This window comes from Xanthomonas floridensis, from assembly GCF_001642575.1.
GTDB lineage: Bacteria > Pseudomonadota > Gammaproteobacteria > Xanthomonadales > Xanthomonadaceae > Xanthomonas > Xanthomonas floridensis.
In genome coordinates this window covers 1-115,343 of the sequence record NZ_LXNG01000056.1, presented here as the reverse complement: position 1 = coordinate 115,343, position 115,343 = coordinate 1, and the positions used below count along the sequence as shown (strand labels likewise).

At 65.0% G+C, this 115,343-nt stretch carries 95 protein-coding genes and 3 other RNA genes; 76 read left to right on the top strand and 22 right to left on the bottom strand.

All coding sequences use genetic code 11. The features are described 5' to 3' along the window. Positions 1-351: 351 nt before the first annotated feature. The gene (gene moeB, locus A7D17_RS20755; RefSeq protein WP_064510840.1) at positions 352-1,494 is read left to right on the top strand and encodes a molybdopterin-synthase adenylyltransferase MoeB; all 1,143 of its coding nucleotides are present in this window, start codon (positions 352-354) and stop codon (positions 1,492-1,494) included. 113 nt (positions 1,495-1,607) lie between these two features. Here moeB and A7D17_RS20750 read toward each other — a convergent pair whose 3' ends face one another. The 8 genes from A7D17_RS20750 to ndk form a co-directional block, all read right to left on the bottom strand. Then, positions 1,608-2,828 (bottom strand): molybdopterin molybdotransferase MoeA, encoded by a 1,221-nt coding sequence (locus tag A7D17_RS20750; RefSeq protein WP_064510839.1) that lies wholly within the window; start codon positions 2,826-2,828, stop codon positions 1,608-1,610. A 149-nt stretch (positions 2,829-2,977) separates the two neighbouring features. Then, complete coding sequence (der, locus tag A7D17_RS20745; RefSeq protein WP_064510838.1) at positions 2,978-4,375, bottom strand: ribosome biogenesis GTPase Der; 1,398 nt, start codon at positions 4,373-4,375, stop codon at positions 2,978-2,980. 10 nt (positions 4,376-4,385) lie between these two features. Then, entirely contained in the window at positions 4,386-5,603 is a 1,218-nt protein-coding gene (bamB, locus tag A7D17_RS20740) for an outer membrane protein assembly factor BamB (protein WP_064510837.1), read from the bottom strand. After that, positions 5,603-6,241 carry a YfgM family protein gene (locus tag A7D17_RS20735; protein ID WP_064510836.1) on the bottom strand — a complete coding sequence of 213 codons (639 nt, stop codon included), beginning with the start codon at positions 6,239-6,241 and terminating at the stop codon, positions 5,603-5,605. Before A7D17_RS20735 ends, bamB begins: the two co-directional genes overlap by 1 nt. Positions 6,242-6,311: 70 nt before the next feature. Next, on the bottom strand, positions 6,312-7,166 hold the full coding sequence (locus A7D17_RS20730; protein ID WP_064510835.1) for a helix-turn-helix domain-containing protein: 855 nt from the start codon (positions 7,164-7,166) through the stop codon (positions 6,312-6,314). Beyond that, a complete protein-coding gene (gene pilW / locus A7D17_RS20725; RefSeq protein ID WP_064510834.1) occupies positions 7,163-7,951 on the bottom strand; it encodes a type IV pilus biogenesis/stability protein PilW in 789 nt (262 codons plus the stop codon). Before pilW ends, A7D17_RS20730 begins: the two co-directional genes overlap by 4 nt. Positions 7,952-7,961: 10 nt before the next feature. Beyond that, positions 7,962-9,167 carry a dual-specificity RNA methyltransferase RlmN gene (rlmN, locus tag A7D17_RS20720; RefSeq protein ID WP_064510833.1) on the bottom strand — a complete coding sequence of 402 codons (1,206 nt, stop codon included), beginning with the start codon at positions 9,165-9,167 and terminating at the stop codon, positions 7,962-7,964. Between the two features lie 18 nt (positions 9,168-9,185). Then, positions 9,186-9,611, bottom strand: a complete 426-nt coding sequence (ndk, locus tag A7D17_RS20715; RefSeq protein ID WP_002812972.1) for a nucleoside-diphosphate kinase — start codon at positions 9,609-9,611, stop codon at positions 9,186-9,188. A 215-nt stretch (positions 9,612-9,826) separates the two neighbouring features. Between ndk and A7D17_RS20710 the strand changes: the two genes are divergently transcribed. The 4 genes from A7D17_RS20710 to A7D17_RS20695 all read left to right on the top strand — a co-directional run bounded on the left by A7D17_RS20710 (position 9,827) and on the right by A7D17_RS20695 (position 14,600). Beyond that, positions 9,827-10,459 carry a TetR/AcrR family transcriptional regulator gene (locus A7D17_RS20710; RefSeq protein ID WP_064510832.1) on the top strand — a complete coding sequence of 211 codons (633 nt, stop codon included), beginning with the start codon at positions 9,827-9,829 and terminating at the stop codon, positions 10,457-10,459. A 23-nt stretch (positions 10,460-10,482) separates the two neighbouring features. Then, on the top strand, positions 10,483-12,855 hold the full coding sequence (locus A7D17_RS20705; protein WP_064510831.1) for a 3-hydroxyacyl-CoA dehydrogenase/enoyl-CoA hydratase family protein: 2,373 nt from the start codon (positions 10,483-10,485) through the stop codon (positions 12,853-12,855). A gap of 156 nt (positions 12,856-13,011) precedes the next feature. After that, positions 13,012-14,217 (top strand): acetyl-CoA C-acyltransferase, encoded by a 1,206-nt coding sequence (locus A7D17_RS20700; RefSeq protein ID WP_011037142.1) that lies wholly within the window; start codon positions 13,012-13,014, stop codon positions 14,215-14,217. A 306-nt stretch (positions 14,218-14,523) separates the two neighbouring features. Further along, a non-coding RNA gene (locus A7D17_RS20695) (sX9 sRNA) lies at positions 14,524-14,600 on the top strand. Between the two features lie 125 nt (positions 14,601-14,725). Here the strand turns inward: A7D17_RS20695 and crcB are convergent. After that, on the bottom strand, positions 14,726-15,127 hold the full coding sequence (gene crcB, locus A7D17_RS20690; protein ID WP_064510830.1) for a fluoride efflux transporter CrcB: 402 nt from the start codon (positions 15,125-15,127) through the stop codon (positions 14,726-14,728). 183 nt (positions 15,128-15,310) lie between these two features. Continuing rightward, the gene (locus A7D17_RS20685) at positions 15,311-16,600 is read right to left on the bottom strand and encodes a replication-associated recombination protein A (RefSeq protein ID WP_425479650.1); all 1,290 of its coding nucleotides are present in this window, start codon (positions 16,598-16,600) and stop codon (positions 15,311-15,313) included. A gap of 442 nt (positions 16,601-17,042) precedes the next feature. Here A7D17_RS20685 and A7D17_RS20680 point away from each other — a divergent pair. After that, positions 17,043-17,119: non-coding RNA, sX9 sRNA (locus A7D17_RS20680), on the top strand. 4 nt (positions 17,120-17,123) lie between these two features. Here A7D17_RS20680 and lolA read toward each other — a convergent pair. The 3 genes from lolA to A7D17_RS20665 all read right to left on the bottom strand — a co-directional run bounded on the left by lolA (position 17,124) and on the right by A7D17_RS20665 (position 22,422). Continuing rightward, positions 17,124-17,795 (bottom strand): outer membrane lipoprotein periplasmic chaperone LolA, encoded by a 672-nt coding sequence (gene lolA, locus A7D17_RS20675; RefSeq protein WP_064510828.1) that lies wholly within the window; start codon positions 17,793-17,795, stop codon positions 17,124-17,126. Between the two features lie 64 nt (positions 17,796-17,859). Then, the gene (locus A7D17_RS20670) at positions 17,860-19,785 is read right to left on the bottom strand and encodes a DUF3857 domain-containing transglutaminase family protein (protein ID WP_064510827.1); all 1,926 of its coding nucleotides are present in this window, start codon (positions 19,783-19,785) and stop codon (positions 17,860-17,862) included. Positions 19,786-20,064: 279 nt separating this feature from the next. Beyond that, a complete protein-coding gene (locus A7D17_RS20665) occupies positions 20,065-22,422 on the bottom strand; it encodes a DNA translocase FtsK (RefSeq protein WP_064510826.1) in 2,358 nt (785 codons plus the stop codon). A gap of 285 nt (positions 22,423-22,707) precedes the next feature. On the opposite strand from A7D17_RS20665, the gene trxB reads away from it, so the two are divergent. The 4 genes from trxB to infA all read left to right on the top strand — a co-directional run bounded on the left by trxB (position 22,708) and on the right by infA (position 26,123). Then, positions 22,708-23,676 (top strand): thioredoxin-disulfide reductase, encoded by a 969-nt coding sequence (gene trxB / locus A7D17_RS20660; RefSeq protein WP_064510825.1) that lies wholly within the window; start codon positions 22,708-22,710, stop codon positions 23,674-23,676. A 57-nt stretch (positions 23,677-23,733) separates the two neighbouring features. After that, complete coding sequence (locus A7D17_RS20655) at positions 23,734-24,852, top strand: GNAT family N-acetyltransferase (RefSeq protein ID WP_064510824.1); 1,119 nt, start codon at positions 23,734-23,736, stop codon at positions 24,850-24,852. 222 nt (positions 24,853-25,074) lie between these two features. After that, positions 25,075-25,824 carry a leucyl/phenylalanyl-tRNA--protein transferase gene (aat, locus tag A7D17_RS20650; protein ID WP_064510823.1) on the top strand — a complete coding sequence of 250 codons (750 nt, stop codon included), beginning with the start codon at positions 25,075-25,077 and terminating at the stop codon, positions 25,822-25,824. Between the two features lie 80 nt (positions 25,825-25,904). Continuing rightward, on the top strand, positions 25,905-26,123 hold the full coding sequence (infA, locus tag A7D17_RS20645; protein ID WP_002813418.1) for a translation initiation factor IF-1: 219 nt from the start codon (positions 25,905-25,907) through the stop codon (positions 26,121-26,123). A gap of 418 nt (positions 26,124-26,541) precedes the next feature. Here infA and clpA read toward each other — a convergent pair whose 3' ends face one another. After that, positions 26,542-28,824, bottom strand: coding sequence for an ATP-dependent Clp protease ATP-binding subunit ClpA (gene clpA, locus A7D17_RS20640; RefSeq protein ID WP_064510822.1), 2,283 nt, complete (start codon positions 28,822-28,824; stop codon positions 26,542-26,544). A 142-nt stretch (positions 28,825-28,966) separates the two neighbouring features. Next, on the bottom strand, positions 28,967-29,287 hold the full coding sequence (clpS, locus tag A7D17_RS20635; protein WP_029219836.1) for an ATP-dependent Clp protease adapter ClpS: 321 nt from the start codon (positions 29,285-29,287) through the stop codon (positions 28,967-28,969). Between the two features lie 238 nt (positions 29,288-29,525). Here clpS and A7D17_RS20630 point away from each other — a divergent pair, with 238 nt between their 5' ends. The 6 genes from A7D17_RS20630 to A7D17_RS20605 all read left to right on the top strand — a co-directional run bounded on the left by A7D17_RS20630 (position 29,526) and on the right by A7D17_RS20605 (position 34,400). Further along, the gene (locus tag A7D17_RS20630; RefSeq protein WP_064510821.1) at positions 29,526-29,984 is read left to right on the top strand and encodes an NUDIX hydrolase; all 459 of its coding nucleotides are present in this window, start codon (positions 29,526-29,528) and stop codon (positions 29,982-29,984) included. Next, on the top strand, positions 29,981-31,117 hold the full coding sequence (gene mnmA / locus A7D17_RS20625; protein WP_064510820.1) for a tRNA 2-thiouridine(34) synthase MnmA: 1,137 nt from the start codon (positions 29,981-29,983) through the stop codon (positions 31,115-31,117). The genes A7D17_RS20630 and mnmA overlap by 4 nt, the downstream gene beginning before the upstream one ends. Next, the gene (gene hflD, locus A7D17_RS20620) at positions 31,117-31,731 is read left to right on the top strand and encodes a high frequency lysogenization protein HflD (RefSeq protein ID WP_064510819.1); all 615 of its coding nucleotides are present in this window, start codon (positions 31,117-31,119) and stop codon (positions 31,729-31,731) included. Before mnmA ends, hflD begins: the two co-directional genes overlap by 1 nt. 147 nt (positions 31,732-31,878) lie before the next feature. Continuing rightward, positions 31,879-33,069: a methyl-accepting chemotaxis protein gene (locus A7D17_RS20615; RefSeq protein ID WP_005914458.1), complete on the top strand. Its 1,191-nt coding sequence runs from the start codon at positions 31,879-31,881 to the stop codon at positions 33,067-33,069. A gap of 85 nt (positions 33,070-33,154) precedes the next feature. Next, the gene (locus A7D17_RS20610; protein WP_064510818.1) at positions 33,155-33,442 is read left to right on the top strand and encodes a hypothetical protein; all 288 of its coding nucleotides are present in this window, start codon (positions 33,155-33,157) and stop codon (positions 33,440-33,442) included. A 274-nt stretch (positions 33,443-33,716) separates the two neighbouring features. Then, positions 33,717-34,400: a hypothetical protein gene (locus A7D17_RS20605; protein ID WP_064510817.1), complete on the top strand. Its 684-nt coding sequence runs from the start codon at positions 33,717-33,719 to the stop codon at positions 34,398-34,400. A gap of 476 nt (positions 34,401-34,876) precedes the next feature. Here the strand turns inward: A7D17_RS20605 and A7D17_RS20600 are convergent, their stop codons facing one another. Further along, the gene (locus A7D17_RS20600) at positions 34,877-37,663 is read right to left on the bottom strand and encodes a bifunctional diguanylate cyclase/phosphodiesterase (protein ID WP_193395374.1); all 2,787 of its coding nucleotides are present in this window, start codon (positions 37,661-37,663) and stop codon (positions 34,877-34,879) included. 119 nt (positions 37,664-37,782) lie between these two features. On the opposite strand from A7D17_RS20600, the gene A7D17_RS20595 reads away from it, so the two are divergent. Beyond that, positions 37,783-39,915 (top strand): sensor histidine kinase, encoded by a 2,133-nt coding sequence (locus A7D17_RS20595; RefSeq protein ID WP_064510815.1) that lies wholly within the window; start codon positions 37,783-37,785, stop codon positions 39,913-39,915. 3 nt (positions 39,916-39,918) lie between these two features. After that, positions 39,919-41,640 (top strand): EAL domain-containing protein, encoded by a 1,722-nt coding sequence (locus A7D17_RS20590; RefSeq protein WP_064510814.1) that lies wholly within the window; start codon positions 39,919-39,921, stop codon positions 41,638-41,640. 243 nt (positions 41,641-41,883) lie between these two features. Here A7D17_RS20590 and A7D17_RS20585 read toward each other — a convergent pair whose 3' ends face one another. Next, positions 41,884-43,110, bottom strand: coding sequence for an ATP-binding protein (locus tag A7D17_RS20585; RefSeq protein WP_064510813.1), 1,227 nt, complete (start codon positions 43,108-43,110; stop codon positions 41,884-41,886). Positions 43,111-43,243: 133 nt separating this feature from the next. On the opposite strand from A7D17_RS20585, the gene A7D17_RS20580 reads away from it, so the two are divergent. Next, positions 43,244-43,320, top strand: a non-coding RNA gene (locus A7D17_RS20580) — sX9 sRNA. Positions 43,321-43,621: 301 nt separating this feature from the next. Here A7D17_RS20580 and A7D17_RS20575 read toward each other — a convergent pair. From A7D17_RS20575 to flgA, 3 genes are all read right to left on the bottom strand, one after another. Further along, complete coding sequence (locus A7D17_RS20575; protein WP_029219828.1) at positions 43,622-43,954, bottom strand: flagella protein; 333 nt, start codon at positions 43,952-43,954, stop codon at positions 43,622-43,624. Between the two features lie 14 nt (positions 43,955-43,968). Then, positions 43,969-44,280 (bottom strand): flagellar biosynthesis anti-sigma factor FlgM, encoded by a 312-nt coding sequence (gene flgM / locus A7D17_RS20570; RefSeq protein ID WP_064510812.1) that lies wholly within the window; start codon positions 44,278-44,280, stop codon positions 43,969-43,971. 66 nt (positions 44,281-44,346) lie between these two features. Beyond that, positions 44,347-44,991 (bottom strand): flagellar basal body P-ring formation chaperone FlgA, encoded by a 645-nt coding sequence (gene flgA / locus A7D17_RS20565; RefSeq protein WP_064510811.1) that lies wholly within the window; start codon positions 44,989-44,991, stop codon positions 44,347-44,349. Positions 44,992-45,310: 319 nt separating this feature from the next. Here flgA and A7D17_RS20560 point away from each other — a divergent pair, with 319 nt between their 5' ends. The 57 genes from A7D17_RS20560 (at position 45,311) to A7D17_RS20280 (ending at position 110,762) form a co-directional block, all read left to right on the top strand. Then, positions 45,311-46,255: a chemotaxis protein gene (locus tag A7D17_RS20560; protein ID WP_064510810.1), complete on the top strand. Its 945-nt coding sequence runs from the start codon at positions 45,311-45,313 to the stop codon at positions 46,253-46,255. Between the two features lie 336 nt (positions 46,256-46,591). Then, complete coding sequence (gene flgB / locus A7D17_RS20555) at positions 46,592-46,993, top strand: flagellar basal body rod protein FlgB (protein WP_046964057.1); 402 nt, start codon at positions 46,592-46,594, stop codon at positions 46,991-46,993. A gap of 3 nt (positions 46,994-46,996) precedes the next feature. Next, positions 46,997-47,404 carry a flagellar basal body rod protein FlgC gene (flgC, locus tag A7D17_RS20550; RefSeq protein ID WP_005914451.1) on the top strand — a complete coding sequence of 136 codons (408 nt, stop codon included), beginning with the start codon at positions 46,997-46,999 and terminating at the stop codon, positions 47,402-47,404. A 35-nt stretch (positions 47,405-47,439) separates the two neighbouring features. Beyond that, on the top strand, positions 47,440-48,105 hold the full coding sequence (locus A7D17_RS20545; protein WP_064510809.1) for a flagellar hook assembly protein FlgD: 666 nt from the start codon (positions 47,440-47,442) through the stop codon (positions 48,103-48,105). 31 nt (positions 48,106-48,136) lie between these two features. After that, positions 48,137-49,360: a flagellar hook protein FlgE gene (flgE, locus tag A7D17_RS20540; protein WP_064510808.1), complete on the top strand. Its 1,224-nt coding sequence runs from the start codon at positions 48,137-48,139 to the stop codon at positions 49,358-49,360. 159 nt (positions 49,361-49,519) lie between these two features. Beyond that, positions 49,520-50,275 carry a flagellar basal-body rod protein FlgF gene (gene flgF, locus A7D17_RS20535; RefSeq protein WP_019300290.1) on the top strand — a complete coding sequence of 252 codons (756 nt, stop codon included), beginning with the start codon at positions 49,520-49,522 and terminating at the stop codon, positions 50,273-50,275. Between the two features lie 708 nt (positions 50,276-50,983). Further along, positions 50,984-51,769 carry a flagellar basal-body rod protein FlgG gene (gene flgG / locus A7D17_RS20530; RefSeq protein WP_042822359.1) on the top strand — a complete coding sequence of 262 codons (786 nt, stop codon included), beginning with the start codon at positions 50,984-50,986 and terminating at the stop codon, positions 51,767-51,769. Positions 51,770-51,807: 38 nt separating this feature from the next. Further along, on the top strand, positions 51,808-52,500 hold the full coding sequence (flgH, locus tag A7D17_RS20525; RefSeq protein ID WP_064510807.1) for a flagellar basal body L-ring protein FlgH: 693 nt from the start codon (positions 51,808-51,810) through the stop codon (positions 52,498-52,500). A 10-nt stretch (positions 52,501-52,510) separates the two neighbouring features. Beyond that, positions 52,511-53,629, top strand: a complete 1,119-nt coding sequence (locus A7D17_RS20520) for a flagellar basal body P-ring protein FlgI (RefSeq protein WP_064510806.1) — start codon at positions 52,511-52,513, stop codon at positions 53,627-53,629. 1 nt (position 53,630) lies between these two features. Next, a complete protein-coding gene (flgJ, locus tag A7D17_RS20515; RefSeq protein ID WP_064510805.1) occupies positions 53,631-54,809 on the top strand; it encodes a flagellar assembly peptidoglycan hydrolase FlgJ in 1,179 nt (392 codons plus the stop codon). 11 nt (positions 54,810-54,820) lie between these two features. After that, entirely contained in the window at positions 54,821-56,695 is a 1,875-nt protein-coding gene (flgK, locus tag A7D17_RS20510) for a flagellar hook-associated protein FlgK (RefSeq protein ID WP_064510804.1), read from the top strand. After that, positions 56,695-57,900 (top strand): flagellar hook-associated protein FlgL, encoded by a 1,206-nt coding sequence (gene flgL / locus A7D17_RS20505; RefSeq protein WP_064510803.1) that lies wholly within the window; start codon positions 56,695-56,697, stop codon positions 57,898-57,900. The genes flgK and flgL overlap by 1 nt, the downstream gene beginning before the upstream one ends. Positions 57,901-58,218: 318 nt before the next feature. Beyond that, positions 58,219-59,418: a flagellin gene (locus A7D17_RS20500; protein WP_064510802.1), complete on the top strand. Its 1,200-nt coding sequence runs from the start codon at positions 58,219-58,221 to the stop codon at positions 59,416-59,418. A 221-nt stretch (positions 59,419-59,639) separates the two neighbouring features. Continuing rightward, positions 59,640-60,965 carry a flagellar filament capping protein FliD gene (gene fliD, locus A7D17_RS20495; RefSeq protein WP_064510801.1) on the top strand — a complete coding sequence of 442 codons (1,326 nt, stop codon included), beginning with the start codon at positions 59,640-59,642 and terminating at the stop codon, positions 60,963-60,965. A gap of 150 nt (positions 60,966-61,115) precedes the next feature. Further along, on the top strand, positions 61,116-61,529 hold the full coding sequence (gene fliS / locus A7D17_RS20490) for a flagellar export chaperone FliS (protein WP_029219813.1): 414 nt from the start codon (positions 61,116-61,118) through the stop codon (positions 61,527-61,529). A gap of 8 nt (positions 61,530-61,537) precedes the next feature. Further along, entirely contained in the window at positions 61,538-61,831 is a 294-nt protein-coding gene (locus tag A7D17_RS20485) for a hypothetical protein (RefSeq protein WP_064510800.1), read from the top strand. Beyond that, complete coding sequence (locus tag A7D17_RS20480) at positions 61,831-62,397, top strand: PilZ domain-containing protein (RefSeq protein ID WP_064510799.1); 567 nt, start codon at positions 61,831-61,833, stop codon at positions 62,395-62,397. The genes A7D17_RS20485 and A7D17_RS20480 overlap by 1 nt, the downstream gene beginning before the upstream one ends. A gap of 69 nt (positions 62,398-62,466) precedes the next feature. Further along, complete coding sequence (locus A7D17_RS20475) at positions 62,467-63,099, top strand: response regulator transcription factor (protein WP_003482986.1); 633 nt, start codon at positions 62,467-62,469, stop codon at positions 63,097-63,099. Between the two features lie 248 nt (positions 63,100-63,347). Continuing rightward, positions 63,348-64,751: an RNA polymerase factor sigma-54 gene (rpoN, locus tag A7D17_RS20470; protein WP_064510798.1), complete on the top strand. Its 1,404-nt coding sequence runs from the start codon at positions 63,348-63,350 to the stop codon at positions 64,749-64,751. Between the two features lie 8 nt (positions 64,752-64,759). Then, entirely contained in the window at positions 64,760-65,143 is a 384-nt protein-coding gene (locus tag A7D17_RS20465) for a response regulator (RefSeq protein WP_005997154.1), read from the top strand. Next, positions 65,136-66,620: a sigma-54 dependent transcriptional regulator gene (locus A7D17_RS20460; protein ID WP_029219809.1), complete on the top strand. Its 1,485-nt coding sequence runs from the start codon at positions 65,136-65,138 to the stop codon at positions 66,618-66,620. Before A7D17_RS20465 ends, A7D17_RS20460 begins: the two co-directional genes overlap by 8 nt. A gap of 119 nt (positions 66,621-66,739) precedes the next feature. Then, complete coding sequence (locus tag A7D17_RS20455; RefSeq protein ID WP_064510797.1) at positions 66,740-67,849, top strand: DegT/DnrJ/EryC1/StrS family aminotransferase; 1,110 nt, start codon at positions 66,740-66,742, stop codon at positions 67,847-67,849. Positions 67,850-67,913: 64 nt separating this feature from the next. Then, positions 67,914-68,138 carry an acyl carrier protein gene (locus tag A7D17_RS20450; protein ID WP_064510796.1) on the top strand — a complete coding sequence of 75 codons (225 nt, stop codon included), beginning with the start codon at positions 67,914-67,916 and terminating at the stop codon, positions 68,136-68,138. Between the two features lie 5 nt (positions 68,139-68,143). Then, the gene (locus A7D17_RS20445; RefSeq protein WP_064510795.1) at positions 68,144-69,184 is read left to right on the top strand and encodes a ketoacyl-ACP synthase III; all 1,041 of its coding nucleotides are present in this window, start codon (positions 68,144-68,146) and stop codon (positions 69,182-69,184) included. Continuing rightward, a complete protein-coding gene (locus A7D17_RS20440) occupies positions 69,181-69,954 on the top strand; it encodes an SDR family NAD(P)-dependent oxidoreductase (protein ID WP_064510794.1) in 774 nt (257 codons plus the stop codon). Before A7D17_RS20445 ends, A7D17_RS20440 begins: the two co-directional genes overlap by 4 nt. After that, positions 69,951-70,703, top strand: a complete 753-nt coding sequence (locus tag A7D17_RS20435; RefSeq protein WP_064510793.1) for an SDR family NAD(P)-dependent oxidoreductase — start codon at positions 69,951-69,953, stop codon at positions 70,701-70,703. The genes A7D17_RS20440 and A7D17_RS20435 overlap by 4 nt, the downstream gene beginning before the upstream one ends. Then, positions 70,703-71,344, top strand: coding sequence for an acetyltransferase (locus A7D17_RS20430; RefSeq protein ID WP_064510792.1), 642 nt, complete (start codon positions 70,703-70,705; stop codon positions 71,342-71,344). Before A7D17_RS20435 ends, A7D17_RS20430 begins: the two co-directional genes overlap by 1 nt. Positions 71,345-71,358: 14 nt before the next feature. Next, positions 71,359-72,504, top strand: coding sequence for an aromatic ring-hydroxylating oxygenase subunit alpha (locus A7D17_RS20425; protein ID WP_064510791.1), 1,146 nt, complete (start codon positions 71,359-71,361; stop codon positions 72,502-72,504). Continuing rightward, positions 72,494-73,117 carry an LbetaH domain-containing protein gene (locus tag A7D17_RS20420; protein WP_064510790.1) on the top strand — a complete coding sequence of 208 codons (624 nt, stop codon included), beginning with the start codon at positions 72,494-72,496 and terminating at the stop codon, positions 73,115-73,117. Before A7D17_RS20425 ends, A7D17_RS20420 begins: the two co-directional genes overlap by 11 nt. An 18-nt stretch (positions 73,118-73,135) precedes the next feature. Next, a complete protein-coding gene (locus A7D17_RS20415; RefSeq protein ID WP_064510789.1) occupies positions 73,136-73,795 on the top strand; it encodes a class I SAM-dependent methyltransferase in 660 nt (219 codons plus the stop codon). Next, positions 73,795-74,748, top strand: a complete 954-nt coding sequence (locus tag A7D17_RS20410) for a hypothetical protein (RefSeq protein ID WP_153042010.1) — start codon at positions 73,795-73,797, stop codon at positions 74,746-74,748. The genes A7D17_RS20415 and A7D17_RS20410 overlap by 1 nt, the downstream gene beginning before the upstream one ends. Positions 74,749-74,838: 90 nt before the next feature. Then, positions 74,839-78,336, top strand: coding sequence for a glycosyltransferase (locus A7D17_RS20405; RefSeq protein WP_064510876.1), 3,498 nt, complete (start codon positions 74,839-74,841; stop codon positions 78,334-78,336). Positions 78,337-79,469: 1,133 nt separating this feature from the next. After that, positions 79,470-79,841 (top strand): flagellar hook-basal body complex protein FliE, encoded by a 372-nt coding sequence (gene fliE / locus A7D17_RS20400; RefSeq protein ID WP_010373676.1) that lies wholly within the window; start codon positions 79,470-79,472, stop codon positions 79,839-79,841. A gap of 13 nt (positions 79,842-79,854) precedes the next feature. Beyond that, positions 79,855-81,579 carry a flagellar basal-body MS-ring/collar protein FliF gene (gene fliF / locus A7D17_RS20395; RefSeq protein WP_064510787.1) on the top strand — a complete coding sequence of 575 codons (1,725 nt, stop codon included), beginning with the start codon at positions 79,855-79,857 and terminating at the stop codon, positions 81,577-81,579. A 10-nt stretch (positions 81,580-81,589) separates the two neighbouring features. Beyond that, positions 81,590-82,579, top strand: a complete 990-nt coding sequence (fliG, locus tag A7D17_RS20390) for a flagellar motor switch protein FliG (protein ID WP_064510786.1) — start codon at positions 81,590-81,592, stop codon at positions 82,577-82,579. Next, positions 82,576-83,196 carry a FliH/SctL family protein gene (locus tag A7D17_RS20385; protein WP_029219795.1) on the top strand — a complete coding sequence of 207 codons (621 nt, stop codon included), beginning with the start codon at positions 82,576-82,578 and terminating at the stop codon, positions 83,194-83,196. Before fliG ends, A7D17_RS20385 begins: the two co-directional genes overlap by 4 nt. Continuing rightward, positions 83,193-84,569: a FliI/YscN family ATPase gene (locus A7D17_RS20380; RefSeq protein ID WP_064510785.1), complete on the top strand. Its 1,377-nt coding sequence runs from the start codon at positions 83,193-83,195 to the stop codon at positions 84,567-84,569. Before A7D17_RS20385 ends, A7D17_RS20380 begins: the two co-directional genes overlap by 4 nt. Positions 84,570-84,572: 3 nt before the next feature. Further along, complete coding sequence (fliJ, locus tag A7D17_RS20375; RefSeq protein ID WP_064510784.1) at positions 84,573-85,028, top strand: flagellar export protein FliJ; 456 nt, start codon at positions 84,573-84,575, stop codon at positions 85,026-85,028. Beyond that, a complete protein-coding gene (locus tag A7D17_RS20370) occupies positions 85,025-86,302 on the top strand; it encodes a flagellar hook-length control protein FliK (protein ID WP_064510783.1) in 1,278 nt (425 codons plus the stop codon). The genes fliJ and A7D17_RS20370 overlap by 4 nt, the downstream gene beginning before the upstream one ends. A gap of 168 nt (positions 86,303-86,470) precedes the next feature. Then, entirely contained in the window at positions 86,471-87,013 is a 543-nt protein-coding gene (locus A7D17_RS20365) for a flagellar basal body-associated FliL family protein (RefSeq protein WP_193395373.1), read from the top strand. Positions 87,014-87,022: 9 nt separating this feature from the next. Further along, positions 87,023-88,036 carry a flagellar motor switch protein FliM gene (gene fliM, locus A7D17_RS20360; protein WP_011037085.1) on the top strand — a complete coding sequence of 338 codons (1,014 nt, stop codon included), beginning with the start codon at positions 87,023-87,025 and terminating at the stop codon, positions 88,034-88,036. Further along, positions 88,033-88,371: a flagellar motor switch protein FliN gene (fliN, locus tag A7D17_RS20355; RefSeq protein ID WP_016904992.1), complete on the top strand. Its 339-nt coding sequence runs from the start codon at positions 88,033-88,035 to the stop codon at positions 88,369-88,371. The genes fliM and fliN overlap by 4 nt, the downstream gene beginning before the upstream one ends. Then, complete coding sequence (gene fliO, locus A7D17_RS20350) at positions 88,368-88,775, top strand: flagellar biosynthetic protein FliO (RefSeq protein WP_064510781.1); 408 nt, start codon at positions 88,368-88,370, stop codon at positions 88,773-88,775. Before fliN ends, fliO begins: the two co-directional genes overlap by 4 nt. Before the next feature lies 1 nt (position 88,776). Further along, positions 88,777-89,634: a flagellar type III secretion system pore protein FliP gene (gene fliP / locus A7D17_RS20345; RefSeq protein WP_064510780.1), complete on the top strand. Its 858-nt coding sequence runs from the start codon at positions 88,777-88,779 to the stop codon at positions 89,632-89,634. Between the two features lie 1,093 nt (positions 89,635-90,727). After that, complete coding sequence (locus A7D17_RS20340) at positions 90,728-90,997, top strand: flagellar biosynthetic protein FliQ (RefSeq protein WP_005996207.1); 270 nt, start codon at positions 90,728-90,730, stop codon at positions 90,995-90,997. A gap of 13 nt (positions 90,998-91,010) precedes the next feature. Further along, entirely contained in the window at positions 91,011-91,802 is a 792-nt protein-coding gene (gene fliR / locus A7D17_RS20335; protein WP_064510779.1) for a flagellar biosynthetic protein FliR, read from the top strand. A gap of 94 nt (positions 91,803-91,896) precedes the next feature. Next, complete coding sequence (locus A7D17_RS20330; RefSeq protein WP_064510778.1) at positions 91,897-94,860, top strand: ligand-binding sensor domain-containing diguanylate cyclase; 2,964 nt, start codon at positions 91,897-91,899, stop codon at positions 94,858-94,860. Positions 94,861-95,392: 532 nt separating this feature from the next. Further along, on the top strand, positions 95,393-98,314 hold the full coding sequence (locus tag A7D17_RS20325) for a diguanylate cyclase domain-containing protein (RefSeq protein ID WP_082862200.1): 2,922 nt from the start codon (positions 95,393-95,395) through the stop codon (positions 98,312-98,314). 92 nt (positions 98,315-98,406) lie between these two features. Then, entirely contained in the window at positions 98,407-100,494 is a 2,088-nt protein-coding gene (locus tag A7D17_RS20320; protein ID WP_064510776.1) for a putative bifunctional diguanylate cyclase/phosphodiesterase, read from the top strand. Between the two features lie 136 nt (positions 100,495-100,630). After that, positions 100,631-101,761 (top strand): flagellar biosynthesis protein FlhB, encoded by a 1,131-nt coding sequence (gene flhB / locus A7D17_RS20315; RefSeq protein WP_064510775.1) that lies wholly within the window; start codon positions 100,631-100,633, stop codon positions 101,759-101,761. Between the two features lie 17 nt (positions 101,762-101,778). Beyond that, on the top strand, positions 101,779-103,851 hold the full coding sequence (flhA, locus tag A7D17_RS20310; protein ID WP_193395376.1) for a flagellar biosynthesis protein FlhA: 2,073 nt from the start codon (positions 101,779-101,781) through the stop codon (positions 103,849-103,851). 872 nt (positions 103,852-104,723) lie between these two features. Further along, positions 104,724-106,415, top strand: coding sequence for a flagellar biosynthesis GTPase FlhF (gene flhF, locus A7D17_RS20305; protein ID WP_064510773.1), 1,692 nt, complete (start codon positions 104,724-104,726; stop codon positions 106,413-106,415). Continuing rightward, the gene (locus A7D17_RS20300; RefSeq protein ID WP_010374294.1) at positions 106,402-107,286 is read left to right on the top strand and encodes a MinD/ParA family protein; all 885 of its coding nucleotides are present in this window, start codon (positions 106,402-106,404) and stop codon (positions 107,284-107,286) included. Before flhF ends, A7D17_RS20300 begins: the two co-directional genes overlap by 14 nt. Beyond that, positions 107,283-108,050: an RNA polymerase sigma factor FliA gene (locus A7D17_RS20295; protein ID WP_064510772.1), complete on the top strand. Its 768-nt coding sequence runs from the start codon at positions 107,283-107,285 to the stop codon at positions 108,048-108,050. Before A7D17_RS20300 ends, A7D17_RS20295 begins: the two co-directional genes overlap by 4 nt. A gap of 35 nt (positions 108,051-108,085) precedes the next feature. Then, a complete protein-coding gene (cheY, locus tag A7D17_RS20290) occupies positions 108,086-108,478 on the top strand; it encodes a chemotaxis response regulator CheY (RefSeq protein ID WP_014507662.1) in 393 nt (130 codons plus the stop codon). Beyond that, entirely contained in the window at positions 108,478-109,104 is a 627-nt protein-coding gene (locus A7D17_RS20285; RefSeq protein ID WP_064510771.1) for a protein phosphatase CheZ, read from the top strand. The genes cheY and A7D17_RS20285 overlap by 1 nt, the downstream gene beginning before the upstream one ends. A gap of 2 nt (positions 109,105-109,106) precedes the next feature. Further along, on the top strand, positions 109,107-110,762 hold the full coding sequence (locus tag A7D17_RS20280; protein WP_064510770.1) for a chemotaxis protein CheA: 1,656 nt from the start codon (positions 109,107-109,109) through the stop codon (positions 110,760-110,762). Between the two features lie 269 nt (positions 110,763-111,031). Here A7D17_RS20280 and A7D17_RS24500 read toward each other — a convergent pair whose 3' ends face one another. Then, the gene (locus tag A7D17_RS24500) at positions 111,032-111,523 is read right to left on the bottom strand and encodes a hypothetical protein (protein WP_161946565.1); all 492 of its coding nucleotides are present in this window, start codon (positions 111,521-111,523) and stop codon (positions 111,032-111,034) included. Further along, positions 111,483-115,241, bottom strand: a complete 3,759-nt coding sequence (locus A7D17_RS23485; protein ID WP_082862199.1) for an RHS repeat-associated core domain-containing protein — start codon at positions 115,239-115,241, stop codon at positions 111,483-111,485. The genes A7D17_RS24500 and A7D17_RS23485 overlap by 41 nt, the downstream gene beginning before the upstream one ends. Between the last annotated feature and the right edge of the window lie 102 nt (positions 115,242-115,343).

The following is a 115,343-nucleotide window of genomic DNA, read 5'->3' as shown; positions in this document are numbered from 1 at the left end:
TCCCGATAGCGAGCTGAGCCGCTGCAACGCACATCCCATCGGTTGCATCAAGCAGCTGCTCCCCTGTCCAATGCAGCAGCACCCTCGGTGAAACGCATCATCACTGCGGTCGTGCCGCATCAGCACCCTTGCGTGGCGATGTGTCTTGCGCGCCCTAGAACACCGGGCATTTTTCGGATCACTTGCGCATGTCACGCGCAATGCGCGCTACGCACAAACAGGTAGTGCCGATTCCGTCCGACGTAACCGCAACCCGGCCGCAGTGCCGCAACCACGGTCAAGCCGCGCGGATTGGCGCCGGTACAGCGCAGCGCTGCACATTGCGTACCAGCGTTGCGCGACAATAGCGCCATGAGCAGCCACGACATCTCCCCCGCCGATGCGCGCACACGCGCCCTGCAGGGCGCCTTGCTGATCGATATCCGGCAACTGCACGAGCGCGTCAGCGGCCAGGCCGAAGGCGCCACGGCCATCGCGCAAGGTGACCTGGAAGCTGAGCCCGCCCACCATCTGCCCGAGCAGGCGCGCGAGATCGTGTTGATCTGCCAGAGCGGCAAGCGTTCTGCGCAGACGGCCGCAGCCTTGCGTGCGCACGGGTTCACCCGGGTTACCTCGGTGCTGGGCGGTACCACGGCATGGCAGAGCGCCGGCTTGCCGGTGGTGCGCCCGTCGCTGCCCGCAGACGAACAGGACTTTCTGGAACGCTATTCGCGGCACTTGCGGCTGCCGCAAGTCGGGTTCGAAGGCCAGCAGCGATTGGCACGTGCGCGCGTGCTGCTGATCGGCGCAGGCGGCCTTGGCTCGCCGGCGGCGTTCTATCTGGCGGCGGCTGGCGTTGGGCATTTGCGTCTGGCTGACGATGATGTGGTCGACCGCAGCAATCTGCAGCGCCAGATCCTGCATACCGAAGCCAGTGTCGGCCTCGCCAAGGTCGACTCGGCGGCGCAACGTATTGCCGCGCTGAATCCACGTGTGCAGATCGACGCGGTGCAGACACGTGTCACCGCAGAGAATGTGGAAGCCTTGCTGCAGGACGTGGACATCGTGGTCGATGGCGCCGACAACTTTCCTGCGCGCTATCTGCTCAACGACGCCTGCGTCAGGCTCGGCAAACCGCTGGTCTACGGCGCAGTGCAACAGTTCGAGGGCCAGGTGAGCGTGTTCGATGCTGGCCGCAATCGTGGCCATGCGCCCTGCTACCGCTGCCTGTTCCCCGAGCCGCCGCCGCCCGAATTCGCACCCAGCTGCGCCGAAGCGGGCGTGCTTGGCGTGCTGCCCGGTGTGATTGGCCTGCTGCAGGCAACCGAGGCGGTGAAGTTGCTGCTCGGCATTGGCGACAGCCTGGCCGGGCGTCTGCTCAGCTTCGACGCGCTGTCGATGCGGTTTCGCGAAATCCGCCTGCCGCCGGATCCGCAATGCCCGGTCTGTGCGCCAGGCACGCCGTTTGCGGGGTACCCGGACTACGCCGCATTCTGCGGCAGCGCCCTCGGCTGACAGCTGCCATCGCGCTGGCCATTTGCAGGCCCAGGTAGCGCAGCGGCCGCGCTACGCCGCAGTACCAGTCATGGAGTGCCCAAGCGCGAGGAATGCACGCATTCCTCGCACGCCTACAGCGCGTAAGGAATCACCCGCACGATCTCGCCAGCTTCGAAACGACGCGCCTGCTCCGGCAGCACGATCAGCGCATTGCTGTCGGCGGCACCGCGCAGCAGATGCGAGGCGTCGCCACGATGCGGCAGCGCGCTCAGGCGTCCATCCGCGCCGCACTCCAGCCGCCCGCGCAGAAATTCCAGCCGCTCATGGCGTTTTTCCCAGGGGCTGGCCAGCGCGGCATTCCATAGCGGCCGTGGCTCGCTGCGCCCCTGCAGGCCATCCAGCAACGGCACGCCATAGGCGATCAGCGTTGCCAGCACCGAGACCGGATTGCCTGGCAGCCCCAGGATCACGCAGCGGCCGATCTGCCCCAGCACCGCCGGCATGCCCGGGCGCATGCGTACGCGCCAGAAATGGATCTGGCCCAGTTCGCCGATCAGCCGCGGCAGATAATCCTTTTCCCCTGCGGACACGCCGCCACAGGTGATCACCACATCGAACGCCGCCGCTGCATCTTCCAGCATGGTGCGGATGCGCTGCGGATCGTCCGGCAACGTCGGCCACGCGGTGGGCGCATAGCCCAGCGCCCGCAGCTGCGCCATCAGCATGTCGCGATTGCTGTTGTAGATCTGTCCGGGGCCCAGCGGCATGCCCGGCTCCACCAGCTCGTCGCCGGTGGCCAGCACCGCAATGGTGGGCCGCGGCGCCACCGCCAGCCGCGAGACCCCGAGCGCCGCCGCCAGCCCGATGCGGGCCGGGGTCAGCACCTGCCCGGCCTGGATCACCAGATCGCCCGCACGCACATCGCTGCCAGCCAGGCGCACCGAGGCACCCGCGCCTGGCGCAGTACGAATGAGCACCAGCCCATCGCGCTCTTCGGTGTCTTCCTTGGGCACCACGGTGTCGGCACCGGCCGGCAGTGGCGCGCCGGTGGTGATACGCAGGCATTGCCCTGGACCCAGCGTGCCGTCCCAGCGCTCGCCGGCAAATTGCTCGCCAACCAGGTGCAGGCGGGGTTGCGCCTCCACCAGATCGGCATGCCGCAGCGCAAAGCCGTCCATCGCACTATTGGCGAACGGAGGCAGCGCGAGCGGAGCAATCAGATCGCCGGCGGAAATACGTCCATCGGCACGTGCGGTGGCGATCGTTTCGTCCGGCGGACGATTGGCGCCGGCCACGGCATGCAGGATCTGCAGCGCCTGCGCGTAGGCAATACGGGTGGGATAGTCGTTCATGCCGCGAAGGATACCAGCGCCTCGCTAAAGGCCGGTGCAGCGCCGCCTCGGAAGACAGTGCTGCATCTGGCAGACGACACGCAGTAGCCCATGCGCGGCCGCACGTGTCGTCGCCACCACGCCGCGCATGCACGACGTGGTGGCAGGTCTTACTTGCCCTTGACGTGCCGCATCAGGCGCCGCTTGCGCGCAACCTGGCGGTCGGTCAGCGGGTTCTTCTTGCCTTCGTACGGATTGGCGCCTTCGCGGAAGATGAAACGCACCGGTGTGCCGACCAACTTGAAGCGCTTGCGGAAGAAGTTTTCCAGATAGCGCTTGTACGATTCGGGCAACACCTTCAAGCGCGTGCCATGCACGATGAAGGTCGGCGGATTTGCGCCGCCCGGATGCACGTAACGCAGCTTGGAGACATGGCCACGGATGCTCGGCGGCGGATTGGTCTCGTAGGCGATTTCCAACGCCTGGTTCACTTCGCTGGTGCTGAACTCATGCGTGGCCGATGCATGCGCACGATGGATCGCCTGGAACAGCTCGCGCATACCCGAGCCATGCAGCGCGGAGATCCGCACCGCCTCGGCCCAGTTCACGAAGCCCAGCTTGCGCGACAGCAGGTCTTCGGCCTGCGCCCGCTGGTAGTCGCTCTGCCCATCCCACTTGTTGATCGCCACCACCAGGGCGCGGCCAGCATCCAGGATGGCACCCAGAATCGTTGCGTCCTGATCGGTCACGCCTTCGGTGGCATCGAGCATCAGCACCGCGACCTGGCATTGCTCGATCGCCTGCAGCGTCTTGAACGCGCTGAATTTCTCCACCGCCTCTTCCACCTTGCCGCGGCGGCGCAGCCCGGCGGTATCGATCAGGCGGTATTGGCGATTGTCGCGCTCCAGATCCACCGCGATCGAATCGCGGGTGGTGCCCGGCACTTCGGAGGCGATCATGCGCTCCTCGCCGAGCAGGCGATTGACCAGCGTCGACTTGCCCACGTTCGGGCGACCCACGAAGGCGATGCGCACACGCGCCGGGTCGTTGTCCAGCAGCTCGCCAGACCCTTCTTCCGGCAGCCGTGCACCGACTTCCTCAAGCAGTTCGTCGATGCCCTGCCGATGCGCGGCAGACAACGCCACCACATCGGAGAACCCGTAGCGCGCAAATTCCGAGCGCACGGTTTCTTCATCGGTGCCGTCGATCTTGTTGATCACCAGCACGGTGGGACGCGCCAACTTGCGCAACCAGGCCAGGATCTCGTCATCGAGCGAGGACGCACCTTCGCGGCCATCGACCACGAACAACACCAGATCGGCTTCGCCGGCGGCGGCACGCGCCTGACGCGCGGTGGCGCCGGCCAGGCCTTCTTCCTCGCCGGCGATACCGCCGGTGTCGACGACGATGAAGGGTTGCTGCTCGTCGAGGCGGCAGACACCGTAATTGCGGTCGCGGGTGACGCCGGGCTGGTCGTGGACCAGCGCGTCACGGGTGCGCGTCAGCGCATTGAAGATGGTGGACTTGCCGACATTGGGCCGTCCAACCAGGGCGACCAGGGGCAGCATCGCAAGGTCCTTATTGTGCCAACCGGAAGGCGGAAAGATCGCCGTCGGTATTTTGTACCAGCAGAATGCCATCCACGACCACCGGCTGCGCCAGCAGCGTGTCGCGTCCAGCGCGAGCGCGCGCGGCCAGTGCACCGTCGCTGAGCTTCAGCCAGTGCAGGTAGCCCTTGTAATCGCCGACCACGGCATAGTCGCCCTGGATGGCCACACCGGTCAGTGAGCGGCGCGCCAGGGCAGCCTGCGACCACATCGCCGCACCGCTGGTCTTGTCCAGGCCCCAGACCGAGCCGGCATTGTCGGACACCACCACCACGGCCGACGACACACCAACGCCACCGGCGCCGCCATGATCGCGCGTCCACAGCGGGCGGCCGCTCGGGCCTTCCAGTGCGAGGGTTTCGTTCTTGAAGCTGGTGGCGTACAGCGTGGTGCCATCCACCACCGGCGCGCCGTCCACGTCGGACATGCGCTCCAGCTCGGTACGACCTTCTGGAACGCCGATGGCTTGCTCCCACAACGGGCGGCCATCCTGCAGCGCCAGCGCACTCAAGGTGCCGCTGTCGTTGCCCACAAATACCACGCCCGGGCCGGTCACGATCGGCGCATTGCCGCGCACCGACAGGGTCGGGCCTTCTTCGGCATGGAACCAGCGACGCTCGCCGGTGGCGGCATCGAACGCGGTCACACGGCCGTCGTTGCTGCGCACCAGCACCAGATTCTGCGCGACTGCCGGTGCGGCGATCACTTCGTTCGGCACCTTGGCACGCCATTTTTCAGTGCCATCGGCCTGGTTCAGGGCAATCACATCGCCAGACAGGCTACCGATCACCACCAGGCCTTCGCCAACGCCGGGACCACCGGACAGGCGCTGCTTGAACTTGCGATCGTTGCGCTCTTCCTTCTTGGGCTTGTATTCCCATACGCGCTTGCCGGTTTGCAGGTCCAGCGCCTGCACGCCACCGGTGATCGCTGCGGCATACACCTTGCCATCTGCCACGGCCGGGCGCTGGCGCACGCCGATGTGTCCTTCGCCCTTGCCGACGCCGGTGGACCAGAGTTTGTCGACCTTGACCGACGGCTCGAACTTGACCAGCTCGGCAGGTTCCTGCGCCTTCTTGGCAGCAGCATCCTTACCCGCAAACCAGCCCTTGACCGTGCTGCAACCGGCCAACGAGGCGCCCATCAGGGCGATCAACGCAATGCGCTTGTACATGGTGTCCTGCTTCATCAAATCTGCTCCGCCGGATCGGGCACCTTGCCGCCCACATCCATCAGCTTGGTTTCCAGCAAACGGCGTTGCGGCGAAGCCACATCCACCGTGGGCAGTGCCCGGGTATACAGCGCACGCGCCTCATCGGGCTTGCCTTGCGCGACCAGTGCATCGCCGCGGATTTCCAGGCTGGCATGGTCCTGCGCATCGGCCAGCAGCTTGATTGCTTCGTCCGGCTTGCCGCTTTCGATCAGCACGCGCGCCAGGCGCTGCTGCACGATCTGCTTGAGCTCGCCCTCGGCGGGCACGTCACGCAGGGTCTTGATCGCTTCGGCATTCTTGCCGGCATCGACCTGGGCCTTGGCCAGACGCAGTGCCGCAAGCTCGGCGTAGATGCCGCCCTTGCCGTCGTCCAGCGCCACGATGTCCTTGGCGGCCTTGTCCAGGTTCTTGGCCTGGATCGACTTCACCACCGCCTCGTAACGGGCGTTGGCTTCAACCAGTTCGGTATTGGTGCGCTTTTGCCACCACTGCCAGCCCAGGATCAGTGCCAGCCCGAGCAGGACGCCGCCCACCAGACCCGCACCATTCTTTCTCAACCAGGAACGAACGCGTTCGCCTTGTTCGTGTTCGTCCAGCAGATCGTCGATCGCCATGCGTACTCTCGCTCCGTCATCCCGGAGGCGCGGAACATCAAAAGGGAAAAATGAAAAACCGCAGTCCGCTTCACTCGGAAGCAGGCACCACGGAGCCGTCGGAGGATACCGCAAAACGTGCCACGTTAGCGCGCTGGAACGGTTTCACATCGACGATACTGCCGCCTTGCTGAACCTCTACCGCCGACGCGTTGCCCAGCACGATGCGACCCACCTGGCCCGGCGAATAGGTGCGATGTTCGCCGGCACGAATCAGTGCCTTCTCCACCGCAGTGCCATCCGGCGCCAGGATCTGTACCCAACTGTCGCCACTGAAACTCAGCGACAGGCTAGCGCCAACGGCGGGTTCCGGCGCCTCGCTGACCGGGGTCGCGCGCGGCACTGGCGTCATTGACGCGATATACGGCGCCGGCTGTTCGCGTGGCGCGGCTGCAGGCTGCGCTGCGGCGGCGGCCGGGTCACCGGACTTGGTGGCCACGGGCATGCTGTCCAGCGACACCGTGTTCGGCGCCTTGCCATCCAGGTGCGAGCGGGTCGCGTACCAGACCGGCACGGCGAACACGCCGGTGATGACGACGTACATGGCCTTGCGCGCGGTACTTTCGAAAATGCGGCGCGCACGCGGCGTATGGGTGTGGCTCACCAGCTTGACCGGCTCGACCGGCGCAATGGTGGCTTGCTGCAACAGCGGCTCCAGATCGACCTGCAACAGGCGCGCATAACTGCGCAACTGCCCGCGCACGAACACCGGCGCGCCGAGGCGCTGCCAGTCTTCCTGCTCCAGCGACCGCACCACGTGGGCCGGCATGCGCAGCTTGCCCGCCACCTCGTCCACACTCAGACCTGCTGACTCGCGCGCTTCGCGCAAGTGCTGTCCGCAGCCCTTTTCCTGCTCGAAAGGGTTCGGATTGGAATCACTGATCACAATGCATTGGCCCCGGGATTAGCGGTCGCTGCGTCAGGAAATTCCTTGACCAACCGCTGTTGGTAACGGCCGGCAGCTACCTTGTCGCCCAGCCCTTGCTCAATCTGAATGGCGAGTTGTAACACGGAAGCCGTTGCCGGTGCAGCCGCGAGCCTCCGTTCGACAAATGCGCGCGCCTCGAAAAAATTGCGGCGCCCTGCTTCCAGACGCGCCATCGATTCCAGCGCATAGGGATTATTCGGATCCAACTCCAGCGCCTTGCGCAGATCGCCGGTCGCACGTTCGGGCTGACCAGCCTTCAGCGCACAACCACCGGCATTACCTAGCGCAGACGCTGGCGATGCGTAGGTTCTGTCGGTGAGTGCCCGATCGAACCACAGCAGCGATTCAGCAGGCGAGCCATTCGCGCACAGCCAGGCACCGTAGTTATTCAGCACATCGCCACGCTGGGGAGCCAGCTCGGCAGCGCGGCGGTACGATGCACCCGACCCGGTCACATCGCCCCTGGCGCCCTGGATCAGGGCCAGCATGCCGATGGCATCCACCGACTGCGATTCCTTCTTCAACGCCGCCCGCACCTGCTCTTCGGCACCGGCGTAATCGCCGGTCTGCAGCCGGTTGCGGGCCAGGCCCAGCTTCTCCTGGACGGCAAGACGATTCTTGGTGGCCTTGTCGTCGCGGAACGAATACACCGGCGCGACTTCTTCCACACTCTTGGCCGAACCGGCCTTGGCATTGCGCCCGCCGCAGCCGACCGCGCACAACGCGATCGCCACGGCCGCCATTAACGCGAGTTCACGCTGCCGCATCTCGATCGGCCTGCCCTTCCAATGTGCGGCGGAACTCCGCCTGGCGACGGGTGCGGTCCATGACCTGGCCCTTGAGCTGCCCGCAGGCTGCATCGATGTCGTCGCCGCGGGTACGGCGCACCATCGTCAGCACCTGCGCGTCGAGCAGGATCTTCTGGAATGCGCGGATCTCCGTTTCGCCGGAGCGCTCATAGCGCGTGCCGGGGAACGGGTTGAACGGAATCAGGTTGACCTTGCCGGCGTCCTTGGACTGCACGGCATTATCGAACTGCCGCATCAGCCTGGCCAGCTGGCGCGCGTGCTCCGGCTGGTCGTTGATGCCCTTCATCAAGGTGTATTCGAAGGTCACCGAATCGCGCTTCTTGCTGCCGCGCAGATAGCGGGCGCAGGACTCCATCAACTCTGCGATCGGGTACTTCTTGTTCAGCGGCACCAGGCTCTCGCGCAAGGTGTCGTTGGCGGCATGCAGGGACACCGCGAGCGAGACATCGCTCTCGGTGGACAGCCGGTCGATCATCGGCACCAGGCCAGAGGTCGACAGCGTGACCCGCTTGCTGGCCAGGCCGTAGCCCAGGTCGTCACGCATCACGCTCATCGCGCGCACGACGTTGTCGAAATTCATCAGCGGCTCGCCCATGCCCATCATCACCACGTTGGTGAGACGGCGCTGCTGGTGCGGCACGTTGCCCAGATGACGCGCCGCCACCCACACCTGCCCGATGATCTCGGCGGTGGTCAGGTTGCGGTTGAAGCCCTGGGTGGCGGTCGAACAAAAGGTGCAGTTCAGGCCGCAACCGACCTGGGAGGACACGCACAGCGTGCCGCGGCCCTTGTCGGGGATGTAGACGGTCTCGATCGCGTTCTTGCCGTCGGTGCCCATGGCCAACAGCCACTTATGGGTACCGTCGGTGGAGGGCTTGTCGAAGACAACATTCGGAACCAGCACCTCGGCATGCTGGTGCAACTTCGCACGCAATGCCTTGCCGAGGTCGGTCATCTGGTCGAAATCGGTGACGTAGCGGTGGTGGATCCACTTCATCACCTGATGGGCACGGTAGCGCGCTTCGCCGAGCGTGTCGGCGAAGAAGCGCTCCAGTCCCTCGCGATCGAGGTCGAGCAGGTTCTGCTTGCGCACCGGCGCTGCGGGGACGGGAACGTCGTGCAGCACGGAGGGGATCACGACCTCATTCACGATTCGACTCACTCGGCCTCAGCGCGAGACCACTTCCGTAGCGGCAAAGAAATACGCGACTTCGTTGGCGGCGTTCTCGACCGAGTCCGAGCCGTGGGCGGCATTGGCATCGATCGAATCGGCGAAGTCGGCGCGGATGGTGCCCGGCGCAGCGTCCTTGGGATTGGTCGCGCCCAGCAGGTCGCGGTGCGCGGCAACGGCGTTCTCGCCTTCCAGCGCCTGGATCATTACCGGGCCGGAGATCATGAACTCGACCAGCGCATTGAAGAACGGACGCTCGCGGTGCACGGCATAAAAGCCTTCGGCCTCACGGCGCGACAGCTGCTTGTACTTGGCGGCCACGACCTTCAGGCCAGCCTTCTCAAAACGGCTGTAGATTTCGCCGATGACGTTCTTGGCAACGGCGTCGGGCTTGATGATGGACAGGGTGCGCTCCAGCGCCATGGGAATTCTCCGTTGGGCGGGCCACTGAAGGCCCGAGGTTATCATGAAAAAAACCCGCGTCAAAACGCGGGCTTAGGCTTCTTTGCGATGGTCAATTCTATCTCGTTGGCTATTTGTTTGCATACTGCCCCCTGAATCGTGCTGCAGCGCCGCATGACCAGGCACGATCCTGGCCGTAGACTCAAACAATCGTTTGATTGAGCCTGACCCGACGCATGCCCAAGCCAGCCCACTTCTCCACCAAGGACCGCATTCTCGGTGCGGCCGAGGAGCTGTTCGCCCAGCATGGGTTTGCCGGCACCTCGCTGCGCCAGCTCACCACCCAGGCCGACGTCAACATTGCCGCGGTCAACTACCACTTCGGCTCCAAGGAAAACCTGGTCAACGAGGTGTTCCGCCGGCGCATGGACGAGATGACCACCGCGCGGCTGCAGCAGCTGGAAGCGGCGAAGAAGTCGCAACCCGGCGAACTCACCGCGGTACTGGCGGCGTTCGTCGAACCGGCGCTGGCGATGGCGCAGGACCGCCAGAACGGCGGCGCCTTCGTGCGCGTGATCGCCCGCGCCTATGCGGAAAAGAACGACAACCTGCGCAAGTTCCTGTCCGACCACTACGGGCACGTGCTGCGCGAATTCGGCAAGGCCATCGCCGCCTGCGTGCCGGGGCTGAGCAAGGAGGAGCTGTACTGGCGCCTGGACTTCCTGGCCGGTGCGCTGACCTATGCCATGGCCGATTTCGGCCTGATCAAGCGCCCGGCCGGCGTCAGCGAGGCCGACCACCGCGCCCGTGCGGCGCGCGAACTCATTCGTTTCGCGGAACCCGGTTTCCGCGCTCATTCCACACCGTAAACGTTCCACAAGAGGCTATTGCTATGTCCAATCCGTTGCTAGTTCGTCGCGCCGCCGTGCTCGGTGCCGGCGTCATGGGCGCGCAGATCGCCGCGCACCTCACCAATGCCGGTGTCGACACCGTGCTGTTCGATCTGCCTGCCAAGGACGGTCCGGCCGACGGCGTCGTGCTCAAGGCCATTGCCAACCTCGGCAAGCTCAGCCCTGCCCCGCTCGCCAGCAAGGCGCTGGCCGAAGCGATCACTCCGGCCAACTATGAGACTGGCCTGGAGCAGCTGCGCGATTGCGATCTGATCATCGAGGCGATCGCCGAGCGGATGGACTGGAAGCAGGACCTGTACAAGAAGATCGCGCCGTTCGTCTCCGAGCATGCGGTGCTGGCCTCCAACACCTCCGGCCTGGGCATCAACAAGCTCTCCGACGTGCTGCCCGAGCAATTGCGCCACCGCTTCTGCGGCGTGCATTTCTTCAACCCGCCGCGCTACATGCACCTAGCCGAGCTGATTCCGGCCAAGGGCACCGACAAGGCCGTGCTGGAAGGCCTGGAAGCGTTCCTGGTGACCACGCTCGGCAAGGGCGTGGTGTACGCCAAGGACACCCCGAACTTCATCGGCAACCGCATCGGCGTGTTCTCGATCCTGTCCACCATCCATCACACCCAGGAATTCGGTCTGGGCTTCGATGAGGTGGACGGCCTGACCGGCCCGCTGGTCGGCCGCCCGAAGTCGGCGACTTATCGCACCTCCGATGTGGTCGGTCTGGACACCATGGCGCACGTGATCAAGACCATGGGCGACACCCTGCCGGACGACCCGTGGCACCAGTACTTCACCTCGCCCAAGTGGCTGGATGCGCTGATCGCCAAGGGCGCGCTGGGCCAGAAGGTCGGGGCCGGTATCTTCCGCAAGGTCGGCAAGGACATCGTGGTGCTGGACCTGGAAAAGCAGGATTACCGCGCCGCTGATCGCACCGCTGCGCCGGAAGTGATCGAGATCCTCAAGATCAAGAACCCGGCCGAAAAGTTCGCCAAGCTGCGTGAAAGCCAGCATCCGCAGGCGCAGTTCCTGTGGGCCACGTTCCGCGACCTGTTCCATTACAGCGCCTATCACCTGGCCGACATCGCCGAGACCGCGCGCGATGTGGACCTGGCGATCCGCTGGGGCTACGGCTGGTCGCTGGGCCCGTTCGAAACCTGGCAGGCCGCCGGCTGGAAGCAGGTGGCGCAGTGGATTGCCGAAGATATCTCCAACGGCAAGAGCATGAGCAGCGCGCCGCTGCCGAACTGGGTGTTCGATGGTCGCGATGGCGTGCACGGTGCCGAAGGCTCGTACAGTCCGGCACACGACGCCAAGCTGCCGCGCTCGGCGCTGCCTGTGTACAAGCGCCAGCGTTTCCCGGACCCGCTGCTGGGCGAGAAGTTCTCGCCGGGCGAGACCGTGTTCGAAAACGACGGCGTGCGCATGTGGCACGACGGCGATGACATCGCCGTGGTCAGCTTCAAGACCAAGATGAATACCGTCTCCGACCACGTGCTCAACGGTCTGCAGGAAGTCGTCGGCCGCGCCGAGAAGGACTTCGCCGGCCTGGTGATCTGGCAGCAGAAGGAGCCCTTCTCCGCCGGTGCCGATCTGGCTGGCGCGCTGGGTCTGCTGCAGGCCGGCAAGGTGGACGCATTCGAAGCGCTGGTCGCCAATTTCCAGGCCACCAGCCAGCGCATCAAGTATTCGCAGGTGCCGGTGATTTCGGCGGTGCGCGGCCTGGCACTGGGCGGTGGTTGCGAATTCCAGATGCACAGTGCAAAGACCGTGGCCTCGCTGGAGAGCTACATCGGCCTGGTCGAAGCCGGCGTCGGTCTGCTGCCGGCCGGTGGCGGCCTGAAGGAAATCGCGGCGCGGGCCTCGGTGACTGCAGGTCCGGGTGGCGATGTGTTCGCCGAACTGAAGAAGACCTTCGAAACCGTCGCAATGGCAAAGGTCTCCAACTCGGCGGTCAACGCCCAGGAGCTGGGTCTGCTGCGCACCACCGACAAGATCGTGTTCAACAGCTACGAGGCACTGCACATCGCCAAGGCCGAAGCGCGTGCGCTGGCCGAAGGCGGCTACCGCGCCCCGCTGCCGGCACGCCGCATCCAGGTCGCCGGCGATGTGGGTATCGCCACCTTCAAGATGCTGCTGGTCAACATGCTGGAAGGCCGCTTCATCAGCGAATACGACTACGAGATCGCCACCCGCATCGCCACGGTCGTCTGCGGCGGCGAAGTCGATCGTGGCGCGCTGGTGGACGAAGAATGGCTGCTCAAGCTGGAGCGCAAGCACTTCGTCGAACTGGCCCAGCAGGAAAAGACCCAGGCGCGGATTGGGCACATGCTCAAGACGGGTAAGCCGTTGAGGAACTGAGAATCGGGAGTGGGGAATCGGGAATGGGTAAAAGCCCAACCGACTCCCCGCTTCTCCCAATTATCTGCCGGGTGATGAAGATGGCGAACTCAGGCGAATCCGCACGTGCGATTCCCGATTCCCCACTCCCCATTCCCGGCTATCGGAGATAGCCAAATGAGCAAGCAGATTCAAGAAGCCTACATCGTCGCCGCCACCCGTACCCCGGTCGGCAAGGCGCCCAAGGGCGTGTTCCGCAATACCCGTCCCGACGACATGCTGGCGCACGTGTTGCGTGCAGTCGTGGCGCAGGCGCCGGGCATCGACCTGTCGCGCATCGACGACGCCATCATTGGCTGCGCGATGCCCGAGGGCGAGCAAGGCATGAACGTGGCGCGCATCGGCGTGCTGCTGGCGGGCCTGCCCAATACCGTGGCTGGCCAGACCATCAACCGCTTCTGCTCGTCCGGCATCCAGGCCGTGGCGATGGCGGCCGACCAGATCCGTCTGGGCAACGCCGACCTGATGCTGGCCGGCGGTACCGAGTCGATGTCGATGGTGCCGATGATGGGCAACAAGGTTGCGATGTCGCCGAGCGTGTTCGCCGACGACCACGTGGCCATTGCTTATGGCATGGGCATTACCGCCGAGAAGGTGGCCGAAGAATGGAAGGTCTCGCGCGAGGATCAGGATGCGTTTGCGCTGGCCTCGCACCAGAAGGCCATCGCCGCGATCGCCGCCGGCGAGTTCCGCGACGAGATCACCCCGTATGAGATCCATTCGCACCAGCCCGACCTGGCCGGCAACGTCATCGCCCTGCGCAAGCGCCTGGTCGACACCGACGAAGGCCCGCGTCCGGACAGCTCGCTGGAAGGCCTGGCCAAGCTGCGCCCGGTGTTCCGCAATGGGCAGTTCGGCGGCAGCGTCACCGCCGGCAACTCCTCGCAGATGAGCGATGGCGCCGGTGCCGTGCTGCTGGCCTCCGAGCAGGCGATCAAGGATTACGGCCTCACCCCGCTTGCGCGTTTTGTCAGCTTCTCGGTCGCGGGTGTGCGCCCGGAAGTGATGGGCATCGGCCCGATCGCGGCCATCCCCAAGGCGCTCAAGCAGGCCGGCCTGACCAAGGACCAGCTCGACTGGATCGAACTCAACGAAGCCTTCGCCGCACAAGCGTTGGCGGTGATCCGCGATAGCGAGCTGGATCCGTCCAAGGTCAATCCGCTGGGCGGCGCGATTGCACTGGGCCACCCACTGGGCGCCACCGGCGCGATCCGAGCCGCCACCCTGGTGCACGGCCTGCGCCGCCGCCAGCAGAAGTACGGCATGGTCACCATGTGCATCGGTACCGGCATGGGCGCGGCCGGCATCATCGAAGCACTGTAAGGCACTGAGCCCGGCATTGCGGGATCGGCGGTCGCGCCGCTCTCGTCCCGCCGATCAGCCGGTCAACGAAGGCGTGCGCAAGCACGCCTTCGTTCGCTCTGCATGCCACCGACGAACGCTCGCCTCGCGCAGCACCGACAAAAACCCTCCTGCGTTTCAACCCAGAGTGCCGATTGCACGCTGGCGATGGCTTATCAACCTACTGCCATTTCAGACGTCCACTCAGATCGCCTTGTCGCCATGAGAGCAGCAACCAAAACTCCCGCGCTCAGCGCCGGGCGGGCGCGGCCGGCACTCGGAGTCTTCGTGTACCACGCGTACACCTCCGGTTCCTCCGCGCCGTCAGCACCCACCTGACGATCGCTCGCCACGTTCTGCTAGCCCTTCTACGTTGTTGCGCTGACACGAGGAATGCCGGGGACACGCGACACACGGCCCGCCACCGCAAACCACTGCTACACGCAGCGTGACCTCGCGCTCTTGTCGCGAAGACACCAGTGGCGGCCGCCTAGCGGGCAACCAGCCATTGCCCGGCGCGTGCACCGGCAAACACCAATGCCAGCCCGGCCACCAGCGTTACCGCCAGATAGATGCCGATCATCGTGGTGCGCTCGCTGCGCGCAAAGACCAGGCATTCCATCATCAACGACGAGAACGTGGTCAGCCCGCCGACCACGCCGACAATCAGCAGCGAACGCAGTGGCCAGCTCGACGGGCCCCGCGCCTCCAGCCACACCAGCAGCACGCCAGCAACGAATGAGCCAACCAGGTTCACGGTCAAGGTTCCCCACGGAAACCCGGCGCCGAAGCGCTGCAGCAGCGATGCACCAATCGCAAAGCGCAGGCCGGAGCCGAGCGCACCGCCGGCCATCGCCAGCAGCAATTGCTGCCACCACACCGGGGCGTTCATGCGTGCGCTCCGCAACCGGCCGACGGGGTGTTTGAAACAGTGGCCTGCAGCATCGGCATCATCATCCTCGGTCGAAAAATGCAGTTGGAGCACGCAACTGCCGGCACGGCGTGGCAGTGACACGCATCAGCAGCGTACGCGTGCGCGCAGCTCAAGAAGCAAGGCCACCCCCGGCCCCAGCGATTATGCGGTGGGCTTGCGCGCCTTGTCAGCCCGCGCCTGTGCTCGCGCATCGCGCAAGCGGTCGAGCTTTTCCTTGAGCTTGATCTCCAGCCCGCGCGGCACCGGGTTGTAATAGACGTGCTCGCCCATTGCGTCCGGAAAGCCGGTCTGGTCCAGCGCGATACCGCCTTCGGCGTCATGGTCGTACTGGTAATCCTGGCCGTAGCCGAGCGTCTTCATCAGCTTGGTCGGCGCGTTGCGCAAGTGCAGTGGAACTTCCTGGGTACCGGTAGCGCGCACGTCCGCCTTGGCCTGATTGAAGGCGGCATAGCCGGCGTTCGATTTGGCGGTGCTGGCCAGGTACAGCACCAACTGTGCAAAGGCCAGCTCGCCTTCCGGACTGCCCAGACGCTCGTAGATGTCCCAGGCCTCCAGCGCCATGCTTTGCGCGCGAGGATCGGCCAGGCCGATGTCCTCGATCGCCATGCGGGTCAGCCGCCGCGCCAGATAGGCCGGATCGCATCCACCGTCGAGCATACGGGTGAGCCAGTACAGCGCCGCATCGGGATTGGAGCTGCGCACGGACTTGTGCAAGGCCGATATCTGGTCATAGAACTGCTCACCGTTCTTGTCGAAACGGCGGGTGCGATCGGCCAGTACCTGCAACAGGGTTTGCGGTGTGATCTCCCCACCCTCGCCCGCGGCAAGCTCGGCGGCGATCTCCAGCAGCGTCAATGCGCGGCGCACATCGCCGTCGGCGGCACTGGCGATCTCCAGCAAGGACGCGTCCGAAACCTGGATGCTTTCCTGCCCCAATCCGCGCTCAGGATCGTGCAAGGCGCGCTGCAGCGCTTCGACGATATCCTGCGGCGACACCGATTCCAGCACGTGCACGCGGCAGCGCGACAGCAACGCGGAGTTCAATTCGAACGAAGGATTCTCGGTAGTCGCGCCGACGAACAGGATGGTGCCGCGCTCGATATGCGGCAAAAACGCATCCTGTTGCGCCTTGTTGAAACGATGCACCTCATCGACAAACAACACCGTGCGCCGGCCGCTGGCGAACCGCTGCGCGGCTTCGGCCAGCACCTGGCGCACGTCGGGCAGCCCCGACAACACTGCGGAAATCGCCTTGAATTCGGCATCCGCGTAGTGCGCCAGCAGCAAAGCGAGCGTGGTCTTGCCGCATCCGGGCGGGCCCCACAGGATCATCGAATGCACGCGACCGGATTCCACCGCGCGACGCAGCGCGCTATCGGGCGTCAGCAGGCGTTTTTGCCCCACCATTTCGTCAAGCGTACGCGGACGCATACGCTCGGCCAACGGGCGCAGGTGATCGGCATCCACGCTGAGCAGATCGGCGGTGCTGTCGATGGAAGATCTGGATCGGGCCACGCCGCATTCTACCGTGCCGTTGCGTTAGCGCCCTGCAGCGGCACAGCATCGCTTGCTGCAGACGGCGGCCAAGCCAGGCGATGACGTGTGATCACCGGAGCAAGGAAACACGGCAGTGACTGAACCGAACAACGTCGCATGAGCACGACACCGGCGTTGCGGAAGGCGCCTCAGGCGGGGCTCGCAGGTACGGCTCATGCACGCGATGCTGAAACACCCTGCACGTCAGCACCGCAAGCCGCTCGCAAGCCACGGCGTGGCGACAGGACCTGGCCGCCGCCAACCACCTCAGGACCGGGACCAGCACAAAGCGAATGCGCGCCCCGCCAGGCGGCCACGGCCGGCGGTCGTAGTCGGCATGGACCACTCGCTCATGCCGGTTCCGAGCGCGTCGTCCACACCCGTCTGACGGCTGCGCGCGAGATGCTGTTCGCCGCTCTTATTGCGCGTCGCCCACCACATCCACGCCCTTGGCCGGCGTGTACCGGAAGGTGTCTGCGGCGAATGCAGGATTGCGCTTCCAGCCGCTGAAGCTGATGGCCGTGCGCTGCCCTACGGCATCGACCACCTCCATCTTCGCCAGGCCGTCCTTGCCGAATCCCAGCGAGGCCATCTGAAAGCTCGCCTCGGTGTCGACCTTGGGCGTCAGCGACAGCCACTGCAACCCATCGCGTGGTGCGGCCTCTTCACTGACGTCGTACTGCTTGTCCAGGCGCGCCGGGTCGATCAGGGCGACCAGCGGGCTGTTCTGCTCTTCGCTGCCCTGCGCACGTACGGTCACCTGCTCCAGATCCGGGTCGAACACCCAGACCTTCTTGCCGTCAGCCACAATCAGCTGCTTGTAGGGCTTGGCGTACTCCCAGCGAAACTGGCGTGGCGCCGACAACGCCACCCGTCCGCTGGAGCGTTCCTTGACCCGGCCGTTGGCATCGCTGACCTGCTGGCTGAACTGCCCGTCCAGGCCTTTCAGGCCACGGGTAAAGGTATCCAGCTCCTGACGCGCACCGGCAAAGGCGGTACTGGCGAACAGGGCGGTGGCAAGGACGGCATAACGGAGCTGGCGATGCATCGCGGTCTTCCAGAAAGGAGTACGCCAATTCTGAAGCTTCATAGATGAATGGGCGAGCGCCATCGCGTCCATGCGTTCATGTGAGGCGCGCGCCCGTGCTGCGCGCTCACTGCGCAGTCTGCACCTTGCTCAGGTCGCCATACACGATCTGACCGCGGAAGCCCCGCCGCACCTGCTGGTAGAGCTCGCGAAACGCGCGGTAATCCTGCGGCTGGCACAAGGCCTGCGGCCCCCGCACGGCAGCGCGCTGCAGCCGGTGGACGGCGGTGACGGTCTGCCCCTGCCGCGTCCATTCCACCGCATATTCGCCGGCCGCATTGCGGAACCGGCTGCTGCGCGGGATGGCGATGATAGGCACGGTGTCGGGCAAGGTCACCACGTAGGTTTCCTCGCGCACGCTGTCGTTGCAGTAGAACGGGGTCAGATTGTCTTCGGCCGAGGTGGTCGTATAGACCGCGCGCGTGGATTCGGCGCCAGGCATGTCCGGCAAGGTCATGCCGCCGACCACCGAAAAGTCCACTGCGTCACTGGCCTGGAAGCTGTAGCGATAGTTGAACGGCGTATCCAGATCCAGCGGATCGCCCTGGATCAGCAGATCGCCGGTGCCGACGAAGCCGGACTGGGCGATGATCGATTCCTCGATGCGGCTGCGGTTCTGCGCATTGAGCTGCACGAACATCGCCCGCAACCCCACTTCGCCGGTCTGCCCGCTATCCAGCGTGGTCAACCCCTGCAGCCCACCTTGCGGGGTGAAGCGGTATTCGGTCCGCGCAACGTAGCGATTGACCTTGCGGTCGTTCGGCGGCGTGTGGGTGAGCTTGCCGTCGCGTGTATGCACTACCGGCGCGCCCAGATCGCCGGCCGGTAGCTGGCCGAAGCGCGCATACGGGTTGGTGGAATCGACGTACAGATCGAAGGCCGGGATATAGGTGATGGCGTGATTGAAACGCCCCAGCACCGGGATCGCCGGCAATGTCGGCCCGCCCTCGGCACCGATCAGGACCGGCGTGCTGGCGATGCCCTTGGCCGCCAGTAACGCCTCCAGGATCACCGTATGGTCCTTGCAGTCGCCATAGTGGTTGGCCAGGATGCTGTCGGCGCTGTTGGGCTCCAGCCCGCCATTGCCCAGGTACACCGCCACGTAGCGGATATTGCGCGCCACCCATTCGTACAGGGCGGCCGCCTGTGCACGCGGCTCGTCGATGCCCTTGGTAACCTGATCGGCCAGTGCCTGGATCGCCGGGGTGACTGCTGCGGCGCGCCCGCCCTTGACGTGATACGCCAGGCCCATCTGTGACCAGCTATCGAAGGTGCTGGCCATCAAGGTGGGGCTGAACTCCCAGCTCGCCGCGCTCCAGTTCTGGTTCTTCATCGGCGCGGTGCGCTGGTACCGCCATTCCCAGCGCGCCTGATCACCGCGCACCACCGGCTTGGTACCGCCCTGCAGCCCCCGCACCGACAGATGCATCGGCAACGACTTCGGCGCCACCAGCGTAACTACCGCATCGTCGTACTGCGCAAAGACGCTGAAGGTCTCCCACAAGCTGAAATACCCAGGGAAATACGGGGTGTTCTGCGCCCGCCGCACCCGGTAGACGATGCGCGCCCCCGGGGCCAGGTTCGGGAACACCACCACCTTGACCTTGCGGTCGGCGTACATCGCCGCCGAGGCGCTGGAGTAGCTTTCCTGGGTATAGATCTTGTCGCTGGCCACGTCCTGGCGCAGGCCCTCGGCGGTGACGGTGTAGGCCTGAAGCACCTCGAGCGTTTCCATCTTCTCGCTATAGCTCAGGCGCACCTGGCTGAACTGCTCCACCGCCGATTTGGTCTTGAGCAGGATCTCGTATTCGTCGGTCTCCACGCTGCTGGCGTCGGCGCGCACCTCGTAGTCGGCGCGATAGCGCACGAAGCTGTAGTTGGTGTCAGCCTGGGCGCGAGCGGCCGCCGGGGCAGGCGTGGCCTGCTGCTGGGCCTGGGCCAGCAGCGGCGCGGAGAACAACAGCACGAGCAACAGCAAGGGACGATGCAGCATGGGTCTCGATCACGACAGGCCAAGGTGGCGCGTACTGCACAGGGTAGCCGTTGTGCCCGGCAATGACAGGCATGGACTTCCAACTCTGCCGCATCGCTGCGCATGCCCCTGCCGGCAACCCGGCGCGGGGGGCGTGCTGGCGGCACCCGGCGACGGGCGACGCGCTGAAGTGCTCCAGCACGCACTACGCACCACGCGACTGAAGCCTGCGGCCCGTACTCCCGCCACGTTCGTCCCGCCACACCCGCACCGGCGCCCCGCTGGGCGGCAGTGACCGCGCTACTTCGGCGGCGGCGGTGCCAGCACGCTGCGGTCGCCGTTGTGCTCGGGCGGGCTGACCACGCCGGCCGCCTCCATCGCTTCGATCAGGCGCGCGGCGCGGTTGTAGCCGATCTTCAAGCGGCGCTGCACGCCGGAGATCGAGGCGCGCCGGGTTTCGGTGACAATGCGCAACGCTTCGTCGTACAAGGGGTCGGACTCGTCGCCGCCACCGCCACTGCTTTCCGGCAGTCCGGTTGCGCCCACCACGGTGCCATCGCCCATGGTCTGCACTTCGTCCAGCACGCCTTCGACATAGGACACCGGCCCACTGGCCTTGAGGTGCTCGACCACCCGATGCACTTCTTCGTCGCTGACGAACGCACCATGCACGCGGTCCGGCAGCGCGGTGCCCGGCGGCAGATACAGCATGTCGCCGTTGCCCAGCAACGCTTCGGCACCGGACTGGTCCAGGATGGTGCGCGAGTCGATCTTGGAGCTGACCTGGAACGCGACGCGGGTGGGGATATTGGCCTTGATCAGGCCGGTGATCACATCCACCGACGGCCGCTGCGTGGCCAGGATCAGATGGATGCCGGCCGCACGCGCCTTCTGTGCCAGGCGTGCAATCAGTTCTTCGACCTTCTTGCCGACGATCATCATCATGTCGGCGAATTCGTCGATGAAGATCACGATGAACGGCAGCGTCTCCAGCGGCCGCGGCGCCTCACCCAGCTCGGGGTTGGGCTTGAACAACGGGTCCATCATCGGCTGGCCGGCGTCGATGGCGTCCTTGATCTTCTTGTTGAAGCCGGCCAGGTTGCGCACGCCCACCGCGCTCATCAGCTTGTAGCGGCGCTCCATCTCGGCCACGCACCAACGCAGGCCGTTGGCGGCCTCCTTCATGTCGGTGACCACCGGCGCCAGCAGATGCGGGATGCCCTGATAGACGCTCAATTCGAGCATCTTCGGGTCGATCATCAGCATGCGCAGTTCCTTGTGCGAGGCCTTGAACAGCAGGCTCAGTACCATCGCGTTGACCGCCACCGACTTGCCCGAGCCGGTGGTACCGGCCACCAGCAAGTGCGGCATGCGCGCCAGGTCGGCCACCGTCGGGCGCCCGGCGATGTCCTTGCCCAGGGCCAGGGTCAGCGGGCTGGCCGACTTGTCGTATTCCTTGGAGCGCAGCAGCTCGGACAGGAAGATCATCTCGCGGCTGACGTTGGGGATCTCCAGGCCGATCACCGACTTGCCCGGGATCACGTCGACCACGCGCACTGACTTGACCGACAGCCCGCGCGCGATGTCCTTGTCCAGCGAGCTGATCTGGCTGACCTTGATGCCCGGTGCCGGCTCGATCTCGAAGCGGGTGATCACCGGGCCCGGATAGGCCCCGACCACCTGCGCCTCGATGCGGAAATCCTTGAGCTTGAACTCGATCTGCCGCGACAGCGTCTCCAGCGTCTCTTCCGAATAGCCCTTGGCCTGCGGCTTGGGGTCGTCCAGCAGGGCCAGCGGCGGCAGGTCGGAGCCGTCGGTGCTCACGCCCTGGAACATCGGGATCTGGGTATCGCGCTTGGCGCGCTCGCTCTTTTCCACCACCGGTGCCGGCGGCGGCTCGATCTTGACCGGCTCGCGCTTGGCCTGCTTGACCGCATCGACCTTGCGCACCTCCTCGCGCTCTTCACGCATCACCCGGGTCTGCTGCCACTCGCTGGCCTGGTGGGTCTTGCGCTGCATCAGCGGCCCCAGCGCCAGCACCCACTTGCCGATCCGCTCCATCACCGCGAACCACGACAGCCCGGTGGCCAGCGTGATCGACACCAGCAACAACACCACCACGAACAGGTTGGCGCCCAGCGCGCCGAAGCCGGAGCTGAGCGAGCCGCTGACCAGCTTGCCGAGAATGCCGCCGGCCTCCGCCACCTCGCCCTGGAACAGGCGCAGATGCAGGAACCCGGTCGACGAGATCAGAAAGCCGACCATGCCAACCAACCGCAGCGCCGGCCCGAGATCGCTCTGGCTCTGCTCCTCGCGCTCGCCGATCAGCGCGATCCAGGCCACCGCCCCCAGGATCACCGGCAACAGGAAGGCCACGTAGCCAAATAACTGCAGCAACACGTCAGCGGCCATGGCACCGAACCGGCCGCCCATGTTGTGGATCGGCGCGACCAGGTTGCCGGTGCGCGACCACCCTGGATCGGTGGCCGAATAGGTGAACAGGCTGGCCAGCAGATACAGCAGCAGCGGCGCCACTGCGATCAATGCCAGATCACGCCACAGCTTCTGTCGGCGCGGATTGTCCGCCACCGCCGTCTTGCGCGACGACGCCCTGCCCTCTGCGGGCTTGCTGCTGCGTTCGGGAACCTGCTTTGCCACCTGTAGCCAGACCTTAGAAAAATGCTGTTAGTGGTTGATAATAAACGACTGCGGCTGCGGTTACAGTAGCCGAGCAAGCGCCGGCTGTCGCGGCACGCGGCAATCAACGAAAAACGCCGCACAAGGCGGCGTCGGACATGCAACGTGGGTGGACCATGCCATCTGCGGTTCAAGCAGTTCCATCGCGCCGCCTTGATTCACCGGGTGGGGACCGCCACTCTATGCCGCCACGGGGGCGCCATTTTTGCCGGCGCCATCCCACCAATTCCTAGATCGCGAGTATACATGAGCGCCTCTTCCTCCAGTCCCGCCAAGCATTCCCGCCTGCTGATCCTGGGCTCCGGCCCGGCCGGCTGGACCGCCGCGGTCTATGCCGCACGCGCCAACCTCAAGCCGGTGGTCATCACCGGCCTGCAGCAGGGCGGCCAGCTGATGACCACCACCGAGGTGGACAATTGGCCGGGCGACCCCCACGGCCTGATGGGCCCGGACCTGATGAATCGCATGCAGGCGCACGCCGAGCGCTTCGACACCGAAGTCATCTTCGACCACATCCATACCGCCGACCTGTCGCAGCGCCCGTTCCGGCTGACCGGCGATGGCGCCGAGTACACCTGCGACGCGCTGATCATCGCCACCGGTGCCACCGCCAAGTACCTTGGCATTCCCACCGAAGAAGCTTTCAAGGGGCGCGGCGTTTCTGCCTGCGCCACCTGCGACGGATTTTTCTACAAGGACCAGGACGTGGTGGTGGTCGGTGGCGGCAACACCGCGGTCGAAGAAGCGCTGTACCTGTCCAACATCGCGCGCAAGGTCTACCTGGTGCACCGCCGCGACACCCTGCGTGCGGAAAAGATCATGCAGGACAAACTGTTCGCCAAGGTCGCCGCCGGCAAGATCGAAACCGTCTGGCACCACGCAGTGGACGAAGTGCTGGGCAACGATGCAGGCGTGACCGGCGTGCGGGTCAAGTCCACCCTCGACGGCAGCACCCGCGACATCGACGCGCACGGTTTCTTCGTCGCCATCGGCCACCACCCCAACACCCAGTTGTTCGACGGCCAGCTGGCGATGAACAACGGCTACCTGGAAATCCGCTCCGGCCTGAACGGCGCAGCGACCGAAACCTCGGTGGCCGGCGTCTTCGCAGCCGGCGACGTGGCCGACCAGCACTACCGCCAGGCCATCACCTCGGCCGGCTTCGGCTGCATGGCGGCGCTGGATGCCGAGCGTTACCTCGACAAGAGCGCCTGAGATGGCGCCTGATTGCCGGCCGCGCCGCGCGGACGGCAGCGCCAACGGGCCGCGCGCATGAGCGTGACGGCCCGCTGGTACCGCCAGCTAGGTGAACTTCCGGCTGGCGCCTGGGATGCGCTGCACGATGGCACGCATCCTTTTGTCAGCTACGCATTTCTGCAAGGCCTCGAACGCGAGGGTTGCCTGCGCCCGGACTGGGGCTGGAACCCGCTGCATCTGACCCTGTGGGAGGGCGACACGCTGATCGCCGCCGCGCCGGGCTACCTGAAGAACAATTCGCACGGCGAATTCGTGTTCGACCACGCCTGGGCGCATGCGTACGCGCGTTACGGGCAGGAGTATTTCCCCAAGTGGCTGTGCGGGGTGCCCTACTCGCCGGTGACCGGCCCGCGCCTGCTGGGCGCACCCAAGGGGCGGCCGCACCTGCTGGAAGCGATGCGCGAGCTGGTCGAGCGCAGCGGCCTGTCGTCGGCGCATGTGAATTTCCACCGGGCAGACGAAGACACCGCCTTTGACTGCGACTGGCTGGAACGCAACGACCTGCAGTACCACTGGCACAACAGCGCCGGCTGGACGGACTTCGAGGCATTCCTCGGCGCCATGGACCACAAGCGGCGCAAGAACATCCGCCAGGAGCGGACCAAGGTGCAGCGCGCCGGTATCCGCATGCGCGTGGTCCACGGCCACGACGCCAGCCAGGACGATCTGGCCGCGATGTATGGCTTCTATCTGAAGACCTTCAACGAGTACGGCAATTCACCCGCACTCACGCCGCAGTTTTTGCAGCACCTGGCAACGGCCATGCCGCGCCAGCTGGTGATGTTCCTGGCCGATCTCGACGGCCGCCCGATCGCCGGCGCGCTGTGCCTGCGCGGCCACGACACCTTGTACGGGCGTTATTGGGGCGGCGACGCCCTGCCCGGCCTGCACTTTGAAACCTGCTACTACCAGGGCCTGGAATACTGCCTGCGCGAAGGCCTGACCCGCTTCGAGCCCGGCGCGCAAGGCCAGCACAAGATTGCGCGCGGCTTCCTGCCGACGCTGGTACGCAGCCGCCACTGGATCGCCGACCCCGGCTTTCGCGAGCCGCTGGCGCAATGGTGCGCGGACGAGCGCGTGGCGGTTGCCCACCATGCCCTCGAACTGGCCGAGCACAGTCCGTTCCGCGACTGAGCCAGTGCGCCGACCCCAGCGGGCAATCCGCTGATCCATCCGCCCGAGGTGGGCGCAAGGCGGGTTAAGAGCGGCCAGCAAAGCTGCTGCGCAGCCACCAGGCGGGCGTCACCGATGTTCGGACGCGGCATGCACCAGGCGCAAACTCAGGGGCTGAGCGCGTCATCCACCCTCACCCGACGACTGCTCGCCAGGTTCTGGTTGCCGCTCTAAACTCGCCGGATGTCGCGCGCCCTTCCCTTCCTGCTTTCCGACGATCCCATCGCGCCGTTTCCGCCTGCCGAGCAGGCATTGCGCGAACCGGATGGCCTGCTGGCGATCGGCGGCGACCTGTCGGTGCCGCGCCTGCTCAATGCCTATGCGCATGGCGTGTTCCCGTGGTTCTCCGATGGCCAGCCGCTGCTGTGGTGGAGCCCGGACCCGCGCATGGTGTTCCGCACCGACGGCGTGCGCCTGTCCTCGCGTTTCAGGCGTCAACTGCGCACCAGCACCTGGACCGTGCGCGCCGATACGGCGTTCGAACACGTCATCGCGGCCTGTGCCGCGATTCCGCGCACAGGCCAGGATGGCACCTGGATCACCCGCCCCATGCAGCAGGCGTACATCGGGCTGCACCACCTCGGCCATGCGCATTCGATGGAGGTCTTCGACGGCGCACATTTGGTAGGCGGCATCTACGGGGTGGCGATCGGCCGGATGTTCTTCGGCGAAAGCATGTTCAGTGCGCGTAGTGGCGGCTCCAAGGTGGCGCTAGCCGCCCTGGTTGCCGACCTGCATGCGCGCGGATGGCCGCTGCTCGATGCGCAGGTGGAGAATCCCCACCTGCTGAGCCTGGGGGCAGAACGGCTGCCGCGGACTGACTTTCTGCAGCACGTAAAGCAGCAGGTGGCGCAGCCGGAGCCGGCAGGCAGCTGGTCCGCGCGCTACGGCGAGCGGCTGGCGCGCGAGTTGTGTGAGGCTCGCTTAACATAAAATTTGCACCACGGGGAGATGGGGCGTAAAATGCCGTCCCTTACGGCCCTGTCGGGCCAGCCGTGATTGCACAGGATTACATGTCGAAAGACGACTCCATTGAATTCGAAGGCAGCGTCAGCGAGACGCTCCCCAACACCACGTTCCGGGTCAAGCTGGAAAACGGGCACGAGATCATCGCCCACATCTCCGGCCGCATGCGCAAGAACTACATCCGCATCCTGACCGGCGACCGGGTCAAGGTCGAGATGACGCCGTACGACCTCACCAAGGGCCGTATTACCTACCGCATGAAGTAAGCGGTTTTGGTGCTGAGACGCGAGGCGGCCGATGGCCGCTTTTTGTCGTGCCTGTAATTCGGAGCTTCGCATCGACTGCGGGACTTAAAGTTTTGCTGGTCACCTCGTGAGCGGTAGAGCGTCGGTAGGCAGCAGTGTGCCGTGCAGCTCCGAGGAGGGGCCGAATCGATGTCGGCGAGCGCGCAGAATGGCAAGCCGCCGCTGCGACGCCAGTGACAGGGCGCTCCCTACACCTGCCGACATCCAGGTCGCCGCACGTCCAACCCGCCGACACAAGATCGGGGCGCATTGCACGTCAGAGAGGCGCCCGGACTTTTCAGATAAGACCCCAAGCTTTGGCCGCTGATGGTTGCTACACAGATCAACAGGCACAAAAAAGCCGCTCACAAGAGCGGCTTTTTATTGATCAGGGTTGCGATCAGTCGACCGTGGCAGGTAGCAAGCGCTCCGGCTCCGGATGCGCCTCCACCACCAGCTCGCCATCCTTGACGTCGATGTTGACGCGACCGCCTTCCACCAGCTTGCCGAACAGCAGCTCGTCGGCGAGCGGGCGCTTGATCTTCTCCTGGATCACGCGCGACATCGGGCGTGCGCCCATCAGCGGATCGAAGCCATGCTGGGCCAGCCAGTCGCGGGCGGTCGGGGTGGCCGACAGCGAGACATGCTTTTCCTGCAGCAGCATTTCCAGCTCGATGATGAACTTGTCCACCACGCGCAGGATGTGGTCGAAGCCCAGCGGCTGGAACTGCACGATGGCATCCAGGCGGTTACGGAACTCCGGGGTGAACCCGCGACGGATCGACTCCATCGCATCGGTGGAATGATCCTGCTTGGTGAAGCCGATCGACCGCCGCGACGCCTGGGTGGCACCGGCATTGGTGGTCATCACCAGGATCACGTTCTTGAAGTTCGCCTCGCGCCCGTTGGTGTCGGTCAGGATGCCGCGGTCCATGACCTGCAACAGGATGTTGAAGATGTCCGGATGCGCCTTTTCTACCTCGTCTAGCAGCAGCACGCAGTGCGGCGTCTTGACGATCTTCTCGGTCAGCAGGCCACCCTGATCGAAACCCACATAGCCCGGAGGCGCGCCGATCAGGCGGCTGATCGAATGCGCCTCCATGTATTCGGACATGTCGAAGCGCACCAGCTCGATCCCCAACTGCAGCGCAAGCTGCTTGGTGACCTCGGTCTTGCCCACGCCGGTCGGGCCGGCGAACAGGAAGTTGCCGATCGGCTTTTCCGGGTTGGCCAGGCCGGAGCGTGCCAGCTTGATGGAGCCGGCTAGTGTCTCGATCGCCGGGTTCTGCCCGAAGATCACCATCTTGAGATTGCGTTCCAGATGCTGTAGCACGTCCTTGTCGGTCGCGCTGACCTGCTTGGCCGGAATGCGCGCCATCTTGGCGACGATGGTTTCGATTTCCTCGATGTCGATCAGTTCCTTGCGCACGCCGTCGGGCAGCAAACGCTGACGCGCGCCGGCCTCGTCCATCACATCGATGGCCTTGTCCGGCAACAGGCGGTCGCCAATGTGCTTGACTGACAGATCCACCGCCGCCTGCAGCGCATCGTCGGCATAGGTCACGCCGTGGTGCGCTTCATACTTGGGCTTGAGGCCCTGCAGGATCTCGAAGGTCTCGCCGACAGTCGGTTCGACGATGTCGATCTTCTGGAAGCGGCGCGCCAGGGCGCGGTCCTTTTCGAAGATGCCGCGGTATTCCTGGAAGGTGGTCGAGCCAATGCAGCGCAGCTCGCCCGAGGACAGTGCCGGCTTGATCAGATTGGACGCATCCATGGTGCCGCCAGACGCAGAACCCGCACCGATGATGGTGTGGATCTCATCGATAAACAGCACCGCGTTGGGCACTTTCTTCAGAGCCGCAAGGACTCCCTTGAGCCGCTTTTCGAAGTCGCCACGGTATTTGGTGCCGGCCACGAGCGCGCCCAGGTCGAGCGAGAAGATCACCGCATCGGCCAGCACTTCCGGCACGTCGTTGTCGACGATGCGCTTGGCCAGGCCCTCGGCGATTGCGGTCTTGCCCACGCCGGCCTCGCCCACGTACAGCGGGTTGTTCTTGCGGCGGCGGCACAGCACCTGGATGGTGCGCTCGATTTCGTCGGCACGCCCCACCAGCGGGTCGATCTTGCCGTTGCGCGCCTGCTCGTTGAGGTTGGTGGCGTACTCGGCCAGCGCATCGCCCTTGCCTTCACCCTCCCCACCCTCGCTCTTGGGCTCGCCGTCGGACGCGGAGGGCTGCTCGCCGTCTTCGCCCAGCTTGGCGATGCCATGGGACAGGTAGTTGACGATATCCAGCCGGGTGATGTCCTGCTGGTTCAGGAAATAGACCGCGTGCGAGTCCTTCTCGCCGAAGATGGCGACCAGCACGTTGGCGCCGGTGACTTCCTTCTTGCCAGAGGACTGCACGTGGTAGACCGCGCGCTGCAGCACGCGCTGGAAGCCCAGGGTCGGCTGGGTGTCGCGGCCGTCGTCTTCGGCCAGACGCGACACCGAGGCCTCAATGGCCTGTTCCAGGTCGTTGTGCAGGCGCAGCTGATCCGCACCGCAGGCCTTGAGCACGGCCTGTGCGGAGGGATTGTCCAGCAGCGAGAGCAGCAGGTGCTCGACGGTCATGAACTCATGACGCGCCTCGCGTGCTCGCTTGTAGCACTGGCCGATGGTTTGCTCTAGGTCTTTGCTGAACATTGGTAACTCCGAACGGCTGTTGCCAACAATATGCGGCTTTTGTCGGGATTTTCCACAACCCTATCGAATAGGTATGTTCAGACGGCGTTAGCACGCGATTGCAGTCACACTGTTGCGCTGCTGGAATGATCCAATAACGGTGTCAGCTCTGTTCCATCGTGCACAGCAGCGGATGCTGGTTCATGCGCGAAAACTCGTTGACCTGCGCAACCTTGGACTCGGCGACTTCGCGGCTGTAGACCCCGCAAACGCCGCGCCCGCGGGTGTGGACGTGCAACATGACCTGGGTGGCGCGCTCCAGATCCAGGTTGAAAAACTGCTGCAGGACGGTCACCACGAAGTCCATCGGGGTGTAGTCGTCGTTCAGTAGCAACACCTGGTAGCGCGGCGGTGGCGCTACCTCAGGCTTGCTGGCTTCGACCGTGAGGCCGTGATCGTGTTCGTGGGAGGTCTTCCGAGGCATCCGGTCATTATACGGTTCATCGCCGCGCGCATTGGACGATTTGCGCCGCGGCCCGCACAATTTGTCTCTGATTCCATGGCTTGCCCTTGATGACCGATTCCCTGACCGCGCCGGCCCTGGCGCCGTCGACGACCGCCGACACGCGTCGCTGCACGCCTCGCCCCGCCCTGCGCCGCCCGTCCGGCTGCCGTCCTGCCGCAGTGCCGGACGATGCGCTGCCGCGCACCGGAGTCTGCCCATGAGCGCGCAGGAACAGCGCTGGCATCCGGATGTCACGGTGGCCACCGTGGTGGTGCGCGACGGACGCTTGCTGCAGGTCGAAGAGCGCATCGGCGGCCGCCTGCTGCTGAACCAGCCGGCCGGGCATCTGGAGCCGGATGAAAGCCTGCTCGACGCCGCTGTGCGCGAAACCCTGGAAGAGACCGGCTGGGACGTGCGGCCGACCCATTTCATCGGCACCTATCAATGGCTGGCGCCGACCGGCCAGTGTTATCTGCGCTTTGCCTTCGTGGCCGAAGCGCTCACCCACCATCCCGAGCGCAGCCTGGATACCGGCGTGGTGCGGGCACTGTGGATGACACCGGAGGAATTGCGCGGCGCCAGCGAGCGCTGGCGCAGCCCCCTGGTGTGGGAGGTGGTGGCCGACTACCTGTCCGGGCAACGGCACCCCTTGACACTGGTGCGGCACGTCGCATGAGCACGCCACGCATCGTGGTCGGTGTGTCCGGCGGGGTGGATTCGTCGGTGGCGGCCTGGCAGCTGGCGCAACAGGGCGAGTCGATCGCCGGGCTGTTCATGCAGAACTGGGCCGACGACGGCAGCGGCGATTGCCGCGCCGAAGACGACCGCCGCGACGCGGTCGCGGTCTGCGGGATGCTGGGCATCCCCTTCCATTTCCGTGATTTCTCCGGCGAATACTGGAGCGGCGTGTTCGAACACTTCCTGGCCGAATACGCGGCCGGGCGCACCCCGAATCCTGACGTGCTGTGCAACCGCGAGGTCAAGTTCAAGCATTTCCTGGACGCTGCGCAGGCGCTGGGCGCCGAGCGTATCGCCACCGGGCATTACGCCCGGGTTGCTTACAGCGGCGGGCGCTGGCGGCTGCTGCGCGGTGCCGACCGGGGCAAGGACCAGAGCTATTTCCTGCACCAGCTGGGGCAGACCCAGCTGGCCGCCACCTTGTTCCCGATCGGCGAGCTGGAGAAAAGCACGCTGCGTCGCATCGCCCTGGACGCCGGCCTGCCGACCCATGCCAAGAAGGATTCCACCGGGATCTGCTTCATCGGCGAGCGCGACTTCCGCGAGTTCCTGGGCCGCTACCTGCCCGCGCGCACCGGCGAGATCCGCGACCCGCAGGGGCAGCGCATTGGCGAGCACCCCGGCGTGTTCTATTTCACTCTGGGCCAGCGCGAAGGCCTGAACATCGGCGGGGTGCGCGGCCGCGCGGCGGCGCCGTGGTACGTGGTCGGCAAGGATGTGGCCAGCAACGTGCTGTACGTGGACCAGGATCGCGACAGCCCACTGCTGCAGTCGCGCTGGCTGCAGTCCGAGCTGGCCCATTGGGTCACCGGTGCGCCGCCGGCACGCAACTTCAGCTGCACCGCGCAGACGCGTTACCGGCAGCCGGACGCGCCGTGCACGGTGGAGGTGTGCGACGACGGCAGCGTGCAGGTGCGCTTCGAGCAGCCGCAGCGGGCGGTAACGCCCGGGCAGTCGCTGGTGCTGTACGACGGCGAGGAATGCCTTGGCGGCGCGGTCATTGCCGCCACCGATGCGCCGCTGGAGCGTCAATTGGCAGGATCTTCTTCTTCCCCCGAGGGTGTGGCTTGATGAGTGTTTCCATGGATCACCGTGTGCTGGCGCTGGCCGGCGTTGCCCAGGCCCTGCAGCAGGTGCGGCGGATCGCCGAAACCGGGCATTCGGAGGCGGCCACGGTGCGCACCGCCGTCGACAGCGTATTCCGGGTGGATGCGGCCTCCCCGGAGGCGGTGTACGGCTCGACGGCGGCCCTGGCGCCCGGCCTGCGCCTGCTGCACAACTACTTTCGCAACCAGGGCCAGGACGAGGTGTTGCCGCGGCTGGCGCTGGCGGTGCTGCAACTGGAGCGCCGCTTTGTGCGCGACAACGCGACCGTGGCCACGGTCTCCAGCGGAATCGATGCAGCGGCGCGTCAGGCACACAGCCTGGGCGACAGCGCGCATCCGGATGTGTTGAGCTCGCTGGGCGGGCTCTATGCGCAGACCATCAGCCACCTGCGCCCCAAGGTCATGGTGCAGGGCAACCCGCATTACCTGGGCCAGGCCGGCGTGGTGGCGGAGATTCGCGCGCTGTTGCTGGCAGCGGTGCGCTCGGCAGTGCTGTGGCGGCAGATGGGCGGCAGCCTATGGGATTTCCTGTTTGCCAAGCGCGCGATGAGCGAAGCGGTGGATCGCGCACTGCGGTAAGCGCCGCCGAAATACCGGATGAAAGCGCCCGCAACGGGCGCCAGCGCCTGCCAGTGACGGCGGCATGCGCGAGACGAGATGGCGATCGTCGCTAAAGACCACGGGGGGAGTGCCGATACAGCAACCGTGACTCTGCCGAGAACGCCCATGTATTCACGTCCACTCATCCGTCTAGCCGCTCCTTTGGCTCTGACCTTGCTGTTTCCCTTCGCTGTCGGATTCGACTGGCCCGCTTCGGTGCGCTGGGCGATCCTGGCGACCATGACCCTCAGTTGGCTGGGTTTTGCTGCCTGGGTGACGTACTCCCAGTTCCGGCCTAACCCGGACCAGGCACGCATCCTGCGCGAGCAGGACCAACTGCTCAACGAACTGCGCACGTTCGTCAGCAACGAAGTCGACGGTTCGCGCTCGGAAGTCGAGCGTGCCCGCGAACTGATCCGCCAGGCCGTGTCCGGCCTGGGTGGCAGCTTCGAAGCGATGAACCGCAAGTCGCGCCAGCAGAGCCAGGCACTGGCCCGCATCGTCGACCGCGCAGGCGACGATGGCAGTGCCGGCGTCGACGTCGCCCGCTTCGCCCAGCACGCCAGCTCCCGCATGGAGCAGTTGGTGGAAGCGCTGGAACAGGTGAGCGGCCAAAGCACCAACACCGTCCATCACATCGATGAGATGGCCCAGCATCTGGACGGCATCTTCGCGCTGCTGGAAGACGTCAAGTCGATCGCCGACCAGACCAACCTGCTGGCCCTGAACGCCGCCATCGAAGCAGCACGTGCCGGTGAAGCCGGTCGTGGCTTCGCAGTGGTCGCCGACGAGGTGCGCAACCTGTCCGAACGCTCCACCACCTTCAACGAGCAGATCCGCAAGCTGGCCCACAGCTCCAAGGAATCGATCGCCAAGGTGCGTGAAACGGTCTCGCAGCTGGCCTCGCGCCACATGGACCGCTCCCGCGAGGCGCGCCACGAATCGGCCGCCATGCTGGAGAACGTCGCCCAGATCAACGCCTCGCTGGGCGATGGCATGCGCGAAATCTCCGAGTGCGCACGCTCCATCGATGGCAGCGTGGCCGAAGCGGTGCGTGCCCTGCAGTTCGAGGACATCGCCACGCAGACGCTGAGCGGCATCCATACCCACCTCGATCGCCTCACCGCGATCAACCGTGAGGCGGTGGCGCTGCAGGAACTGCTGCATCGCAATGGCGGCGTGTACGACAGCGATCTGGTCGCCGCGCTGGCCAAGGTGTCCAACCGCCTGCGCGACATGCGCGTGGAGTGGGAACGCCCGCCGCACAAGCCGGTGGCGCAGCAGGGCATGGGCGCCGGTACGGTCGAGCTGTTCTGAGACCGATGCCGACCCGCATCCCCTGATTCCGACATTCCCCGGCCTTCCGGGGATTTGTCGTTCCGTACCGACCTGGTGTTTCGTCATGACGCTGCTCGCCCCGACCATCGACACTGTTCCCACCGATGCCTTGCAGTCCGCCGCATTGGCGGCTGCGCATGCCGAGCGCATCGCGCAAAGCGAGGCAGCCAGGCCCGTTTTGCGGCGCGTGCGGCTGCCGCCCGCGCTGGAACGGCTGGAGCTTGCCGCCCGCGCGGAAGTCAAGGCGCTGCTCAATCCGCGCCGCGACTGCAGCGAAGACGAGCTGCTCTTCGCCACCGTGGCCTGGGACCTGGGCCTGGATGGCGACGCGGTCAGCGCCTCCGGGCGCTGATGCGATACCGGCGGGGCGTGCCTCGGCAGGCGCCCCGCCGTGTTTGTTGGACTGCCCGATCTCAGCTTCCTGAGCCGTCCACTGCTTTCGCTGCTCCCGGCAGCGCTGATGCCGTGCACACCCGCTCCCTGCCCCCTGCCCGGCCGAGACGCGCTCGCACCGGCTGTGGTTTGTCAGGTCTGGCCAAGGCCTCTACCCTCCATCTCACCTCCTGAGCCCGTCACCAACCCGGGCGATCTGCATGCTGTCTTCTTCGGACTGAGCGCTGGATGCCATGAAAATCCGTTGCCTGGCGTTGTGTGCGGCAGCCTTTTCCCACTCCGCAAATGCGGCAGATGACAAGGTGTATCTCGAATTTCTCTGGGATGCCCGCCCACCTCTTTCGATTGCCCGCCAGCAAACCATCCAGTTTTTGACCGATGGTCAGCACACTCACCAGGTGTGTGTCGCGACCAATCTCGCCGAGACCGATGTAGGTGGGTTGGTAGTGAAGGCGTTCGATGCCTCCGGGCAGGAAGTGTCGAGCCACCAGTACCCGGACTACCGTGGCGTCAAGCAGTGCTACGGTGCCGATCTGGGCCAGGGAGGCAAGCCTGGCCTATGGACGTTTCGCGCAAGCACAGGAGATGGGCGCAGCGGGGAAGAGACACTGCAGGTCCATGCCAGGCTGGAAGACTCACCCCTGTCGAACGATCCGGGAACACCGTATGTCGTTGGCCGCCCGAACTATGACGCAGCGATCCCACCGGCCGAGTGGCATGGCCGCCTTGTCTGGGAAATGCAGGTCAATCCGCAAGGCACGGTGACCGGGGTCACCGTGGTGACCGCAGAAGGCGTTGGCCTGAAACTTCGCAGCCGTGCGATCGCGGCCGGCTATCTGTCGCTTTTCTTCCCGGATGAACGGCGAGCGCGCACACCGCTGCTCTGGAGGCGCGAGCTGTCGTTCGAACCGGAATGAGACCGGCACGATGTCGGTCGATCACGCTGCATCAGTCGATGCTTACCGGGTGAAACGGGTGCGCCGGAAGTCATGCATGCACGTACGGGACAACAGCCCTCGTTTTTCGTCGCGCCATCGAGCCATTCTGGATCCGTTCGGAGGATGCTCCAATCGCTTCCGGGGAGATCCATAACATCCCACATTGATCCATCAGGCGATGCGTCTGGACCGGACTGTGCCCCTGTCCAGCAACGACACCACCGAGGTGTCTGCAGCTGGAAGTGCCAATGCCCCCCGGGACTAGCAAGCGCGATCCGCGCCGCTTGCGATGCACGTGCTGGACATCAGGTCGGGATTTGGATCAGATCGCCAGCAACAGGCAAGCAGCAAAGCTGTCGCCTGTCCTCTTGCCGCAGCGGAACGGCACGCAGCCGATCACATCACTGGGCGATAGTGCGCGACACCACGTCTACGGTGCCAGCATGGCCAACGGCTCAGCTGGCAATCACCAGCCGCGCGCCCAGCCGCATGCCGGCCTCGGCCTCGCGCAGCCACTGCGCCATGTCGCGCGGCGACAGCGGGCGTGAGTAGAAATAGCCCTGGATTTCGTCGCAACCCTGCTGGCGCAGCAAGGCGTCCTCCTGTACCGTCTCCACGCCTTCGGCGACCACCTGCATGCCCAGCGCGTGACCCAGGTGCACGATGGCCTGGGTGACTTCGGCGGTGTTGGCGTCGTCGAGCATGCCCTGGACGAAGCTGCGGTCGATCTTCAGGCGCTGCACCGGGAAGCGGTTGAGGTAATGCAGGTTGGAGAACCCGGTGCCGAAGTCGTCCACCGCCAGCAGCACGCCGTTCTGTTCGAACAGTTCGAAGCAGCGGCGCAGCGAGTCCGAATCGCGGATCAAGGCCGACTCGGTCAGCTCCAGTTCCAGCCGTGACGGCGACCAGCTGTTGTCGCGGCAGATCTCCAGCACGCGCTCGGCAAAGCCGCGCTCGCGCAACTGCACTGCCGACACATTGACCGCAATGCGGCTGAAATTGAGCCCGGCGCGATCCCAAACCACCGCCTGGCGGCAGGCTTCGCCGATGACCCATTCGCCCAGGCGCACGATCTCGCCGCATTCTTCGGCGATCGGGATGAATTCGGCTGGGCTGCACGGACCATGGCCGGGGCGATTCCAGCGCATCAGCGCTTCGATTGCCGGCGAGGCATCGCCCACGGTGTTGACCAGCGGCTGGTAGACCAGGGTGAATTCTTCGCGCTCGAGCGCGCCCTGCAGCGCATGTTCGAGCTCCAGGCGGCGCTGCGCACGCAGCAGCACGTCCTGGCTGTAGTAATGGAACGTGTTGCGGCCGGATTCCTTTGCCGCATACATCGCCGCGTCGGCGGCGCGCAACAGGCTATCGAAGTCCGACAGGCCTTCCCCTTGCAGCGCGATGCCGATACTGGCGCCGAGCTTGAGGGTGACGTGGTCCTTGCGCAGCGGCTCGCCCAGCGCACTGATCAGCTTGCGCGCCACGTGTCCGGCATCTTCCGGCTCGGAGAGGTCGCGCAGCAGCACGATGAACTCGTCGTCGCTGAAGCGGCCGAACAGGTCGCTGTTACGCAGGTGCTGGTGCAGGCGCGCGGAGGCGAGCTTGAGCAGGTTGTCGCCGGTGGCATGACCGAACGAATCGTTGATGCTCTTGAAGCCATCCAGATCGATCAGCAGCATCGCCATCACCTGGCCGCGCTCATGCGCTTCACGGATGGCGTTTTCTGCCTGTTCGCGCAGCAGGAAGCGGTTCGGCAGGCCGGTCAGGCGGTCGTAATGCGCCAGCAGCTCGATGCGTTCATTGGCTTCGCGCTCGCGGGTGACGTCGCGGAACAAGGCCACGAAGCGCGGCGGCAGGCCTTCGCGCCGGTCCAGCTCAATGAGGACCTGCACCCAGATGCGCTGGCCGGAATTGCGGTAGAAGCACAGCTCCAGTTGCTCGGGCAGGCCGCCGTCGGAGATGCGCAGCAGCGCTGCTTCGAACGCATCGCGCGAATCCTGGGTGTACAGCGCCAGTGCCTGCTCCAGGGTGATGTTTTCCTTGCGCAGGCCGTGGATGCGGTAGCACTCCTCGGTCCACTGCATGCGGCGGGTGTCGACCTCGATCTCGCAGCCGCCGATCTTGCCCAGCGCGGACACGCGGTTGAGCAACTCGGTACGCCAGCGGATCAGGGCGTCGGTCTGGCGTTGTTCGGTGACGTTCTGCAGCTGGCCAAGGACACGCACCATGCTGCCGTCGCCATCGAAGACCGGCTGCGCCCACACCCGCAGGTGATGCGGATTGACGCCGAGCAGGCCGTTGACCTCCAGCTCGAAATGCACCGGCAGGCCTTCATGCTTGATCTTGCGCCAGGCACTGCGCAGTTGCGCAACCGACGGCCGGGCCAGCAGACGCAGCAGATCGCGAATGCCCTGCAGACGCAGCTGGGTCATACCGAGCTGCTGCAGGAAATCCTGGGAAATCCAGAGCTGGTCCTTCAGCGAATCCCAGCTCCAGCTGCCCATGCTGGCGATGCGCTGGGCTTCTTCGAGCTGGGCCTGCTGCTCGCGCAGCTGCTGCTCGAGCAATTTGTGGTGATGCACATCGGTATGCGTGCCGACCATGCGCAACGGGCGGCCATCGGCGGTGCGCGAGACCACGCGGCCGCGATCCAGGATCCAGCGCCATTGGCCATCGTGCTGGCGCAGCCGGAATTCGGCCACATAGGTATCGGTGCGACCATCCAGATGCGCCTGCACCGCGGCACTGACGTGCGCGTGATCATCGGGGTGGATCAGGCCGGAAAGTGCGGTGAGGTTGTTCGGCAGCGGCTGCTCGGAATAGCCGAGCATGCGGGTCCAGCGTTCGGAGCGGTACACCACGTCGGCCGGGATATCCCAGTCCCACAAACCGTGATCGGCACTGTCCAGGCCCATTTCCCAGCGGCTGGTGCCATCGGCGCCCATCGGCTCGGGAATGCTCAAGGTAAAGGCCATCACCTGGCCATGCTCGTCGCAGACCGCACGCAGCCAGCCTTCCAGGCGCCCGCCCCCGGTGCCGGGCAGCACGCAGGCGGTCATGCCGCCGCTGTCGGCCACCTGGGCCCGACTGCTTTCCAGCACTTCGGCGTATGCGCCGAGGGTTGCCGGCAGCCCGAGGGACTGCGCAACGCGATTGGCCGCCAGGGGCTGGCCATGCGCATCCAACAACACCACCGCCGAGGTCAGCGGGTGCTGCAGCATGCTTGCAATGACGCCTGAGTCCACTCTGGAACACTCCGAAGGATCGACCCCTGGCTCGGAGTCGCAATGGATAACGGCCGTTCGGCGGATTAGTTGAGGCGCCTGTTGCGGGCGCGACCGAACCGGGCGCAGTTGCGGCTAAGATGGCCCCATCGCCAGCTCCTGAGGTCGTTCGCGGACCCATGCACCAACCTGTCGCCGCGCCCGCATTCTCGTCCCCTCCCGTTTCCCGACTTCGCCTGGCCGCGCGCCTGCAGCAAGGCCTGTGGACGCTGACCGGCCTCTACCTGCTGATTGGCGTGCTCTGGCTGCTACTGGGCAACCGCCTGCTCAACCTGGCCGGTGCCGCCACGCCGGAGCGCTGGTCGGACGCCAGCTTTTTGCTGCTCTCCAGCATCGTGATCCATCTGGTGCTGCGGCGCTTTGTGGCCTTGATCGTGGACGAGCATGCGCAACTGGCGCAGTCCGAGGAACTGCTGAAGGCCAAATTCCTGGCGCTGCCCAGCCCGGCTTTCATGTACGACCTGGCAAGCATGCGCATCCTGGATGCCAATCCCGCGGCGCTTGAATTTTTCGGTTGGGAGCGCGACGAGTTCCTGCAGCAGACGCTACAGGCGATCTGGCCCAATGCCGATGGCGACCGGCTGGAAGAGATCATCACCCAGATCCGTGGCAAGGGCGACACCACTTGCGTGCTCAACGAAGACCTGCTGACACGCAGTGGCCCGCGGCATGTCGAGGTACGCAGCAACCAGCTGCATTTGGCAAGCGGCCCTGCCCGCCTGGTGGTCACGGTGGACCGCAGCGAAGAGCGGCAGGCACAGCATCTGCGCGACGAGGCACTGGAACGCCTGGAAGAAGCGCAAGGCATCGCGCGGCTGGGCTCGTGGCAGCTGGATCGGGCCACCGGCCTCGGCCGCTATTCGTCGGCGGTGTATCGCATACTGGGGCGCAGCGTGCCGATGCATCGCCGCGAACATCGGCTGGAGGAACTGCTGACGGCGTCCGACAGCGCGACCCAGGCGCGGATCGAACGCATGATCGAAGACATGTGCACCGGCGGCGAGGTGCAGATCGACGTACTGCTGCCGCTCACCGGCGGCGATTCGCAGCCACGCACGGTGCATCTGCGCGCCGAGAGCGTGACCCTGCCCGGTGGCGCCCGCCATGTGCACGGCACCTTGCAGGACGTGAGCGAACGCGAACAATCACGGCGCCTGCTGCGTGAGCGCGAAGAACAATTCCGCGAGCTGGTGCGCGTGCTGCCCGACGGCGTGCTGATCCTGGCCGACGAGCACGTGATGTACGCCAATGCCGCCGGTTCCGCCCAGTTCGGCTTTCAGGGCGAGACCATCCTGGGCGAACCGCTGCAAACCCTGGTCAGCGACACCGACCTGCCCATGGTGCGCGAGTATCTGCGTGCCGGCAGCGACCGCAACGACCCGGTCTCCAGCGCACGGGCGATGCGTCGCCGCGATGGCAGCACCTTCTACGCCGGTTTGTCGGCCGGCGATATCCGCTATGGCGGGCGCAGCTGCAAGCTGCTGGTGGTGCGCGACCTGAGCGAACCCGAGCGCATGCGCGATGCGCTGGCCGAGAGCAATGCCGAGCTGCAGGCGATGGCCAAGCGGCTGTTCTCGCTGCAGGAAGACGAGCGCCGCGCCATCTCGCGCGATCTGCACGACGACATCGGCCAGGCGATCACCGCGATGAAGCTGTCGGCGCATGCGGCGCTGGATGAGCTGGACCCGGTCGCGCGCCGTGAGGATCTTCTGGAAGTGGTGTCGCTGGCCGATTCCACCGTGACCAAGCTGCGCAATCTGTCGATGCTGTTGCGTCCGCCGCAGCTGGATGCGCTGGGCCTGGAAGCAGCCTTGCGCTGGCAGGCGTCGATGCTGTTCCGCGCCTCGCAGGTCCGGCTGGAGCTGGATATTCAGTCACTGGACGTGCGCCCCGGCAACGAAATCGAACAGGCCTGCTTCCGTATCGCCCAGGAAAGCCTCACCAATGCGTTGCGTCACGCCTGTGCGGGCGAAGTGCGCATGCGCCTGCACTCGATCGACAGCACCAGCTTCAGTCTGGAAGTCAGCGACGATGGCGATGGATTCGAGCCCGAAGGCCCGCGTGGATTGGGGCTGATCGTGATGCGTGAGCGTGCGCAAACCGTCGGCGGCGTGCTCGCGATAGAATCGGCTCCCGGAGCAGGCACGCGCGTGACGTTGCGCCTGCCCTATCACCCGGCCGGCGAGTCCGTCCACGAAGATGGTGGACGTTGAGTCATGTGGAGCCCCGTAATCCCGCCCGGACTGGAAATCGTCAAACCGACACGCCTGGGCGCAGGCAATCCCGAATTGCTGCATCTGGTCGACGCCGCCGCCTCCGGCGGGCAGCCGTTGATGATCTTCCATGTCGATATCGACCACTTTGCCTCGATCAACGAGAACATGAGTGGCGAGGTCGGCGACCAGGCGCTGACCCTGGCCGCGCGCCGATTGCAGGAATTTCTGGGCACGCGCGGCAAGCTGTGGCGGCACGGCAGCGACGAGATGATCATCGTGGCGGTGCGCCGCGACGACACGCCGTTGCCGGAGGATTTTGCCGAGGAAATTCGCCAGCAGCTGGAGCTTCCACTGTCGGTGCTGCCGTACACGTTGTTCATGACCGGCAAGGTCGGCATCAGCCTGTGTCCGGAGCACTCCACTTCGTTGTCCACGCTGCTGGATTACGCCGAGGAAGCCAGTTACCAGGCCGCGCGCGAAGGCGGCAACACGGTGCGGCTGTACACGCGCAACTCCGCCACCAACGCACATAGCGAAAGCATCATTGCGCGGCAGATCGTCGATGCCATTCCGCATGGCGAGCTGCGCCTGCGCTATCAGCCGCTGGTCAGCGCCCGTGACGGCCGCATCGTCGGCATGGAGGCGCTGCTGCGCTGGCAGTCGCCGACCCTGGGCATGCTGGTGCCGGAGCGCTTCATGCGTACCGCCGAACGCCTGGGCGTGATCGTGCAGATCGGCGAATGGGTGCTGCAGAACGCGGTGCGCCAGGCGCGGTTGTGGCGCGACCAGGGGTTCGACGATTTCAGCATTGCGGTGAACGTTTCCACGCTGCAGCTGTTGCGCCCGGGCTTCTTCAACGAAGTGATGGCGATGCTGCAGACCGCCGGCGTGCCGGCGCAGTTCGTGACCCTGGAGATCAACGAAAGCGCGTTGACCAATAACGTCAACTTCGTCCACGAGACGATGGCCAACCTGCGCAACGAAGGCATCAGCCTGAGCCTGGACAACTTCGGCACCGGCGATTCCAGCCTGAGCGCATTGGTGCGCTATCCGGTGGACCGGCTGAAGATCGACCGCAGCTTCATCAAGAGCGCACCGGCCGGCAGCCGCGAGGCGGCGATCGCACGCGCCATCATTGCCATGGGCCACCAGCTGGGCATGACGGTGATTGCCAATGGCGTGGAATCGCAGGCGCAGTTGGGCTTCTTGCGCCGCAACGATTGCGACATCTTCCAGGGATATCTGTTCGGCGAGCCGATGTCGGCCGAGTCGGCCGGCATGGCCTTGCGCCGGCGCTACCTGCGCCCGGAGTCGTTCGCCGAAAGCCGCCCAGACCGCACCCTGCTGCTGCTGGACGACGAAGAAAATGTGCTGCGCTCGCTGGTGCGCCTGTTCCGCCGCGATGGTTACCGCATCCTGGCCGCCGGCAACGTGCGCGACGCCTTCGACCTGCTGGCCACCAACGACGTACAGGTCATTCTCTCGGACCAGCGCATGAGCGACATGAGCGGCACCGAGTTCCTGGGCCGGGTCAAGATGCTCTACCCCGACACCGTGCGCCTGGTGCTGTCCGGTTACACGGACCTGGCCACGGTGACCGAGGCGATCAACCGCGGCGCGATCTACCGCTTCCTGACCAAGCCCTGGAACGACGACGAACTGCGCGAGCATATTCGCCAGGCCTTCCGCACCCATGACGAGTTGCGCAATGGCCGGGAATAGGGAATAGGGAATCGGGAATGGGGAATCGTGAGAGCGGAAGACGGCTTCGGCGAGCTTTGCGTTAGCGCCTTGCGCACGCCCTCTTCCGGTACTGACAGTCAAGCTTGGCAGGTCACCGTAGAGCTTCCGCTAACGACGCAAACGCATCAGCACTTTCGTTGCAGGAGCCAAACAGAACGAAGCAATCCGCTCTCACGATTCCCCATTCTCTATTCCCGATTCCCGATTCCCGGCGCGTCAGCGCTACTTCGGCTGCCGGATCGGGAGCGTGATCCGGAAGCTGGCGCCCTGCCCCGGGATGCTTTCCACGTCGATGCGGCCGTGGTGCTTGTTGATGATGCCGTAGGAGATCGACAGGCCCAGACCGGTGCCGCTCCCCACCGGCTTGGTGGTGAAGAACGGGTCGAAGATGCGCTGCAGCAGGTCCGGGGCGATGCCGGCGCCGCTGTCCTGGAACTGGATCCAGACGTTTTCCGCTTCGTCGCGCCCGGTGGTGACGGTGATCGTGCCGCGCTCGACAATCGCCTGGCCGGCGTTGAGCAGCATGTTCATGTAGACCTGGTTGAGCTCGGACGGCAGGCATTCCACCAGCGGCAGCTCGGCGTAGTTGCGCTCCAGGGTCACCTTGTACTTGAGCTCGTTCCAGATGATGTTGATCGTGGATTCGAGACCGGCGTGCAGGTCCACCATCTTCCACGACTCGGAGCGGTCCGAGTACGAAAAGTCCTTGAGGTCGCGCACGATGCGGGTCACCCGCTCGATGCCTTCGCGCGACTCGGCCATCAACTGCGGCAGGTCGCGGCTGATGAAGTCGATGTCGGCACGGTTGCGGATTTCGTCGATCTCGGGAATCAGCGCCTTCGGGTCCGGCGCCTGCAGCGCACGCTCGTAGGCTTCGATCAGGGTAAACAGGCTGCGCAGATATTCCTGCAGGCTGCCGAGATTGGAGTGCACATAGCCGATCGGATTATTGATCTCGTGTGCCACGCCGGCGGCCAGCTGGCCGATGGAAGCCATCTTTTCCGACTGCAGCAGTTTGTCCTGCGCGCCGTTCAAGCGCATATAGGCCTGGCGCAATTCGGCGTGGCGTTGCTGCAGCTCGCGCTCGTAATCCTGCTGGCCTTCGATGTTGTGGAACAGCGCCAGAAAGTGGCCTACGCCCTGTTCTTCGTTGTAATACAGGTGCGCAATGACCACGCGGTCGGCCACCGGCAGGCTGCCGGTCCAGCTGCCCTTGCTGCGCGCCTGGTTCAACGCGTCCGATGGCAGCACCTGCGAGATCCGCTCGCCCAGATTGCGGTCGTCGGTGGGGTCTTCCTTGCACAGGCTTTGACGCGCGACGGCGTTGGCCAGGATCAGCTGCCCGTCCGCGCGGAACAGCAACACGCCCTCCAGCATCTGGTCGCCAAAGGCGCGCAACGTGGTCGAGGACGGCAACAATGTCTGATTGAGAAAAAACTTGGCGGTCACGGGACGAGGCGGCAGGAAGGACGCCTCAATATACGCCGAACCCTCAAGCCACCATATCGCCGCTTGGTCTTAGAGCGGCTGACACACCTAGTGCGCGGCCGGCAGCCGGGCGTGGCCGGTGCCTGAAATCGGCATGCGTCGGTCGGACACTCAGGTCCTGAGTGCGCCGTCCACAGCCATCTGACCACTGCTCGCAACATTTCTTCAGCCGTTCTTCGAGCAGCACGCAGGGAGGCTGCACGACCGGCAGACGGACGCTGGCGGGATCAGGTTCAGCGCATTTGCAGCGTGACCAAGCCACCCGAGCCTTGGTCAGGCGGGCACGACCGCTGCATCACACTGCGTGTCTGTAGAGATATGGCGGTGACTGCACGCCGCCCATTCCAGGCAACTCCGGACTGCGGCGGCCTGACCGGATGTTCCGGCAGCACGCCCGCAGGAGTGACCTCGGCCCTGGCCTGCTCAAGGTCCCGGCCGACTCGGCGCGCGCCACTGGCGCAGCGCAGGCAGGTCAGGCAACGGCCAGCGAACGTCCGCCGCGCAGCACGCTGGATTGGCCCTTGGCGTCGTACGACGGCCCACTCTCGGTGCGGCCCAGGTGACGCAACGCCCAGTTCACTTCACGGCGGCGGCGGGCCAGCAGCGCGCCATTGGCACGGTTGGCTTCGGCCAGCTCGCGCAGGCGCTCTTCCTGGCCTTCGGGCATTGCCGCTTCCAGGCCGCGCAGCGCAGACAGCTTGTCCTGCGTGTGCCGCATCAACCCATCGATGTCGTTCTCGAGTAATGCCTGGCGTTCGCCGGCCAGCGCATCGCTGAGACGTTGCAGGAACTCGTTCACGCTCATCCTTTAAGTCGGGATCAACCCGCCAGTTGCTGATTCAGATCCATCATGCGGCTGGCGATGGCATCCGGATTGATGGTGTAGCTGCCGTTCTGCAACGCCTCTTTCACGGCCTGGACGCGACCGGTGTCGATCGCCGAGGACTGCGAAAGCTCGCGCTGCAGGTTCTGCAGGTTGGTCGCCTCGCCGGTCAGCTTGACGCTGTCGGTGGGCGGAGTAGCGGCAACCGGGGACGCGCGATCTTCGCCGGCCGAGGCGATCTTGCTGCTGGTGGCCGCGGTACGAAGGGTGGCAGCGGTCGGTAGATTGCCTTCAATTTTCTGGGTCATGTCAGGAACTCCTCTACAGGTCGTAGGGGATAACGGCACCCAGAAAAAAAACTTTATAGAAATTTTTTACCTGGAGACCACAACGGTTCCGCTCGCTTCAACAATCCCCTGCACTACCCGCCGCGACGAGGAATTTTCCACCGAAACCCGCTCGTTTTCCCCGGCATCGGAAAGTGCGCGACCGCTCATGCGCACCTCTAGACCGCCGTTGCGTGAGACCAGCGGGACGGTGTCGCCGCGCCGGACCAGCCGCTGCGTCACCAGATCGTTGGCCGAGAGCAGCGAGCCGGCCGACAGGACGCGGCGGGCGGACTTGCCCACTGCAGCCACCGGGTCGGCCAGCACCGCACCGACGATGCGGGCTGCGTCACGCTTCTCGATACTGATATCGGCCAGCGAGATGGTTTCTCCAGCGCTGATGCCGCGGCGCAGCACCAGCACGTCCTGGTTGCGGCGCACCTTCAACGGCACGAACAGGCGCCAGCCGGCCGGCTGCGGACAGGCCACTTCGACGGTGTTGGTGCCGGTAGGCTGGGCCTGCAACGCGATCGGACAGGCCGGCATGCGCAGCCCCGGATCCAGCGTGGCCTCGGCCTCGGCATCCGGGCCGACAGTAGCCAGCGCCGCAGCGCGGATGGAATCGACAGACTGATAGCTCTGGGCCCAGGCCGGAGCGGCAGCCAACAAGATGACAAGCAGGAGCAGGCGCATGGGACCAGATCCAGAGGAAGACGGAACTGACAGTGCAAGAGGTGTGCCTGTTTTCGAATCGGGAATCGGGAATCGGGAATCGGGAATGGGGAATGGGGAATCGGCCGGGGGGCTGAGCCTTGGTCGACCTTCAGTTGCTGATGTGCGATTTGCCTGGTGAACACCGTAAGTACGCCAGAGCACGGCCCTTCGCCTCGGGCTTGCTGCGCAAAGCCCTCCGCTTTTGCGATTCCCCATTCCCCATTCCCCATTCCCGACAGCGCCCCCGATCAACCACAAAGCCCTCAAGTTTCCAGGCGGCGCTGTCGATATCTGCCCCATGACCCACGATCTGCTCAACCGCATCGACCAGCGCACTCGACTGGCTGGCCACAATCGACTGGCCCTGCTGCTGTTCCGGCTGGGCGGACGCCAGCTTTTTGGCGTCAACGTCTTTAAGGTGCAGGAAGTGCTGCGCCGTCCGGAACTGTTCCAGGTACCCGGCCTGCCGAGCGAGTTCGCCGGTGTGGCCGATGTGCGTGGGCGCTCGGTGCCGGTGCTGGACCTGGGCCTGGCCATCGGCCACCCGGAGCGCGATTCGCACTCGGAGAACGGGCCTGGCTACCTGGTGGTGGCCGAGTTCAACCGCTCGGTTCAGGGATTTCTGGTCAGCGGCGTGGAACGCATCGTCAATATTGCGGTGGAAGATATCCATCCGCCGCCGGAACTTGGCGCCGAAGCCACTTATTTGACGGCGGTAACGCGCTTCCAGGGCGAGCTGATCCAGGTGATCGACGTGGAAAGCGTGCTGGCCGACATCGCCAAGGTCAGCAAGGACGTGCAGCTGGATCCCTCGCTGCAGCTGGTGGCCTACGACCGGCAGTTCCAGGTCCTGGTGGTGGACGATTCGCGGGTGGCACGCCAGCAGATCCGCAGCGTGCTCGATCAGCTGGGCGTCTCGGCCACCCTGCTTTCAGACGGCCGCCAGGCGCTGGATCACCTGCTGCAGGTGGCCGCATCCGGTGAAAACCCGGCCGACCGCTATGCCATGGTGATCTCCGATATCGAAATGCCGGCAATGGACGGCTACACGTTGACGACGGAAATCCGGCGCACCCCGGGCCTGCAGGGCCTGTATGTGCTGCTGCACACCTCCCTGTCCGGCGTGTTCAACAACGCTATGGTCGAACAGGTGGGCGCCAATGCCTTCGTGGCGAAGTACAGCGCCCACGAGCTGGCCGACTACGTGCTGGCGCGCCTGAAAGTGGTTGCTGAAGCGGCCTGAGCAAGGCCAGGCGTCTGCCGGGTCGGATACGATGGCAGCCACGAGGTGCTGCCTAGGTCCGTAAAAGCACTGCGGCGCAGAAAGTTAAGACAAGCGCGTCCACGCGATTCCAAGTCACACTTGCTGACGCCAGACTGCGCCTCGGGACTGCCGAACTTTCCGGCCTATCGCGTTTGATTGAGCCAGTTCCGCGACGGATACCCTGGCCATCGCGTTTCCGGACGGCCAGCTGCCGTGCGTCGGCAGCGCCGATCATTCTCCGCGTTCCGTAGCCCGTACCACCTCGATTGGCACAAACATTGCTTCCTCCCTGGCAACACTTCGCGGGAGAGCACCGTGTCCAGTCCCTTCTCTTCGTTTCTCGGCGTCCATGGCGACGCGTTGACGCTGCGCGAGCAGCGCATGAAGCTCATTGCCAGCAACCTGAGCAATGTGGACACCCCCGGGTACAAGGCCAAGGATCTCAACTTCGAAGCGGCGCTGAAATCGGCCCAGGGCGTGCAGGACGGCGGCCTGATGCAGGCCACCGACGCCAAGCATTACGAAGTGGGTGGCAGCGCCGGGCTCAACCCGTTCCAGATCACCCGCGAATCCGACCAGCCCAGCCTGGACGGCAATACCGTCGATCCGGATGCAGAACGCGCCGCCTACGGCCGCGCCGCGCTGGAATACCGCGCGTCACTGAGCTTCCTCGAATCCAAGGTGCGCTCGATGCTCACCGCGATCACGGGCCAATAAATCATGAGCAACCTTCCCATTTTCGATGTAGCCGGCTCGGCGCTGCACGCGCAGTCGGTGCGCCTGAGCACCATCGCCTCCAACCTGGCCAATGCCGATTCGGTGGCCGGTTCTGCCGAGGCCACCTACAAGCCGATCGAGCCGATCTTCCAGGCCCAGCAGAGCCGCCAGGACCCCAGCCTGACCTCGGTGAACGTCAAGGAGATCACCACCACCAACGCGCCGCCGATCCGTCGCTACGAGCCCGGCCATCCGCTGGCCGATGCCGACGGCTACGTGTTCTCGCCCGACGTGGACCCGGTCTCGCAGATGGTCAACATGATTTCCGCCTCGCGCAATTACCAGGCCGGCGTGGAAATGCTCAATACCGCCAAGGAACTGGCGCTCGCGACTCTCACGATGGGTCGCTGACCCTTCCCAGCTGACACACCTACGGAATACTCCAGATGAGCACGATCGGCAGCGATCTCTACAAAAGCCTCGGCCTGACCAGCAGCAGCACCGTCGCCAAGAAGGAAGAAGCGCTCGGCCAGGCCGACTTCCTCAAGTTGATGACCGAGCAGCTGCAGCACCAGGACCCGCTCAAACCAATGGAAAACAGCGCATTCCTGGGCCAGCTGGCGCAGTTCTCCACCGTGCAGGGCATTGGCGACCTCAATACCAAGGTCGGCAACTTCTCCGATTCGATGAACGCCGACCAGGTGCTCAAGGGCGCCGCGCTGGTCGGACACAACGTGCTGGTGCCGTCGGCGCAGGTGGCCATCGATGCCACCGGTTCGGCCAAGGGCGTGGTCGCCGCGACCTCGGCGGGCATCGTCAATTTCGAAATCACCGACGCCAACGGCACCTTCGTCAAGCAGCTGAGCGTGCCCGCCAACGCCGCCGGTGAGGTGTCGTTTGCCTGGGATGGCACCGATGCCAACGGCAACCGCATGGCCGCCGGCAAATACGGCATCACCGCAACCCAGACCGACACCGCCGGTGCCAAGAGCAAATTGTCCACCTACGTCGATGCGCCGGTGGACAGCGTCACGATCGGCTCGGACGGCCTGTATCTCAACCTGACGGGGCTCGGCACCTCCCCGCTCGCCAACGTGCTCCGCGTCAGCTGAGCCGGCAACCGACACTTAAAGGAACTCATCCATGGCTTTCAATACATCGTTGTCCGGCATCAACGCAGCCAATGCCGATCTGAACGTCACCTCCAACAACATCGCCAACGTCAACACGACCGGGTTCAAGGAATCGCGCGCCGAGTTTGCCGACATGTTCCAGAGCACCAGCTACGGCCTGTCGCGCAATGCGGTGGGTTCGGGCGTGCGGGTCAGCAACGTGGCGCAGCAGTTCTCGCAGGGCAATATCGACCCGACCGGGCGCAGCCTGGACCTGGCGGTCTCCGGCGAGGGCTTTTTCACCGTCTCGTCCAACGGCGCCAAGATGTACACCCGCGCCGGCAACTTCCAGACCGATGCCAACGGCTATGTGATCAACCCGCAAGGCGCACGCTTGCAGGTGTTTGCGCCCAATCCCAGCGGCAATGGCTTCGATGTAGGCCGCCTGTCGGACCTGCAGCTGCTGACCACCGACAGCCCGCCCAAGTCCACCTCCACGGTCAACCTGGCCTTCACCCTGCCCGGCAACGCCACCGCGCCGACGGTAACCCCGTTCAACCCGGCCGACGACAAGACCTACAGCCACTCCACCGGCGGCATCAACGTCTATGACTCGCTGGGCGTCAGCCATGTGCAGACCTCCTACTTCGTCAAGACCGCCAACCCGAACGAATGGCAGGTGCACAACTACGTGGACGGCGCCGCGGTCGGTGCCCCGACCACGCTGCAGTTCTCCGACACCGGCTCGCTGACCACCCCGGCCAACGGCATCATCGCGATGGACCCGTTCACCCCGAGCACCGGCGCCGGCGTGCTGAACATGCAGCTCAACGTCAGCGGCTCCACCCAGTATGGCGAAGCCTTCGCCCTGCGCGACACCCGCCAGGACGGCTACGCCAGCGGCAAGCTCAACGAGATCAGCATCGACACCAGCGGCGTGGTGTTCGCACGCTACTCCAACGGCGCCGACAAACCACTGGGCCAGGTTGCGCTGAGCAGCTTCGTCAACCCGCAGGGCCTGCAGTCGCAGGGCAACAACATGTGGGCCGAAAGCTACACCTCCGGCGCCGCCCGCACCGGCGCCCCGGACACCTCGGACCTTGGCCAGATCGAATCCGGCTCGCTGGAAGCCTCCACGGTGGACCTGACCGAGCAGTTGGTGAACATGATCGTGGCCCAGCGTAACTTCCAGGCCAATTCGCAGATGATCTCGACCCAGGACCAGGTCACCCAGACGATCATCAATATCCGTTAACGGCTGGGAATCGGGAGTGGGGAATAGGGAATCGTAAGAGCCGGCGTCGCGCGCCACCGATGCCGGCCTTGCCCCTCATTCTTCCAGCCCCCCGCAATCCCGCCTTTGCGATTCCCGATTCCCGATTCTCCATTCCCGATTCCCGATTCCCGGTGCCCCATGGACAAAGCCCTCTACGTAGCGATGACCGGTGCCCGTGCCTCCCTGCAGGCGCAGAGCACCGTGTCGCACAACCTTGCCAACGTCGATACGGTGGGGTTCAAGGCCGCGTTGGCCAATACCGAGGCCTTCAAGATCCAGGGCAAGGGGTATCCGTCGCGGATCGATGCGCTGCACGTGGACCAGGGCTTCGATCGCAGCCAGGGCCATCAGAAAGTGACTGGCAATCCGCTGGACGTGTCGCTGCAGCAGGACCGCTGGCTGGCGGTGCAGTCGCCCGACGGCAGCGAGGCCTATACCCGCAACGGCGAGTTGGCGCTGACCGCCAATGGCCAGCTGGTCACCGCCAACGGGCATGCGGTGCTGGATGAAGGCGGCAACCCGATGACCATCCCGCCGCACCAGGCGATGGAAATCGGCAGCGATGGCAGCATTTCGATCATTCCGCAGGGCGAAGGCCCGCAGACCATGGCCATCGTCGGCAAGATGAAGGTGGTCGATGCCCCCGCCGACCGGTTGACGCGGCGCCCCGACGGGCTGATGCGCAACACCAGCACCGACCCGGCGCAGGCGTTTGCGGTGGCCACCGGCAAGACCATCAACAGCGGCATGCTGGAGGGCAGCAACGTGGACGCCGCCGGCGCGCTGGTGGAGATGATCCAGCTGCAGCGTCAGTTCGAAATGCAGGTCAAGATCATCAAGAACGGCGACGACAACGCGCAATCGGCCAATTCGCTGCTGCGGGTCAGCGGTTAAGCGTCACTGGCGCCCATTGACGCACCGCCGGTTGGCTTGCCGCGCTGCCGAGCACCTGGATGGCGACCGCCCAAGTTCGCTGCAGAGCAGCTGGTGTGTGACTGGGCTGCAAGGTCCGTGCCGGCCCACCGTCGCGGGACACGCCGCAAGTACGTCTGTGTAGGCTCTTACGCGGCATCCATGCCGCGTAAGGTCCCGCGACGGTGGGCCAACAAGAACCTGTCGAGATGGTCGGTGTGCATGGTTTTCAATAAAACAGCCAGCCGACTGTCTGGTGCGGTGTCCTCACCGATTGCGGGACCGTGTGGCGGCATGGATGCCGCCACCCAGCCTACATGGACGTACATGCGGCGTGTCCCACGAGCGGTGAGGACACCACACCCTCGACCAACCAGCCTGTTGCCAGCGTCGCAATGCCAGCTGGCAACTCCCAAGAACCCTTCCGCACGCAGCGCCAAGGGTTTACACGTGGTCGAACACATCGCTGACCGGCGACCGATCTACCGCGCCTGATCTGCCGCGCAGGTTTCCACCGCTTCCGCTTAGCCGCTGCCTACCCGCCGCCAGCCCTGCTCCGCGAAGGCCGCCGCGCCCGCTCCGCGTGATCCACCGCACAGCCGGCAGAAATCCGACGCGACTTTGGCACGGCACGTGCATCTACCCACCCGTACCCGGAACACATCCCCGGGTCTAACGAGGAATCGGGTCATGAATCAGGCTTTGTGGGTCGCCAAAACCGGACTGGATGCGCAGCAGACGCGCATGTCGGTCATTTCCAACAACCTGGCCAATACCAATACCACCGGCTTCAAGCGCGACCGTGCCGCGTTCGAAGACCTGCTGTATCAACAGGTGCGCGCGCCCGGCGGTTCCACCTCCGCGCAGACGCAGCTGCCCACCGGCCTGCAGTTGGGCACCGGCGTGCGCGTGGTGTCCACGTTCAAGGGCTTCGACCAGGGGAGCCAGCAGCAGACCGGCCGCGCGCTCGACGTGATGGTCAACGGCCGCGGCTTCTTCGAAGTGCAGATGCCCGACGGCACCTCTGCCTACACCCGCGATGGCACCTTCCAGATCAATGCGCAGGGCGAACTGGTCACCAACAGCGGTTACCCGCTGCAGCCGGGCATCCAGGTGCCGGAAGGCGCGCAATCGCTGACCATCGGCAACGACGGCACCATCAGCGTGACCCTGGCCGGCCAGGCCGCGGCGCAGGAAATCGGCGCACTCACCTTGACCGACTTCATCAACCCCTCGGGCCTGCAGGCCAAGGGCGAGAACCTGTTCGTCGAAACCACCGCTTCCGGTCCTGCGCAGAACGGCACGCCTGGCCTCAACGGCCTGGGCAACACCGTGCAGGGCGCGCTGGAAGGCAGCAACGTCAATACCGTGGAAGAGCTGGTGAGCATGATCGAAACCCAGCGCGCCTACGAAATGAACGCCAAGGCCATTTCCACCACCGACTCGATGCTCGGCTACTTGAACAACAACGTCTGATCGGCTCGCCGCTCACCGCCCTCTCAGGAACTTACGCCATGTCCCGCCTGCCTTCCCTCTCCTCTCTGTGCTTGGCCGTCGCCTGCAGCGCGCTGCTGGGTGGCTGCGTGGCCGCCGGTGATGTGCGGCCGTTTGCCGAGCTGGCGCCGATCGTGCCGGTGGTGGCACCGACCGCGCAGCCCACCGCCGGTGCGATCTACGCCGCCGGTCCGAGCCTGAACCTCTACGGCGATCGTCGTGCGCGCGATGTTGGCGATCTGCTGACGGTCAACCTGGTGGAAAGCACCACCGCCTCGTCCACCGCCAACACCAGCATCAGCAAGGCCGACACCGTGGACATGAGCACGCCCACGCTGTTGGGCGTGCCGCTCACCGTCAACGGCACCGACGTGCTGCGCAACTCCACCAGCGGCGACCGCAGCTTTGCCGGCAAGGGCAACACCGCGCAGAGCAACCGCATGCAGGGCAGCGTGACCGTCACCGTGATGCAGCGCCTGCCCAACGGCAACCTGGTGATCCAGGGCCAGAAGAACCTGCGCCTGACCCAGGGCGACGAGCTGGTGCAGGTGCAAGGCATCGTGCGCGCCGCCGACATCGGCCCGGACAACACCGTGCCCTCCAGCAAGGTGGCCGACGCCCGCATCGCCTACGGCGGCCGCGGCGCGATCGCGCAGTCCAACGCAATGGGCTGGCTGAGCCGCTTCTTCAATTCCCGTCTGTCGCCTTACTGAGCCTGCGACCATGAACCTGTCTTCCCTGCCCTTCCGTCTGCTCGCCGCTGCCGTTGCGCTGTGCGCGATCGCCGCGCCGGCCTGCGCCGAACGCATCAAGGATCTTGCCCAGGTCGGCGGCGTGCGCGGCAACGCGCTGGTCGGCTACGGCCTGGTGGTTGGCCTGGATGGCAGCGGCGACCGTACCAGCCAGGCGCCCTTCACCGTGCAGAGCCTGAAGAACCTGCTCGGCGAGCTGGGCGTCAATGTTCCGGCGAACGTCAACCCGCAGCTGAAAAACGTCGCGGCCGTGGCCATCCATGCCGAATTGCCGCCGTTCGCCAAGCCCGGCCAACCGATCGACATCACCGTGTCCTCGATCGCCAATGCGGTCTCGCTGCGCGGCGGCTCGCTGCTGATGGCGCCGCTGAAAGGCGCCGACGGCCAGGTCTATGCAATGGCCCAGGGCAACCTGGTGGTCGGTGGCTTCGGTGCGCAGGGCAAGGATGGGTCGCGCGTGTCGGTCAACGTGCCCAGCGTCGGTCGCATTCCCAATGGCGCCACGGTCGAACGCGCGCTGCCGGACGTGTTCGCCGGCAGCGGCGAAATCACCCTCAACCTGCACCAGAACGACTTCACCACCGTCTCGCGCATGGTTGCGGCGATCGACAACAGCTTCGGCGCCGGCACTGCGCGTGCGGTCGATGGCGTGACCGTGGCGGTGCGCTCGCCGACCGACCCGGGCGCGCGCATCGGCCTGCTGTCACGGCTGGAAAACGTCGAGCTTTCGCCCGGCGACGCACCGGCCAAGGTGGTGGTCAATGCACGTACCGGCACCGTGGTCATCGGCCAGCTGGTGCGGGTGATGCCGGCCGCCATCGCGCATGGCTCGCTCACCGTGACCATCAGCGAGAACACCAATGTCAGCCAGCCGGGCGCCTTCAGCGGCGGCCGCACTGCAGTGACCCAGCAGTCGACCATCACGGCCACCTCCGAAGGCAGCCGCATGTTCAAGTTCGAAGGCGGCACCACGCTCGACCAGATCGTTCGCGCGGTCAACGAGGTCGGCGCGGCTCCCGGCGACCTGGTCGCCATTCTGGAAGCCCTGAAGCAGGCTGGCGCGCTGACGGCGGAGCTAGAGGTGATCTGACATGCGTATCGCAGCCTCGCCCATTGATCTCAACCCGAGCACCAAGGCCGATCCGGCAAAGATCGACAAGGTCTCCCGTCAGCTCGAAGGCCAGTTCGCGCAGATGCTGGTCAAGAGCATGCGCGATGCGAGTTCCGGCGACCCGATGTTTCCGGGCGAAAACCAGATGTTCCGCGAGATGTACGACCAGCAGATGGCCAAGGCGTTGACCGAGGGCAAGGGCCTGGGCCTGTCGGCGATGATCTCCAAGCAGCTGAGCGGCGACACCGGTGGCCCGGCGTTGAATACCTCGCTGAACACCGCCGAGGCCGCCAAGGCGTACGCGCTGGTTGCCGGCAAGCGCGACGCCTCGTTGCCGCTGCCCGCCCGCGATAGCGCAGCAACCGGCATCACGGCAGGCAGCGTTGCAAAGGCCGCCCTGGGCGCAGGCAACCTGAGCGGGATCGGCATGAGCCAGGTGCTGGACCTGATCGCCGGGCGTACCGGCAGCAGCGAGGCTGGCAGCGACGATGCCGCCGCACTGAGCTGGCCGTCGGCTAATGACCGCTGGAGCGATGTGGCGGCCAGCGATGCCGCCGACGCCAACGCCGCAGTCACGGCGAGCGCCGCCAGCAGCGCCGCCGCCAGCCTGGGCGAACGCACCCCGGAAGGCTTTGTCGCCAAGATCTGGACGCATGCCCAGAAGGCCGCGCGCGAACTGGGCGTGGACCCGCGCGCGCTGGTGGCGCAGGCCGCGCTGGAGACCGGCTGGGGACGGCGCGGCATCGGCAATGGCGGCGATTCCAACAACCTGTTCGGCATCAAGGCCACCGGCTGGAACGGCGCCAAGGTCACCACCGGCACCCACGAATACGTCAACGGCGTCAAAACCACCGAAACCGCCGATTTCCGTGCCTATGGCTCGGCCGAGGAAAGCTTTGCCGACTACGTGCGCCTGCTGAAGAACAACAGCCGCTACCAGGGCGCGCTGCAGGCCGGCACCGATATCCGCGGTTTTGCACGCGGCTTGCAACAGGCTGGTTACGCCACCGATCCAGGCTACGCAGCCAAGATCGCGGCGATCGCCAACGGTCCGACCATCGACCGCGCGGTGGCCGCCATCGGCAACGCGGCGGCCGATCTGTCCAACCGCTATGCCAGTACCACCGAGCCGGCCGGGCTCGGCACCATCCGCCGCTGAGGTAAACGTCCATGTCCATCATGTCCACCGGGACCAGCGCGCTGATCGCCTTCCAACGGGCGTTGTCGACCGTTAGCCATAACGTCGCCAACATCAATACCGAAGGTTACAGCCGCCAACGCGTGGAATTTGCAACGCGCACGCCCACCGACATGGGCTACGCGTTCGTGGGCAATGGCGCCAAGATCACCGATGTGGGCCGGGTGGCGGACCAGCTGGCCATCTCGCGCCTGCTCGACAGCGGCGGCGAACTCTCGCGGCTGCAGCAGCTGTCCTCGCTGTCCAACCGCGTGGACGCGCTCTACTCCAACACTGCCACCAACGTGGCCGGGCTGTGGTCGAACTTCTTCGACTCCACCAGCGCGGTGTCGTCCAATGCGTCCTCCACCGCCGAGCGGCAGAGCATGCTCGACAGCGGCAATTCGCTGGCCACGCGCTTCAAGCAGCTCAACGGGCAGATGGACAGCCTGAGCAATGAGGTCAACAGTGGATTGACGTCCTCGGTGGACGAAGTCAACCGTTTGACGCAGCAGATCGCCAAGATCAACGGCACCATCGGCAACAGCGCGGCCAACGCGTCGCCGGACATGCTCGATCAGCGCGACGCGCTGGTGAGCAAACTGGTGGGCTATACCGGCGGCACCGCGGTGATGCAGGACGGCGGTTTCATGAATGTCTTCACCGCCGGTGGCCAGGCGCTGGTGGTGGGGACCACCTCGTCCAAGCTCACCACCGTCGCCGACCCCTACCAGCCGACCAAGCTGCAGGTGGCGATGCAGACCCAGGGGCAGAATGTCAGCCTCAGCGCCAACTCGCTGGGCGGGCAGATCGGCGGCCTGCTGGAATTCCGCAGCAGCGTGCTGGAGCCGACCCAGGCCGAACTGGGCCGCCTGGCCGTGGGCATGGCCAGCACCTTCAATGCCGGCCATGCACAGGGTATGGACCTGTACGGCGCGATGGGCGGCAACTTCTTCAACATCGGTTCGCCGACCACCGCCGCCAATCCGGGCAACACCGGCACTGCGTCGCTGACCGCCAGCTTCAGCAATCTGTCGGCAGTGGACGGGCAGAACGTCACGCTCAGCTTCGACGGCACCGCGTGGAAGGCCACCAGCGCCAGCACCGGCGCCGCCGTGCCGATGACCGGCACCGGCACCGCTGCCAACCCGCTGGTACTCAATGGCGTGAGCATGGTGGTGGGCGGCACGCCTGCCAGCGGCGACAAATTCCTGCTGCAGCCCACCTCTGGACTGGCCGGTACCTTGTCGGTGGCCATCACCGACCCCTCGCGCATTGCCGCGGCAACGCCGGTCAAGGCCACCGCCACCGTCGCCAACCTGGGCTCGGGCAAGATCAGCGACGTCAAGGTCACCAATGCGCAGAACCCGGCGCTGCTGACCCCGTCGTCGGTGGAGTTCATCGACGCCAATCAATACACCATCGATGGCGCCGGTCCGTTCGCTTATACCGCCGGACAGACCATCAGCGCCAACGGCTGGAGCTTCGCGCTGGATGGCGCACCCAAGGCCGGCGACACCTTCGGCGTCGGCCCGATGGGCGCCGGCTCCAGCGACAACGGCAATGCCAAGCTGCTGGCCAAGATCGACGATGCCAAAGCGCTCAGCGGCGGCACCGTCACGCTCAACGGCGCGCTGTCGGGCCTGACCACCTCGGTGGGCTCGGCCGCGCGCGCGGCCGATTACGCGGCCGACGCGCAGAAGGTCATCAACGACCAGGCGCAGGCCAGCCGCGATTCGATTTCCGGCGTCAACCTCGATGAGGAAGCCGCCAACATGCTCAAGCTGCAGCAGGCCTATCAGGCCGCCGCACAGATGATCTCCACCGCCGACACCATCTTCCAAGCCATCCTGGGTGCCGTACGCTGATGACCGACCGTATCTCCACCAGCATGATGTACAGCCAGTCGGTCGCCTCGATGGGGGCCAAGCAGGCGCGGCTGAACCAGCTCGAATCGCAGCTCTCCAGCGGCCAGCGCCTGGTCACCGCCAAGGACGATCCGGTTGCCGCAGGCACCGCGGTGGGCCTGGACCGCGCGCTCGCCGCGATCACCCGCTTCGGCGAGAACGCCAACAACGTGCAGAACCGCCTGGGCCTGCAGGAAAATGCACTCTCGCAAGCCGGCGACAAAATGGCGCGCGTCACCGAATTGGCGGTGCAGGCCAACAATTCCTCGCTCAGCCCGGACGACCGCAAGGCGATCGCCTCGGAACTGACCGCCCTGCGCGACAGCATGGTGAGCCTGGCCAACAGCACCGACGGCACCGGGCGCTATCTGTTCGGCGGCACCGCCGATGGCAGCGCACCGTTTATCAAGAGCAACGGCGGCGTGGTCTACAACGGCGACCAGACCCAGAAGCAGGTCGAAGTGGCGCCAGACACCTTTGTCAGCGACACCCTGCCCGGCAGCGAAATCTTCATGCGCATCCGCACCGGCGACGGCACCGTGGATGCGCACCCTTCCAATGCCAATACCGGCACCGGGCTACTGCTGGATTTCAGCCGCGATGCCAGTACCGGCAGCTGGAACGGGGGCAGCTACAGCGTGCAGTTCACTGCCGCCGACACCTATGAGGTGCGCGACAGCACCAATGCAGTGGTCAGCACCGGCACCTACAAGGATGGCGACGACATCACCGCGGCCGGCGTGCGCATGCGCATCAGCGGCGCACCGGCGGTAGGCGACAGCTTCCAGATCGGCGCATCCACCACCAAGGACGTGTTCTCCACCATCGACGATCTGGTCGGCGCGCTCAATTCCGACACCCTGACCCAGCCGCAGAAGGCGGCGATGATCAACACCTTGCAGTCGTCGATGCGCGACATCGCGCAGGCCTCGTCGAAGATGATCGATGCGCGTGCTTCCGGCGGCGCGCAGTTGTCGGCCATCGACAACGCCAACTCCTTGCTCGACTCCAACGAAGTCACGCTCAAGACCACCCTGTCGTCGATCCGCGATCTGGACTACGCCTCGGCGATCGGGCAGTACGAACTCGAAAAGGCCTCGCTGCAGGCCGCTCAAACGATCTTCCAGCAGATGCAGTCGTCGACATTGTTCAACATGATCCGCTGATTTTCCGCAGCCAACCTGCGTTTTGCTTCGCTCCTGCACGGCAATCCTTGCGCAGGCAGACGGAGTTTATTGCTTGAGTTTTATACCGACGCTAAAGATCTACGGGGTGCTGCCGAATAAACCAAACCCCTTGATACACAACGCTTACGCTTTTCGTCCCGCGGCAGAAAAACAGTAAAAAAATACTGAATTTCGCTAAAGGTTCCTGACGCAACGCCGTTATTCATCTCAGCAGCGGCAACGGCCAACTTGATGGCCCCCCTGCGGAGGCTCCGGGCAAGTCCCCCTTGCCGGAAAAATCGCTTAGGAGAAATCAAAATGGCACAGGTAATCAACACCAACGTAATGTCGCTGAACGCTCAGCGTAACCTCAACACCAGCAGCGCCAGCATGTCGACGAGCATCCAGCGTCTGTCGTCTGGTCTGCGCATCAACAGCGCCAAGGACGACGCCGCCGGTCTGGCAATCTCCGAGCGTTTCACCACGCAGATCCGCGGCCTGGACGTTGCCTCGCGCAACGCCAACGACGGTATCTCGCTGGCCCAGACCGCTGAAGGCGCGATGGTCGAAATCGGCAGCAACCTGCAGCGTATCCGCGAGCTGTCGGTGCAGTCGTCCAACGCCACCAACTCGTCCACCGACCGTGACGCGCTGAACTCGGAAGTCAAGCAGCTCACCGCCGAAATCGACCGCGTTGCCAACCAGACCAACTTCAACGGCACCAAGCTATTGAACGGCGACTTCTCCGGCGCGCTGTTCCAGGTCGGCGCCGACGCCGGCCAGACCATCGGCATCAACAGCATCGTCGACGCCAATGTCGATTCGCTGGGCAAAGCCAACTTCGCTGCCGCCGTCTCCGGCGCCGGCGTGACCGGCACCGCCACCGCCTCGGGTTCGGTCAGCGGCATCAGCCTGTCGTTCAAGGACGCCAGCGGTTCGGCCAAGAGCGTCACCATCGCAGACGTCAAGGTCGCTTCCGGCGACACTGCGGCTGACGTGAACAAGAAGGTGGCTGCAGCGATCAACGACAAGCTGGACCAGACCGGCATGTACGCCTCGATCAAGACCGACGGTACGGTGCAGATCGAATCGCTGAAGGCTGGCCAGGACTTCACCTCGCTGACCGCCGGCACTTCCAGCGCCACCGGCATCACCGTCGGCGCCGGCATCACCACCGCCTCGGCCGCTTCCGGCTCCACCGCTTCGACCCTGAGCAGCCTGGACATCTCCACGTTCTCTGGCTCGCAGAAGGCCCTGGAAATCGTCGACAAGGCGCTGACCGCGGTCAACTCCTCGCGCGCCGACATGGGTGCGGTGCAGAACCGCTTCACCTCCACCATCGCCAACCTGAGCGCAACCTCGGAAAACCTGTCGGCCTCGCGTAGCCGTATCCGCGACACCGACTACGCCAAGGAAACCGCCGAACTGACCCGCACGCAGATCCTGCAGCAGGCCGGTACCGCGATGCTGGCCCAGGCCAAGTCGGTTCCGCAGAACGTGCTGAGCCTGCTGCAGTAATCCGCAGCGAAGCCTGGCAGATCAAGAGCCCCTCTCCGGAGGGGCTTTTTTGTTGCCAAGGCATTGGCGTCATGCTCCTGACGCCATCCGGGCACGGAAATTGCTTCAACCCAGCACGTGAGCGAGACATGTCGCTGCCGCTAAAGTCCACCCGGATGCGGCCGATACCCGTCTCGTAATCCCATGCGTCCGCACCCGGACGCTCATGCGAGGAATGCAACATGGCGACGTCTGGCATCAGCACCGGCTCAGGACTGGATATCCCTACCCTGGTGTCCACCTTGGTTTCGCGACGCAAGGATCCTGCTGCGGCGGTGATCAACAAGGCGGGCACGGCGGCCACCACCAAGTTGTCGGCCATCAGCCAGGTCAAGAGCAGCATGACCACGCTGAAGACCGCACTGGATAAAGTGACCGGCAGTGCCGACACGCCAGCGTTCAAGGCCACTGTGCAGACCGACGCGGGCTTCACTGCCAGCGCCACCAGTACCGCGGCCCCCGGCAACTACTCGGTGGAAGTGGTAAAGCTGGCCACCGCGCAGAAGCTGTCCTCCGGCGCCTACGTTGCCGATGCGACCGTTGGCAGCGGCACCCTGACCCTGGCTTACGGCGACAAGAGCATCACCGTCGATGTCAGCGGCACCGACAAGCTGACCGACATCGCCGCGGCCATCAACAAGGCGGCCGGCGGCAAGGGCGTGACCGCCAGCGTGGTGACCGCCAACGACGGCCAGCACCTGGTCTTCAATGCGATCGACACCGGCACCAAGGGGGCGCTGACGGTCAGCGCCAGCGACCCGAGCCTGAATGCCCTGGCCTTCGGCAATGGCGCTACCGGCGGCATGACCGAAGCGGTGGCCGCGGCCGATGCGCTGGTGCGGGTGGACGGGTTCGAACGTACCTCCAGCTCCAACACCATCACCGACCTGGTGCCCGGTGCCGTGCTCAACCTGACCAAGGCAGCTGAAGGCACCAAGTTCAGCCTGAGCATCGCGCCCGACAGCAGCAGCCTCAAGGGCAATCTGACGGCGTTTGCTGCCGCCTACAACACTGCCAATACCCTGCTGACCAAGAGCAGCAGCTACGATGCCGCCACCAAGACCGCCTCGGCACTGACCGGCGATTCGCTGGTGCGCGGCCTGCAGACGCAGTTGCGCAGCCAGGTGGCGGGCAATTTGAACGAGCTCAAGGCGCTGGGCCTGACCTTGGACAAGGACGGCGTGATGAGTTTCGATGGCAGCAAGTTCGATGCCGCCATCAACGCCGACCCGGATGCCGCTGCCAGCGTGCTGGGCAAGGACAGCAAGTTCGGTGCCGGCATGGCCAAGCTGCTGGACGCCAACCTCAACGTCAACAACGGCGCGCTTACTCTCCGCTCGGACACGCTCAACAAGGAGATCAAGGGCTACGAGAACGAGCTGGACGATCTCGACACCCGCATGGAAAAGCTGTCGGACATGTACACCAAGCAGTTCACTGCGATGGAGAAGATGATCACCCAGCTCCAGGGCAGCACCAGCTCGCTCAGTAGCTTGTTGAACAGCTGATTTCCGTGATGCAGATCCTCAAGTCCTGTCAGGGTATTGCCGATACAAGAAGGGCCTATCGTGATTTCGGCCTTGCCTGTCGGCAGGAGCGTCGTCGCAGGAGCGCAGCGCTCCGGGACCCGCGAAGGTCAGCCCATTGAGGAGTCATCCATGTACGGTTCCAATCGTCAGTACGCCGAGCAATACCGCAAGGTCGGCGTGTCCACCAGCGTGACCGAAGCCGACCCGCACAAGCTGGTGTCGCTGCTGTTCGCCGGCGCCTGCCAGCGCATCCGTCTGGCCCAGGCCTGCCTGGTGCAGGGCGACCAGGCACGCAAGGGCAAGGCCATCGGCGAAGCCTGCGCGATCGTCGGTCACTTGAACGGCTCGCTCGATCACGAAGCCGGTGGCGAGATTGCGGGTAACCTGTCGGCCCTGTACGACTACGTCATGCAGCGCCTGACCGCAGCCAATCTGCACAACGACGACACCGCGTTGACCGAAGCGCTGGATCTGCTCAGCGAAATCGATTCGGCGTGGAACTCCATCCCCCTTGAACAACGCGGCCTCTCCGCCGTTTCGTGAGTCCAATCATGCATAGCGTGCAAAGCCTTCAGGCCGAAATGGCCGACATCCGGATCGCCATGGCGAACGAGGAATTCGAGGTCATGCCGCTGATGCTGGATACGCACGACCTGCACCTGCGCCAGTACGCGCAGCACGTGGACCTCGACCAGGACCGCGATGCCCTGCAGACGCTGCTGACGATGCACCAGGACCTGATGCGGCTGATGCGCGAGCGTCAGCGCAAGTTGCTGGATCTGATCCGCACCCAGCGCACCTCGTCGTCGGCCAGCCGCGCCTACGCCCGGGTCGGCCGGATCTGATGTCCGCGCCCGGCACACTCGCGCCGGCGGCAGAGGCCGAGCTGTTCGCCGACACGCTCAGCTGCGAAGTGCGCCTGCCGGCCGGCTTCCATGCCGGTGGCGACGCCGGCGCACACAGCGCCGCAGAAACCCTGCTGCGCAGTCTTGGCCAGGTCGAGGATCTGCGCAGCGAAGAAGCCAGCGAAGACCGCGGCGAACTGCCGCTATTGGTTCAGCGCATGGACGCCAAGCTCGATCTGATGCTGGCGCTGATCGGCCGCCTGGTGCGCCAGGGCGACAGTGGCCTGATCCAGAATCTGGTGCACTGGTCGGTGCGCGGTATCCGCCTGAATTGCGCAACCAGCCATGCGGCGGGCACCACGGGCGTGGTTTGCTTGCAACCGTCCGATTGGCTTCCTGAACTTGTACAGCTTCCAGCACAGGTGCTGGCAAGCGCAAACGACGGTCACGATCAGTGGGTGTGGCTGCGCTTCGCGCCGCTTGCACCTGGGTTGCAGGATGCTCTGGAACGTCATCTGTTTCGTTTGCACCGCCGCCAGATCGCCGAAGCCAGGCGCCAGCGCTGACGCCGCTAGTTGGCGTCAGGCGCCGGGTCGGCTAAGGTGCCCTATACCGAAAAAGGTCCCTTCTGCGCCGTGCGAGTCATCATCGTCGACGATCACACCCTTGTCCGTGCAGGCCTGTCCAGGCTGCTGCAAACCTTCGCCGGCATCGATGTCGTTGGCGAGGCGAGCAACGCGCAACAAGCCCTGGATATGACATCCCTGCATCGCCCCGATCTGGTGCTGATGGACCTGTCGCTGCCCGGGCGCAGCGGACTGGACGCCATGACCGATGTGCTGCGCGCCGCGCCGCGCACGCATGTGGTGATGATGTCCATGCATGACGACCCGGTGCACGTGCGTGACGCGCTCGATCGCGGCGCAGTTGGCTTCGTGGTCAAGGATGCCGCGCCGCTGGAGCTGGAGCTGGCGCTGCGCGCTGCGGCTGCCGGCCAGGTGTTCCTGAGCCCGCAGATTTCCTCAAAGATGATTGCCCCGATGCTGGGCCGCGAAAAACCGGTCGGTATCGCCGCCCTGTCGCCCCGCCAGCGCGAGATCCTGCGCGAGATCGGCCGCGGCCAGAGCAACAAGGAAATTGCCGCCGACCTTGGCATCAGCGTCAAGACGGTGGAAACCCATCGCGCGCGCATGATGGAGTCGCTGGGCTGCCGGCGTGCGAACGATCTGGTGTTGCTGGCGGCCAAGCACCACAACGAGCTGGTCTGAGCAACTCCCGCAGGCCGTTTGCCCGGTTGTCAGGATGGTGAAAGGGGCATCCGGGCCACTTTGGCCCAAAACAGTGACGGAATTCCGTCAGGCACGCTCGAGCTCGCCGAAAATGTCAGGGAATTCCTGACAGTCTGTCAGGAAAATCACGAGTCACCTCACCTGACTCCCCGATTAGAAACCCGTCGTATTGTCCTGCAAGATGCGTTCCATCGCTGCTGCGTGCAGTGCCCTTCGGAAGCGCTTCGATGAAGACGACCATTTCCGCCCAGCTTGGCCAGCAACTGCACCTCACCCCGCAGCTGCTGCAGTCGATCCGTCTGTTGCAACTGGACGGCATGCAGCTGGAACTGGAAATTCGTCGCGCGCTGGAAACCAATCCGTTGCTGGAGTTGGAAGAGCTGGCCGATAACGGGGATGAGGCCACCACCAACGACGATGGCGCCACCGACGTGGCCGCGTTTGACGAGTTGCCGGAAAGCACGATGTGGGACGTGCAGAGCAGCAGCTGGAACGATGGCGACGACGACCGCATGCAGCGCGTGGCCGCCGGCGAGTCCACCGACCCGCATGTGCGCATTCTGCGCGAGCTGGCGCTGGATCTGGACGAGGCCGCATTGGGGGCGGCCGCGTTCTGGCTGGAGCAGACCGACGATGCCGGGTATCTGAGCGACGCGCTGTCGACGCTGCAGCAGCTCGGCGCCACGCGCCTGGGTATGACCGTGGAGGCAGTGGAAGCGATCCGCCAACGCCTGTTGCACGGCGACCCGGCGGGCCTGGCCGCCTGCGACCTGCGCGAATGCCTGCAAGCCCAGTTGAGCGCCCTGCCCGGCCGCGTTCCGGCCCGTCATCTGGCCGGCCGCATCCTGGCCGGCGATCTGGACCTGCTGGCCAGCCACGACTACGCGCTGCTGGCGCGTGCCCACGACGCCGAAGTGGACGATGCGCGCGAAGCGGTGCGGCTGATCCTGTCGCTGCAACCGCGCCCAGGCGACGACCTGCTGCAGGAAAGCAACGCCAGCGTGATTCCGGATGTGCTCGCCTGGCATGCCGACGACAGCTGGCGGGTGGCGCTGAATCCGGCCACCACGCACCGGGTCAGCATCAACCCTGTGCACGAACGCGCACTGGCCGAGGCTGGCGATGCCGCCCAGCCGCTGCGCGACATGCTGCAGGAAGCGCGCTGGCTGACCCGTGGGCTGTCGATGCGCTATGAGACCCTGCTGCGCGCCACCCGCGCCATCGTCGAGCGCCAGGCCGCCTTCCTGGCCCGTGGCGAGGAAGCCATGGCACCGCTGACCCTGAAGGAAATTGCCGACGAGATCGGCATGCACGAATCGACTATTTCGCGCATCACCACCGGCAAGTACCTGCAGACCCCGCGCGGCACCTTCGAGCTCAAGCATTTCTTTGCCGTGCGACTGGAAGGCGCCAGCGTCTCCGGCCAGGCGGTCAAGGCCATGGTGCGTCGTTTGATCGAGAGCGAGCCGGCGGGTCGCCCGCTGGCCGACGAAGCCATCGCCGGCCTGCTGTCGCGTCAGGGCGTTAATATTGCGCGCCGGACCGTGGCCAAGTACCGCGAACAACTGGACATCGCCCCGGCACGCGAGCGCCGCCGCACCACCAAACCGCTGCTTGCGCGAGCGGGATAAGGACTACTATGAGCAAACTCACCGTGCTGCTGGTCGACGACCACGAGGGCTTCATCAACGCTGCGATGCGTCATTTTCGCAAAGTGGAGTGGCTCAATATCGTGGGCAGTGCCGCCAATGGACTGGAAGCGATCGAGCGCTCTGAGTCGCTGCGCCCCAATGTCGTGCTGATGGACCTGGCCATGCCGGAGATGGGCGGCCTGCAGGCAACGCGTCTGATCAAGACGCAGGACGATCCGCCGTATATTGTGATTGCGAGCCACTTCGACGATGCCGAGCATCGTGAACACGCTCTTCGCGCGGGTGCTGACAATTTTGTCAGCAAGCTGTCCTATATCCAGGAAGTCATGCCAATCCTGGAGGGCCTGACGGAAGGAGCCAGGAATGAGTGAGTCCCGCATTCTGTTGATCGACAGCGACGCCGTGCGCGCCGAGCGCACCGTCTCGCTGCTCGAATTCATGGACTTCAATCCCCGCTGGGTCACCGACGGCGCCGACATCAACCCTGGCCGTCACCGCCACGACGAATGGATGGCGGTGATGGTGGGCTCGGCGCAGGACGCCGCGCAGGCCGACAAATTCTTCGACTGGCTGGCCGATGCCAAGCTGCCGCCACCGGTGTTGCTGATGGAAGGCAGCCCGAGCGAGTTTGCGCAATCCCACGGCCTGCATGAGGCCAACGTCTGGGCACTGGATACGCCGTTGCGGCATGCGCAGCTGGAAGCGCTGCTGCGCCGTGCCAGCCTCAAGCGACTGGATGCCGAACACCAGGCCGGCGTGCAGCAGGACACCGGCCCAACCGGCAACAGCGAAGCGGTGACGCGGCTGCGTCGCCTGATCGACCAGGTGGCCGCATTCGACACCACAGTACTGGTGCTGGGCGAATCGGGAACCGGCAAGGAAGTGGTGGCACGCGCCATCCATCAACATTCGCCACGCCGCGACGGGCCGTTCGTGGCCATCAACTGCGGCGCGATTCCGCCGGACCTGCTGGAAAGCGAACTCTTCGGCCACGAAAAAGGCGCCTTCACCGGCGCCCTGAGTGCACGCAAGGGCCGCTTCGAAATGGCCGAAGGCGGCACGCTGCTGCTGGACGAGATCGGCGACATGAGCCTGCCGATGCAGGTCAAGCTGCTGCGCGTGCTGCAGGAGCGCAGCTTCGAGCGCGTCGGCGGCGGGCAGACCATCCGCTGCAACGTGCGCGTGATCGCCGCCACCCACCGCAACCTGGAAGCGCGCATCAGCGACGGGCAGTTCCGCGAGGACCTGTTCTACCGGCTCAACGTGTTCCCGATCGAAATGCCTGCACTGCGCGAGCGCGTGGACGATCTGGCCATGCTGGTGCAGACCATCGCCGGGCAGCTGGCACGCACCGGACGCGGCGAAGTACGCTTTGCCGACGAAGCCTTGCAGGCGCTGCGCAGCTACGACTGGCCGGGCAATGTTCGCGAGCTGACCAACCTGGTGGAGCGCCTGGCGGTGCTGCATCCAGGTGGACTGGTGCGGGTGCAGGATCTGCCGGCGCGCTATCGCGGTGACTTCGCCTCGTCCATTCCGGTCGAGTTGCCGCCGGAGCCAGCGTTGGTCGCCGCACCCACCGACGCCACAGCCCTGCCCAGCAATGTGGTGACGCTGCAGCCCAAGCCCACCGACGCCGAACCGGCCTCGGCAGCCAGCCTGCCCGACGACGGCATCGACCTGCGCGGGCACATGGCCAACATCGAACTGGCGTTGATCAACGAGGCGCTGGAACGTACCCAGGGCGTGGTCGCCCACGCGGCGCAGCTGCTAGGCCTGCGCCGCACCACCCTGGTCGAAAAGCTGCGCAAGTACGGCATCGACCGCGAACAGACCGAGTTGGCGAACTGAGCGTGCCGACGCACGTGAGGTTCCGCTCGCTGGCATAGCGCTTGCTTCCTCCGGGTACACCGCCCGCGGCCACCGGCTGCGGCGTAATCCCGACATCCACCCGCACCAGCGAGGCATTGATGCCCATCCCCGTCACCAGTCCGCTGCTGCCGCCGCTGGAAGACTTTCTGCCGTATCTGGAGCGGATCTGGAGCAGTCGCATCGTCAGCAATGGGGGCGAGATGCACCGTGCGCTCGAGCAGGCGCTGTGCGATTACCTGGGCGTGCCGCATCTGGCCCTGCTGACCAACGGCACCACCGCGTTGATCACCGCCCTGCAGGCGCTGCGCATCACCGGCGAAGTGATCACCACGCCCTACTCCTTCGTGGCCACCGCGCATTCGCTGCTGTGGAAAAGCATCACCCCGGTGTTCGTGGATATCGACCCGGTGACGCTCAACATGGACCCGTCCAAGATCGAAGCAGCCATCACCCCGCAGACCACCGCGATCATGCCGGTGCACTGCTATGGCACCGCGTGCGATACCACCGCCATCACGCGCATCGCCGACATCTACAACCTCAAGGTGATCTACGACGCGGCGCATGCGTTTGGCGTGCGCGATGCCGGCGGTTCCATCCTGCGTCACGGCGATCTGAGCGTGTTGAGCTTTCATGCCACCAAGGTATTCAACACCTTCGAAGGCGGCGCCATCGTGTGCCCGGACGAAAGGACCTATCAACGCATCGGGCATCTGAAAAATTTCGGTTTCGTCGACGAAACCACGGTGGTGGCGCCGGGCATCAACGGCAAGATGAACGAGATCAGCGCAGCGTTCGGCCTGCTGCAGCTCAAGCATATCGACGAGGCCATTGCGCAACGTAGCGCCATCGATGCGCAGTACCGGCAACGCCTGAGCGAGGTGCGCGGCATCCGCTGCGTCGCAGCACCGCAGCATTCCAGCGCCAATCATGCGTATTTTCCGATCCTGGTGCAGGACGACTACCCGCTGGCGCGCGACGCGCTATACCAATTGATGCGCGAGCACGGCATTCTGGTACGACGTTATTTCTATCCATTGATCAGCGACTTCCCGATGTATCGCGCCCTGCCCTCCTCGGCACCGGCGTGGTTGCCGGTGGCCCGCTCAGTGGCGGCCCAAGTATTGTGCCTGCCGATCTTTCCCGGCTTGAGCAGCGACCAGGTCGATACCATTGCCGATCTGATTGCCGGTCAACAGGCAACTTGAACGCACCACGCTGCACCTGCATTCCAGACTCCCATCCCTTCAACAGGCAACCAGGCGAGATCGCATGACCCAGGCAACATTTATCGAAAACTTCCTCTCCGCTACTGACTTCCAGGAGCCGGTGGAGGTCACCGTGGACACCGTGCTGCTGGAATTGCCGGAGTGGGATTCGCTGGCTGCGCTGGGCGTGATCGTGATGTTCGACATGGAATACGGTAAGACCATTACCGGCGAAGATCTCGCTGCCGCCGTCACCGTGGGCGATCTCTACAAACTGACCGAGGCGTAATCACCATGCCGACCTCCACGCTGCACAACGTCCGCTTTGCCGGCATGGCGGCCTGCGTGCCGAAGCGGGTCGTGTCCAATCTCACCGACTGCCGGCCGCAGATCCGCTCCGAACGCGAGCGCCTGGTGCGCAACATCGGCATCGAGACCCGGCGCATGTCCCAGCCCTGGCAATGCTTTTCGGACCTGGCCTTCGATGCGACCGAAGTGCTGCTTGAGAAGCTGCAGTGGAAGCGCGAGGAGATCGATGCACTGATCGTGGTGACGCAATCGCCGGATTACCCGATCCCGGCCACCGCGATCATCCTGCAGGACCGGCTGGGCCTATCGCATGCCACGGTGGCCTTCGACGTCAACCTAGGCTGCTCGGCCTATCCGTTCGGCATCAACCTGCTGGGCTCGATGATCGCCGCCGGCGGCGTCAAGAAGGGCCTGCTGCTGGTCGGCGACCGCAGTGCCAATCTGGAAGACCCGATCTTCTCCGATTCCGGCACCGCCACCGCGCTGGAGTTCGACCAGAACGCAGCACCGATGTATTTCGACCTCAACAGCGACGGGAGCGGTTACAGAGCCATCATCCTGCCGGTGGGTGGTCAACGCGAGCCTGTGGCCATTCAGCACCTGCTGCCTTATCGTGAAAACGAGAAGGATCGCTGGCACCAGGCTACCGATCTGCAACTCGATGGCACCGCCGTGCTCAGCTTCTCGACTCAGCGCGTTCCTCCCGCAGTTGAGAAATTGATCGCGTATGCCGGTGTAAGCAAGGATGACATCGATTACTTCGTATTCCACCAGGCTAACCGGATGATCAATGAGACCATTCGCAAGAAGCTCGGCCTTGCGGTCGAAAAGGTGCCGTCCACCCTGCGGGACTTCGGCAACACCAGCGGCGCATCGTTGCCCCTCACCATGACCGCACGGATCAACAAGGAACTGGAATCTGGTCCAAAGCGTGTACTGCTTTCAGGCTTCGGGATCGGGTTGTCTTGGGGCACCTGCCTGGTAGATATCGAAGGCGCGGTGTTTCCGGAGTTGATCGAGTCGTGAATTCCGCCCTCGATCCGAACGACGCTTTCTCGCTGCAGAGCAAACGCATCCTGGTCACTGGTGCATCTTCAGGCATCGGACGGCAGATCGCACTGAGCTGCGCGGAGATGGGTGCGCAACTGATCATCAGCGGTCGCAACGAAGGCCGCTTGGCCGAAACCTTTGCCACACTTGAAGGCACAGGGCATGCGCAGGTGATCGCGAACCTCGACAAGCAGGAGGACGTCGACCATCTCGTGGCTTCGGTCGGCGTCTTGAATGGCGTCGCACACGCGGCCGGCATTGCCCGGCTAGCACCATTCCGGATGATCAACCGCGCGCACCTAGACGAAACCTTCGCCAGTAATGTCTATGCACCGCTGCTACTGACGCGCGGCCTGCTGGCGAAAAAGCGCATCAACGCTAACGGCTCGATCCTGTTTATCTCGGCGATCGGCTCGCACGTCGGCCCTGTCGCCACAGCCGCCTACTCTGCCAGCAAGGCCGCCCTGCTCGGCGCCATGCGTACCCTGGCGCTGGAAGTGGCCAGGCAGGGGATTCGCGCCAACTGCATCGCACCCGGCTATGTGCGCACGCCAATGCTCGACGGCCTCAACCAGAGCGGCGGCAACATCGACGATCACGCAAAGCTGACCCCGCTGGGGTTGGGCCAACCGGAAGACGTCGCTTATGCGGCAGTGTTCTACCTGTCCGATGCCAGTCGCTGGGTCACCCGCAACTACTTCGTCGTAGATGGGGGTCTGACCGTGCCGATGGATATCTACGCATGAGTAATCCAACTCGCAAAGCCTTTTCCCTCAGTGGCAAAACCATCCTGGTGACCGGCGCGTCGTCTGGCCTTGGCCAGGAAATCGCACTGACCTGCGCGCAGCGCGACGCTCGCTTGGTCATCAGCGGTCGCGATCCCGAGCGTCTCCAGCAAACGCATGCACAACTGGCGGGCGACGGGCATGTGCAGGTGCCGGCCGACCTAACCGTTTCGGAGGATCGAGAGCGCCTGGTGCAAGCCAGCCAGCGCATCGACGGTGTCGTGCACTGCTTCGGCGGGCAAATGCTGTCGCCGATCCGCCAGCTGAAAGAAGAACTGATGACGCGCATGTACCAGGTGCATTTCCTAGCGCCGGTCATGCTGACCCAGCGTCTTCTGCAAGCCAATGCCATTAACGCGCAAGGCTCCATCGTGTTCATGCTGTCCACCTCCGCGCATATTGGGACACGCGGCGTGGGGCCTTATTCGGCCATGAAGTCGGGTCTGCTGGGCATCATCCGGTGCTTGGCGCTGGAACAAGCGAAGCATCGCATGAGAGTCAACGGGATTTCGCCGTCGGTCGTGCCCACCCCGCGCCTTTGGGGCGAAGACACAGGTCTCAACGAACCACTGAACCAACAACGCGCGCGCCATCCATTGGGTCTGGGCACACCGCAAGATGTCGCCAACGCTGCGGTCTATCTGCTGTCCGACGCCAGCCGTTGGGTCACCGGCACCAGCCTGGTCATGGACGGCGGGGCGGTGCTCTGATGGAACGCGTCCTCATCATCGGCGCCAGCGGCTGGGGCCGCGAAGTCCTGGAGCAAATGCGTAATGACACAGGGAATGGCAAGGACTGGCTGATCCGCGGGTTCCTGGACAGCCGCGCCGATATCCTAGACAGCTACGGTGTCGACATACCGATCATCGGCGATCCGATGAGCTACCTGCCACAGCCTGACGATGCATTCGTCTGTGCGATGGGCAATCCCTACGACCGCCACCGCTACGCCCTGCCGATCCTCGAAAAAGGCGGACGGTTCATCCCAATCTGTACCGACGTCCGCCTGGGCAGGCGGGTGCATTTTGGCCAGGGCTGCTTCTTTGGCCTGATGGTCCATTCCGGGCCGGACGTGCGCATCGGCGACTTTGTCACCATCCATGCCCAGAGCATGCTCGGGCACGACGTCCGCATCGGTGACTACGTGCACGTAGGCGCAATGGCATTCATGGGCGGCGGCGTACAGATTGGCGACTTCGTCACCGTGCACCCGCGCGCCACCCTGATGCCAGGCGTCAAGGTCGGTGACGGCGCAGTCATCGGAGCCGGCGCGGTGGTCCTGAAGGACGTACCGGCCGGCGCAACGGTGTTCGGCAATCCGGCCCGAATCGTGTTCCAGAAAGCCATTTGACAAGGCAGTGACTCATGCGCTCTCGAATGCATCCCAGGTACTACCTGTCACCAGAGATTTTTGCCCGCGAGCAGGAAAAGATTTTTCGCAAGGTTTGGCTTTTCGCCGGTCTGAAGACCCTGCTGACGGAGAACAACAATTTCATCACCCGCAAAATCGCCGGCATCCCCATAGTCATCCAGAATTTCAACGGCCAGTTGCGCGCATTCGAGAACGTGTGTCTGCACCGCAGTGCGCCGCTCCAGACCGCGCCGACCGGACGACGTCCGCTGGTATGCCCCTACCACGCTTGGAGCTACGACCAGGACGGCGCGATCAAGAACATCCCCGAATGTCGTGCGCTGTATCGCATAAGCCAGGCCGAACAGCAGAAGCTCCGGCTGCGGGAGTTCGCCCTTCACGCGATCGGCAACGTGCTGTTCGTCAACCTGGACAGTGACCCGATGCCGATCGAGGAGCAGTTCCCGGCGCACTTCATTTCCATGCTGGAAAGCAGCTCCAACCTGTATGACGGCGAGGTGATGGTGACCACTTGGCACTGCAAGTTCAATTGGAAGCTGGCGTACGAGAACCTGCGCGACGCCAATCACCCGCGCTTTGTGCATCCCAAGAGCCTCGCCCGCGAATTCGACTTCATCCCCTACGTCGATACTGAACTTGCGGCCGAAGGCCTCCGTCCCCTGGCCGACACCAGCCCTACAGGGCTGCGCGCCGAGATGCGCCGCTTCAGCTCGGCCGGCGCTGACGCGCCGATCACCGAGCCCACGCCCTTGCCATTCCATGACATGGTCGAGCGCTGGGGTGAACAGGATGCCTATTTCAACTGGCTGGCGTTTCCCAACATGCATATCGCCTGCCCCAATGGCGGCTATTCCTTCACCCTGGAACATCACATCCCCGTGGCCCCGGACAGGACTGATCTGGAAATCTATTGGTTCACCACGCGCAAGAAGAAGCCTTATGCCTTTTCCAGCTGGAACCTGCTCTCGCACATGCATGGCAGCCGGCTGGTGACAGGCGAGGACGTGGAGATCATGGAACATGTGCAGTCGGCACTGCACATGGACGCACCGATGCCGACCCAGGGGGTCTACGAGTTCACCAACCGCTTGGTGGAGCGCTGGTACGCAACACTGATGGAGACAGAACATGGCCTCTAGATGCGTCATCGGAACCGGCATCTGTCTGGAACAAGTCTTCAATGCCTGGAGGCAGGCAGAGCCGCAAGACGACGTGCGCAGGATCGAGGTTTCGCTACGCACCGACTACAACTTTGACTTGGACGCCCTGGATGGCCTGGACCCGACTGCGGACAGACTGTTCATCGCCTACGACGAACGCTTCGGCAACTTCAAGCGCATGGAGCTGATGCAGCTGGCGATGGCGCGCGGCTTTAGCCTGGAATCTTTCGTCAGCACGTCGGCCATGGTCGCTGCCGACGCAGTGATCGGCCGCAACTGCTTCATCGGCGACGGCGTGGTGATCGGCGCGGGCAGCCGTATCGACTACAACACCGTCCTGCAGAGCGGAGTCAAGATCGGCGCTGGCGCGCATCTTCGCCCCTCATGTTGGTGCGAAATCGGCGTAAATATCGGCCAGGGCACGGAGATCGGTGCGCACACCATCCTGCGTATGGGAGCGCTGGTCGGCCCTGGGGTCCGGATCGGCCGCCACTGCGAACTGGGCTGGCCACAACTGTACAACCGGGACGTGCCCAGCCGCACGGTGTACGACACCCGCTATGACGAGCCCATCCATGTCTATGGCCATTAATTCCAAGGAAGTTGCTCGATGAAAGATTACGCTCTGAAAAGCGGAGAGAGATATCACACGCTCGACCAGAATCTGGTCGGCGGAGACCACTTGTGGCGATATCGCTACGCAGCCTCGCGCCTACCCAAGAGCCCTGCCCAGCTTTTCGGCGCGGACGTGTTCTGCGGTTCCGGATATGGAGCGGCGCTGGTGGCGCGCGAAACCCAGGCTTCGATTCTCGCAATCGACGGATCGGAGGAAAGTATTGCCGTGGCGCGCCGCAAGATCCACGCCCCAAGTATCATTTGGGCCGCCAAGTTGTTTCCCTTCGACTTACCCGACGGCTGCTTCGACTTCGTCATGAGCATGGAGTCGCTAGAACATGTCAAGAATCATGAAGCTCTTTTCTGGGTATTGAGCAAATCCCTGAAACACGGCGGGCAGCTTTTCATTTCCTGTCCCAATGAGAGTGTCATGCCATACACGGGCTACAAATGGCATTACCGCCATTTTGTGCCGGAAGAAGTTCGCGCGCTCGCACTCGAAAATGGGCTTGAAGAAGTCGCCGCATTCTCAACCCTGTGTTGCGGACTTAAAGATGGAAGGAGCGCGATCTTCTATCCCCACCAGATGCGCAACGACCAAGCCCTGGATGTTGAAGTCGGCGACACCATGTTATTTGAGTTCAGGAAGCCATGATGCGAATTTATGCAGCCGGCTGGGCCTTGCAGAGTCCGGCACTCAATTTCTTCAAACGGTTCCTAGTGCTGAATGCGATTCAGCTATCGGGCATCGTGTATCCGCGCCAAATCCCCGATGATCTGGACGGCATCCCAGTGCTGGACTTCGAAACTGCCAGAAACGAACTGCACGTGGGAGATATCGTCCTGGAATGCCATCGTCCTGGCGTAGATGACATGCGCCTAGGCACTGCACTCAGTGAGTTTTTTGCAACGCTTGGTATCCAGACAATCGGCGTGACAGCCTTCATTTCCGGACTGATCGAGCAGGATCAGGACGATCTCCTGCGCTTCCCGGTTGCCGGCGTCACCTCGACCGACTTGCGCGGCTTGCGCGATAAACCGCTACCGCGCCTTATTGAAGACGGCTTCGTCGATCTACGTTCTCATGAGGTAGCCACCAGGCTCGATGCAATCGCCAGAAGCTGCGACTGGGACCAGATGCTCGCCTTCGATCAGGATCAGACTCTGGAGGATGAGCTGCGTGTCGTCCTAGCAGAGCTATACGCTTACGGTATATTCCAACGTGTGCATGTACTGGACACGCCACTGCCCTTTCTGGAGGCGCTGCTGGCCCTGAAGATCCAGGCACCCGAAAGCGAGTTCGTGGTGGAACTGGCCGCCGCCGCAGCAAAGGCGCTAGGGCCGCAACTGGAATTCTATCGGCGCAGCCTGGGCTGTCTTCAGGTCGCTGAGGCGTCGGATGGGGTTACTTACTTATCCGGTTCGGTCAATGCGATTGCCAGCGTGCTGCACGCAGGACATATGAGTGCTCCTTCGGTTTTCTTCATGCGACGTTCGATCCTGGACATCGACACCATTCGGCGCGCGAGCGGCGCCCAGCCGTATCGCATCATGCTGCGTCAGCCAGACACCAGCCCTGGCAACCTGATTGCGGCGCTGATGAACTGAAAGCCGAAAAGTGCCCCTCCGTGGATGCAACCTTTGACTGTTCAAGATGATCGATCACCGATGATTTGCGATGCCCTGGTCAGCATCGTCATGCCGACCTACAAGCCGCGCTACTTCGCGCAGGCGCTGGACAGCGCGCTGGCACAGACCTATCCGGCAATGGAGCTGGTGATCTGCGACGACAATGCCGATGGCGCCATTGAGGCGATGCTGGCGTCCAGGTTGGCGGATGCGCCCTTCCCCATTCGCTATCACCGCAACACGCCGAAGTTCGGCGAGCTCGGCAGCACGATCAAGGGGATCGGCCTGGCGCAAGGCGAATACATCAAGTTCCTGCACGACGACGACGTGCTGCAACCGGACTGCATTGCGCAGCTGGTGGAAGCGATCGAGCGCAATCCAGGCACGGCGATGGCCTCCTCACGCCGATTGCGCATCGACGACGATGGCGTGCCGTTGCCGGACATCCTGGCTACCTGCTTTCCGTTTGCCGACGACGTGCTGATCGATGGGCCGGAGCTGGTGTCGTTCCTGTCCGACCACACCATCAACTTCATCGGCGAGCCGAGTTGCGTGCTGGCACGCCGCGCCGACCTGCTGGCGCTGGGCAACGAGCTGATGATGTTGAACGGCAAGCCCATCCACTGGGTCGGCGATCTGGCGATCTACGTCAAGCTGCTGCGCCACGGCAATCTGGCCTTCCTCTCCAGGCCGCTCACCCACTTTCGGGTGTCCAGCGCGCAATTCAGTCAGGCCGGTCGTAACCAGCCCGGCATCGGCGACCAGGGCCACGAGGATCTGCGCCAGGGCATCCGCCAGTTGGGCTGGCGGCGCGAAACCGGCGACAACCGGCAGGTGCGGGTTGCGCCGCTCAGCCCGCACAAGGCGCGGGTGTTCAAATCGGTGGATCTGGTCAATGCGCTGATGCAAAGCGCCGGCATGGCCGAGCGGGTGTCGCCGGCCACCTGGCTGGGCGTGCGCCACCCCAGCGATGTGCAGCGCGCATTGATCGATGCGCGTCTGCAGGCGCATGCCGGCGGGCCGCGCATTGCGGTGATGCTGATCGACCGCGATGGCGATGCTGCGGCAGTGGCCGCAACCCAGGCCAGCATCGATGCGGTGGCCTGCTATCGGAATCGGCAGACCTGGGTGGTCAGCAGCGCGCCGCACCAGCTGGCCGAGCACCGCGAGCGCGGGGTACTGATTGGCGAGGCGGGCCTGGTAGCCGCACTCAACCAGGCGATTGCAAGGCAACAGGATGTGGATTGGGTGGTGCTGGTGGATGCCGGCAGCCTCTTTACCGGCAGCGGCCTGACGCTGCTGGCGCTGGGCATGATCGGGCTGCCCGAGCAGTGCCAGGCGGTCTATGCGGACGAAGTGGTCGCGCTGGACACCGCACAGCTTGGGCTGGCGTTGCGGCCGGCGCTGTATCTGGATGCACTGCTGAGCGCGCCGTCCACGCTGTCGCGGCATTGGCTGTTCCGCCGCAACAGTCTGGTGGCCGACGGCGGTTTTCCGGCGGACCTCGGGCAGGCCTTCGAACTGGGCTATCAGCTTGGCCTGGTCGAGCGTCATGGCCTGGCCTGCGTGCAGCACATCGCCGAGCCCTTGTTGGTCGCCGCGGCCCAGACCCGGCACACCGATGCGGACGAGCAACAGGCCATCGCCCGCCACCTGGCCGCGCGCGGGTATGCGGACGCGCGCGTACACAGCGCCGGCCCTGGTCGGCATGCGGTGGAGTATCAGCATGCCCAGCAGCCGCTGGTCAGCATCCTGGTGCTGGTCGATGGCCGTTTGCCGCAGGTGCAGCGCTGCCTGGAAAGCATCCTGGCCAACACGGCCTACCCGCATTACGAGGTGCTGCTGCTGGATCGCGACGGCACCGCTCCGGACCTGCGCGCTTGGCTGGCCGGCATCGATGCGCTGGGCATGCAGCAGATCCGCGTGTTGCGCTTTGCTGCCGAGCCTGCGCGCGAAGCGGTCTGCAACGCGGCAGCCGAGCATGCACGTGGGGACGTGCTGCTGTGGCTGTCGGCCGGCGCTGCGGTGATGAAGGCCGATTGGCTGGAGCAACTGCTCAACCACGCGCTGCGCCCGGAGGTCGGTGCGGTGGCCGGCAAGCTGTTGCGCGGCGACGGCACCGTGCATCACGCCGGTCTGCTGCTGGGCCTGGGGGCACCGGCAGCACGTGCATTTGAGGGCGCCGCGTTCGACGAATCCGGCTATCTGCAGCGCCTGCAGCTGGATCAGAACTACACCGCCTTGAGCGGCGAGTGCCTGATGCTGCCGCGTCAGCTGTTTATCGACGCAGGCGGCTTTGATCTGGAACCGGCACTGGCGCAGTGGAGCGACGTCGACCTGTGCCTGCGCCTGCAGCAGGCCGGGTACCTGAATGTGTTTGCGGCGCGCGCGCAGCTGTTGATCGACCCGCCCGAGCAGACGCCCGCTACTGCGCAGGACGAAGAGGCGATGTACGCGCGCTGGTTGCCGCTGATGGCCAACGACCCGGCCTACAACCCGGGGTTTTCGCTGGACCCGGGCGCCGGCTTCGCGCTGGCCGACCCGCGCGCGAGCTGGCGTCCGTTGCAGTCGTGGCGCCCGCTGCCGAGCGTGATCGCACTGCCGGCCGATATCGAGGGCTGCGGGCACTATCGGGTGATCCAGCCATTGCGCGCCCTGCGCGAGGCCGGGCTGGCCGAGGGCGTGCTGTTCAATGGCTATCTGGAGATCGCCGAACTTGCGCGCCAGGATCCCGACGTGGTGATCCTGCAGCGCCAGGTCGGCGAGGCGCGGCTGGAGGCGATGCGACAGATGAAGGCGTTGTCGCGCGCATTCAAGGTATACGAGCTTGACGATTACCTGCCCAACCTGCCGCTGAAGAATGCGCACCGCGCGCAGATGCCCAAGGACATTCTCAAGACGGTGCGGCGGGGGTTGGGCATGGTGGACCGCTTCGTGGTGTCCACTCCTGCCCTGGCCGAGGCGTTTGCCGGATTGCACAGCGATATCCGCGTGGCCGAAAACCGCTTGCCGCCCCATTGGTGGGACCAGTTACCGGCGCGAGGCGAGCGCCAGGGCGGCAAGCCGCGGATCGGCTGGGCCGGCGGAGCCAGCCACACCGGCGATCTGGAACTGATCGCCGACGTGGTGCGCGAGCTGGCCGACGAGGTCGAGTGGGTGTTCATGGGCATGTACCCATTCGCGCTGCGCCAGCATATTCACCAATTCCAGCCGGGCGTGCCGATCGACCACTACCCCGCCGCACTGGCGGCACTGGACCTGGACCTGGCGCTGGCGCCGGTGGAGCAGAACCTGTTCAACGAGTGCAAAAGCAATCTGCGCCTGCTCGAATACGGTGCCTGCGGTTATCCGGTGATCGCCAGCGATGTGCGCTGCTACCAGGGCAACCTGCCGGTGACGTTGGTGAAAAACCGCTACCGCGACTGGATCGGTGCCATTCGCGAGCACTTGGCCGATCCGGCCGCCTCAGCGGCGAAAGGCGCAGCGTTGCGCGAGGCGGTGCGCCGCGACTGGATGTTGAGCGGCAGCCATCTGGACACCTGGCGAGCCGCCTGGTTGCCGGACTAGCGCGGGGACGCTGCTTCAGCGTTCTCCCGCTTGCGGTAGAACGGATGCGTGGCTGTGTGTGAAGTGCCGGTGGCGCCCTCATCCGGCGCTACGCGCCACCTTCTCCCGCCAGCGGGAGAAAGGAGGCCTGGCTGTGTGTGAACTCGCGGTAGTGCCCTCATCCGGCGCTACGCGCCACCTTCTCCCGCCAGCGGGAGAAGGGAGGCCTGGCTGTGTGTGAACTCGCGGTAGTGCCCTCATCCGGCGCTACGCGCCACCTTCTCCCGCCAGCGGGAGAAGGGAGGCCTGGCTGTGTGTGAACTCGCGGTGGCGCCCTCATCCGGCGCTGCGCGCCACCTTCTCCCGCTAGCGGGAGAAGGGAGGCCTGGCTGTGGGTGAACTCGCGGTGGTGCCCTCATCCGGCGCTACGCGCCACCTTCTCCCGCCAGCGGGAGAAGGGAGGCCTGGCTGTGGGTGAACTCGCGGTGGTGCCCTCATCCGGCGCTGCGCGCCACCTTCTCCCGCCAGCGGGAGAAGGGAGGCCTGGCTGTGTGTGAAGTGCCGGTGGTGCCCTCATCCGGCGCTGCGCGCCACCTTCTCCCGCCAGCGGGAGAAGGGAGGCCTGGCTGTGGGTGAACTCGCGGTGGTGCCCTCATCCGGCGCTGCGCGCCACCTTCTCCCGCGAGCGGGAGAAGGGAAAGCCTGGCTGCGCGGAAGGGAAAGCCTGGCTGCGCGCGACTGGTCGGTTGCACTGCAACCGGTCGCCCACCGGTTCCCTTCCCCCGCTTGCGGGGGAAGGTGCCCGAAGGGCGGATGGGGGCATGCGTCTACACTCTCGCGCCGCGCTTTGCCATGACTGAAGCTGCGCGTGAATTGGCGGCGTGGCCCTCATCCGGCGCTACGCGCCACCTTCTCCCGCCGGCGGGAGAAGGGAAAGCGTGGCTGCGGGTGATCTGTCGGTTGCACTGCAACCGGTCGCCCACCGGTTCCCTTCCCCCGCTTGCGGGGGAAGGTGCCCAAAGGGCGGATGGGGGCGATATCGCTGCAACGCCCCCGCCGACAGGCGCGACAGGAATGTCCCCGCGCCGGAATCCCGGCGCCATTTCGGCACGGCGCTTGCATTGGTGTGGATGCCTCCCTGGCTGACCGCACCCATGAGCGATTCCGTCACCTCCATCCTCTCGCAGATCCGCAGCTACCAGACGCAGATGGGCCAAGGCCCGATGGGCGCGGTGGGCGATGCGGCGCGCGGCAATCAGATCCAGGGGCTGGCCGGCGCACAGGGAACCCCGGCCACCCAGGCACCGAGCTTCAGCGAAACCTTGCGCGGTGCCATCGGCGGCGTGAATGAAGCGCAGCAGAAGGCCGGCGCGCTCTCCAAGGCATTCGAAATGGGCGACCCCAGTGCCGATCTGGCCCGGGTCATGGTCGCCTCCCAGCAGTCCCAGGTGGCCTTCCGCGCCACCGTGGAAGTCCGTAACCGTCTCGTCCAGGCTTACCAGGACGTCATGAACATGCCGCTGTAAGGATTGACGACACATGGCACTCGCGATCAGCAGAGAAAACGTGAACCAGAACGCCGAGAAGGCGGGTCAATGGTTCGACCGTGTCCGCAGCCTGCAGATCACCCGCAAGCTGACCATGATGGCGATGATCGCCCTGGCGGTGGCGGCCGGTCTGGCGGTGTTCTTCTGGTCGCAGCAGCCGGGCTACCAGGCGCTGTATACCGGCCTGGATGAAAAGGGCAATGCCGAAGCGGCCGACCTGCTGCGCACCGCGCAGATCCCCTACAAGATCGACCAGGCCACCGGCGCCATCTCGGTGCCGCAGGACCGCCTGTACGACGCCCGCCTGAAGCTGGCCGGCTCCGGCCTGACCGGCAAGGAAACCGGCGGCGGCTTCGAATTGATGGAAAAGGACCCGGGCTTCGGCGTCAGCCAGTTCGTGGAAAACGCCCGCTACCAGCACGCGCTGGAAACCGAACTCTCGCGCACCATCGGCACCCTGCGCCCGGTGCGCGAGGCCCGCGTGCACCTGGCCATTCCCAAGCCCAGCGCGTTCACCCGCCAGCGCGACGTGGCCAGCGCCTCGGTGGTGCTGGAACTGCGCGGCGGCCAGGGCCTGGAGCGCAACCAGGTCGATGCCATCGTCAATCTGGTGGCGTCCAGCATCCCGGACATGACCCCCGAGCGGGTGACCGTGGTCGACCAGAGCGGCCGCATGCTCTCCATCGCCGACCCCAACAGCGACGCCGCCCAGCACGCCGCCCAGTTCGAACAGGTACGCCGCCAGGAAAGCTCCTACAACCAGCGCATCCGCGAACTGCTGGAGCCGATGACCGGCCCTGGCCGGGTCAATCCGGAAACCAGCGTGGACATGGACTTCTCGGTCGTGGAAGAGGCCCGCGAGCTCTACAACGGCGAGCCGGCCAAGCTGCGCAGCGAGCAGGTCAGCGACACCAGCACTAGCGCCACCGGCCCGCAGGGTCCTCCGGGCGCCACCAGCAACAGCCCCGGCCAGCCGCCGGCGCCGGCCGTCGCCGGTGCGCCGGGCACCCCGGCCGCGGCCAACGGCCAGGCCGCCGCCCCGGCCGCGCCGACCGAAAGTTCCAAAAGCGCCACCCGCAACTACGAATTGGACCGAACCTTGCAACACACCCGTCAGCCGGCCGGCCGCATCAAGCGGGTGTCGGTGGCGGTGCTGCTGGACAACGTCCCGCGCCCCGGTGCCAAGGGCAAGATGGTGGAGCAGCCGCTCACCGCCGCCGAGCTCACCCGCATCGAGGGCCTGGTCAAGCAGGCAGTGGGCTTCGACGCGGCACGTGGCGACACGGTGTCGGTGATGAATGCCCCGTTCGTGCGGGAAGCGGTGGCGGGCGAGGAAGGCCCGAAGTGGTGGGAAGACCCGCGCGTGCAGAACGGTCTGCGCCTGCTGGTCGGTGCGGTGGTGGTGCTGGCGCTGCTGTTCGGCGTGGTACGCCCCACCCTGCGCCAGCTCACCGGCGTGACCGCGGTCAAGGACAAGCAGCGCAAGGCTGGCAACGATGGCACTCCACAGAGCGCCGACGTGCGGATGGTCGACGAAGACGACGACCTGATGCCCCGCCTGGAAGAAGACACCGCGCAGATCGGTCAGGACAAGAAGAGCCCGATCGCCCTGCCGGACGCCTACGAAGAGCGCATGCGCGTGGCTCGCGAGGCGGTCAAAGCCGATTCAAAACGTGTTGCACAAGTCGTGAAGGGATGGGTCGCCAGTGAAGCCTGAAACACAACCGATGACCGGAGTGCAGCGCGCCGCGGTGCTGCTGCTGTCGCTGGGTGAGAGCGACGCCGCCGAAGTGCTCAAGCACATGGACCCCAAGGAGGTGCAGAAGATCGGCATCGCCATGGCCACCATGACCGGCATCTCGCGCGACCAGGTCGAAAAGGTGATGGACGACTTCAACGGCGAACTGGCCGGCAAGACCTCGCTGGGCGTGGGCGCCGACGACTACATCCGCAACGTGCTGATCCAGGCGCTGGGCGCCGACAAGGCCGGCGGCCTGATCGACCGCATCCTGCTCGGCCGCAATACCACCGGCCTGGACACCCTCAAGTGGATGGACCCGCGCGCGGTCGCCGACCTGGTGCGCAACGAACACCCGCAGATCATCGCGATCGTGATGGCGCATCTGGACAGCGACCAGGCCGCCGAGTCGCTGAAGAACCTGCCCGAGCGCACCCGCGCCGACGTGTTGCTGCGCATCGCCACGCTGGACGGCATCCCGCCCAACGCGTTGAGCGAGCTCAACGACATCATGGAACGTCAATTCGCCGGCAACCAGAACCTGAAGTCGTCCAACGTGGGCGGCATCAAGGTGGCAGCCAACATCCTCAACTTCCTGGACACCGGCGCCGACCAGGGCGTGCTGGGCGAGATCAGCAAGATCGACGCCGACCTGGCCACCAAGATCCAGGACCTGATGTTCGTGTTCGACAACCTGGTGGACCTGGACGATCGCGGCCTGCAGACCCTGCTGCGCGAAGTCTCCGGCGAGCGCCTGGGCCTGGCGCTGCGCGGCGCCGACGTCAAGGTGCGCGAGAAGATCACCCGCAACATGTCCCAGCGCGCCGCCGAGATCCTGATCGAGGACATGGAAGCGCGCGGCCCGGTGCGCCTGGCCGACGTGGAAGCGGCGCAGAAGGAAATCCTCACCATCGTCCGCCGCCTGGCTGACGAAGGCGCCATCAGCCTTGGCGGCGCCGGTGCGGAGGCGATGGTATGAACGACGTGGTCACCCGCTGGCTGGCCCCCGACCTGCACATGGCGCCGGCCCTGCCGGAGCCGGAGTACGACGAACCGGCCATGCTCGAGCCGGTGCTGCGCCCGCCGACCCTGGAAGAGATCCAGGCCATCGAGGACGCCGCCCAGCAGGAGGGCTTTGCCCGCGGCCATGCTGAAGGCTTTGCCCAGGGCCAGTCGGAAGTGCGCCGCCTCACCGCGCAGATCGACGGCATCCTGGACAACTTCACCCGCCCGCTGGCGCGGCTGGAAAACGAGGTGGTCGGCGCGCTTGGCGAGCTGGCCGTGCGTATCGCCGGCCAGCTGGTCGGCCGTGCCTACCAGGCCGATCCGCAGCTGCTGGCCGAACTGGTCGGCGAGGCCGTGGATGCGGTCGGCGGCGCCGGCCGCGAGGTCGAAGTGCGCCTGCACCCGGACGACATCACCGCGCTGCTGCCGCACCTGGCACCCAGCAGCACCACCCGCGTGGCCCCGGACATGAGCCTGAGCCGCGGCGACCTGCGCGTGCACGCCGAGAGCGTGCGCGTGGACGGCACCCTGGACGCGCGCCTGCGGGCTGCGCTGGAGACAGTCATGCGTAAATCCGGAGCAGGCCTGTGAGCGCCTTGTTGGGAGCCACCCCGGCCGACTGGCTGGATGCACGCAATCTGCGCCTGGCCACCCGCCTGAGCGGCCTGGGCCTGGACCCGGCCGCGGGCCGCACCCTGATCCGCGAAGGCATCCTGCGCCGCGCGGTCGGCCTGACCCTGGAAGCCACCGGCTGCGAAGCGCCGATGGGCGCCACCTGCAAGGTGGAAGTGGACGGCGGCTGGGTGGATGCCGAAGTGGTCGGCTTTGCCGGCGAACGGACCTATCTGATGCCCAGCGCCGAACTGCACGGCCTGCTGCCCAACGCCCGCGTGGTGCCCTCGCGGCGCCGCGGCGGCGTGGAAGTGGGCGAAGGCCTGCTCGGCCGGGTCATCGACAGCGACGGCACCCCGCTGGACGGCAAGGGCCCGATCCGGGCCGAAGGCAGCGTCGGCATGGCCGGCGTGTCGATCAACCCGCTGGCGCGCGAGCCCATCACCACCTCGCTGGACGTGGGCGTGCGCGCCATCAACGCCATGCTGCCGATCGGCCGCGGCCAGCGCGTGGGCCTGTTCGCCGGGTCCGGCGTCGGTAAGTCGACGCTGCTGGGCATGATGACCCGCTTCACCTCCGCCGACGTCATCGTGGTCGGGCTGATCGGCGAACGTGGCCGCGAAGTGCGCGATTTCGTCGAAACCACCCTGGGCGAAGAAGGCCTCCGTCGTGCCGTGGTCGTGGCCGCCCCGGCCGACCGCCCGCCGCTGGCGCGCCTGCACGGCGCCTACCGCGCCACTGCCATCGCCGAATGGTTCCGCGACCAGGGCTTGAACGTGTTGTTGCTGATGGACTCGCTGACCCGCTTTGCGCAGGCGCAGCGCGAGATCGGCCTGTCGGTGGGCGAGCCGCCGACCACCCGCGGCTACCCGCCGTCGGTGTTCGCCAAATTGCCGGCGCTGGTGGAACGGGCCGGCAACGGCGCCAAGGGCCGCGGCTCGATCACCGCCTTCTACACCGTGCTGACCGAAGGCGACGACCCGCAGGACCCGATCGCCGACGCCGCCCGCGCCATCCTGGACGGCCACATCCTACTTTCGCGTCGGGTTGCCGACAGCGGCCTGTACCCGGCCATCGACCTGGAATCCTCGGTCAGCCGCGTGGTGCAGGACATTGCCGACGAACCCTGGCGCCTGCGCATCCGCAAGCTCAAGCGCCTGCTCTCTGCCTACACCGCCAACCGCGACCTGATCGCCATCGGTGCCTACCAGCGCGGCAGCGACCCGGCCACCGACGAAGCATTGGCGCGTTGGCCGGAGATCGTCGAATTCCTTGGCCAGGACGTGCACAAGGCCTCGCTGCTGAGCGACAGCCTGTCCGCGCTGCAGCAGCTGGTGGAACCCGAGAATTAATTCATGATGCAGTCCAAGCGAATCAACCCCCTGCTGCGCCGCGCGCAGGAACAGGAAGACAAGGTGGCCCGCGACCTGGCCGAGCGCCAGCGCGTGCTGGACACCCACCAGTCACGCCTGGAAGAACTGCGCCGCTATGCCGAGGAATACGCCAACAGCCACATGGCCGGCACCAGCGCCGTGGCGCTGAGCAACCGCCGCGCGTTCCTGGACCGGCTCGACAGCGCCGTGCTGCAGCAGGCCCAGACCGTGGAAAGCAACCGCGCCAAGGTCGAATCCGAACGCACCCGCCTGCTGCTGGCCAGCCGCGAGAAGCAGGTGCTGGAACAGCTGGCGGCCAGTTACCGCGCCCAGGAAAACAAGGTGATCGAACGCCGCGACCAGCGCGAAATGGACGATCTGGGCGCACGCCGCTCGCGCCTGGCGCGGGCCGAAGATACTCACGGAGACGCCGTATGAACCCCCTGTCCGCGTTTGCCGCCGGCCTTGGCGCGCTTGCCAGCACCGGCAAGAAGTCCAGCTACAGCGACCCCTCGTCCGAACAGGACCCGGCGCAGGACCAGTTTGCGCGCATGCTCAATCCGGCCACCACGCCCAACCACGCTCCGCAGCAGACGCCCGAGCGCGTGCCGGCCAAGCCGCCTGCCGCCAAATCCAGCCAATCCGATAAGCATCGCTCCGACGACGATCAGGGCGATGACGCGCCCGGCGATGCGACCAAGCGCCCGCGCGCCCAGGACGCTGATGCCAAGCCTGCCCAGCCCGCCAAGGAACCGGCAGCCAAGGACAGCAGTGCCGCCACCGCGAGCGGCAAGAGCGCAGCTGCCAGCAAGGACAGCAAGGACGCCCCCGCCGATGCAGCCACGCCCACCGAAGCCGGCTGGCCGCCGGCGGGCCTGGGCGGTTTTGGCATGAGCCTGCTGGCCCAGGCGGTACCGGGCGGCGATGTGCTGGCCGCCGCTGCCGCAGCGCTGGCCGCCAGCATGGCCAATGCGGCCGGCGCTACGCCGACCGCGACTGCGGTGCCAACCGACGCCACCGCACCCACGGCCGCTGCTGCCGCACCCGCCACCACGGCCCTGCCCGCCCTGGGTGCGCTCGCGCCGGCTGCCGCCGCAGGCGCCAAGCCCACCTCGACCACGGCGGTGAGCGGCGATGCGCAGACCGCCGCGCTGATGAGCATGGCGGTCAAGGCGTTGGACCCGGCCGACGACGCCGCCGCCGTGGACGCACCGGATGCCCCGGCGTTCGTGTTACCCACCGCCGCGCCCACGCTCACCCGCCTGCAGGACCCGGCGCCGATCTTCAGCGCCTCGCCCACCCCGACCCCGGAAATGGGCAGCGACACCTTCGACGATGCCATCGGCGCCCGCCTGAGCTGGCTGGCCGACCAGAAGATTGGTCACGCCCACATCAAGCTCACCCCCAACGAGATGGGCCCGGTCGAAGTACGGCTGCACCTGGAAGGCGACAAGGTCAACGCCAGCTTCACCGCCGCCCATGCCGACACCCGCCAGGCGCTGGAGCAGAGCCTGCCGCGGCTGCGCGAAATGCTTGGTCAGAGCGGCTTCCAGCTCGGCCAGGCCGACGTGAGCCAGCAACAGCAGAGCCAGTCCGGCAATCGCAATGGCGGCGCCAGCGAGGGCAACGGCCTTACCCTGGACGACAGCCCGGCCGTCGGAATTCCGTCGGTAGTGTTACGCCAGCGTGGATTGCTGGACGCCTACGCCTGATCCAGGGCGCCGTGATTGCACCCCGGCGCACCTGCAGCGCCCGCTTGCCCGGGCCATCGCGACTGAGCCCCTCCCCCTGCAGCGCAAGGTGTGCGGGGGGATTTCGCGTTGCCGCGCGCACGCGCCAGGAAACCGACGCGGTTTTGGCACGCTGATTGCATCCGTTGGGTGAGCATTCCCCTGGAGCAGACTGTGGCAGCCGCAAAGAAACCCGAGAAGACCGAAGAGAAAGACGAGAAGAAGAAGGGCGGCAAGAAGCCCATCCTGCTGATCGCCATCGGTGTGGTGGTCCTGGCGGCCGCCGGCGGCGGCGCCTGGTTCTTTCTAGGCCACAAGGGCGAGGACAAAGGCGGCAAGCACGCCACCCCCAAGGTGGCCGAAGTGCCAAAGCCGGCACAGTACTTCCCGATGGACCCGGCGATTGTGGTCAACCTGGCCGATCCCGGCGACGGCCCGCAGTATCTTCAGGTCGAAGTGCAGTTGGTCACCCGCGACCCGGAAGAACTCAAACTCATCACCGAGAACGCCCCCGCCATCCGCGCGCACCTGCTGATGCTGCTGTCGCAGGTCAAGGCCACCGACGTTGCCGATCTGGCCGGCAAGCAGAAGCTGCAGAAATCCGCACTGGCCGAGGCGCAGAAGGTCATGACCAGCGAAACCGGCAAAAAATGCATCGAAGAATTGCTGTTCACCAGTTTCGTCACCCAGTAAGGCTGCCCCATGAGCGTCAGTGATCTGCTTTCCCAGGACGAAATCGATGCCCTGCTGCATGGCGTGGATTCGGGCGCGGTCAATACCGAGCCGGAGCCGTTGCCTGGCGAGGCCCGCCAGTACGATCTGTCCAGCCAGGACCGCATCATCCGCGGGCGCATGCCGACCCTGGAGATGGTCAACGAGCGTTTTGCACGCTTGTGGCGTATCGGTCTGTTCAACCTGATCCGGCGCTCGGCCGACCTGTCGGTGCGCGGCATCGACCTGGTCAAGTTCAACGAATACATGCACTCGCTGTATGTGCCGACCAACCTCAACCTGATCCGCTTCAAGCCGCTGCGTGGTACCGGGCTGATCGTGTTCGAGCCCACCCTGGTCTTTACCGTGGTGGACAACTTCTTCGGCGGCGACGGCCGCTTCCACACCCGCATCGAAGGCCGCGAATTCACCGCCACCGAGATGCGCGTGATCCAGCTGATGCTCAAGCAGACCTTTGCCGACCTGAAGGAAGCCTGGGCACCAGTGATGGACGTGGACTTCGAGTACATCAACTCGGAAATCAACCCGCACTTCGCCAATATCGTCACCCCGCGCGAGTACGTGGTGGTGTGCCGCTTCCATGTGGAGCTGGAAGGCGGCGGCGGCGAGATCCACATCACCCTGCCGTACTCGATGCTGGAGCCGATCCGCGAACTGCTCGATGCCGGCATCCAGAGCGACCGCAACGACCGCGACGATTCGTGGAACGTGATGCTGCGCGAGCAACTGGACACCGCCGAGGTAACCCTGTCCAGCGTGCTGGCCAGCAAGCGCATGAGCCTGCGCCAGCTCACCGGCCTGAAGATCGGCGACATCCTGCCGATCGACCTGCCCGCCCAGGTGCCGCTGTGCGTGGAAGAGATCCCCTTATTCACCGGCGAATTCGGCGTCTCCAACGGCAACAACGCCGTGAAGATCACCGCCGTGCGCCCGCCTGGCGTGCAAGCCCCGCGTGCCGTTCCCTCCCAGGACTCCAGCAAATGATCAACTCCGACATCCTCGACGCCGCGCCTGCCACCTTCGACAGCCTGCAGGCCGAGCACGACCAGAATGCCACCGACCTCAACCTGGACGTCATCCTGGACGTGCCGGTGACGCTGTCGCTGGAAGTGGGCCGCGCGCGCATCCCGATCCGTAACCTGCTGCAGCTCAACCAGGGCTCGGTGGTGGAACTGGAGCGTGGCGCCGGCGAGCCGCTGGACGTGTACGTCAACGGCACCTTGATCGCGCATGGCGAAGTGGTCGTCATCAACGACCGCTTCGGCATCCGCCTGACCGACGTGGTCAGCCCCAGCGAACGGATCCGGAGGCTGCGGTGATCGGCCTGCTGGCCACTGCCGCGCCAGTCGCGGCCAAGGCCACCCAGGTGGGCGCACAGGCGCCGGCCACGCCCAGCATGTTTGGCGCAGTCTTTGCATTGCTGCTGGTGCTCGCGCTGATCGTCGGCCTGGGCTGGTTGCTCAAGCGCATGCCCGGCAGCGGTTTCCGCAGCAGCGAGGGCCTGCGCCTGGTCACCAGTCTGGCGGTAGGTGCCAAGGAGCGCGTGGTGGTGGTCGAGGTCAATGGCCAGCAGTTGCTGCTGGGCGTGACCGCCGGCGGCATCACCACCTTGCACACCTTGCCCGAACCGCTGCCGCCCACGCCGGCACCCAGCCTGCCCAACCTCAAGCAACTCCCCAATTTCGCCCAGCTGCTCGCTCAGAAGCTGCGCAAGGACCCGTGACATGTTCAGTAGCTGGAATCGCTGGGGGCGCAGCCTCCGCCTGGTGTTGATCCTGCTGGTGATGAGCTGCCCGCTGCTGGCCGCCGCCACGCCGGCCGCGCTGCCATCGATGGCGCAGGCCGCTGCACCGGCCGCCGCTCCCGCAGCCACCCCGGCGGCGGTGCCGCCCGGCTCCAACCAGCTGCCCAACCTGCCGAACGTCAGCGTGGGCCGCATCGGCGACCAGCCGGTCAGCCTGCCGCTGCAGACCCTGCTGCTGATGACGGCGATCACCCTGCTGCCGTCGATGCTGCTGGTGCTGACCGCCTTCACCCGCATCACCATCGTGCTGGGCCTGTTGCGCCAGGCGCTGGGCACCGGCCAGACCCCGTCCAACCAGGTGCTGCTGGGCCTGGCGATGTTCCTGACCGCGCTGGTGATGATGCCGGTGTGGCAGAAGATGTGGGGCGCCGGACTGCAGCCGTACCTCAATAACCAGATCGATTTTTCCACTGCCTGGACGCTCACCACGCAGCCGCTGCGGGCCTTCATGCTGGCGCAGATCCGCGAGACCGATCTGATGACCTTCGCCGGGATGGCCGGCGACGGTAAATACGCCGGCCCGGACGCGGTGCCCTTCCCGGTGCTGGTGGCCTCGTTTGTGACCAGCGAGCTGAAGACCGCCTTCGAAATCGGCTTTCTGATCTTCATCCCGTTTGTGATCATCGATCTGGTGGTCGCCAGCGTGCTGATGTCGATGGGCATGATGATGCTGTCGCCGATGTTGATCTCCGCACCGTTCAAGATCCTGTTGTTCATCCTGGTGGATGGGTGGGTGCTGGTGGTGGGCACGCTGGCGGCGAGCTTCAACGCGTCGTAAGTGCGGACGCGCGTTGCGCGCGGTAGCGCTTGCCAGTTAACTGATTTTTGCGCACTGCGAGGTTGCATTGCGCAACCATCAGCTCCGCTTGCCGCTTGCCGCTTTTTGCCTCTGTGCTTCGCTTTGGCTTCTAGCCTCTCCGGGGCCCCATACCGCAGCGGCAAGGCTGGCAGATACAACCCGCAGGGCGGCGCGCATGGATGCGCGACGTTTTTGTAAGGGACATGGATGTCCCTTACAAAAATTTCTGCCGGACTTGCGGACCCGCAGCGCCGCAGGCGCGGAGGGCGCGAGGACGGGGTGTGCTTTCTTTTGGTTACTTTGGTCAGCCTTCGGCTGCCGTAGAGCGCTTCTTTGCACAAGCAAAGAAAAGTGACTCGCGCCCGACAGGGCGTGAAAGCTGTTGATTTGTCGCTCCATCATCAAGGCAAGTGCGAAGCATAAGCACAAGCAAGTGCAGAGCTTTCGGCCCCCTTCGGGGGTCGAGTTACTTTCTTTGCTTGTGCAAAGAAAGTAACCAAAGAAACACACCCCCGTCCTCGCGCCCCTCCGCGCCAAGGCGCTCCGGGTAAGCAAGCCGGGTAGAAATTTTTGTAAGGGACATCCCTGTCCCTTACAAAAACGTCGCGCATCCATGCGCGCCGCCCTGCGGGTTGTATCTACCCGGCTTGCCGCTGCGGTATGGGGGATTGGTAAGCCAACAGCCAAAGCAGAGCCAACGCTTAAAGCAAAAGCCAAGCAAAAACCGACAGCGACAGCGACAGCGACAGCGACAGCGACAGCGACAGCGACAGCGACAGCAGCCAATCGTGGCTTCGCCGTGTACTTCCATCGCAACCACTGCTCCGCAATCCGGCCCGGCACGCGCTTGCGGCGCAGGCGCTCCAAAGCACTCGGGGCAATGGCGCGCAGGGTGCCTTCTCGCCCCGCTGGAGAGCGGCAAGTTTCTGCAAACCACGGTTCAGCCCGCATCCCGCAGTAGCGACCACGAAAATCCGCACATGCACAAAGCGCTCGGATCTCATCCAGCTCCCTACCGATCCCGAATGCCCAATCCCCCACCCTTTGGCACCGCACTTGCATCAGTACTCCCATGAGCCCTGAAATCGCCCTGACTGAATTGCGTGGTGGCCTGGTCACCGTCCTGTGGATTGCCGGGCCGATGTTGCTGGCGGTGTTGATCGTCGGTGTGGTCATCGGCGTGGTGCAGGCTGCCACCCAGTTGAATGAACCCACCATCGGCTTCGTGGCCAAGGCGGTCGCGTTGACCGCGACGCTGTTTGCCACCGGCAGCATGCTGTTGGGGCATCTGGTGGAGTTCACCATTGCGCTGTTCCAGCGCATACCGCATCTGATCGGTTAGCGGGGCGCACCGGATGGATTCCGCTACCCAGATGGTGATCGACGGCCAGCGCGCGTTTGCGATGGTCGGGGCGATCATGTGGACGATGCTGCGCACCGGTGCGTTGCTGACCGCGATGCCGCTGATCGGTACCCGGGCGGTGCCCGGGCGGGTGCGGGTGATGCTGGCGGGTACCTTGTCGATGGCGCTGGCGCCGATCCTGCCGCCGGTGCCGGAGTGGGATGGCTTCACCGCCACCGCGGTGCTCAGCATCGCGCGCGAACTGGCGGTCGGCGCCAGCATGGGATTCATGCTCAAGCTGATCTTCGAAGCCGGTGCGCTGGCCGGCGAGCTGGTGTCGCAGTCCACCGGCCTGTCGTTTGCGCAGATGTCCGACCCGATGCGCGGAGTGACCTCGGGCGTGATCGCACAGTGGTTCTATATCGGCTTTGGCCTGTTGTTCTTCGCCGCCAATGGACACCTGGCAGTCATCGCCTTGCTGGTGGACAGCTACAAGGCCTTGCCGATCGGCACCGCCATTCCCGATGCCAGCGCGTTCGCCGAGGTGGCGCCCACGTTGTTCCTGCAGATCCTGCGCGGCGGGCTGACCCTGGCCCTGCCGATGATGGTGGCGATGCTGGCGGTGAACCTGGCCTTTGGCGCGCTGGCCAAGGCCGCGCCGGCCTTGAATCCGATGCAGTTGGGCCTGCCGCTGACGGTGTTGCTGGGGCTGTTCCTGTTGTCCAGCTTCGCCAGCGAGTTCGCCCCGCCGGTGCAGCGCCTATTCGATACCGCCTTCGATGCTGCAAGAGAGCTGACCGGCTGACGCGCTGCAGTCTCAAGTTTCAGGGTGGCTTGCCGTCAACGCTGTAGCCGATTGAGCCCTTCGATCGTCGTCCACTTCCTTTCCGCGGAAACCGATGCCCACCCTGTTTGCGTCGTTCGCTCCATGCAGCTTGCGCAACAGTGTCCTGTGGCGGTTGGCGGCGCTATGCCTGATCGGCCTGCTGCTGCCGCTGTCCGCGCGCGCACAAACCTATAGCTTCCGCGACTATGCGCAGGCCGACGGCTTGCAGGGCATGACCGTCAACAGCCTGCTCGAAGATCGCCAGGGCGTAGTGTGGGTCGGCACCGAGCTGGCGCTGCATCGTTTCGAACGCGAAAGGTTTACCCCGATTGGTAGGGAAAGCGGGCTGGATGCGCGCTATATCCGCGCACTGGCGCTGGATGCCCAGGGGCGGCTTTGGGTTGCCAGCGCCAACGGCGTGTTCGTCCGCGACGGCGCCGGCTTCCGCCAGGTTTTGCACGAGGGCAAGCCGATCCGTGCCGACAGCGGCAATGTGCTGGCCCCCTATCAGAATGGCATGGTGGTGGTCAGCGAGAACCAGCTGCTGCGCGTGGCGCCGGTCGCTGCCGGTGCCTGGGCAGTGCAGCCGTTGCCATTGCGCCTGGACGACGGCACCACCCTGCCCGCCGGCAAGGCCGTGCTGGCCGATGCCGACACGCTGTGGATTAGTTGCGGCAAGCGCATCTGTCACCTCCAGGCCGATGGACGGATCGTCCTGCTGGGCGACGCCGACGGCGTGCCGGAACGCCAGTGGCGTGCCATCTTCCGCGATCATCGTGGTGCCTTGTGGCTACGCGGCGGCGGCCTGGTGCTGTCGCGCGAACCCGGTGAGCACATCTTCCGCGACCATCCGCCGCCGGCCAGCACCCGTTTCGACACGCTTTCCGGCGCTACCACACTGTCCGAGGATGCCGACGGCCGCCTGCTGACCCGCTCTGATCGCGGCATGGTGCGCTGGGAAGGCGACCACTGGCGCTATTTCGGGCACGACCAGGGGTTGTCGATCAGCCCGATGGTGGGCCCGTTGATGATGCAGAGCACCGGGCAGCTGTGGATCGGCACGCGCGGCCTGGGCGTCCAGCGTTGGTTGGGCTACGGCGCCATCGAACACTGGGACGAGAGCCAGGGCCTGGCTGAAGCGCCAACCTGGGCCATGCAGCGCCTGCCCGACGGAACGCTACTGGTGGGCGGTGATGCCGGCTCCAACGTGCTGGACCCTCGCAGTGGACGTGTGCAGCCATGGACGCTGGCCAATGGCGAGCCGTTACTGCAGTCGATCTCGATTGCGCTGTCGCCGGTCGATGGGGCGGCCTGGGTGGCGCGCTCCTCCGGCGCCCTGGCGCGTCGCGATCCGGGCAGCGGCAAGACCGTGGACATGCTGGAGTTGGGCCTGCCGATCAACAAGTTGTTGTTCGATCCAGCGGGCGTGATGTGGGTGACCACGCCGCGCGGCCTGTATTCGATTCCGCCGCAGCTGCCACTGCATGCCAGCCGCGAAACGTCGGTGCCGGCCGCCTTCGTGGGCGACATCGACCTGGATCGCCAGGGCCGGCTATGGGCCAGCACGCGCGAGGGACTGTATCGCCGGCAGCAGGACGGACGCTGGGCGCAGGTGCAGGTACACGGCGCTCTGCCCAGCCATGACTTCTTCTTGCTCGATTTCGCTGCCGATGGCGAGCTGTGGCTGTCACTGCGTGATATCGGGCTTTGGCACGGTCGCGAACAGGCCGACGGCACGGTTGCGCTGAGCGCAGTGGACGACCCGCTGGTCTCGCGGGTGATGCCCTTCATCCTGCGTCACGACAGCAAGGGCCGCCTGTGGTTGGGCAGCAGCCAGGGCCTGGACCTGCTCGACAACGGCCATTGGTCGCGGGCCACCCGCACCGAGGGCCTGCTCTGGGACGACGTGTCGGCCAATGCCTTCTTCGAGGATGCCGATGGCAGCGTCTGGATCGGCAGTAGCCGCGGGCTTAGCCACCTGATCGATCCACTCCGCGTGTTCGCTGCGCCACCGCTGCGGGTGGAGGTGCTGCGGGCACGCCGCGGCGACCAGATCCTGAGCGCCGGTGCGCGCGTGCCGTGGTCGCAGGTACCGTTGGACGTTGATATCAGCACCCCCGGTGCAGAGGGCGGCCCGGACCGCATCAGCTTTCGCTACCGCGTGGAGGGCCATCAGGCGCGCTGGACCACGACCTCGCTCAGCCACCTCACCTACCCGCTGCTGCCACCCGGGCGCTACGCGCTGGAAGTGCAGGCGGTGGATGCAAGCCAGCGCAGCGTCAGTCCAGTGACCCGGTTCGGCTTCGTGCTGGTTCCGCCGTGGTGGCGAGGCGTCCCGGCACTGCTCGCCTACGTGCTGCTGGGCATCGCGGCCGTGGTGTTGTTGCTGCGCTGGCGCACGCACAAGTTGCTGCGGCGCAAGCGCGAGCTGGAACAGCTGGTCGCCGCGCGCACCGCAGAGCTGGAGCAGGACAAGCGCGATCTGGAATCGGCCCGCGCCGCGCTGGCACTCAAGGCCACCCATGACGAACTCACCGGCCTGCTCAACCGCGCAGGCATCCTTGCCGCCCTGCGCGACATGCTGGAGCGCGCCGATGCGACCGCCCGGCCGCTGGCGGTGGTGCTCATCGACCTGGATCATTTCAAGCTGGTCAACGATCAGCACGGCCACCTGGCCGGCGACGCGGTGCTGGCCGGCGTTGGCCGCCGCATGGATACGCTGGTGCGTGGCGACGACCGCATCGGCCGCTATGGCGGCGAAGAATTGCTGGCCCTGCTGCCCGGGCTGACCTGCGAAGCCACCCATCGGCTGGATGCCTTGCATCACGGCATCTGCGGCGACTACCCCATCGATGGCGGCTGGCTGCATGTCACCTGCTCGATCGGTGTGGCGTGGTTCCATCCCGGCGAAACGCTCGAACAACTGCTGGCGCGCGCCGACGCGGCGCTGTACCGCGCCAAGCGCAGCGGCCGCAACCGCATCGATTACGACGATGGCCAACTGCCGGCGGTGGTGATCGCCGACAGCGATGGGTGAGCGCACTGGCCGCAGAGCCGCGTAGCGCGGCGTGGCAACGCGCAGTTGCGTGACAGCGTCGTGGCTAGGCGTGAGGCACCCCCTTGAGTGCAGTACCCGCGGCAGGCACGCCCGATGCGGTCACCTCGTGCACTGATTTTCTCGATTCGTAGCGGCATGAACGCCACTGCTGATCGACCACTCCACCGGCGGCATGCCCCTGATCGCCGCCTTCGCACAACACCAGCTGCCTGCCCACGTCCTCGGCAGGCAGCGAACCACCGCAGGTGTGCGCCTCAACAGGCACGCGCTGCCGCCGACATCACGCATGCGGATGGATCGTGGTCGCAGCCGGTCTACCCAGGGTCTGCGCGACTGTTGCGCTCGCCGATTCACCGCGTCAATTGATTGCCGCATGCAATTAAAGTAAACCGCGTGAACAGCCGCTAGTCGCTATATCGCGGCCTACGATGGGGGCCGCCAATGGCAAGCGTGAGACACCGCGCGAGGGGCGCGGACCACACGCACCGATGCGTGGGAGACAGCAACGCTCGTGGGGTTTGTGCAGCGCCAATGGAGGTCGTCGGGCCGGGGTGCATCGTTTGCTGCGGTGCTGCTGGTGGCGTTGCTGTCGCTGTCGGAACTGGCAAGCGCGCAAAGCGCCAGCATCCGCCGCTATGCGCACGACCAGGGACTGCTCGGTCTGGCCGGCACCTGTCTGCTGCAGACCCGCAACACCTTGTTGTGGGTCTGCACCGAAAGCGGGCTGTATCGCTATAACGGGCGTCTGTTCCAGCAGGTGGTGCTGGACGGCCTGCGCAACGAACCGATCACTGCGATGAGCGAAGCGCCGGACGGGCGGTTGTGGGTGGCGGGATTCCAGGCCTTGTTCGTGGGCGATGAGCGCGGCTTTCGCAAACTGGCGCGCGATGAGGCCGAACACCTGCAGGAAGGCATGCTGCTGGCCAGCCCGTCCTGGGGCACGGTATTGGCCAACGGCGGCACCCTGGAGCGCCTGAGCGAACGCGCCAACGGCCGTTGGCACAGCGAGCCGCTGCTGGATACCGCAACCCGGGTCAAGGTGCCGGAGTTGTCCAAGGTGCTCAGCCTGTCGGTGGACGGCGACACGCTGTGGGCAGGCTGCGCGCACAAGCTGTGCGCCATCGATGCGCAACGCAAGGTGCAGGTCTATGGCCCCGAGCAAGGCGTTCCCGAGGATCGCTGGTACAGCGTGCTGCGCGATCATGACGGTGCGCTGTGGGTGCGCGGCGCCGGCACCCTGCTCTATCGCGCGGCCGGTGCCAGCCGCTTCAGCGTACGACCGCTGCCATTGCTCGACGGCACCACCGTCGGGCAGCAGGCACCGCTGGTGATGGACCGCGAGGGGCGCGTGCTGGTCCGCCGCAACGATGGGCTGGCGCGCTGGGAAAACGGCCACTGGCGCAGCTTCGGCGCAGACAACGGGCTGCCGCCAGGCAGCAGCGATGCGATCGTGGTGGACCGCGAGGGCGATGTCTGGATGACCGTGGATGGCGAAGGCCTGGTGCGCTGGGCCGGCTACGAATGGATCGAGAACTGGGACGCCTCGCAAGGCATGCCGGCTGCGCCAACCTGGTCGATCGCACGCGATGGGCGCGATGCGCTGGTGGTGGGCAACGAACATGGTGCCGGGCGCCAGGCCATTCCCGGCGGACGCTTCGTGCCGGCCCTGCCGGAGTCGGGTATCCAGATCGTGGGCATGGCGCGCACTGCCGATGGCAGCCTGTGGGCGATCAACTCCGCCGGGTTCCTGCGCCGCAACTGGCCTGACGGCCGCAGCACCGCGGTGGCCAAGCTGCCCCGCACCGCGCGGCGCCTGTACAGCGATCGCCAGGGCCGGCTCTGGATCCTGACCGTTGGCGGCCTGTTCGTGATCGAGCGGCCGCTTGAAGGCGGCACGCCGCAGCCGGTGGCGGACATGCCCACCATTGCCTACACCGACATCCAGCAGACCGCCGATGGCACGCTGTGGGTGTCCAGTGCCAACGGCCTGTTCCGGTTGCAGGGCGAGCGCTGGTCCAAGGTGCAGGTAAAGGTCAACGGCGGCGATGCCGACCCGTGGATCAGCAAATTCCATATCAGCGACAGCGGCGAAGTGTGGCTGGCGTTCTATCGGCCCGGCCTGTGGCACGGCATGTTGCTCACCGATGGCCTGGACCTGCAGGCGATCAGCGACGAAGCATTGCGCGATGTCGGGGTGTATCTGCTGCGCGGCGACAGCGTTGGCCGGATCTGGGTTGGCCACGCCCGCGGCGTGGAGGTCTATAACGGCGAACACTGGGCGCATCTGTCGCAGTCGCAGGGCCTGCTCTGGGACGACGTGTCCGAAGCGGCGTTTGCCGAAGACCCGGACGGCTCGGTGTGGATCGGCACCGCGCGCGGGGTCAGCCATCTGCACGACCCGGCGCGCCTGTTCGACGAGCGCCAGCCCAGCGTGCGTATCGACAGCGTCAGCCGCGGCGGTGAGCCGATCCGCAGCGGGCAACTGCTGCGCTGGAGCGACAAGCCAGTGCATATCGAACTGTCGACGATGGAGGTCTACGACGACCCGAGCAGGCTGACCGTGCGCTACCGTCTGCTCGGCCTGCACGACGAATGGATCCAGAGCGATGACCTGTCGATCGACCAGCCGCCGCTGCCGGCCGGACACTTCCGCCTGCAGGTCCAGGTGCTGGACCGCTACCGGCGCACCGCCTCGCCGGTGGTGGACCTGGCGTTTGCGGTGGCGCCGTTGTGGTGGCGCAGCCCGCCGGCGATTGCGCTGTACCTGCTGATCGGCGGCGGCCTGCTGATCGGGCTGTGGAGCTGGCGCCACCGCCATCTGGTCGCCCGCGAACGCATGCTGGCCGAGCTGGTGGCCGAACGCACCTATCAGCTGGAGCGGGAGAAACGCGACCTGGAAAGCGCCCGCGCGGCACTGGCCCTGAAGGCCAGCCACGATGCGCTGACCGGCCTGCTCAATCGCTCCGGCGTCCTCGAGGCGATGGCCGAGGAACTGCAGGCCTGCGCGCATGCCGAACATCCGTTGGCGGTGGTGCTGATCGACCTGGACCACTTCAAGCAGGTCAACGACGAACACGGCCACCTGGTTGGCGACGCGGTGCTGGCCAAGGTCGGCGCACGGCTCACCGCCTGCCTGCGCGATTCGGACAAGGTGGGCCGCTACGGGGGCGAAGAGCTGCTGTTGCTGCTGCCCGGCATGCACCGGCAGAGCCAGCACCGGCTGCGCGCCATCCACGAGGCGATCAGCCTGCCGCCCTACGACGTGGGCGCCGCGCGTCCGCTGCAGGTGACCTGCTCGATCGGGGTGTCGTGGTACCGCATCGGCGACACCGCCGCCACGCTGCTGGCACGCGCGGACGAGGCGCTGTACCGGGCCAAGCGCCATGGCCGCAACCGCATCGAGCCGGAAGAACCTGAAGTTTCCGTGGCCTGATCCACAGCGTTGCGGTAGACGACCTCAAGAACACGCGCGGCGGGTCGCTAGCTCCTTGAGCAAGCGCGTCTGTCGGCGCTGGAACTGGATGGGTGGTCGCAACCTACAACCTTGGCATGGTGCTGTTGTCGCTGGTGGTGGCCGTGCTGGCCTCCTACACGGCATTGCACATGGCCGCACGCACCTCCGCCAGCCGCGGCGGGATCGCGGCTGCCTGGCTGGTGGGCGGTGCCATCGCCATGGGCATCGGCATCTGGTCGATGCATTTCGTCGGCATGCTCGCCTTCCGCCTGCCGATTCCGCTGGGCTACGACGTGGCACTGACCGCGTACTCGATGCTGGCAGCGGTACTGGCCTCGGCACTGGCGCTGTGGCTGACCTCACAACCCCAGCTGCCCTGGTTGCGGCTGGGCCTGGGGGCCGTGCTGATGGGGCTGGGCATCGCGCTGATGCACTACATGGGCATGGGCGCGCTGCGCATGGCCCCGGCCATCACCTATGACCCGTTGCTGTTTGGCCTGTCGATCGCGATCGCCATCGGCGCCTCCGCCGCCGCGCTGTGGATTGCGTTCCGGCTGCGCCACGAAGGCCGTCGCTACAGCCTGCGCCTGATCGCCGCCCTGATCATGGGCGTGGCCATCGTGGGCATGCATTACACCGGCATGGCCGCCGCGCAGTTCGCGCCCGGCAGCATCTGCGGTGCGGCCGCCGGCGCGCATCTGCCGTTGTCGTGGCTGGCCGCGCTGGTCATCGCGGTGACGCTGGGCTTGCTGATCCTGGCGCTGGTGATCTCGGTGCTGTCGCGCCGCTACCAGCAGCGCACCGACGTACTGGCGCAATCGCTGGCGCAGGCCAACGCCGACCTGGCCCTGGCCGCCCTGCACGACCCGCTCACCCGCCTGCCCAACCGCGTCTTGCTGCACGAGCATGTGCTGCAGAACATCGAACGCGCGCAACGCGATGGCCAGCGGTTTGCGGTGATGCTGATCAACCTGGACGGTTTCAAGGTGGTCAACGACGGCTATGGCCACCAGTTCGGCGACCGCTTGCTGGTGGTGGTGGCCGAGCGCCTGAGCGCGCACCGGCGCGCGCACGGCAGCCTGGCGCGCCTGGGCGCGGACGAGTTCGTGCTGGTGGTCGACATCGCCGACCCGGAAGACGCCGCCGCGACCGCCGGGCACCTGGTGCGCGCGCTGGCGTTGCCGTTCCTGGTCGGCGACCACGAACTGCGCCTGAGCAGCAGCATCGGGATTGCGTTGTATCCGGAAGACGCCGGCAGCGAGCACCAGTTGATGACCCATGCCGACGCGGCGATGGGCCACGCCAAGCAGGCCGGCCGCAACCGCTATCGCTTCTTCGAGCGCTCGATGACCGGCACCACCCGCGAGCGCCTGCAACTGTTGCAGGACCTGCCGCGTGCGCTGGAATCGGGCCAGTTCGTGCTGCACTACCAGCCCAAGTATTGCGCCGACGACGGCCGCCCGATCGGCGCCGAGGCGCTGATCCGCTGGCAGCATCCGCAGCGCGGCCTGGTGCCGCCGGACAGCTTCATCCCGCTGGCCGAACGCAGCGGCATGATCGGCCCGCTCGGCAGCTGGGTGCTGCAACAGGCCTGCCGGCAGATGCGTGCGTGGCGCGACGCCGGCCACGGTGACTGGCGCGTGGCGGTGAACCTGTCGGCCACCCAGCTGGCCTCGCCCAGCCTGCTGGACGAGGTGGCGACCACGCTGGACAGCTATGCCATCGCCCCCGGCCAGCTCACCCTGGAAATCACCGAAACCATGGCCATGCGCGATGCCGAAGCCTGCCTGCACACGCTGGGGCAGCTCAATGCGCTGGGCGTGCGCATCGCCATCGACGACTTCGGCACCGGCTATTCCAACCTGCTCTACCTGCGCAAGCTGCCAGCGCACGAGCTCAAGATCGACCGCAGCTTCGTGCAGGCCATGGACAGCGGCGCCGAAGACATCGCCATCGTCGCGGCGGTGGTGGCGCTGGCCCACACCATGCGCCTGCAGGTGGTGGCCGAAGGCGTGGAAACCCCGGCCCAGCGTAATACGCTCGAACGCCTGGGCTGCGACCAGCTACAGGGCTACCTGCTGGGCCGGCCGATGCCGCCCGAGCAATTCATCACCCTGGTCGTCGCCCAACGCGACGGCCCAAGACGCCTGGCCAGCTAGGTCACCCAGCAAGCGCGGCAATCCCCGGCCCGCCCAATCGGCGCGCAGCCACCCGCTCTTACCAGTCCCACATCCCGACTCCCCATTCTGGAATGCCACTTGCATCAGCCCAGGCTGATCCCCCACCGGCATCTCCATGTCCGAGTCCGAAGACGGCGGCGAGCGTACAGAGCTTCCCACCGAAAAACGCCTGCGCGAAGCCCGCGAGCAGGGCAACATCCCGCAATCGCGGGAATTGTCCACTGCGGCGGTGTTCGGCGCTGGCGTGTTCGGCCTGATGGCCCTGGCCGGCGGCATTGGCGACGGCGCGGCGGTCTGGATGAAGACCGCGCTCAGCCCGGATCCGAGGATGCGCGAGAACCCGATGGCGCTGTTCGGCCATTTCGGCGACCTGTTGCTGCAGCTGCTGTGGGTGATGGTGCCGCTGATCGGCGTCTGCCTGCTGGCCGGGCTGGCCGGGCCGCTACTGATGAGCGGCATGCATTTCTCCGGCAAGGCGCTGATGCCCGACCTCAACAAGCTCAACCCGATGAACGGGGTCAAGCGCATGTGGGGCAGCAATAGCCTGGCCGAGCTGGTCAAGTCGGTGCTGCGCCTGTTGTTCGTCGGCCTGGCCGCCTGGCTATGCATTTCCAAGGGCCTGCACGGCCTGCGCGCATTGGTGAACCAGCCGCTGGAACAGGCGGTTGGCAACGGCCTGGACTTCACCAAGAGCCTGCTGCTCTACACCGCCGGCGCGCTGGTGCTGCTGGCCGCCATCGACGCGCCGTACCAGAAGTGGAACTGGATGCGGAAGCTGAAGATGACGCGCGAGGAGATCAAGCGCGAGATGAAGGAAAGCGAGGGCAGCCCGGAAGTGAAGGGCCGCATCCGCCAGATGCAGATGCAGATGTCGCAGCGGCAGATGATGGAAGCGGTGCCCAAGGCCGACGTAGTGCTGATGAACCCGACCCACTACGCGGTGGCGCTCAAGTACGAAGGCGGCAAGATGCGCGCCCCGATCGTGGTGGCCAAGGGCGTGGACGAGATGGCCTTCCGCATCCGCGAAGCAGGCGAACAGCACCGGGTGGCGATCGTCACCGCGCCGCCTTTGGCACGCGCCTTGTATAGAGAAGCGCAAATCGGCAAGGAAATTCCCGTGAGACTCTATTCGGTCGTGGCCCAGGTGCTCTCCTACGTCTACCAGCTGCGCGGCTGGAACGGCGGCCCGATGCCGGAATTGCCGTCGCTGGACGTGGATGAGTTTGGCAAGGGAGCCAGCGCATGAGCGCCCAACCTGCCCCGATGAACGCCCGCCGCGTCATGGAGTTGCTGCGCAACGGCCTTGGCGCCCCGCTGGCCCTGATGGCCATGCTGGCCATGCTGATGGTGCCGCTGGCCGCGCCGGTATTGGACGCCCTGTTCACCTTCAACATCGCCATCTCGCTGATGGTGCTGCTGGCGGTGGTGTACGTGCAGCGCCCGCTGGAATTCACCATCTTCCCGATCGTGCTGTTGATGACCACGATGCTGCGGCTGGCGCTGAACGTCGCCTCCAGCCGCGTGATCCTGATCAACGGCCAGGACGGCCACGCCGCGGCTGGCAAGGTGATCGAGGCCTTCGGCCAGTTCGTGATCGGCGGCAACTACGCCGTGGGCATCGTGGTGTTCGCGATCCTGACCATCATCAACTTCGTCGTCATCACCAAGGGTGCCGGGCGCGTGTCGGAGGTGACCGCGCGCTTCATCCTGGACGCCATGCCCGGCAAGCAGATGGCGATCGACGCCGACCTCAACGCCGGTTTGCTGACGCGCGAGGAGGCCAAGGCCCGCCGCGAGGAAGTCCGCGAAGAAGCCGACTTCTACGGCGCGATGGACGGTGCCAACAAGTTCATCCGCGGCGACGCCATCGCCGCCATCCTGATCCTGTTCATCAACCTCATCGGCGGCATGGCGGTGGGCATGTTCCAGCACGGCATGAGCTTTGTGGATGCCGCATCCACCTACACCCTGCTGTCGATCGGCGACGGCCTGGTGGCGCAGTTGCCGGCGCTGCTGGTGTCGTCCTCGGTGGCCTTGCTGGTGACCCGCGCCTCGCGTGCGCAGGACATGCGCGGCGCCATGATCAGCCAGGTGTTCGGCCAGCACCGCGCATTGGCGGTGGCCGCGGCCATCCTGGGCCTGGTCGGCCTGGTACCGGGCATGCCGAACGTCGCGTTTTTGACGCTGGGCCTGATCCTGGGCGTGATCGCCTGGAAAATGTACAAGCGCAGCCTGGCCGCGCCGGCCGCCGGCGATGCCGCTGCCGATCCGCAGGCCGCTGCCACCGCCGCCACCGCCCAGGCCAGCGCCGAGCTGAGCTGGGACGAACTGCGCCCGATCGACCCGCTGGGCCTGGAAGTGGGCTATCGGCTGATCCCGCTGGTGGACAAGCACCAGGGCGGCGAACTGATGGCTCGCATCAAGGGCGTGCGCCGCAAGCTCACCCAGGACATCGGCTTCCTGGTGCCACCGGTGCATATTCGCGACAACCTGGAGCTGTCGGCCAACGCCTACCGCCTGCTGGTGCACGGCGTGCCGGTCGCCACCGCCGAGATCCATCCCGACCGCGAGCTGGCACTGGACCCGGGCGGCGCGCTCGGCCAGCTGGACGGCATTCCCGGCAAGGACCCGGCGTTCGGCCTGGACGCCACCTGGATCCAGCCGCACCAGCGCGCCTATGCCGAATCGATGGGCTACACCGTGGTCGACCCGGCCACCGTGGTCGCCACCCACCTGTCGCACCTGATCCGCGAACACGCCCCCGAACTGCTCGGCCATGAAGAAGTCCAGCAACTGCTGGCCACGCTGGGCAAGACCGCGCCGAAGATGGTCGAGGACCTCACCCCCAAGGCATTGCCGCTGTCGGTGGTGGTGCGGGTGCTGCAGAACCTGCTGATCGAGCGCATTCCGGTGCGCCAGCTGCGCAAGATCGTCGAAGCATTGGTCGAGCACGCCCCGCACAGCCAGGACCCGGCCGCCCTCACCGCGGCGGTGCGCACCTCGCTGGGCCGCTTCATCGTGCAGGAGATCGCCGGCATGTCGGCCGAGCTGCCGGTGTTCACCCTGGCCCCGCAGCTGGAGCGCGTGCTGCAGGAATCCACCCACGGCAACGGCGTGGCGCTGGAGCCCGGCCTGGCCGAACGCCTGCACCAGAGCCTGGCCGATTGCGTCGGCAAGCAGGAAGCCCGCAACGAACCGGCCGTGGTCCTGGTACCCGGCCAGGTCCGCGCGGCGCTGGCCCGTCTGGTCCGCCACAGCGTGCCGAGCCTGTCGGTGCTGGCCTATAGCGAAGTGCCGGAAGACAAGCGCCTGAAGCTGGTTGGCACCATCAGCTGAACCCGGCCCACCAGCCAGCCACATCGTAGAAGCGCACCTGGACGCAGGGACCAGTACCGGTACAGCCCGTCGCGCCCGGCTGCGCTTCCACGACGTACGGGGTAATCCGACGACGCGCCTGACCTTCAATCCGGAGGGGGCGGCCGTAGCAAAGCGAGCTAGCAAGAGCGGCAGCACATCTCCTCGGACTGGACTGGACAACCGCGTCCCCCAAGGAGCGCATCCGGGCGCGACGGGCATGACCAGCAAAGCCCGTCGCGCCCGGGTGCGGTCTCTGTATCTGGACATGGCCAGCCATCCGACGATCCGCCGCGGACCGCGCAAGATTGCGGAAAACGGTAGGAGTGCGCCTGGTGAGGACGGGCGTTGCCGGGACAGCCCATGCCGCACGGCCATTGCGCCGGCTAGCGCGCTGCAGGCCGACGGCCGCCCTCCACTTCCGGCGTCGGAAATCCGCCACCCGGCCAGCGGTCCAATCGATTGCAGCCATTGGGTCTCCCGGGCATGCCTGCGATGAGCCAACGCGAGTGAACCAGTTGTTCCGGCAAACCGGTTGCCCTGACTTCGGGAGCGGCGAAGAAGCCGGGACAACTCCAGCAAATACATGGACTTGCACTTCGCTCCAGACCTCGCGACAGCGTAGATGCAGCGCCAAGTGTCCCTGATGCCCGCGCCAGAAACCCAGCACCGTGCGTTTTGGCACACCGCATGCATTAGCTCTGGCGAGACCGCAGCCAGCACCACCGCTGCGGGGCGGATGGCAGGACTTGGAACTACGAACGGGACAGGCAACTCATGACGCTGGCAACACACCCACATTCATCGCGCACCCGTCCGGCGTCCGGCGGGTCCCGTTCCTGGAGGCACGTGGCATGAAGATCAAACGCTTTGTCGCCCCGGATATGCGCACCGCATTCCGCATGGTGCGTGAGGAACACGGCCCGGATGCCGTGATCCTGTCCAACCGTCGTACCGCCGAAGGCATCGAGATCGTCGCGGCCAGCAACTACGACGAAGAGCTGGTGCAGCGCGCCCTGGAAACCGCCCGCGAGACGCCGGCCCCCAGCACCGCGCCGGTCCAGCAGGCTCCCGTGCAGCAGGCTCCGGCCCAGCCGGCGCAGGTTGCCGCCCGCCCTGCCGCGCCGGTCCACGCTCCGCTGAAGCCGGCTGCCGAGACCATGAGCCACCGCCAGCGCGTGGCCAACGCCGCCGAAGACATGATTGCCGCCATGGCCCTGCGCCAGCCGGCCAGCGTGCCGCGCCAGGCGCCGGTCGCCACCCCGATCCGCAGCGCCGCGCCGATGCCGGCCGTGCAGGACCTGGCCACGCCGGTCGTGCAGCGCCAGGAACACGCGCTGTCGGCGGTGCCGGAACAGCTGTTCGCCGACTTTTTGACCACCGCTCCGGTGCAGCGTCCGGCCGTGCAAGCCGCCCCGGTCCAGGCACCGACTCCCGTCGTGGCCGCCACGGTTGCCGCCCCCGCCTACGCCGCCCACGACCAGGACGACGACGCCTTCGCCGACGAGGCCGACTTCGATCTGGACGACGCGCTGCCGCAGATCCTGCCGCCGGCCGCGCTGCCGCCGATCGTGGTCGCCCCGCCCGCCCCCGCTGCGCTGGCCGCAGTGCCGGTGGCTGCCGCGCCGATCCCGCAGAACGACGAAGAACTCAAGCAGCTGCGCGGCGAGCTGGCGCTGATGCGGCAGATGATCGAGCGCGAAATGAACCGCCTCACCGACGAGCGCCTGCGTGGCTCCCCGGTGCGTGCGCAGGCGCTGGAGCTGATGGACGACTATGGCTTCGACGCCGGCCTGACCCGCGACGTCGCCATGCAGATCCCGGCCGATACCGAATTGCACCGTGGCCGCGGGCTGATGCTGGGCCTGCTGTCCAAGCGCCTGCCGGTGGCCCCGATCGACCCGCTGGAACGCGGCGGCGTGATCGCCCTGGTCGGCCCGACCGGTGCCGGCAAGACCACCACCATCGCCAAGCTGGCACAACGCTTCGCCGCCCAGCATGCCCCGCGCGACGTCGCCCTGGTCACCACCGACACCTTGCGCGTCGGCGGCCGCGAGCAGCTGCACAGCTACGGCCGCCAGCTCGGTATCGCCGTGCACGAGGCCGACAGCGCCGAGAGCCTGCTCGAGTTGCTGGAGCGCCTGCGCGACTACAAGCTGGTGCTGATCGATACCGCCGGCATGGGCCAGCGCGACCGCGCCCTGGCCGCCCAGCTCAACTGGCTGCGTGCCGCCCAGCAGGTGACGTCGCTGCTGGTGCTGCCCGCCAACTCCCATTTTGCCGACCTCGACGAGGTCGTGCGCCGCTTCGCCCACGCCAAGCCCCAAGGCGTGGTGCTGACCAAACTCGACGAGACCGGCCGCTTCGGCAGCGCCTTGTCGGTGGTGGTCGACCACCAAATGCCCATCACCTGGGTGACTGACGGACAGCGGGTCCCCGACGACCTGCACCGCGCCAATGCCGCCAGTCTCGTTCTTCGCCTTGAAGATTTGCGGCGCGCTGCCGATAAGCCCTGTACTCCGGAGCACAACCATGCAGTCGCGTGAATACGCCAAGCTGACCAACGCCTTCCCCCTGTCGGCGACCCGTCCCGAGCCCCTGGGCCCGGTGCGCACCATTGCCGTGACCGGCGGCAAGGGCGGCGTAGGGAAAACCAACATCTCCGCCAACCTGGCGGTGGCGCTTGCCGACATGGGCAAGCGCACCCTGCTGCTGGACGCCGACCTGGGCCTGGCCAACCTGGATGTGGTCCTGGGCCTGTCGCCCAAGTACACACTGGCCGACCTGATCGCCGGCCGCTGCACGCTGGACGAAGTGATCATCGAAGGCCCCGGCGGCGTGCTGGTGGTGCCGGCCGCGTCCGGTCGCCGCCATATGGCCGAACTGGCTCCGGCCCAGCACATCGGCCTGGTCAACGTGTTCTCCGAACTGGAACGCGACCTGGACGTGATGGTCATCGACACCGCCGCCGGCATCACCGACAGCGTGCTGACCTTCTGCCAGGCCGCCCAGGACACCGTGGTGGTGGTCTGCGACGAACCGGCCTCGATCACCGACGCCTACGCGCTGATCAAGGTGCTCTCGCGCGAACGCGGCGTGGACCGCCTGCAGATCATCGCCAACATGGTGCGCGACCCCAACGAGGGCCGCCTGCTGTACGACAAGCTCTCCCGCGTCTGCGAGAAGTTCCTGGGCGACGTGTCGCTGAACTACCTCGGCCACGTGCCGCAGGACGACTGGTTGCGCCTGTCGGTGCAGCGCCAGCAACCCGTCATCAAGGCCTACCCCGCCAGTCCGTCGGCGCAGGCCATCGCAGAAATCGCGCGGCGTACCTCGCGCTGGCAGGCTCCCACCGTGCCGCGCGGCAACGTCGAGTTCTTTGTCGAACGCATCATTCAACGGGGAGTGGCCGCATGAGTACCGCCACCGCAACGAGCGCCACCGCGCAGTACCGTGCCGTCCAACGCAACAACGCCAACGACGTGGTGACCCAGCACGCCGACCTGGTGCGCCGCATCGCCCACCATCTGGCCGCCCGCCTGCCGGCCAGCGTGGAAGTGGACGACCTGATCCAGGCCGGCATGATCGGCCTGATCGAAGCCTCGCGCAGTTACGACTCCGAACAGGGCGCCTCGTTCGAAACCTATGCCTCGATCCGCATCCGCGGCTCGATGATCGACGAAATTCGCAGAGGCGACTGGGTACCGCGTTCGGTGCACCGCCGTGCCCGCGACGCTGCCGCGGCGGTGCGCAAGATCGAGCAGAACACCGGCCGCGCCGCCGCCGCCACCGAGGTGGCCGCCGCGATGGAAATGCCGCTACCCGACTACCTGCGCCTGATGGAAGATGCCGCACGCGGCCAGGTGCTGAGCCTGGAATCGCGCATCGAAGATCACGGCGAGCTGGACACCACCGCCAAGGGTGGCCCCAACCCGCAGCAGATGATGGAGCGTGGCGAATTCGGCCGCGAGCTGGGCAAGGCCATCGGCCAGTTGCCCGAACGCGAGCAGCTGGTGCTGTCGCTGTACTACGAACAGGAATTGAACCTGAAGGAAATCGGCGCCGTGCTCGGTGTCAGCGAGTCGCGCGTCTGCCAGATCCATGGCCAGGCCGTGGTGCGTCTGCGCGGCCGCCTCAAAGTCTTCGAACTGGCCGATGCCGGTGTCGAAATTGACGACTAATTTTTTCGCGTAATTTTTAGCGTTAGGAGCTTGATGTGAATAAGAACATGCGGATCCTGATCGTGGACGACTTCTCGACGATGCGACGTATCGTCAAGAATCTGTTGGCGGATCTCGGCTTCACCAATACCGCAGAGGCCGAAGACGGCAACAGCGCACTGGCCGCGTTGCGCGCGGGCCCGTTCGATTTCGTGGTGACGGACTGGAACATGCCCGGCATGACCGGCATCGACCTGCTGCGCAACATCCGCGCCGACGCCAAGCTCAAGCACCTGCCGGTGATGATGGTGACCGCCGAAGCCAAGCGCGAGCAGATCATCGAAGCGGCGCAGTGCGGCGTGAATGGCTACATCATCAAGCCGTTCACCGCGCAGACCCTGGAAGAAAAGCTGGGCAAGGTGTTCGAACGTCTGGCGGCGACCGCCTGATGAACGCCACCGTGGAAACCGATGCCGAACGTGCCGCGTTGATCGAGCGCCTGCAGAACGCGCTCGATGCACTGGAAAGCGGTGACCAGGTCGCCTGGCGTCGCGAGGTCGATCACCTCGCCGCGCTGCGCACGCGCCCGATGATGCAGAGCCTGAGCCGGCTCGCGCGCGAACTCGGCCAGGCGCTGGGCGAGTTGCCCACCGTGCCCGAGGAAGCCGGCGAACTGGACGATGCCTGCTCGCGTCTGGACCACGTGGTGGAAATGACCGAAAAGGCCAGCCACCGCACGCTGGACCTGGTGGAAGAATGCCGCGTGCTGGCCAACCAGCTGCGCGACGGCGGGCTCAATGAGGACCAGGGCGCGCTGCTGGAAAAGATGCGCCACAACCTCACCGAGCTGTCGCTGGCGCAGAGCTACCAGGACCTCAGCGGGCAGATCATCCGCCGCGTGGCCGGCATCGTGCGCCGCGTGCATGAGGGCTTCGGTGCGCTCGGCCTGCCGCCGAAGAACACCGAGCCGAAGAAAGACGACGGCGGTCTGGCCGGTCCTGCAATCAAGGACCTGGACCGTCATGCGGTGTCGCAGGACGACGCCGACGATTTGCTGTCCGGATTGGGGTTGTAACCATGAGTGCTGTTCCAGACGATATTGCTGCCGATTTCATCGTCGAGGCCCAGGAAATCCTGGATCGCCTCGGCGAACAGCTGGTGTCGCTGGAACAGGCGCCGGACGAAGCCGACCAGCTCAACGCGGTGTTCCGCGGCTTCCACACGCTCAAGGGCGGCGCCGGCTTCCTGGCGATCAAGCCGATGGTCGAGCTCTGCCACGCCGCCGAGGAAACCCTGGGCATGGCGCGCTCCGGCCAGGCGGTGTTGCAGGCGCATCACTTCGATGCCGCGCAACAGTCGCTGGATTATCTGCAGGCCATGCTGGATGCGATGGGCTCGGGCGAAACCGTGCCGCATGCACCGGCCTCGCTGATTGCGCAGTTCGATGCCAAGAGCGGCCCGCCGGCGGTGAAGGCTGCGCCCAAGGCGGCAGCCGCCGCGCCTGCGCACGACGACGGCCATGCCGCGCCGGCTGCCGGCGCCAAGGCCGCACCCAAGGGCGCCGCCAAGGCTGGCGCCGAAGCCGAACAGACCGTGCGCGTGGACACCAAGCGCCTGGACGCCATCGTCAACCTGATCGGCGAACTGGTGCTCTCGCGCAACCGCTTGAAGACCTTGCGCACCCGCCTGCGCGACGAAGAACTCGACCGCGCGGTCAGCACCCTGGACATCGCCACCGCCCGCCTGCAGACCGCGGTAATGCGCACCCGCATGCAACCGGTGAGCAAGGTGTTCGCCCGCTTCCCCAAGGTGGCCCGCGATGTCGCGCGCACGCTGTCCAAGGAAGTAGAGCTGGAACTGATCGGCGCCGAAACCGAGCTCGATCGCAATCTGGTCGAAGCCCTGGCCGACCCACTGGTGCACCTGGTGCGCAACGCGATCGACCACGGCATCGAATCGCCGGCCCTGCGCGAAGCCACCGGCAAACCGCGCAGCGGCCATGTGCGCCTGTCCGCGCAGCAGGAAGGCGACTACGTCAGCATCGAGATCCAGGACGACGGCGCCGGCATCGACCCCGAACGCCTGCGCGAGATCGCCCGCAACAAGGGCCTGATCGACGCCGAAGCCGCCGCCCGCCTGAGCACCGACGAGTGCCTGCACCTGATCTTCATGCCGGGCTTTTCGACCAAGGCCGAAGTCACCGACATCTCCGGCCGCGGCGTGGGCATGGACGTGGTGCAATCGCGCATCCGCGAACTCAGCGGGCAGATCCAGATCCAGTCCGAACTGGGCCGCGGCAGCCGCTTCATGATCCGCGTGCCGCTGACCCTGGCGATCCTGCCGACCCTGTTGGTGCAGGCCGGCGAAGCGGTCTACGCATTGCCGCTGGCGCGCGTGGTCGAAGTGCTGCACGCACCGCAGACCTCGCTGGGCTGGTTCGACGGCCGCGCCGTGCTGGATCGCCGCTCGCATACCCTGCCCCTGATCGACCTGCGCCGCTGGTTGGGCGTGCCTGCCGAACAGCCGCCGCTGTTGACCGTGGTGCTGCTGCAGGCCGGCGAAACCCGCTTCGGCCTGGTGGTGGACCAGGTCCGCGGCCGCGAGGAAGTGGTGATCAAGCCCCTGCCCCGCGCCCTGCGCGGCCTGCCCGGCTACGCCGGCGCCACCCTGATCGGCGACGGCCGCATGGCGCTGATTCTGGATGTGGATGGCTTGCGCTCCAGCGATCATTGAAGTTGGGGATTCGGGATTCGGGATTGGGAGAATCGGGAATCGGGAATCGGGAATCGGGAATCGGGAATCGGGAATCGTCAAGACTATCCTGGTTGCCTGATCTAACGACAACGGCCGCGTACTGCGGCCGTTGTCGTTTCATTAGCAGTATCGCTGCCGATTTACGCCGCTACGCGCGCAGACATAGGCGCGATGATTTGGCTGCTGTGGAACTGAACCTGGAACCGTTATTTGTCTTGAATTCGGAGTTAAGCAACTTTTGTAGCGCCTCAATTCTCCCAAAGTTTCTTTTGCGTCACGCGCCAATACCCCCCTTGCTTCCTCAAGAACACGTCGCCATTTTTACCAGTGGGTACGAGATGAAATTGAACGAACGCCGCATCCGAATCAGAATACAACTTTTCGACAAGAACAAAATCACGTGGGCGGACGTAATTTGGCTCTATTGATCTGATTATCCGTAAATTTCCCTGCGCCCGCTTACATTCAGCAACGCTTCTCGGCTCTGCATCCCACAAAAACACCACTTCTGAGCCGGTGAAATATCCCGAGCCATAAGTAACTATCTCTGGATTTTTACTTATAGCCGTCAGTATATCCATTTTTTCGTCATCGCAAGATTCACTGGGCGAATAGCTTTCCGCGACCTGTGTGCCGCTCTTTGAGCAGGCGGCCAAGCTTACAAGCAAGCTGGCAACCATAATAAACATTCTTAATTTTTCAGTAAATCGGCATCGGCCTTCCGTATACAGAATTCTCATACAAATCGCCCTCCTCCCCCTTGAAGTTATTACCATTGAAAAAAGCTTCGGAAAAATGTACAAGCTCATGCTCAACAGTTGCGTCAAAATCCCTCAAGAACTGAGCGCTCCGATCACCAGATTCGTATTTTTCGAAATACGCCTCATTGATAAATATCTCACCCTCGCGAGGAGTATATTGGCCATGCTCATGCCGCATCGCCTTAGGGGTTATAACAGGGCCTGCGCATTTTTTAAGCAAATCATCCAAATGCCCCTTATCAATCTTTCCAAATCGAGCGAATCCTTCGTACTTTCTTGGCGTCATCCGCTTCTGCAGGTCGTTTAGATACGCAACTGTACGAGGATATTTACTAGCAGCTTCAGGGCGATACCTGAGAAGCCCTCGCGGATCTACTGCGATCAAGGGACCTCCTTCGACATAAGAATAGGTGGAAGCCCCCCCTTCCAAACCAATCGGATCGCTCTGCAAGTACCGTCCTGTAGATGGATCATATTCACGACGGTAATTTTGAACGAGTCCACTTACGGCGTCGTAGCGCTGGCCAGGAAATCGCATATCGAGCACAAACGGAACGCCATTTTTATCTGGATCTTGATCGGGGGAAGTGTTTCCAAACACTTCTCCCTTTAGGCTCCAGGACCAAATTGGCTTATTGGTCTGAGAATCAATCGCCACACGAGGGGCGCCTAAATGGTCTGGCTCCAGGTATACGAGCTTCGCTGCAGCATCAATGATACCCACGGGCAGTCCATCAAGCCAAATCGCCTGCTCCACTGGCTTGCCTGCGGCATCATAGTCGCCAATCCACCGACCAGACTCATCGTACAGCGTGTAGTTATTAGAAGCACCGAGGAATTGGCGAACCTGCTCACCTTTCCCGTTGTAGCGATACTCGCGCACCACGATGCCATTACGTTTAACCTGGCTCATGCGACCTGTCGCGTCATAGACAAATTCCCTGTCAGCCCCATTAATCGATGTGGTATCGCCCACCGCGTTATTAACGCGCGATATCGATCCCACCTTGATCAAGCGGTGGCTACTCGTCTCGTAGCCGTACAACACCTCCCCAGCTGCCGATTTGCTGCTCTGGCGGTCACCGGTTTTATCGTATGAATACCCATCTAAAACAGTGCCAGTCACACCGTCTTTGAACTCTGTCAATCGCCCGAGTGAGTCATAGCTCAGCGAGACATCTGCGATGTTGCTTCCTGCTGGGGTTAGCTTGACCAGATTGCCCACAGGGTCGAAGACTAAGCCCACATCCAGTCCCCCAGCGCTGCTGTCCTGAATTGCCTTTGGACGATAGTCTTGGTCGTAGGTCCGCGCCATAATGCGACCATTACCATAAGTCCAACCCAAAACTGGCCCCTGCGGCAAATACGTGGCATTAGTCAGCAAAATCTGGCGCACACCTCCCGAGCTCGTATAGCCCACTTCTGTAGCTTGACCAAGCGAATTGCGGACGTAATCAATCTTTGCACCATCAGGATAAATCACGCTGGATAGGCGCCCCGCTAACGTATACCCGTAGCGAAGTGCCAAGCTTTTACCATTTGTGGTCTGCCGCTTACTTACTAAGTCCCCGAAGCCGTTATAGCAGTATTCGGTCACCCCGCTGCTATCTTTAATTGACGCAAGGCGGCCACGAGCAAAGCTCTCTTCCGCCGGACAGCTAGCAGATGCAGAATCGTAGGTATAGACGACATTAAATGTATTGGTGGGATAGCTCAGCTTAATCAATCGCCCTAAGGCATCATAGCTCGAACTGATCTTGACCCCACGGGCAGTAGCTTCAAGTACACGATTCCCAGCAGAGTCGTATCCGTATGACGTCGACCCCGTATCTGGGCTGGTGAGCTTAATGAGGTCACCGAGGGTGTTATAATCGTACCGCGTGGTCAAGCCCTTAGGATCAATCACTGAAGTCACGCGATCCAGCGCATCCAACTGCTTTGTTGTTTCTACCGCCAACCCTCCCACATCTTGAAGCGTGTGTGCGATTCGGCGCAATGGATCAGGATCTAACTGCGTCTTACGACCTAGTGCATCGGTCATCAACTTCAAATCGCCGTTGAGGTCGTATGAAAAAATGCTTGCGTTGGAAGAAGCATCGGTCTGCGACTGAAGCTGTCCGAGCTTATTGTAGACGCGCGTCAGATTTTTCTTAATAATTCCCGATGAATCTATTACAACTTCTTTGATCCGATTTCCCGCCGAATCCAGAGTATAATGCAGGTTACTACCGGCACTGTCGGTTATGTCAGTAAGTCGGTGAGCTGTGTCATAACCATACTTGACCAGGTCACCGTCAGGACTGGTTACCTTGGTAATATTACCTGTTTCATCGTATTCGAATGCTGTCACACGATCCTGGGCAAAAGAACTGTTGCCCACTGCAGATCTGGTGACCTGCGACGTCACCCATCCGCGAGGTGAGTAACTAAAATCAGTCGCGACGCCGTTCAAATCGATAACTCGCGCTGGCCGACCATTGCTGTCATAAGACGCGTAAGTGGTGTTCTGTCCTAAGGCATTTGTGATTTGCAGCAGATCTCCAACTCGGTGGCACTCACCACCCACTGTGGCACATCCAGACTCATCATTTGAGATGTAATAGCGATATGATTTCATATCACTCACATCCGTCCGGGGACCATCAATAGACAAAACCAAACCCACTTGCGGGCAGCTAAAAGTGTCAACTTTCTCGCAATAGCTAGTGCGCCACTGTCTGACACCTGTAGGCGCATTTGTCGCGCTCCCACACACATAGGCGATAGCTGCAGTCACTGCAGTGTCGATCTCGCATCTGGCAGTCTGCAGACCGACATTATTGTAGGCCCACGTCGACTTCCCTTTAACCACATTGCTCGCATCAAGAACAGTACGTTCAAGCGGCTCACGGATCGAGGTATCCCAAACGATATTCGTAGTTCGTTGCTGAGGTGAGCCTACTCCATCAATTTGCTGTTGAAGCAAACCATTTATATCGAATGTGGTTTGGGTTTTGTTGCCCTGGAAATCCGTTACTGAAGCCACATAACCGTTCATATCATACGTGATCGCCTTATACGGCTGGTTACACTGCGTACCGCATGCTACGCCAGAACTGGCGAAACGTATCGCACCGGATGCCGCATCAACAAACTTCAGATAAGAACTCACACCCAAGGGGCCAGTCACAGTAGAATTTACTATGCCATTTGTCGAATAAGCATCGTAATTAATCTTAGTCGTGTCAACTGATCCCGCAAAAGAAGCTGAAGTTGCTTTTCTTAATGACTGATAAGTGATCGTTTCAAACCTAGAGCCCTTCTCGTCGATCACCCCAGTCAAAACCCCAGGAAGCTTATTTCCTCCAGTATAAGAACTCTCATTATAAAGATAACCTACCGTTTTTCCATCAGGGTAAGTGGCTGATGCGAGATATCCATCTGCGTCGTAGGCGTAAACTACTCTACCTTTATCAGGGAGTGTCATCCCAATCAATCTTGATGCACTATCGTAATCGAATGAAATTTTGCGGCCACTTTTGTCAGACACACTTGAAAGAATTCCGCCGCCTAGGCCCACCGCATCGGGAAGAGTGTAGACCAAGAGATAAATTCGCTGGCCTGACTTATCATAGATCTCCTGCAATAAACCCTTGGCATCATAAATCTCTAGCTGTTGTGTCGCTGAAATCGCTAAGGATGGTCTGATCAACGCCATCGGAGGATGAGGTAAGCCGCATCGGTCGCGCCAATGACGCTCAGGCCTGCGGTTTTTGGCCGTTTCCGGCGCATGTGCGCGGTGTTGCCCCTGCTACAGGCA

Coding starts and splice junctions, on each gene's coding strand:
- trxB (WP_064510825.1), top strand. CDS start 22,708: ATGAGCGCCTCTTCCTCCAGTCCCGCCAAGCATTCCCGCCTGCTGATC.
- A7D17_RS20330 (WP_064510778.1), top strand. CDS start 91,897: ATGCCCACCCTGTTTGCGTCGTTCGCTCCATGCAGCTTGCGCAACAGT.
- flgG (WP_042822359.1), top strand. CDS start 50,984: ATGAATCAGGCTTTGTGGGTCGCCAAAACCGGACTGGATGCGCAGCAG.
- A7D17_RS20485 (WP_064510800.1), top strand. CDS start 61,538: ATGCATAGCGTGCAAAGCCTTCAGGCCGAAATGGCCGACATCCGGATC.
- A7D17_RS20480 (WP_064510799.1), top strand. CDS start 61,831: ATGTCCGCGCCCGGCACACTCGCGCCGGCGGCAGAGGCCGAGCTGTTC.
- A7D17_RS20710 (WP_064510832.1), top strand. CDS start 9,827: ATGCCCAAGCCAGCCCACTTCTCCACCAAGGACCGCATTCTCGGTGCG.
- A7D17_RS20370 (WP_064510783.1), top strand. CDS start 85,025: ATGAACCCCCTGTCCGCGTTTGCCGCCGGCCTTGGCGCGCTTGCCAGC.
- der (WP_064510838.1), bottom strand. CDS start 4,375: ATGCTGCCCCTGGTCGCCCTGGTTGGACGGCCCAATGTCGGCAAGTCC.
- A7D17_RS20670 (WP_064510827.1), bottom strand. CDS start 19,785: ATGCTGCATCGTCCCTTGCTGTTGCTCGTGCTGTTGTTCTCCGCGCCG.
- A7D17_RS20435 (WP_064510793.1), top strand. CDS start 69,951: ATGAGTAATCCAACTCGCAAAGCCTTTTCCCTCAGTGGCAAAACCATC.
- lolA (WP_064510828.1), bottom strand. CDS start 17,795: ATGAAGCTTCAGAATTGGCGTACTCCTTTCTGGAAGACCGCGATGCAT.
- ndk (WP_002812972.1), bottom strand. CDS start 9,611: ATGGCGCTGGAGCGCACCCTGTCCATCATCAAGCCCGACGCCGTTGCC.
- A7D17_RS20410 (WP_153042010.1), top strand. CDS start 73,795: ATGCGAATTTATGCAGCCGGCTGGGCCTTGCAGAGTCCGGCACTCAAT.
- bamB (WP_064510837.1), bottom strand. CDS start 5,603: ATGAAGCAGGACACCATGTACAAGCGCATTGCGTTGATCGCCCTGATG.
- flgA (WP_064510811.1), bottom strand. CDS start 44,991: ATGCGCCTGCTCCTGCTTGTCATCTTGTTGGCTGCCGCTCCGGCCTGG.
- A7D17_RS20545 (WP_064510809.1), top strand. CDS start 47,440: ATGAGCACGATCGGCAGCGATCTCTACAAAAGCCTCGGCCTGACCAGC.
- rpoN (WP_064510798.1), top strand. CDS start 63,348: ATGAAGACGACCATTTCCGCCCAGCTTGGCCAGCAACTGCACCTCACC.
- flgL (WP_064510803.1), top strand. CDS start 56,695: ATGACCGACCGTATCTCCACCAGCATGATGTACAGCCAGTCGGTCGCC.
- flgH (WP_064510807.1), top strand. CDS start 51,808: ATGTCCCGCCTGCCTTCCCTCTCCTCTCTGTGCTTGGCCGTCGCCTGC.
- A7D17_RS23485 (WP_082862199.1), bottom strand. CDS start 115,241: ATGGCGTTGATCAGACCATCCTTAGCGATTTCAGCGACACAACAGCTA.
- A7D17_RS20415 (WP_064510789.1), top strand. CDS start 73,136: ATGAAAGATTACGCTCTGAAAAGCGGAGAGAGATATCACACGCTCGAC.
- A7D17_RS20705 (WP_064510831.1), top strand. CDS start 10,483: ATGTCCAATCCGTTGCTAGTTCGTCGCGCCGCCGTGCTCGGTGCCGGC.
- A7D17_RS20445 (WP_064510795.1), top strand. CDS start 68,144: ATGCCGACCTCCACGCTGCACAACGTCCGCTTTGCCGGCATGGCGGCC.
- flgJ (WP_064510805.1), top strand. CDS start 53,631: ATGCGTATCGCAGCCTCGCCCATTGATCTCAACCCGAGCACCAAGGCC.
- infA (WP_002813418.1), top strand. CDS start 25,905: ATGTCGAAAGACGACTCCATTGAATTCGAAGGCAGCGTCAGCGAGACG.
- A7D17_RS20425 (WP_064510791.1), top strand. CDS start 71,359: ATGCGCTCTCGAATGCATCCCAGGTACTACCTGTCACCAGAGATTTTT.
- A7D17_RS20420 (WP_064510790.1), top strand. CDS start 72,494: ATGGCCTCTAGATGCGTCATCGGAACCGGCATCTGTCTGGAACAAGTC.
- A7D17_RS20595 (WP_064510815.1), top strand. CDS start 37,783: ATGGCCCCATCGCCAGCTCCTGAGGTCGTTCGCGGACCCATGCACCAA.
- fliM (WP_011037085.1), top strand. CDS start 87,023: ATGAGCGTCAGTGATCTGCTTTCCCAGGACGAAATCGATGCCCTGCTG.
- A7D17_RS20295 (WP_064510772.1), top strand. CDS start 107,283: ATGAGTACCGCCACCGCAACGAGCGCCACCGCGCAGTACCGTGCCGTC.
- A7D17_RS20630 (WP_064510821.1), top strand. CDS start 29,526: ATGAGCGCGCAGGAACAGCGCTGGCATCCGGATGTCACGGTGGCCACC.
- A7D17_RS20450 (WP_064510796.1), top strand. CDS start 67,914: ATGACCCAGGCAACATTTATCGAAAACTTCCTCTCCGCTACTGACTTC.
- A7D17_RS20685 (WP_425479650.1), bottom strand. CDS start 16,600: ATGCGTCCGCGTACGCTTGACGAAATGGTGGGGCAAAAACGCCTGCTG.
- A7D17_RS20430 (WP_064510792.1), top strand. CDS start 70,703: ATGGAACGCGTCCTCATCATCGGCGCCAGCGGCTGGGGCCGCGAAGTC.
- A7D17_RS24500 (WP_161946565.1), bottom strand. CDS start 111,523: ATGAGAATTCTGTATACGGAAGGCCGATGCCGATTTACTGAAAAATTA.
- fliD (WP_064510801.1), top strand. CDS start 59,640: ATGGCGACGTCTGGCATCAGCACCGGCTCAGGACTGGATATCCCTACC.
- A7D17_RS20520 (WP_064510806.1), top strand. CDS start 52,511: ATGAACCTGTCTTCCCTGCCCTTCCGTCTGCTCGCCGCTGCCGTTGCG.
- mnmA (WP_064510820.1), top strand. CDS start 29,981: ATGAGCACGCCACGCATCGTGGTCGGTGTGTCCGGCGGGGTGGATTCG.
- A7D17_RS20575 (WP_029219828.1), bottom strand. CDS start 43,954: ATGAGCGTGAACGAGTTCCTGCAACGTCTCAGCGATGCGCTGGCCGGC.
- fliN (WP_016904992.1), top strand. CDS start 88,033: ATGATCAACTCCGACATCCTCGACGCCGCGCCTGCCACCTTCGACAGC.
- A7D17_RS20500 (WP_064510802.1), top strand. CDS start 58,219: ATGGCACAGGTAATCAACACCAACGTAATGTCGCTGAACGCTCAGCGT.
- fliR (WP_064510779.1), top strand. CDS start 91,011: ATGGATTCCGCTACCCAGATGGTGATCGACGGCCAGCGCGCGTTTGCG.
- flgK (WP_064510804.1), top strand. CDS start 54,821: ATGTCCATCATGTCCACCGGGACCAGCGCGCTGATCGCCTTCCAACGG.
- A7D17_RS20655 (WP_064510824.1), top strand. CDS start 23,734: ATGAGCGTGACGGCCCGCTGGTACCGCCAGCTAGGTGAACTTCCGGCT.
- A7D17_RS20700 (WP_011037142.1), top strand. CDS start 13,012: ATGAGCAAGCAGATTCAAGAAGCCTACATCGTCGCCGCCACCCGTACC.
- A7D17_RS20280 (WP_064510770.1), top strand. CDS start 109,107: ATGAGTGCTGTTCCAGACGATATTGCTGCCGATTTCATCGTCGAGGCC.
- flgF (WP_019300290.1), top strand. CDS start 49,520: ATGGACAAAGCCCTCTACGTAGCGATGACCGGTGCCCGTGCCTCCCTG.
- A7D17_RS20560 (WP_064510810.1), top strand. CDS start 45,311: ATGACCCACGATCTGCTCAACCGCATCGACCAGCGCACTCGACTGGCT.
- fliS (WP_029219813.1), top strand. CDS start 61,116: ATGTACGGTTCCAATCGTCAGTACGCCGAGCAATACCGCAAGGTCGGC.
- A7D17_RS20460 (WP_029219809.1), top strand. CDS start 65,136: ATGAGTGAGTCCCGCATTCTGTTGATCGACAGCGACGCCGTGCGCGCC.
- moeB (WP_064510840.1), top strand. CDS start 352: ATGAGCAGCCACGACATCTCCCCCGCCGATGCGCGCACACGCGCCCTG.
- flgE (WP_064510808.1), top strand. CDS start 48,137: ATGGCTTTCAATACATCGTTGTCCGGCATCAACGCAGCCAATGCCGAT.
- A7D17_RS20590 (WP_064510814.1), top strand. CDS start 39,919: ATGTGGAGCCCCGTAATCCCGCCCGGACTGGAAATCGTCAAACCGACA.
- A7D17_RS20610 (WP_064510818.1), top strand. CDS start 33,155: ATGACGCTGCTCGCCCCGACCATCGACACTGTTCCCACCGATGCCTTG.
- hflD (WP_064510819.1), top strand. CDS start 31,117: ATGAGTGTTTCCATGGATCACCGTGTGCTGGCGCTGGCCGGCGTTGCC.
- flhA (WP_193395376.1), top strand. CDS start 101,779: ATGAACGCCCGCCGCGTCATGGAGTTGCTGCGCAACGGCCTTGGCGCC.
- pilW (WP_064510834.1), bottom strand. CDS start 7,951: ATGGCGGCCGTGGCGATCGCGTTGTGCGCGGTCGGCTGCGGCGGGCGC.
- flgC (WP_005914451.1), top strand. CDS start 46,997: ATGAGCAACCTTCCCATTTTCGATGTAGCCGGCTCGGCGCTGCACGCG.
- A7D17_RS20455 (WP_064510797.1), top strand. CDS start 66,740: ATGCCCATCCCCGTCACCAGTCCGCTGCTGCCGCCGCTGGAAGACTTT.
- A7D17_RS20735 (WP_064510836.1), bottom strand. CDS start 6,241: ATGGCGATCGACGATCTGCTGGACGAACACGAACAAGGCGAACGCGTT.
- A7D17_RS20465 (WP_005997154.1), top strand. CDS start 64,760: ATGAGCAAACTCACCGTGCTGCTGGTCGACGACCACGAGGGCTTCATC.
- fliF (WP_064510787.1), top strand. CDS start 79,855: ATGGCACTCGCGATCAGCAGAGAAAACGTGAACCAGAACGCCGAGAAG.
- fliP (WP_064510780.1), top strand. CDS start 88,777: ATGTTCAGTAGCTGGAATCGCTGGGGGCGCAGCCTCCGCCTGGTGTTG.
- clpS (WP_029219836.1), bottom strand. CDS start 29,287: ATGCCTCGGAAGACCTCCCACGAACACGATCACGGCCTCACGGTCGAA.
- flgM (WP_064510812.1), bottom strand. CDS start 44,280: ATGACCCAGAAAATTGAAGGCAATCTACCGACCGCTGCCACCCTTCGT.
- fliJ (WP_064510784.1), top strand. CDS start 84,573: ATGATGCAGTCCAAGCGAATCAACCCCCTGCTGCGCCGCGCGCAGGAA.
- fliG (WP_064510786.1), top strand. CDS start 81,590: ATGACCGGAGTGCAGCGCGCCGCGGTGCTGCTGCTGTCGCTGGGTGAG.
- A7D17_RS20285 (WP_064510771.1), top strand. CDS start 108,478: ATGAACGCCACCGTGGAAACCGATGCCGAACGTGCCGCGTTGATCGAG.
- A7D17_RS20615 (WP_005914458.1), top strand. CDS start 31,879: ATGTATTCACGTCCACTCATCCGTCTAGCCGCTCCTTTGGCTCTGACC.
- A7D17_RS20340 (WP_005996207.1), top strand. CDS start 90,728: ATGAGCCCTGAAATCGCCCTGACTGAATTGCGTGGTGGCCTGGTCACC.
- A7D17_RS20300 (WP_010374294.1), top strand. CDS start 106,402: ATGCAGTCGCGTGAATACGCCAAGCTGACCAACGCCTTCCCCCTGTCG.
- A7D17_RS20385 (WP_029219795.1), top strand. CDS start 82,576: ATGAACGACGTGGTCACCCGCTGGCTGGCCCCCGACCTGCACATGGCG.
- crcB (WP_064510830.1), bottom strand. CDS start 15,127: ATGAACGCCCCGGTGTGGTGGCAGCAATTGCTGCTGGCGATGGCCGGC.
- flhB (WP_064510775.1), top strand. CDS start 100,631: ATGTCCGAGTCCGAAGACGGCGGCGAGCGTACAGAGCTTCCCACCGAA.
- fliE (WP_010373676.1), top strand. CDS start 79,470: ATGAGCGATTCCGTCACCTCCATCCTCTCGCAGATCCGCAGCTACCAG.
- A7D17_RS20750 (WP_064510839.1), bottom strand. CDS start 2,828: ATGAACGACTATCCCACCCGTATTGCCTACGCGCAGGCGCTGCAGATC.
- A7D17_RS20405 (WP_064510876.1), top strand. CDS start 74,839: ATGCCGACCTACAAGCCGCGCTACTTCGCGCAGGCGCTGGACAGCGCG.
- A7D17_RS20605 (WP_064510817.1), top strand. CDS start 33,717: ATGAAAATCCGTTGCCTGGCGTTGTGTGCGGCAGCCTTTTCCCACTCC.
- flhF (WP_064510773.1), top strand. CDS start 104,724: ATGAAGATCAAACGCTTTGTCGCCCCGGATATGCGCACCGCATTCCGC.
- aat (WP_064510823.1), top strand. CDS start 25,075: ATGTCGCGCGCCCTTCCCTTCCTGCTTTCCGACGATCCCATCGCGCCG.
- clpA (WP_064510822.1), bottom strand. CDS start 28,824: ATGTTCAGCAAAGACCTAGAGCAAACCATCGGCCAGTGCTACAAGCGA.